Genomic DNA, 115,343 nt, shown 5'->3' on the forward strand with positions numbered 1-115,343 from the left:
CAATGACCTACTTGAACGCGGTTACGTGATCCGTGACGAAGGTTCGCAGGCCGCGGGGGTCGTGTCCGGTGAGGGTGGCGACGTCGTCGGACAGCCACGCGGCATCTCCTTCGGCGATCAGGCCGAAGACCTGGGCATTGGAGGCAGCGACCGGCTCGGGAAGCCCGGCTCGGACCATCTCCTCGCGGTGCTGGTCGGGCGTGAGCCGGCGGTACTCGATCTCCTGGCCCAGGGCGCGGGTCAGCTCGGCGGCGACGTCGGCGTAGGTGATGAGTTCGGGGCCGGTCAGCAAGTAGGTGCGCCCCTCATGGCCGGTGGGGTCCGCTGCGACGGCCGCCGCGGCTGCGGACACGTCACGTGAATCGATCATGCCGAACCGGCCGTCGCCGGCAGACATCGCAAACCCGTGCGTCTGCCTGATCATCGGGGTCACGAGGAACAGGTTCTGCATGAGCAGGTTCGGGGCCAGCAGCGTGTATGCCAGGCCGCTCGCTTTCAGGTGAGCCTCGATACGCGCATGGTCCCGGCGGCGGTCGACGGGCGAGTCGGCGGTCGCCTTGTGGTTCGTGATCTTGACGACGTGCTTCACAGCCCGGCGGGCGGCGCTGTCGATGGCCGCGATCTCCTGGGCGGGGACCGACGGGCTGATCAAGAGGAGAGTGTCGACGCCGGTCATCGCCGCGTCGAGCGTGTCCGGCTGGTCGAGATCGCCCACAGCGATCTCAATGCCGTTCCAGCTTCCGTCCTGCGGTGCACGCGCGGCGTCCCGCACCAGTGCCCTGACGGGAAGTCCCTGGCCGGCCAGGAGCCGCACCGCCTCGGTGCCGATCTTGCCCGTCGCTCCCGTTACCAAAATCATGGCGCCTCCGTCATCAGCGTCCCAAGGGGGCGGCCTGCCCCGCTTCACCGAACTGCGCCGGCACGTCGAAGGCGTGACCCAGAAATCCCTTACGCAGGCGCTCCGCAACCTCGAACGCGACGGCCTGGTCAGCCGCACCGTCTACCCGACCATCCCTCCACGCGTCGAGTACGCCCTCACCGACCTCGGCAACGAAGCGGAAGCACTCACCACGGCCATCGCGGACTGGTCCAAGGCGAACGCGGACCGCGTGCACGCGGCACGCGGCGCCTACGACGCCCGTACGGGACAGGCGTGAGAGGCCGACGACGCCCCGGCTGCGCTTCCCGCGCTCTGGCCGCGTCGTTCAGCGCGGCGCTCCCTCGGTGAGGTTGCAAACCGGAACCGTGCTCCGTATTGTGAGTGTTAACGGAGCGCGGTTCCGTTTTGCCGTCCTCGCAGAACAGGCGGCCGGGCCGTCCGTTGCTGTCCCCTCCCGTCGCTTGCCGTTCCACCACGGCCCCGCGGGGTCCGGCCCGGACGACTCGTACAGCGCACGCGCCACCGACGGCCGCACCTACCGACCGCCCCGCTCACCGAACCAAGTGCGCGAAGAACGCGCCCACCCACCAGGCGCGCGAAGAAACTGAACGAAAGGCACTTCCATGTCCGACTCACACACCATGCCCGTGGACAACAGCGCCGCGAAGCCGCCCGCCATGGTGGTGTCCGCCAGGCCGGTCGTGCTGGCGGCGCCGGGTCGTGGCGAGGAACTGCAGGTCAGCGTGTCGGCGCCGGCGACAGGCAGCGATCTGCCCGTCATCGTCTTCTCGCACGGCTTCGGTCACTCCATGAACGACTACGCGCCGCTGGCGAACTTCTGGGCCGCTCAGGGCTTCGTGGTTCTGCGGCCGACCCACCTCGACTCCAGGACGCTCGGCCTTCCTGCCGACGACCCCCGTACCCCGCGGATCTGGCGCTTCCGTATCGAGGACCTCACGCGCGTGCTGGACGGACTCGACGTACTGGAAGCCTCCGTACCGGGCCTCGGCGGGCGTCTCGACCGCAGCCGCATCGCTGTGGCCGGCCACTCGTGGGGAGCCCAGACGGCGAGCACGCTGCTGGGCGCGCGAGTCCTCGACTCCGTCGGCGTTCCGGGCGAGGACATGTCCGACCCCCGTATCAAGGCGGGTGTGCTGCTCGCACTGACAGGGCTGGGTGACGAACTGACCCCGTTCGCCGTCGAGAACTTCTCCTTCATGAGGCCGTCCTTCGACCACATGACAGCGCCGGCGCTCATCGTCGCCGGGGACCACGACCAGTCCGCGCTGTCCACCCGCGGACCGGACTGGTTCACCGACCCCTACACCTACAGCCCGGGCAGCAAGAGCCTGCTCACGCTGTTCGGGGCCGAGCACTCGCTCGGGGGCATCAACGGGTACGAGGCCGCAGCGACGACGGACGAGAGCCCCGCGCGCGTGGCCCTGATCCAGCGGCTCACCTCCGCCTACCTGCGCAGCGCGCTCAACCCCGGTGACCTCAGCTGGAAGGCCGCGGCCACCGCGCTGGAGGAAGACCCCGCACCGCTGGGGCAGTTGCAGAGCAAGTAGGCGAGCCCGGCGCCCCGCCCTCTTCCGTACGCACCTGCGTACCCGCGTGTGCCCGCATACCTGTGTGCCCGCGTACCTGTGTAGCCGCGGGTCAGGACGGTTCGCGCCGTGCCTGTCGCCGCCGCCGACGTGGAAAGGACTCACGGTTCCATGACGCAACCCCTCATCCCCAGGTTCGGGATCATGACCGCACCCTCGCAGGTGGACTACCGCGACATCCTGCGGGTCTGGCGTGAGGCCGACGCCATCCCGGAGATCGAGCACGCATGGCTGTTCGATCACCTCATGCCGATCGGCGGGGACCCGAACGGAGTGATCTACGAGGGCTGGACCCTGCTCTCGGCCCTCGCCGCGCACACCCAACGACTGCGCCTGGGCGTGCTCGTGACCAGCAACCGCATCCGGCCGCCCGCGATGCTGGCCAAGATCGCCGCGACCGTCGACGTCATCTCGGACGGACGCCTCGACTTCGGCATCGGCGTGGGCTCACGCCCCAGCCACCCCCTGGCCCGGCGCGAGTACGAAGCCCACGGCCTGCCCTTCCACGACACGGCGCACGCCGTGGGCAGCCTCGCCGAAGCGTGCACGGTGATCCGGCGGCTATGGACCGAGAACGAACCGTTCGAGTTCCACGGCACCCACATCCAACTGACCGGCGCCTTCGGCAACCCCAAACCCGTTCAACGCCCTCACCCGCCCCTACTCATCGGTGGACGTTCCTCCGCCACGCTGCGCGTGGTTGCCGAGCACGCCGACGTGTGGAACATCCCCGGCGGCGACATCGAGGACGCCGCCGAGCGCAGCGCACTGCTGGACCGCTACTGCGCCGAGATCGGACGCGACCCCGCCTCGATCACGCGCTCGATCGTCCTTCCGGTCTCCTACGACGATCCCGACACGACCCGGGACGCGATCAACGAGGCGACCGCCGCCGGTTTCTCACACCTCATCCTCGGCCTGTCCCCGCCCTACCCCGACAACGTCGCGCAATGGACAGCCGCAGAACTCATCCCCACCCGGCCCGCCCCACCTTTCTCCCCGCCGCGGAGGCACGAATCTTTCCCGCCGCGACGCCGCGAACCCCCGTCGCCGTGACCGGCGGTGCCGAGCTGGCGTCCGCTCTTCTTCCCGCCGCGACGGCGCGCAGCCCCGTCGGCGTGATCGGCGGTGCCGAACCAGCCCCAGGCACAAGGAGATTGAACGGCGCGGGGCCAACCACCCAAGGTGAGCCCGCGGAGCCGGGCGAGGGCCAGGGGCCAGGGGACAAGGGCCCGAGGCCCAGGACCGGCCCCGGCCGCCCCGGGACGGTGGGTGACCGGACGGGTTACGTGACGGGCACGTAGCGAAGGGACCTCCCGTCAGGGAACTCGCGGATGAGTGAGCCGTTCTCCGCCCGGAGGGTGGACGCCGTGCCGGCGCGGCAGACGCCGCGGGAGCGGGCCTTGTTGACCTCGGGCGGGGCGACGCGTACGGGGCTCGTACTGCCGCCCGCTGAGAAGACGTCCATGGTGGCCTCGCAGTGCTCGGCGCCCTCGGAGACCATGGACATGCCCTTGCCGTCGACGTCCTGGGGCTTGATGGTGAGCTTCTGCCGGCCGCCGCCGGAGAGCGGGCGCTGCCAATCGCCGACGAGTTCCTCGGGGATGCGTTCGGGGCTCTTGACCTTGTGGAGCGTCGCGGTGCGCCCTTGGGCCTCCCACTTCAGGGTGCCGCCGGACTGGGCGATGAGCGAGTGCTGCCCGAGGGCCGTACATCTGCCCTCGGGCACGCTCTTGACGACGCGGGTGTCCAGGCGCACGGCCTGGGTGCCGCCCTCGGGGCCGGAGGAGGGGGTGGCGGCGAGCTTGCCGTCGCTCTTGCAGGCGTAGTCGTCGCCGAGGCTGATGCTGCTGGCGACGGTCTCGCCCTGCATGCCCGTGGTGATCACGAACCGCCGGTACTGGCCGGTCGGTTCACCGTTGCGTTCGACGGCGCCCGTCCAGGTGCCGACGTAGGCGGAGGGCACATCGGAGGCGGGTGCCTTCTTCTTGTTGCCGTCGCCCAGGGGGCCGAGTCCGGTGGCGGCGGCGGTGACGCCTGCGCCGACGACGGCGAGTACGGCTGCCGCGACGAGCAGCGCGCGCGTACGGCGCCGACGCGGGCGCCCCGTACCGCCGGAACCGGCGGCGAAGCCGCCCGAGCCGGAGCCGGAGTCGGGGCCCATGCCGGTATCGGGGGCGGGGCCCGTGCCGGGGTCGGGGCCCGTGCGTGGCAGCAGCGAGGTCACCGGTTCCGGCGCGGCGCCCGAGCCGGAGTGCGGGACCGGTGAGGTGTGTACGCCGGAGCCGGAAGGCGGTGTGTCGGTGTCGAGCAACTGGACCGCGTGCCGTCCCAGTTCGGCGATGAGCCCGGCCGGCAGCCAGGGCGGTGCCGAGGCGCCGACGGCGATCGGCTGCACGCGTTCGATGACGTCTTCGGGTGCGGGCCTGTCGCCGGGTTCCTTGGCGAGGCAGTCGGCCATCAGCGACCGCATCGGTTCCTCGACGCCGTCCAGATCGGGGTCTTCGGAGGCGATACGGAACATCACGGTGTGCACGCCACCCGCGCCGCCGACCCCGAAGGGCGGGCGGCCCGTCGCGGCGTAGGCGAGCACGGCGCCGAGGCAGAACACGTCGCTGGCGGTGGTCAGTTGGCGGCCCGTGATCTGCTCGGGCGACATGTAGCTGGGCGAGCCGACGACCACGCCGGTGCTGGTGAGCGTGGACTCGGGCACGTCGTCGAGGGCGCGCGCGATGCCGAAGTCGATGACACGGGGCCCGTCGATGGTGAGCAGCACATTGGACGGTTTGAGGTCGCGGTGGATGAGCCCGGAGCCGTGGATGTCGAGCAGTGCCGAGGCCAGCCCGTAGGCGAGGGTGCGCAGGGATTCGCCGGGCAGCGGGCCGTGGCCGTGGCGCCCGCTGTTGAGGGTGCCGCCCTGTTCGCCCGCCGCGATGACCTGTTCGAGAGAGGGCCCCGCGATGTAACCGGTGGCCACCCAGGGGGTTTCCGCCTCGGTGTCCGCGTCGAGCACGGGTGCCGTCCAGCGGTCACCGACGCGCCGTGCCGCCTCCACCTCCAGCCGGAAGCGGGTACGGAAGGAGGGGTCGTCGGCCAGCTCGTTCTTGATGAGCTTGACCGCGACGGTCCGCCCGCCACCCGAGCGTGCGAGGTACACACGGCCCATGCCGCCGGCGCCCAGCCGGCTCAGCAGCCGGTAGCCCCCGATGCTGCCAGGATCGTCCGGCGTCAGATCCGCCATCAGCTGCCCGCCCCCGCCTCTCGTGCCTCGGTGGTCTTTCCTCGCCCGTCGGCTTCGCTCCCGACCTCGTTCGTGCCGCCGGTTCGCCCGGCCACACCTCACTGTCGGTCAAGAAGGTCACGGTCGGGCTGCCAACGGGCGTCGCTTTGATGGTGGCAGTGCCCCCCGCACGCGGGGACGGGGGGTCGGCAAGTCCTCTCTCAACGCGGAGAAGTCCCCAGGATCCGGGCGTTCTGCGCCTTGCCGAGCTTGCGTACGAAGACGAGGGCCAGGACGGAGGCGGCGACGCCGAGCACGGCGGTGAACTGGCCCATCGCCGCGAAGACGCTGCCCCTGCCGACGGTCGGCTGGTCGTACCACGGGAGCGAGAGGACGAAATTGGTCATCACGAAGAAGCTCACCCACAGAATCCACCAGACGTGCAGCACACCGCGTTTGACGGAGTACGGCGACTGGCCGGGGGAACTCGGGGTGGGGTTGAAGCGCGTGGCCGGCAGGGAGATCTGCCAGATGTCGTTGCTGATCTGCTTGGGGATGAAGAGGTTCGCGAACGGGATGAACCATGCCCCGATGGACATGCCGTCCCCGTAGCGGACCCCGCCCGGCTTGAACGCTTCCGCGTTCAGCCGCGCGCGACGGAACCAGAGCACCCACAGAAGGGCGACGCTCAGCCCCGTCAGTAGCTCCAGCACCTCGGTGACCATCGACGCCGCACGCATCTCCGAGTAGCTCCGCGCGTCGTGGAGGGCGCCGGCGATGCCCAGGGGGTCGAGGGACGTCACGACGGCGGTGTGCACGAACCATCTGGCCACCAACACGGCGATCATCACGTACAGCGAAGCGGTCAGCCAGGCGCCCAGAGCGCCCATGCGTTGCGGATTCCGCGCACCCGGCGGCAGGGGCGTGCCGTCCGCCGCGCGCGGCACCTCGTGTCTGCCCGGGGGCGGCGGGCTGTGCCAGTTCGGCTGCGCGGGTACGTACGCGTCGGGCGGACCGTAGGCGCCGCCGGGGGGCGGCGAGAAGGGGCCGGGATACGGCGAGTCCGGGACGGCGCCGCCGGCCGGCCCGGCGGCAACCCCCGCCCCCGCAGCTCCGGCCGCGACACCGCCCGCTCCAACAGCTCCGCCTGCTCCTACGGCTCCTGCAGCTCCGGTCTCTCGTCCCGGGTCGGCCGCGCCGTTCCCGACGGAGTGCGGCGCGTGCGCGTGCCCGGCCTGCGCCGGTTCTCGGGGGACCTCGCTGTCGAGCAACTGGGCCGCGTGGCGCCCCAGTTGGGCGAGCACGGGTCCTGGCAGCCACGCGCCGTCGGGCTCCGACTGCGGGGCCAGAGCCTCCAGCACGGCCTCCACGGTGGGCCGTTGGTCCGCGTCCTTGGTGAGGCAGGAGCCGATCAGCGTACGGAGTCCGTCCGGTACGCCCTCCAGGTCGGGCTCCTCCTCGGTGACCCGGAAGAGCAGGGCGTGCACGCTGCCCTCCGGCGTGCCGAACGGCATCCGCCCCGTCGCCGTGTACGCCAGCACGGCGCCCAGGCAGAACACGTCGCTGGCCGGGGTCACCCGCTGGCCGCGCACCTGCTCGGGCGACATGAAGCCGGGCGATCCGACGACGGCGCCCGTCCTGGTGAGCCCGTGCACGGACTGTGCCGCGGCGTCGAGCGCGCGGGCGATGCCGAAGTCGATGACGCGGGGCCCGTCGATGGTGACCAGCACATTGGACGGTTTGAGGTCGCGGTGCACGAGCCCGGCGCCGTGGATGGCCTGGAGTGCGCGGGCGAGCCCGGCAGCCAGCGCGCGTACGGACGCCTCGGGCAGCGGCCCGTACTGCTGGTCCACCACCTCGGCGAGCGAGGGTCCTGGAACGTAACCCGTCGCCACCCACGGGGTCTCAGCCTCGGTGTCGGAGTCGAGTACGGGAGCCGTCCACTCGTCGCCCACCCGCTGCGCCGAGGTGACCTCCTGCGCGAAGCGGCGGCGGAAGTCGGGACTGCGGGACAGTTCCGTCTGAACGACCTTGACCGCGACGGTGCGGCCACGTTCGGAACGCGCGAGGTAGACACGGCCCATGCCTCCTTCGCCGAGCTTGCCGAGCAGGCGGTAACTTCCGATGGTGCTCGGGTCGTCGGCGCCCAGGCCCTCCATATACGTGCGTCCCCTATTCCCGCGCCCCCGTTGCCGTGGACGCGCCAGTTCCCCCTGGTGGTTCGCACGAGGATAGAGCGTGCCCCGGCGCGGTGCGAGGGCGGTCCACAAGTGGCAGCACGGCGAAGGGCCGCGGGCTCTGTCCGCCAAGGGCGGCCCCGCCGCTTACGCGTGGCGCGAGGGCGCCGGCACCTGCTCCCACCAGGGACATCCGCCTCCACGCCGGCCCGGAGCCGATCCCGGGCGCATCCTTAACGTCATGAGGAAGCCGCTTTAACCCGCGGGTGCCTAGGTTTCCCGGCATGGATTCGCTCAGCCAGTTCCTCGCACACCTCGCGCTCGATCTCGCCGCGGTGACCGTGTTGACGTTCGTCGTCTACTTCCCCCGGCACCGGCGCCGGGACCTGCTGCCCGCGTATCTCGCGCTCAACGTCGCGCTGTTCGCCGTCGTCGCCGCGCTCGCACGGGTCGGCGGGTCCGGCGGTATGGCCCTGGGCTTCGGGCTCTTCGGGGTGCTGTCGATGATCCGGCTGCGCTCGGAGTCCATCCAGAACGAGGAGGTGGCCTACTACTTCACGACCCTCGTCATAGGGCTCGTCGCCGGCCTGCCCCACCTTCCGTTCGGCCTCGCAGCCGCCCTGTGCGCACTGCCCGTAGCGGTGCTGTACGGAGCCGACCACCCGCGCCTGTTCGCCCGTACGCGCCGTGCCGTCGTCACCCTTGATGTGGCCGTCACCGAGCCGGACGCCGTACGCGAACGCGTCCGTGCCCGCCTCGGGGAACCGCTCGCGTGGTCCATCACCGAGGTCGACTACGTCCGCGACCTCACGGTGCTCGATGTCCGCTACCGCGAGGCGGGTCCCGCGCACCCGGAGTCCAGAGGCCGGCGCGTCCGGCGGGGGCACCAGGACCAGCAAGTCAAGCCCCGCGATCAGGAGCGTTCGGCCTCGCCCGTCCGTTCAACGGACAGCGACAGCACACCCCCCACGCACACTGCCGCTCACATGAGGGAGACAGCCCGATGACCGCGCCCGTCACCGCAGCCACCCGCGTCGCCCCCGCCGTCCGCGCGCTCGCCCGCGCCACGCTGGCAGCGCACCCCATCAGCCTCGAAGCCGTCATGGAGCGCGCCTCGCTGCTCGACCGCTACGACCGGTGCTATCTCGTCCCCGCACAGACCTTCCAGGACATCGCCGCGCACCTGACCGACCCGCACCGCGAGGACCCGTTCCGCGCGCTGTCCATCGGTGGACGCCGCTGGTTCGGCTACCACTCCGTCTACTACGACACCCCCGGCCTGCGCGCCTACCACGACCACCGGCAGGGCCGCCGCCAGCGCTGCAAGATCCGTGAGCGGCTGTACGAGGACACGGGCGAGCGGCAGTTCGAGATCAAGGTGAAGGGGAACAGGGGCCAGACCCTCAAGTTCCGCCGCCGCCTGGGTGCTTCGGCGCACGCGCTGGAGGACGCCTCGCTCTCCTTCCTGCGCAAGACGCTCGACGACGCGTACGGCGCGGACTTCGCCACCCCCGGCGACCTGCGCCCCAGCCTCACCACGGACTACACCCGCGCCACCCTCGTCGCCGACGGCCAGCGCATCACCTGCGACGCGGCGCTCGTGTGCAGCGACGCGGAGGGCAACGAGGTGCATGCCGCCCGCGACATGGTCCTCGTCGAGACCAAGTCCTACGGCCACCTCACCGAGGCGGACCTCCTCCTCCACGAATACGGCCACCGCGCCACCGACTTCACCAAGTACGCCGCCCTGGGCGCCCTCGACCCCGCCCTCGCCTCCAACCGCTGGACCCGCTCCCTGAAGGAGACCTTCCCGCGGGCCGCCGTGGCCCAGGCCGCCTGAGCGGCGGCCCGGGGGCGGGCCGGGGCGCGGCTCCACGTGACGTACGTGCGCGGCCTCACGCCGGGAGGGGGCGTTCGTGCACGACGTGCTTCATCACCAGGGTGGAGCTGAGGCGCTGGACGCCGGGGAGGGTGGCGAGCTTCTCGTCGTAGAGGCGCTGGAAGGCGGCCAGGTCGGCGGTGACGACGCGGAGCAGGTAGTCGGGGTCGCCGAAGAGGCGCTGGGCCTGGATGACCTGGGGGAGCCCTGCGACCGCCTGCTCGAAGTCGGCGATGGTGGTGCGGTCCTCCTGGCGCATCGTGACGAAGACCAGCGCGTCGAAGGTGAGGCCGACCGCGTCCGTGTCCACGACGGCGCGGTAGCCGCGGATGGCGCCGCTGCGTTCCAGCTCGCGCAGCCGCCGGTGGCACGGCGAGAGGCTGAGGCCCACGCGTCCGGCCAGCTCGGTGACGGTGAGGCGTCCGTCCTGCTGAAGCTCCGCAAGAATCTGCCGGTCCATGTCGTCCATGGAGAAGATTCTCCCACTCCTGGCGGCTCAGACGACCATTTAAGGGAACACCTTTGGGCGGATAGTCCGTATTCTTCGTCTCAGTGCCGTACGAGAGGAAGAACCACCACCCATGGCTACCAGCTCCATAGCCGCGTTCCTTGCCGTATCCGTCCTCCTGGTCCTCGTGCCGGGTGCGGACTGGGCGTACGCGATCACCTCAGGACTGCGCGACCGCTCCGTGCTCCCCGCCATCGGGGGCCTGATGCTCGGCTACGTCGGTCTGACGCTCGTCGTCGTGGCCGGTGTGGCCGCCGTCGTCGCTGAGACCCCCGGCGTGCTCGCGGGGCTCACCCTGATCGGCGCGGCCTACCTGGTGTGGCTCGGTGTGACGACGCTGCTCAGCTCCAAGGCGGGGCCCGGGCTGGACGCCGGCACATCCGAGGCGGCGGAAGCGGGGGCCGCGGGCGGTGCCGGGGAGAGCGCCGGGGCCGCGGGGGGCGCCGCGCCCCGTTCCCGGGTGCTGAAGGGCGCCGGGGTCAGCGGCCTGAACCCGAAGGCGCTGCTGCTCTACATCGCCCTGCTCCCGCAGTTCGCCGACAGCCACGGCACCTGGCCCCTGGCCGCACAGATCGGGCTCCTGGGGCTGCTGCACATGGCGATCTGCGGCGTCATCTACTTCGGTGTGGGCTCACTCGCGCGCAACGTCCTCCGCTCCCGCCCGACGGCTGCCCGCCTCGTCACCCGCGTCTCGGGCGTCGCGATGATCGTCCTCGGCGGCCTGCTCCTGGGCGAGCAGCTGCTCGCCTGACCCGCCCCGCCCCACCTCGTCGGCCCCGGGCGGCCCGGACGGTTCTTCAGTCGCCGTGGGTGCCGAAGTGGCAGCGTACGGACGCGCCGCCGTGGGGTGAGTGGCCCAGCTGTACGGTGCCGCCCGAGTCCTCTGCCGTGGTGCGGGCGATGTCCAGGCCCAGGCCCGTCGACCCCGCGCCGCTCTCGCCGCGTACGGCCACCTCCGCCGCGTCGCCGAAGCCCGGCCCCTCGTCCTCGACGGTGAGGGTGCCGTCCGAGGAGACGGTGAGCCAGAGCGAGGTGCCCTCCGGGGTGTGGTCGAGAACGTTCCCGATGAGGGCGTCGAGGACGGCGGACAGCTCGTCGGGCGAGACGCGTACGGGGTGGGGCGAGGCGTGCGGCGGCGGCACGTCAACGGTCACGGTGCGCCCCTGGTCCTCGGCGAGCGGCATCCAGAACGCGGCGCGTTCGCGGACGACAGCCGCCAGGTCACAGCGCTGGGTGCCCGGATCGGCCCCCGCGCGGCGTGCGGCGCGGATCACCCCGTCGACGCTGCGTTCGAGCGCGGCGACGGAGGCGCCGATCCGGGCCGCCTCACCCTCGTCACGCAGCCCCTCCGCGTCGAGCCGCAGCGCGGCGACGGGCGTACGGAGCCGGTGTGCGAGGTCGGCGCCGCGCTCGCGTTCGGCGGTGACCAGGCCGTCGATGCGCTCACCGAGTTCGTTCAGGCGGCCGGCGAGCAGCCGCAGCTCCCGGGGGCCCAGCGGGTCGGCGCGTGCGGTCAGTTCGCCGCCGGCGAGCCGGTCGGAGACGTTCGCGAGCTGGCGCGTCGCCCGTACGATCCGCGCCGCGAGGCGGTCGGCGAACGCCAGCCCGAGCAGCATGAGCGCGCCCCCGAGCCCCAGAAGCGCGAACCAGGAGGGCAGCACCCCGGCACGCAGCTGCTCGTCGGTCACGGCGACCTGCACCACCGAGGCGGAGTGCGCAGGCCCCGATGCGCGCGCTGCCGAGGCCCCCGAACCGAGCACCGGCACCATCACCACGCGTCCGCCGCCCCGCTTCTCGCCCGGCGCGTAGGTGAAGGCCCGGCCCCTGCGGGCCAGCTTGAGCGCGTCCTCGCTCACACCCGGCGTGCGCCGCCCCAGCACCGTGCCGTCGGCGAGTACGACGGAACTGCGCGGCTGGTCCTTGGCGTTGAACCCGTTCAGCAGGTTGTCGACCACCTCGCGTCCCCCGTCGCGCTGCCCCGCCGCGCTGCCGACGACCCCGGCGATGGACTGCGCGCGTTCGGTCGCGTCCGTCATGGCGCGGTCCTCGGCGTGGCTGCGTACGAGCAGGCCGAGCGGTATGAGCAGCACGGTGAGCACGACGGCCGTCGTCGTACCGATGAGGACGAGAAGCTGCCTGCGCATCACGCATCGCCCTCGCGCGCGGCCCCGGAGGCGCCGCTGCCGTCCCCGCCGGTGCCCGTACCGTCCCCGGAGGTGTCCGCGCCGTCCCCCGACCCCTCGGGTGCGGCCAGCTTCACGCCTACCGTCCGCACCGTGTGCAGGTAGCGGGGGCGCTGTGCCGTCTCGCCCAGCTTGCGGCGCAGCCAGGACAGGTGGACGTCGACGGTCTTGTCGGCCCCGCCCAATGGCTGCTGCCACACCTCGGCCAGCAGTTCGCGGCGCGAGACCACCTGGCCCTGGCGGCGTGCGAGGTAGCACAGCAGGTCGAACTCGCGGGGTGTCAGCTCCAGCGCCTCGCCGTCGAGCGTGACCTCACGTGCCGAGGGCGAGACGAGGAGCCCGCCCACGCGTACGGCGGGCTCGGGCTCGTCCGGTTCGCCGTTGCCCAGCCGCCGCAGCACCGCCTTGATACGGGCCTCCAACTGGCCCGAACCGAACGGCTTGACGATGTAGTCGTCGGCCCCGTCCTCCAGCGCCGCCACGATCTCCGGCTCCTCGTCCCGCGCGGTGGCGACAATCACAGGTACGTCGCTGACCGAGCGCAGCATCCGGAGCACCTGCCCGCCGTCCACGTCGGGCAGCCCCAGGTCGAGCACCACCAGATCGGGCCGGTGCGTGACGGCCGCGTCGAGCCCCGCCATGCCTGTGGAGGCCGTGGCCACGGCGTGGCCACGGTCCCGGAGCGCCCTCACGAGCGCTCCGCGTAGCTGGGGGTCGTCCTCGACGACGAGTAGGTGCGACATACACGTACGTTAGCCATATCGATTGCGAGCTGGGCGGACAGGTCTTCGGAGCCTGTACGGCTTGTACTGGTCTCCCAGCCGGTTTGTCCAGCTTTTAACCCGGCGTTAGGAAACAGGAAGGCAGACTGCGAGCCATGGCGGGCAAGAACAGCGGCACCCCCGAGCACGACGGGGACGGCACGGACGGGACGGACGGCATCGACGGGACCGACGGGACCGATGGTGGGGGCGGCACGGACAACACCGGTGGGGTGCGCGCCGGGCACTCCTCGCCGCGCGCCGGCGACCCCGCGCCGCACGCCAGGGAGCTGCGGCGTCGGCGTCTCGCCGCTGCCGCCTGGGTGTGTGCGGTCGCCGCCGCCTTTCTGCTGGGTGCGTGGTCCTTCTCGCACGCTGACCCTGGCGGCCAGTACGCGCGGCACGCGCCGATCGACGAGGCCGGCGTCAAGCGCGAGCTGACCCAGGCCGAACAGCGTGCCCGCGCCCGCACGCCGAATCCGAGCCCGACCCCGTCCGGGTCCACGGCTCCGGGCTCGAAGGACTCACCGGGCGCCTCGGACCCCGGGTCGCCCGACTCCTCCGAGTCCGGCGACAGCCCCTCCCGTGCGCCCGCCCGTACCTCCACGGTCCGCTTCCCCGACGGGCTGGGCACAGCCGTCGCCGAGTGCCGGACCGACGCCACCACCGTCAAGCTGCTGAGCTGGTCACCCGCCGAGGGCTACAGCGCCGACGACGTCGACCCGGGGCCCGCTGCCCGCGCCAGCGTCGAGCTGGAACCGGTCGCCGACGACGCCGACGACCACACCGTGCTCGTACGCTGCGTGGACGGCAAGCCTCACACCGGGTACGAGCACGACTCGCACGACTCCGACGACGATGCGGACGACGACTGATCGCCGGAACATGTGCGAGGAGCCTCGGCGTTCGCGCCGGGGACGGCCGCATCCCGGGACCGCTGTGCCCGCATGCCGCGCGGCTGCGCCAGGAGGCGGGCGTGAGCGCGTTCGCCGCCGTACTTCTCCGGCTCCGTGAGGCCCGATCGTGTGTGTCTCGGGAACCCGATTGTGTGCGCCTCGGGAAGGGGTACACGGCCGTGGCCGGAACCCCTTGGTTCCGGTCCGGGAAGCACGTCAATAGTCTGACTGGCGTCCACCCGCCGTTTGGGGCGGCACGACGCGAGTGAACCGAGGTACCGAACGTATGCCACCGATGCCACCGACGACACAGCAACCCTCCACAGGACCCGTGCCGGCGCCCGATCCGGCAGTGGGGGCCGCCGTGCACAGCACCGACCGTCAGCACGTGTTCCACTCCTGGTCGGCGCAGGGGAAGATCGATCCGCTCGCGGTCGCGGGCGCCGAGGGCTCGTACTTCTGGGACTACGACGGGAAGCGGTACCTCGACTTCACCAGTGGTCTCGTCTTCACCAACATCGGGTACCAGCACCCGAAGGTCGTCGCCGCGATACAGGAACAGGCCGCGAAGTTGACCACCTTCGCGCCCGCCTTCGCCATCGAGGCGCGTTCCGAGGCGGCCCGGCTGATCGCCGAGCGCACCCCGGGTGACCTGGACAAGATCTTCTTCACCAACGCGGGCGCCGACGCCGTCGAGCACGCCGTGCGGATGGCCCGTCTGCACACCGGCCGCCCCAAGGTCCTCGCCGCCTACCGCTCGTACCACGGTGGCACCCACCAGGCCATCAACCTGACCGGGGACCCGCGCCGTTGGGCCTCGGACACCGGCACGGCCGGCGTCGTGCACTTCAACGCGCCGCATCTGTACCGCTCGCCGTTCTACGCGGAGACCGAGGAGCAGGAGTGCGAGCGCGCGCTCGCGCACCTGGAACAGACGATCGCCTATGAGGGCCCGCAGACGATCGCCGCCGTCATCCTGGAGACCATCCCCGGAACGGCCGGCATCATGATGCCGCCGCCCGGCTACCTCCAGGGCGTGCGCGAGATCTGCGACCGCCACGGCATCGTCTACATCCTGGACGAGGTGATGGCGGGCTTCGGGCGTACGGGTACGTGGTTCGCTGCGGATCTGTACGACGTCGTGCCCGACCTGCTGACCTTCGCCAAGGGCGTCAACTCCGGTTATGTGCCGCTCGGTGGTGTCGCGATCTCCGCGAAGATCGCCGAGACGTTCGACCAGCGCCCCTACCCCGGCGGCCTCACCTACTCGGGGCACCCGCTGGCCTGCGGCGCCGCCGTCGCCACGCTCCAGGTCATGGCCGAGGAGGGCATCGTCGAGCACGCGGCGCGGCTCGGTGAGAGCGTCATCGGTCCCGCGTTGCGCGAGATCGCCGAGCGGCACCCTTCGGTGGGCGAGGTACGCGGTACGGGCGTCTTCTGGGCGCTCGACCTGGTGCGCGACAGGACGACGCGCGAGCCGCTGGTCCCGTACAACGCGACGGGCCAGGACAACGCGCCCATGGCGGAGTTCGCCGCCGCGTGCAAGAGCGGCGGCCTGTGGCCGTTCGTGAACATGAACCGCACGCATGTGGTGCCCCCGTGCAACGTCACCGAGGCCGAGGTCAAAGAGGGCCTGGCCGTCCTCGACGACGCGCTCTCGGCCGCCGACGCGCACACCGTCCCGGGGGGCGCGACCGCGTGATCAGACGCAGCACCCTGCGCTCGCAGATCGCCACCGCGCTCCGCGACGAGATACTGGCAGGACGGCTCGGCACGGGCCGCCAGTTCACGGTCAAGGAGATAGCCGAGCAGTACGGCGTCAGCGCGACGCCCGTACGCGAGGCGCTGCTCGACCTCGCGGCGCAGGGGCTGCTCGACGTCGAGCAGCACCGCGGCTTCCGCGTGCACGAGTACACGCTGGAGGACTACTTGGCGATGTGCGAGGCACGGCGGCTGGTCGTGGACGGCGTGCTCCACGAGGGCGCCTACACGCACGGCGCGGGGGAGGGCATCAGTGGTGAGAGCGCCGAGAACCTCGCGTCCGTGCGCCGCAGGGCCGACGCCGCCGAACGCGCCGCACGCGCCGGGGACCTCGATGTGCTCATCGCCTACGACCTGCGCTTCTGGCGGGAGTTGGGCGGTCTGATCAGCAACCCGTACATCGGCGACTTCCTCGACCGCCTCCGCGTCCAGTGCTGGGTCTACGCGGTGCCGCGGCTGCGCGCACGCTCCTCGCTGCGCGGCCACCTGTGGGCCGGCCACAGCGCGCTCCTCGACGCACTCGAACGCTCCGACGCCGACGCGGCCCGCGAGGTCGTCGCCGACTACAACGCGCACGCGCTGACGCTGGTGGGCGCCGAGGGCGGCCAGGACGGCCGGTCGGCCGAGGACCGCGAGGGCGCTGAGGACCGCGAGGGCGCCGGTCAAGCGCGGGGCGACGACGGTGCCGGGTGTGACGCGTGAGGCGCCGCCCCTGTGAGGCACCGCCCCCCTCGCCGGGACGGCCACCCCGCGCGCGTTACGCGGCACGCCGGGCGCATTACGCTGGTGACGTGCAGGTCCCTGACCGTATAGGAGCGCCCCTTGGCCTGTGACCTCTGGCTGGTACCCCTCGTGGACGTGCTCTGCCACAGTCCTGACAACCCGTTCGCCGAAGAGATCGCCACCTACGACAGAGCGCTCACGGAAGCGGGCCTGCCCACGGTTCCCGTGTTCGGCTACATGCCGGGCCTCTCCGGTGATGTCGCCCCCGTCGCGGGCTTCGACTACGACGCGCTGCACTACTTGCGCCGCGCCTACCTCCTGCTGGCCAGCGGCCTGGAGGTCACGCCGGTCGACGAGCTGGGCGGCGATTACGAGCAACTGCTGGAGATGTTCGAGCAGACGGCGCAGGAGTCGCACCTGGTGTGGCACTACGACCACGCGGGCTCGTACATCCCCGTCGACTTCACCGTGCCGCTCTCCGACGACGAACTCCTGGAAGGCGGCGGCCCGTTGGGCTCCAGCCACGGTCTGCTGCGTGAACTGCAGGTCGTGGGGCCCCACCTGGGCATCGACCCGGACAACCCGCCCCCCGCACCGGCCCCACCGGTGCGCCCGACCGACCTGGACGAACCGGCGGCCTCGGCCGCCATCGGCTACAACGACGGCACACCGTTCGGCCGCGAACGCCACGTATGGCTCGGCCTGCACGCCGCCGCCACCCGTAGCCTCGCGCAGGGTTCAATGATCGTCTTCGGCTGACGGCCCACGGCCCACGGTCGGTGTTCAAGGCCGTCGGCCGACGGCCGGCCGTGGCGGCCAACGGGCGTGCGCCGGCGCGCTGTTGTGTCCTAGCCGCCCGGTGGCCGTTGCCGTGGCATGTTGGCCCGTCCGCCCCCCGGTGCGGGGGGTGGCGGGAGGCGGCGCGCGGGCGGGGGGGCGAGTGCGGTGCGGCCCCTGTGCGCCGCGTGCAGCTGGAGCGGCGAGGAGGTGGTCCTGAACTCCACCATCCAGTCGGAGGTTTCGGTCCGTACGATCTCGCCGACGTCCTCGGTGAAGCGGCGCAGCATCGCCAGCAACCGTTCGGCGGCCTCCCCGGCCGTGCCCTCGGCCGGCCCGAGGATCTCCCGTACGTTCTCGGCCGCCCACTCGTACCGCAGCGCCTCCAGCCGCCGGTGCACGGCGTGCGCAGCCGCCATGTCACGCATCCAGCCGGAGGTCAGCCCCAGCCAGCGGTCGGCGCCGAGACAGGCCGCCGCGCACAGCAGTGCGATGTACCCGGCATGGCTGCCCCACGGGGAGCGGGGCAGCACCTCGGCCAGCTCCAGCAGCGGCAGCAGCACGCCACCCGTTGCCGCGGTCACGGCGCCCAGGCGCAGCAGCCGCGCGCCGCGCCGCTTGCGCGTGCGGTCGGCGAGGTACCACTCGACGACGTGGACGGCTTCCTGCTCCACCCACTTGTACAGCTCCTCCAGGCGTTCGGCGGGTTCCTCCCAGCTCCCGGACGGAAACCCCCGTCCCAGCAGATCCGGCTGATGCACCCGCACTCCCAACGACCCAGGCGACGACACTTCGACGCCCTTTCCTACCGCCGGTGCGGGGGAGCACGCGCCGGTCCCGGGAGTTTTCCGCCCAGAAGTGGCGCCCGGTCATGGACAGGCCCCCCGCTCACTCGTACGGGCAGACGTTCACTTTTATGGGCCGGTGCTCCTTCCCGCGGTCCGACGCGCATTTCCTGGGCCCGATACGGATTTCCTCGGTCCGGCGCTCGGTCTCCTGGGTCCGGCGCTCGCCGCCACAGGCATCTCCACGAGCATCTCCACCGGCGTCTCCACGGTCAGGGAAGGGCGCGGTCGTGGGGCCGCTAGGGTGACGGTGTGAGGATCCTGGTCATTGGCGGCGGTGCCCGCGAACACGCAATCTGTCGCTCGCTCTCCCTCGACCCCGAGGTCACGGCGCTGCACTGCGCGCCCGGCAACGCCGGGATCGCGCGGGACGCGACGGTGCACCCGGTGGAAGCGCTGGACGGCGAGGCCGTCGCGCGGCTCGCGGCTTCCGCCGAGGTACGCGCCGACCTGGTGGTCGTCGGTCCTGAGGGCCCGCTGGTCGCGGGCGTGGCGGACACGCTGCGTGCGCGCGGCATCCCGGTCTTCGGCCCCTCGGCCGAGGCGGCCAGGCTGGAGGGCTCCAAGGCGTTCGCCAAGGAGATCATGGCGGGCGCCGCCGTCCCGACGGCCCGCAGCTATGTGTGCGGCACCCCCGAGGAGGCCGACGCCGCGCTCGACGCGTTCGGCCCGCCGTACGTGGTCAAGGACGACGGCCTCGCCGCAGGCAAGGGCGTCGTCGTGACCGGCGACGTCGAGGAGGCGCGCGCCCACGCGCTGGCGTGCGGCGGTGCCGTGGTGATCGAGGAGTTCCTCGAAGGGCCCGAGGTGTCCCTGTTCGCTGTGACCGACGGCGAGACCGTCGTACCGCTCCAGCCGGCGCAGGACTTCAAGCGCGCTTACGACGCCGACGAGGGGCCCAACACGGGGGGCATGGGCGCCTATTCGCCGCTTCCGTGGGCCGACCCCAAGCTGGTGGACGAGGTCATGACCACGGTTCTGGAACCGACGGTCCGCGAACTGCGCCGCAGGGGAACGCCCTTCTCCGGGCTGCTCTACGCGGGCCTGGCGATCACCTCGCGCGGTGTGCGGGTCATCGAGTTCAACGCGCGCTTCGGCGACCCGGAGACCCAGGCCGTACTGGCCCGTCTGCGTACGCCGCTGGGCGGGCTGCTGTACGCGGCGGCCACCGGCGCCCTCGCGGAGTTCCCCTCGCTGCGCTGGAGCGACGAGGCGGCGGTGACCGTGGTCGTCGCCGCACACGGCTATCCGGCCAAGCCCCGTACGGGTGACCGCATCGGAGGGCTGGACGCTGTCGAGGCGGAGGACGGGCCGCAGGCGTACGTGCTGCACGCGGGCACGAAGGCGGGCGAGGGCCCCGACGAGGGCGCCGTCCTCAGCGCGGGCGGCCGGGTCCTCTCGGTGACCGCACGGGGTACGGGCCTGCACGAGGCCCGTACACGCGCGTACGCGGCGGTCGGGCGACTGAGCCTGGACGGATCGCACCACCGCACCGACATCGCGGCCGAGGCGGCGGCCGACGAGGCCGGCGCCGCCGCTGACAAGGCCGCCGGCGCCTGACGCACGCGGACGGAACCGCGGCGGAACAGCGGCGGAACAGCGGACGGAAGCGTGGCGGAAGAGCGGGACGGAACCGTCCCGCTCTTCGGCCCCCCATATCCGCCCGGACGCCCGCGGGCAAGACCTCTCCCCAAAGCCATTCCATCGAGTGACCGGGCCCTCGTACGGCTGACGCCTGCCGAGGGCCCAACTAATGTGCCGGACAAGCCGCATGGGGCGTCGTACCGATGAGCCCGTCCAACTGGCGCAGCGCGCATTGCGGTGTCAGAGCGCGGTGTCAGAGTGGGTGAGAGCCGGAGAGACCGGCGAGGTCCCGAGCGGTTTCCGGGGGTGAGACGTGATCGGTGTGCGCCAGCGGGCTGGAGCGCGATCTGCGCGTGCGCACGCCCTCGCCGTCCTGCGCGTGCGCAGTACGGCCCTGGGTGTCGCACTCCTCCCGGCAGCCGCTGCCGTCATCCTGCTCGCCGGGCACACGACGGGGCACTTCGGGCCCGGCTGGGACCCGGCGCGCTGGGCCGTGACGGGCGCGGCATGCGCCGTGCTCGGGTGCGCGCTGGTCGCGGGGCTCGTCATCGCGCGTGCCAGTCCGGCCGTCTCGCCGACGGTCACCCTCGACGAGCGCGCGGCTCCCGATCTGTACGCGATGGTCAGAGACCTGGCCGACCGCCTCGATGTGCCCGTTCCCTCGGCCCTCGCGCTCACCCCCGACTGTGACAGCTGGCTGGAGGACCGTACGCACCGCACGCAGTCGGCCGGCCCGCGGCCCGGGGGCCCGCGCTCCGCCGGCTCGCACCCGGGCGGCGTGCGGTCGGCGCGTTCCGCGCGGGAAGCCGCTCCTGTGCTGGTCATCGGCTCGCCGTTCCTGTGGTGGATGCGGGTGGCCGAGCTGCGCGCGCTGCTCGCGCCCGTCGTCGCGGGCACGGGCCCCTCGGCGCACCCCGACATAGCTGCCTCCCGCCGCTTCGTGCGCGGCCTGGACGCCGCCGTCGCGGTGGCGGAGCGCGCGCGTACGGGCGGCACGGAAACCCCGCGTCCGCTGCGCCCCGTACACCGTGCCGTCGGCCTGCTCGCGCGGCTGATGCTCCGCGCGGCAGGCCCGCACGCGGCCGAGATGGAGCGCGGCGTCGCTGCTGCGGCGTCCGAGCGTGCGCACGGGGTCGACTACGGGCTGCGGGTCGTCGCACAGGAGCAGGTCGGGCTCGCGTACGCGGGCTGGGACCGGCTGCTGACCCGCGTCGCGCTGCCGGCCTGGCGCCTGGGCCTGTGGCCCACGCGGCTGGACGCCGGTGTGGTCTCCGCGCTGACCGAGCTGTCACGGCGCGACCGGCTGGCCGAGGGCTTCACCTCGCGGCTCGGCGAACGTCCGGCCTGTGACCTGCTGGAGGAGCCAGGCGCCGTGGACGCCTCCGTCTCCCTGCTGGCGGCCCGGCTCTTCCTGGGCGAGCGGCCTCCCCGCCCACCGAACGCGGGCCCCGCCCGTCCGGACGGTCCTGGCGGCCCAGGCGGCTCTGCCGACCCCGACTCCGGGTGGAGCACGGGCAGTTCGCGGAACGCGGACGAAGCGGGCCCGGACTGGACCCCCGTGGAGTGGTCGGCGTATCCGGACGAGGTCGTGGACCGTATCTGGCGCACGGAGGCCGCCCGCCTCTTCGACGTGCTCGACGAGGTCCGCAGCAACGGGCGCCGCAGCGCAGGGGTCCACAGCACCGAGGCGCGCGGCACCGAGGCGCACAGCGCAAGGGCACACAGCACATGTGGCACCCCGGTCGCCTGCGCCGACGGGGCACTGGGCGGCGCGCGGGGCGGGGCGGGTTCGGGTGCTCCGGCCGTGTCCGGGCACGTAGAGGCGCCGGTGGGCGGGCAGTTGGAGGACGACGGCGAGCTGTGCGGCCCCACGCTGGCCCGCATTCTCGACCGTTTCTCTTCGCCCGACGAGACCGATGCCCTGGCGGCGCGCATCACCGCCGAGGTGGCGCGCGCGGAAGCGGCAAGCGCCCCTGGTGCCATCGGTGCGACCCCGGGTGCTGCTCTCCTGCCGGGCACGGGGGAAACGCACCCGGCACCCCCGGCTCCCATGGGTCTTCCGCTCCAACCGCCGCGCAGCGGAAGGGAGTTGCTGGCCGATCACGTCACGGCCGCTGTGTGCTGCGCCGCCGTCGACACCGCCGGCGCCGCACCCGGCCTGGACTGGCTCGATGGCCCTGTGCTGCTGGTCGGGGGCGAGCGCAGAACGGATCTGTCCCGGCTCGTTCTCGCGCTCGTGGAGGAGGGGGATCAGCGCGGACTGCGCGACTGGCTCGCCTCGGTCGGGGTGCGGCCCGACAAGCCCGTACGACTGGTCTGACGATCCGCTTCCGCCATTTCGCGACGAAGGGTGACCACACACTTGCGTAATGTGATGTGCTGTCTGCCGTCAGCAACACGCGGCACACCACGGGGGGCGTGACGGGACCGTGGACGAAAGAGCGGAGCGGGGGGACCGGGAGGGGAGAAGAAGGTGGGGACCGAACGGACCGAGCACAAACGGCACATGCCGGCAGCACGGCAGCCCGAGCAGATCAGGCGCTGGGAGTCCGGCGCCCTCGCGCACGCCGTCACGGACCCCTTCGGCCAGGGGCCGCTTCCCTGGCTGCGGGTGAGCGAGAACTACTTCGAGAACGGCCGCCTCGTGCCGTGGTACGTCGGCTGTGTGGACCCGGCACCCGGCCAGACCTCCGCGACCCCCGAGCTGGTCAGGGCACTCGCGGGCGCGGCCCAGGCCATTCCGGCGCCGCGCTCCAGGGGCGGCCTCTCCCACAGCGCTCCGCCCACGGCCGACGACGTCCGCTGCCAGATCAAGGGCTTCGCCTCGGTCGCGGGGGGCACCCCGCCGGGCGAGTCCATCGACTTCCGCATCACGGTCAACCCGCCCCAGCCCTTCAGCGCCGACGTCTACCGCATCGGGCACTACGCGGGCGAGGGTGCCAAGAAGATCACGACCAGCCCCCGGCTCTCCGGCATCATGCAGCCCGTCCCGCTCGCCGCCGACCGCACCGTCTCCTGCCACCACTGGTGGCTCTCCTGGCGGCTCCAGATCCCGGAGTTCTGGAGTTCGGGCGCCTATGTCGCCGTCCTCACCACCGCCGACGGGCACCGCTCCCACATCCCCTTCACGGTGCGCGACCGCGACCCCGCCGATCTGCTGCTGATCCTGCCCGATGTGACCTGGCAGGCGTACAACCTCTTCCCCGAGGACGGGAACACCGGTGCCAGCCTCTACCACGCCTGGGACGACGGGGGCACGCTGCTCGGGGAGGGCGACGCGGCGATGACCGTCTCCTTCGACCGCCCGTACGCCGGCTCGGGACTGCCCCTGCACGTCGGCCACGCGTACGACTTCATCCGCTACGCCGAGCGTTACGGCTACGACCTGGCGTACGCCGACACCCGCGATCTGCACGCCGGGCGTATCGACCCCACGCGGTACCGGGGAATCATCTTCCCCGGCCACGACGAGTACTGGTCCGTGGCCATGCGCAGGGCGACGGAGAAGGCGCGCGACAGCGGCACGGCGCTGGTCTTTCTCTCGGCCAACACCTCTTACTGGCAGGTCGAGTTGGAGGCCCTGCCCTCCGGCGCCCCCGACCGCCTGCTCACCTGCCGCAAGCGGCGCGGTCCAGGCCGCGCTGCGCTCTGGCGCGAGCAGGGCGAGCCCGAGCAGTCGCTGCTCGGTATCCAGTACGCGGGCCAGGTGGCCGAGCCGTATCCGCTCATCGTCAGGAACGGCGACCACTGGCTGTGGGAGGCGACGGGCGCTGCCGAGGGCGACGAGCTGCCAGGACTCGTCGCGGGCGAGGCCGACCGCTACTACCCGCGTACGGCGCTGCCCGCGCACACCGAGCGCATCCTGCTCGCGCACTCCCCCTACCGCGACCGCGGCGGCGTCCGCCGCCACCAGGAGACCTCGCTGTACCGCGCACCCTCGGGCGCGCTCGTCTTCTCCTCCGGCACCTTCGCCTGGTCCCCGGCCCTGGACAGGCCCGGATACGTCGATTCCCGCGTCCAGCGGGCCACCTCCAACCTCCTTGACCGCATCTGCAAACGCGACTAGTCCGTGTCCGGCGCAGCCATGACGGATGCGCGAAGGCGCGCTGTCCTGGACCGTGCGGGAGAATCCGGGGTACCCGTCGTCAGTCGGTCGTCCCCCGGGAGGAAAGAAACGTGTCTGGATTCGTGGAGAAGCCCGAGCCCGTGCAGGTACCAGGTCTGGTGCATCTGCACACGGGCAAGGTGCGCGACCTGTACCAGAACGACGCCGGCGACCTCGTGATGGTCGCCAGCGACCGCATCTCCGCGTTCGACTGGGTGCTGCCGACGGAGATCCCGGAAAAGGGCCGCATCCTCACCCGGCTCTCCCTGTGGTGGTTCGAGCAGCTCGCCGATCTGCTGCCGCACCACGTGATCGGCACCGAGGTACCGGCAGGAGCGCCACTCGACTGGGAGGGCCGCACCACCGTGTGCAAGTCCCTGCGCATGATCCCCGTCGAGTGCGTCGCGCGCGGCTACCTCGCCGGCTCCGGCCTCGCGGAGTACGCGCGTTCGCGCACGGTCTGCGGGCTCGGGCTCCCCGAGGGTCTGGAGGACGGCTCCGAACTGCCGGGCCCGATCTTCACGCCCGCCACCAAGGCGGAGGTGGGCGAGCACGACGAGAACGTCCCGTACGAGGAGGTCGCGCGCATGCTCGGCCCCGAGACGGCCGCCGAGCTGCGCCAGGCGACGCTCGCCGCCTACGAGAGGGCACGCGAGATCGCCCGCGAGCGCGGCATCATCCTCGCGGACACGAAGTTCGAGTTCGGCTGGGACGGCGGCGGCGAGGACGCCGCGCTGACGCTGGGGGACGAGGTGCTGACCCCGGACTCGTCCCGCTTCTGGCCCGCCGACCTGTGGCAGCCGGGCCGCGCACAGTCCTCGTTCGACAAGCAGTACATCCGCGACTGGCTCGCCTCTCCCTCCTCCGGCTGGGACCGCGCCTCCGAGCAGCCCCCGCCCGCCCTGCCCGAGCCCGTCGTGGCCGCGACCCGTTCCCGCTACGTCGAGGCGTACGAGCGGCTCACGGGGGTGCCCTGGAGCTGACGACCGGTTGCCCGGTTGCCCGGCTGCGGACCCCGGGAAGCCTCGTGCCCTGGCCCTCTTCCCCGCACCCCCATGGTTATTCTAGTCTGAGTAGAACAATCATGGGGGTGTGAGTCATGCGTACACGACCAGGCAACACGGCAGCCGTGCCGTTCGCCGCGACGCCTTTCCTGCTGGCCGGAGCCGTCGTCCTGGCGGTCATGGCCAGGGTGTGGTCACGGCTGCCGGGCGAGATGGGCGTCCACTTCGGCGCCGACGGCACCGCTGACCGCTTTCTGTCCCGCCCGCTGCTGCTCGTCTTCGCAGCGGCGCTCTTCGCCGGGCTCGCCGTCTGGCTGGGCGCCCTCGCGTACTGGGGCGGCATGCACGGCAGGGCCCTTACGGGCGGCAGCGCGGGCGCTGCCATCGCGCTCGGCTACCTCTTCGCCGCGCTGCTCCTCGTCAATCTGGACGTCACCGACGCAGCCGCGCTGGAGTTCCCCTGGTGGCACGGCGCCATCGCCGTGGGAGCCGCACTCGTCGCGGGCTTCACCGCCGGGCGGGTGCTGCCGGCGCCGGGCCCCGCGAAGGCGCGCGGCAAGGTGGCTTCCGGGAGCGGGCAGGCCCGGCCCTCGGTCGGGCTGCGTGCGGGCGAACTGGCCGTGTGGCAGCGCACGTTGGGCCCCGTATGGCTGACGGCCTTGAGCGCCGGCCTCACGGTCGGCGTCCTGGGGGCCTGGCTGCTCGGCGCGGGGCCCGGCTCCGTGCTCTGGGCGCTTCCCCTCACGGTCCTGCTGCTCCTGCTGTCCGGCGCCCGCGTCACCGTAAGCCGCGAGGGCCTCGCCGTCAGGCCGCCGCTCGCCGGCCCCCGGTTCCTGCGGGTTCCGCTGACGAGCGTCGTGCGCGCCGAAGCCCGCCCGGTACGCCCGGTGCGCGACCTGGGAGGCTGGGGTTACCGCCTCCTGCCGGGGCGGCGCGGCCTGGCACTGCACGCGGGCACGGGCGTCTGGGTCGAACTGGAGAGCGGCGGCCAGTTCGTCGTCGTCGTCCGCGACGCCGAGACCGCGGCCGGCCTGCTCAACGATCTGGTGGCACGCGAAAGATGCTGATCCGTATCGACCCCGCCTCCGTACGCCCGCTCTCCGACCAGGTGGCGGCGTGCGTACGGCGCGCGCTCGCCGACGGCGAACTGCGCGCGGGCGAGCGGCTGCCCGCGGCGCGCGACGTCGCCAAGTCGCTGGGCATCAACATGCACACGGTCCTGCGCGGCTACCAGACCCTCAAGAGCGAGAGCCTGATCGAGCTGCGCCCGGGACGCGGCGCCGTCGTCACCACCGAACAGCCGCGCGGCCGGGCCAGAATGCTCGCCGCGGCCGGCGAACTGGTCGAGGCCGCCCGCGAGCTGGGCCTCCAGGACGAGGAGATCCTCGCCACGGTCACCGCCACCCTCACGGACACACCGGCGGACGCCGAAACCGGTAAGGGCGCCGCGGGCAAGACGCCGGGCAAGAGCGCGGCCAAGACTGCGGGCAAGAGCGGCAAGAACACGCGCTGAACGGGCAAGCGCTGAACCGGCACGAGCGCCGTACGGGCACGGCCCGTGCAGCGACGGACGCCGTACGGGCGCGAAGCCGTACGCGCACGACGCCGTACAGGCACGAAGAAGGCCCCGGTCCTCGGACCGGGGCCTTCTCCCTCGACGGAGCGGACGACGAGGTTCGAACTCGCGACCTCAACCTTGGCAAGGTTGCGCTCTACCAACTGAGCTACGTCCGCACATCGCGCAGGAATCCCGGGGGACGCCGTGGCGCGGGGTCCAGTATAACCGGAGACCCGGAGGAGTGACCCGCGGTCCACCGGGTCTCAGATCCAGCCCCGCTCCCGTGCCAGGTGGGCCGCGGCATGACGGTTCCCGGCGCCGATCTTGGCCGCGGCGGCGGACAGATAATTGCGGACGGTGCCCTGGGTGAGCGACGCCTTGTCCGCGATCTCCGAGATCGGCGCACCGTCGGCCGCAAGCTCCAGCAGCTCCGCCTCGCGGGCCGACAGCGGGGAGTCTCCCGCGCTGATCGCGTCGGCTGCCAGCTCCGGATCGACGTATCTGCTGCCCCGGAACACGGTGCGGATGATCTCCGCGAGCTGCTGCGCCGACGCCGTCTTCGGCACGAACCCCCGTACGCCCGCAGCCAGCGCCCGCTTCAGATGGCCGGGGCGGCCGTGGCTGGTCACGATCATCGTGCGGCACTCCGGCACCGACTCGCGCAGCCCCGTCGCGACCCGGACACCGTCGGCGCCCGGCATCTGAAGATCCAGCACCGCGACATCGGGCCGATGAGCCCGCCCCATGGCCAGTGCCTCGGGCCCCGAGGCCGCCTCGGCAACGATCACCAGGTCGTCCTCCAGCGCCAGCAACGCGGCGAGAGCACCCCGGATCAGATGTTCGTCATCAGCCAACAGGACCCGGACAGGCGCACCCGAGCCGGCGCCTGAGCCTTCGCCCGAGCCCTCGCTCTCGGTGCTCCGCACAGGCACGTCGCCGCTCGCCTTGCCGCCCGTACCGGCGTCCGCATGTGGTTCGTCGCTCACCGCACTCCTCAGCTCCTCAGCACCTCGCTACCTGCGTGCCCCGGCGCCCGTTCGCGCCCCCACGGCCGTGCACGCGGCGTCCGCGTCCACCCTCTCCGCGTCCGCCCTCTCCGCGTCCACCCGCGGTCCCTCGCCCGCACCCGCGTCCGCGCCCACAACAACCGCGTCCGTGCCCGTGCTGCCCGTATCCGCACCCGCGCCCGTGCCCGTATCCGCACCGGCACCCGCATTCGCACCCGCATGGGCATCCGTATCCGTATCCCCAACATCCCCTCCCGAGGGGCCGCCCGCGAGGGGGATCTCGGCGCGCAGGCGGAAGACCTGGGTGCTCTCCTCGCGTTCGGCCGACAGGGTGCCGTCTACGGCAGCGAGCCGTTCGCGGAGGCCCGTGAGGCCCGAGCCGCACTCGGCGCGTGGCACACGTACGCCGTCGTTCTCCATCTCCAGGACGGCGGTGGCACCGCCGTCCCCCGCGCCGACCCGGATACGGCAGCGCGTGGCCTCAGCGTGCCGCAGCACGTTGGTCGCGCCCTCGCGCACCACCCAGCCGAGCGCCGACTGCACACGGTCGGGCATCTCCTCGTGGTCCTCCTCGATCCGGCAGTCGACTCCTGCGGCCCTCAACACCCCGCGTGCGCCCGCGAGTTCGGTGTGCAGGCTCGCCTCGCGGTAGCCGCGCACCACCTCGCGCACCTCGGTCTGCGACTCGCGCGCGATCTGCTGCACCTCGGTCATCTGCGCGACGGCTGACTCCACACCGGACGCGCCGCGCTGCGCGAGCTGTGCGGCCAGCTCGCTCTTGAGCGCGATCACGGACAGGTTCCGGCCCACCACGTCGTGCAGGTCGCGGCTGAAGCGCAGCCGTTCCTCGGCGACCGCCAGCCGCGCCTGTGTCTCCTTCGCCCTGCTCACCTCGCGCATCACCGCGAGGTACCAGCCGGAGGAGCGGGGCGTGAAGACACCCATGAACGCGACGACGACGCCGACGACGAACGTGCCGAGCAGGCCGGGCCACTCCATGCCGACGGCCGCGAACAGCACGGTGATGCCGAGCATGACGTACGTCAGCACCTTCGCGCCGTGCCGCGGTCGCACCATCAGCCCGTAGACATTGGTCACCCCGGGAAACGTCGCGAACAGCACCATCGCGGGCGCCGTCACCTTCTGGACCTCGCCGAGCGCGATCAGCGCGGCCAGCGCCGCGATGCTGACACCGGCCAGTACGGCCATGATCCGCAGCCGGGACCTGGGCGCGGGCCCCTCGCCGAGATAGTGGTCCAGGCCCTGCCGCAGACCGCCCACGCTGAGTACGCACTGCGCCAGCCCGAGAACCCAGATGAGCCCGGTGAGCGCGAGGGGCAGTTGCTCGCCCTCCACTGCCGAGGACAGCTGGGGCATGCCGGAGAGGTAGAAGATCCACGGCGACCCGAAGATCATCCAGCGGGTCGAAGCCTCGACCTGGTCCTGCTTGCTGCGCCGGCTCCAGGCGTCCTGCTTGGCCCTGCCCCAGCGGATCATCGGGCGCCTCCCGTTCGTACGTTCCAGCTGTTCACGGTACGCGGAGCCGCCTCAGCGGCGCGGCTCCCAGCGGAACCGCCTGCGCACCCCGTAGGCACCCAGCAGCGTCCAGGCGACCGCGATGCCCAGCGCGCGCAGCGTCGCTGTTCCGTCCAGCCCGCCGGTGACGCCGGCCCGCAGCAGGTCCGTGATCGGCGTCATGGGCAGCCAGCGGCACACGTTCTCCAGCGTGTCGGGGAAGACCTCAAGCGGCACGAAGAGCCCGGAGGCGGCGAACGAGACCAGCATCATCGGCATCGGGATGAGCTGGGCCATCTCCGTCGTCCGCGCGAAGGAGGCGGAGGCGGCAGCCAGCACGGTCATCATCACCATGCCCAGCACGACCCCGGCGACGACGAGATCGAGCCGCTCGGGCGCCCCCATGTCCAGCAGCACGGCGCCGCCCACCAGCAGCAGTACCGACTGCGCGACACCGAGCGCGACGGAGGGCAGCGCGCCGGCCGACAGTATCTCCAGGTCGTTCGCCTCGCCGGTGCGCAGGCGCTTGAGCACCAGTTCCTCGCGGCGTGCGACGTAGACGCCGACGAGGTTGCTGTAGACCGCGAAGAGCAGCACCACCCCTACGGAGCCCGGCAGCACCATGCTGCCCACCGAGAGCCCGAGTTCGGAGATGTCGGCCTGTTCGGCTGCCGACTTGATCGAGAAGGTCATCGCGATCGGCAGCAGAAGTGCGACGAACAGCGCCGACCTGTTGCGCAGGAGCAGCGTCAGCTCCGCGCGCCCCAGCGCCGCCAGCCGCTTCGTGGAGATCCTGGCCACCCTGGGAGCAGCCGCCCGTTCCGTTGTCACCGCGCTCATGCCCGCGCCCCCGTCCTGTCGTCCGTACGCCCGTCCTGCCCCTGCACCGCACCGCTGCCCCGCGTCACGCCCCCGGCTTCGCCGCCTGTCCTGGGCCCGACCCCGACCCCGACCCCGTCTCCGGATCCGTCGCCGTCTGCCGCGGCCCGGATGTGGCCCTCCTGCGCGATCTCCAGGAACGCCTCCTCCAGCGAAGCGGACCGCGCGTGCAGCCCCTCCAGTTCGACGTCCCTGTCCCGTGCCCACACCAGGAGTTCGGTCAGCTCCTGCTGGAGCGCGTGTGTCTTGACCGACACCCGCCGCCCCGTGACGGCCGCCTTGACCGACAGCGGCAGCTGCTCCGGCTCCACCCCGTGCGGCAGCCGGAAGCCGATGCGCGAGGGCCGCGCCGCGACGACCTGCTCGGGTGTACCGGCCGCGACGACCCGGCCGGCCTGCATGATCGCGAGCCGGTCGGCGAGCTGTTCGGCCTCCTCCAGGTAGTGCGTGGTCAGCAGTACGGTCGTGCCCTGGGCCCGCAGCTCGCGCACCAACTCGGCGGTGTCGCGCCGCCCTTCGGGGTCCATGCCCGTGGTCGGCTCGTCCAGGAACAGCACCTCGGGCTGCCCGATGAGCGCGAGGGCCAGGTCCAGGCGCCGCTTCTCGCCGCCCGACAACTGCTTGACGCGTACGTCCACGCGCCGGCCGAGGCCCACCATGTCCAGGGCCTCCCGCTCGGGCCTGGCCTCGCTGGTGACCCCCGCCCACATCCGCGCCGTCTCGGCGACGGTCAGTTCGGAGGGGAAGCCGCCCTCCTGGAGCATCACGCCCGTGCGCGGCCGTACCTGGGCCCGCTCCGTGAACGGATCGAAGCCCAGCACCCGTACGCGCCCCTCCGTTGCGGGCGCGAGCCCCTCCAGCACCTCGACGGTGGAGGTCTTGCCCGCCCCGTTGGTGCCGAGGAGGGCGAAGATCTCGCCCTCCCGAACGGAGAACGTGACGTCGCTGACGGCCTCGAACCCCTCACCGCCCTTGTCCGCCGCATAGCGGCGCTTCAGTCCCTCGACCTCGATCGCATCCATGCCTCCAGGCTTTCCGCTTCCCGCGGCCGAGAGCAGTGCGCGCCGTCACGCGTGTGCATGACGAATGTCATCCGAGAGCGGACAGAAAGCGCCGGCGCGCACAGAGCCACCGGCCCGCACAAAGCCCTCGACGCACAAAAAGGGCCCCGGTCCGAAGACCGGGGCCCTTTTTCCTGAGCGGACGACGAGGCTCGAACTCGCGACCTCAACCTTGGCAAGGTTGCGCTCTACCAACTGAGCTACGTCCGCATGCCTTCACCCGGCTTTCACCGAGTGACGCGACCAATACTGTACCTGATCGTTTCCGATCGAAGTCCTGCATCAGAGAGCGGGTGACAGGGATCGCACACTGCGCCTCCCCCTTGGAAAGGGGGCGCTCTACTACTGAGCTACACCCGCGCGCTTCGTGAGGTGTTCCCTTGCGGGTTTCCCTCGCGGCGATGCCCAGACTCTAGCCGATCACCTGGGGTGGATGGCAAGTCGAGCACGGAGAGAGGGCGGAGGGGGTGCGGGGGGAGGGCGGGCAGAGCCCGCGCGGCCCCCCAACTCCCCTCAGTGTGCCGCGTTGAAGGCTTCGTAGACCCTCTTGGGGATGCGCCCGCGTGCGGGCACCTCGAAGCCGTTGGACTCCGCCCACGCGCGCACGGCGCGAGGGTCGGGGGCCACCGAGGTCCGGTGGTATGCCTTGCCCGACTTCGCCCGCTTACGCCCGGCTTCGACGAACGGTGCCAACTCGGTGCGGAGCTGTTTGGCGTTGTCGGTGGTCAGGTCGATCTCGTAGGACCTGCCGTCGAGGCCGAAGGAGACCGTCTCCGCCGCTTCTCCGCCGTCGATGTCATCGGAGAGTGTGACCACCACGCGCTGTGCCACGGATATCGGTCCTTCCTTCAGGATCACGAAAGGGATCACTCATCATTACCGCGCGATGTGCGGTCCCGCTGTCAAGCGGGTATGTGAGCAAACCCTGGATAGGGGGCGGGCAATATTCTGCTGTGCTGCGCCGTGCGGCGGGGCACATGGAATGCGGATCCCCGGAATTCTTCTCCGGGACTCCGACCGCAATCGGGACCATACTTTTTTCCTGGCCGTTTTCCCAGTGCTTCACGGAGTCCCCGCGTGATCCCCCGCTGTTCTCCGGCCGTTCAGCGACGATATCAACGCGCGTAGATTCTGAGGACGGGTACGCTGGCCAGCGCAGCGCCCCGCTAAGCACTAGGAGTTACCCGTGGCCCGCGTCGTGGTCGACGTCATGCTCAAGCCGGAGATCCTCGACCCCCAGGGACAGGCGGTGCAGCGCGCACTGCCCCGGCTGGGCTTCGAAGGAATCTCCGATGTCCGACAGGGCAAGCGCTTCGAGCTGGAAGTTGAGGGACCCGTGGACCGGGCGGCCCTCGCCCGTGTCCGTGAACTCGCCGAGACATTCCTCGCCAACACCGTGATCGAGGACTTCACGGTCCGCGTCGAGGAAGCGGCCGGAGCACCGGACCCGGCGGCGTCCGGCACAGCGGCCGAGGGGGCCGTGGCGTGACCACCCGTATCGGCGTCGTCACCTTTCCCGGGTCACTCGACGACCGTGACGCGCAGCGTGCCATCCGTATCGCCGGCGCCGAGCCGGTGCCGCTCTGGCACCGGGACAGGGATCTGCACCAGGTGGACGCGGTCGTTCTGCCCGGCGGATTCTCGTACGGCGACTATCTGCGGTGCGGTGCGATTGCCCGTTTCTCACCGGTCATGGAGCCGCTCGTCGAACAGGCGAAGGCCGGAATGCCGGTGCTCGGCATCTGCAATGGCTTCCAGGTGCTGTGCGAATCCCACCTGCTGCCGGGCGCGTTGACCCGTAACGACCATCTTCACTTCCTCTGCCGGGACCAGCGTCTCGCCGTCGAGAACGCGGATACGGCCTGGACCTCCGACTACACGGCGGGCCAGGAGATCACCGTTCCGCTCAAGAACGGCGAGGGCGGCTACGTCGCCGACGAGCGCACCCTCGACGCGCTGGAGGCCGAGGGCCGTGTCGTCTTCCGCTACCTCGGCGGCAACCCCAACGGCTCGCGCCGTGACATCGCGGGCATCACCAATGAGGCGGGGAACGTCGTCGGCCTCATGCCGCACCCCGAGCACGCCGTCGAGACCCTGACAGGGCCGACGACCGACGGTCTCGGCTTCTTCACCTCTGTCCTCAAGAACCTGGTCACCGCATGAGCCCCAAGAGCGCCAAGAACCTCGACACCGTCAAGCACGCGGAGCAGACCCCCGAGGCCGAGCAGCCCTGGGCCGAACTCGGCCTCAAGCGCGAGGAGTACGACCGCGTACGCGACATCCTCGGCCGCCGTCCCACCGGCGCCGAGCTGGCCATGTACTCGGTCATGTGGTCCGAGCACTGCTCGTACAAGAGCAGCAAGGTCCACCTCAAGCAGTTCGGTGAGAAGGCGCCCACCGAGGGCCCCGGCGCCGAGGCGATGCTCGTGGGGATCGGGGAGCAGGCGGGCGTGGTCGACGTCGGCCAGGGCTACGCCGTCACCTTCAAGGTCGAGTCCCACAACCACCCGTCGTACGTCGAGCCCTACCAGGGCGCGGCCACCGGTATCGGCGGCATCGTCCGCGACATCATCGCCATGGGCGCTCGCCCCGTCGCCGTGATGGACCCGCTGCGCTTCGGCGCGGCCGACCACCCCGACACCAAGCGCGTGCTGCCCGGCGTCGTCGCCGGCATCGGCGGCTACGGCAACTGCCTCGGCCTGCCCAACATCGGCGGCGAGGTCGTCTTCGACGCCTGCTACCAGGGCAACCCGCTGGTCAACGCCCTGTGCGTCGGCGTCATGAAGCACGAGGACATCCACCTCGCCAAGGCGGCGGGCACCGGCAACAAGGTCGTCCTCTACGGCGCCCGCACCGGCGGTGACGGCATCGGCGGCGCCTCCATCCTCGCGTCGGAGACCTTCGCGGACACCTCAGCGGCCGACGCCGCGGGGAAGAAGCCCTCCAAGCGCCCCGCCGTCCAGGTCGGGGACCCCTTCCAGGAGAAGCTGCTCATCGAGTGCACCCTGGAGGCGTTCCACGCCGATCTCGTCGTCGGCATCCAGGACCTCGGCGCTGCCGGGCTCTCCTGCGCCACCAGCGAGCTGGCCTCCAACGGTTCCGGTGGCATGCGCGTCGAGCTGGACGACGTACCCCTGCGCGACTCCTCGCTCTCGCCCGAGGAGATCCTCATGAGCGAGTCGCAGGAACGCATGTGCGCCGTGGTCGAGCCGGGCAAGGTCGGGCGCTTCCTGGAGATCTGCGAGAAGTGGGAGGTCACGGCCACGGTCATCGGTGAGGTCACCGAGGGCGAGCGGCTGGAGATCTTCTGGCACGACGAGAAGATCGTCGATGTCGACCCCCGTACGGTCGCGCACGAGGGCCCCGTCTACCAGCGCCCCTACGCGCGGCCTTCCTGGCAGGACGCGCTCCAGGCCGACGACCCGGCCCGGCTCGCGCGCCCCGCCGACGGCAAGGAACTGCGCGCGGCGGCGCTCGCGCTGGTCTCCTCGCCGAACCAGGCTGCCAAGTCCTGGATCACCGACCAGTACGACCGCTATGTGCTCGGGGACACCGTTCTCGCACAGCCCGAGGACAGCGGCATGATCCGTATCGACGCCGAGTCCGGGCTCGGCGTCGCCGTCTCCACGGACGGCAACGGCCGCTACGCCAAGCTCGACCCGTACGAGGGCGCGCGCCTGGCCCTAGCGGAGTCGTACAGGAACGTTGCGGCAACGGGCGCCCGCCCCCTCGCCGTCACCGACTGCCTCAACTTCGGCTCGCCCGAGGACCCGGACGCCATGTGGCAGTTCGCTGAGGCGTGCCGTGGACTCGCGGACGCCTGCCGGGAGTTGGGCACTCCGGTCACCGGCGGAAACGTCTCGCTCTACAACCAGACGGGCGAGGCGGCCATCCACCCGACGCCGGTCGTCGGCGTGCTCGGCGTCATCGACGACGTGGCCCGCCGCACCCCCATGGCGTTCAAGGACGAGGGCCACCTCGTCTACCTCCTCGGCGAGACCAGGAACGAACTCGGCGGCTCCGCGTGGTCCCAGGTCGCGCACGGCCACCTCGGCGGTACGCCCCCGAAGGTGGACCTGGAGCGCGAACGGCTCCTCGCGGAGATCCTGATCGCCGCCAGCCGCGACGGCATGGTGGACGCCGCGCACGACATCTCCGACGGCGGCGTCATCCAGGCACTCGCGGAGTCCTGCCTCAAGGGCGGCAAGGGCGCGCGCGTCATCGTCCCCGACAGCATGGACCCGTTCGTCTTCCTCTTCTCCGAGTCCCAGGGCCGCGCCCTGGTCGCGATCCCGCGCAGCGAGGAGGTCCGCTTCACCGACATGTGCGCCGCACGCGGCATGCCCGCAGCGCGCGTCGGCGTCGTGGACGGCGAAGACCTGGAGATCCAGGGCCAGTTCACCCTCCCGCTCGCCGAGCTGCGAGAGGCACACGAGGCCACTCTCCCGGACCTCTTCGGCTGAGCCGGCTCCCCGCCGGCCCGCCCCGCACCTCGGCGGGCACGAACGCCTACGCCCCGGCCACAGGGCCGGGGCGTACGTGTGTGCCTACATGTGTGCCGGTGCGCTGAGCGCGCTCCCCGTACTCACAACCCCCGCGGCGGCGGCCCGTGCTGGGCGCCGCCGCGCTGTTCCTCGTCGACGGCCCGGTAGATCTCCGTCTTGAACCACTCGGGGCGCGGAACATGGCGCAGCGTCATCGTGCCGTGCTCGGAGGCCGACTGGATCGTCAACGTCCCGTACCGCATGACGCGCTCCCACAGGGTGGCCTTGAACGCGACGTCGTTCACCCGCAGCAGGGGAATGCTGCGGCTGGTCTTGGTCAGGAAGCCGCTGCGCTTGTAGATCCGCTTCGTCGTCAGGATGTACATCTTGCTGCGCCACTTGAGCAGCGGGACCAGCCACCACCACACCGAGGCGAGGACGGCGGCGGCGAGCACCACATAGGCCCCCGTGCTGGCCCAGTCCTCGCCGGTCGGCAGCACCCAGATCAGCGCGACGGCCACGGCCCACACCAGGCACAGCACCACGAACTCGCTGACCATCTCGGTCCAGTGCTGCCGTGTGACGTGCACCAGCTGTTCGTCCTCGGCGAGGTGACGGTCCGCGATAGGCATGCCGCGCATCCTGGCACAGCGCCCCCGGCACGGCTCCCCCCGGTCGGCACGGCTGCCCCAGGCAGGGTCAGGGCACAGGCGCGTAACGGCTAATCTCACGCGTATGCCGCCCGCGAACCGCAACGCCACCGGAAGAGACAGGAACCCCCGCAGCTACGACCCCGCCCGGGTACGCAAGGCGCTCATCGCCCAGGTCGAGGCCGTCGCCGACGCCGCGCACCGGCTCACGCCCGAGCAGCGGGCACGCGCCTCGGGCCTGCCGGGCTGGGACGTCCACCACCTGCTGGTGCACATCGCGCTCCAGATCGACGCCGTACCCCGCTTCCTCGGCAAGCCGGAGGCCCCCGCCAAGTCCCCTGCCGTCTCCCTGTCGTCCTGGGCACTGTCCACCGCGACGGTCGCCGACAGGCTGGACGCGCAGACCCGCGAGGAGGCCGCACGCGCCCCGGACGGCGCGGCCCGTATCGACGAGGCCGTGGCTGACCTGGAGCCGGTCATCGAGTCGGCCGTACGCGAGGACCTGCTGATCCCGCACGGCTTCGGGGCCATGCGCATGCTCGACTTCACGGTGACCCGCCTCGTGGAACTGGTCGTGCACAGCGACGATCTGGGCCGCGCCACCGGCGCCGCCGTCCACCTGGACCGGCAGGCCCTGGCCGCCACGGTGCGCCTCCTGGCCGACGCGCTCGCGGCCAAGGCGCCCGGGGCATCCGTCGAGGTGCGGGTCCCGCCCTTCGCCGTCGTACAGGCTGTCGAAGGCCCCCGGCACACCCGCGGCACCCCGCCCAACGTCGTCGAGGCCCACCCGCTGACCTGGCTGCGCCTCGCCACAGGCCGTACGACCTGGGCGGACGCACTCGATACGGCACACCTGTCCGCGAGCGGCGAGCGCGCCGACCTGGCGGGCCTGCTCCCGGTTTTGGGCTGAACATCACAGGTCCCCGGTTCGGAGCAGCGGGGCACCTGTCCTAGACTCGGTGACGTGCTACGTGGTGATGGACGACTCAACCACGACCTCCTTCCCGGTGAGAAGGGCCCCCAGGACGCTTGCGGCGTCTTCGGTGTCTGGGCTCCGGGAGAAGAGGTCGCGAAGCTCACGTATTTCGGCCTGTACGCACTGCAGCACCGCGGTCAGGAGTCCGCGGGCATTGCGGTCAGCAACGGCTCCCAGATTCTCGTCTTCAAGGACATGGGCCTGGTTTCCCAGGTCTTCGACGAAACCTCACTCGGTTCCCTGCGCGGCCACATCGCCGTGGGTCACGCGCGCTACTCGACGACAGGCGCCTCGGTCTGGGAGAACGCCCAGCCGACCTTCCGCGCGACCGCGCACGGCTCCATCGCGCTGGGCCACAACGGCAACCTGGTCAACACCGCTGAGCTGGCCGAACTGGTCGCCAAGCTCGCGGTCACCGGCAACGGCCGGGCCACCCAGGTAGCAGCCACCAACGACACCGACCTGGTCACGGCCCTGCTCGCGGGCCAGACGGCCGAGGACGGCACCCCGCTCACCGTCGAGCAGGCGGCGCCCCTTGTGCTGCCCCAGGTCAAGGGCGCCTTCTCCATGGTCTTCATGGACGAGCAGACCCTGTACGCCGCCCGTGACGCGCAGGGCATCAGGCCCCTGGTGCTCGGCCGGCTGGAGCGCGGCTGGGTCGTGGCGAGCGAGACCTCGGCCCTGGACATCTGCGGCGCCAGCTTCATCCGCGAGATCGAACCCGGCGAACTGATCGCCATCGACGAGAACGGGCTCCGCTCCACCAGGTTCGCCGAAGCAAAGCCGAAGGGCTGTGTCTTCGAGTACGTCTACCTCGCGCGCCCCGACACCGACATCGCGGGCCGGAACGTCTACCTCTCCCGTGTCGAGATGGGCCGCAAGCTCGCGGCCGAGGCCCCTGCCGACGCCGACCTCGTCATAGCGACCCCCGAATCGGGCACCCCAGCGGCGGTCGGCTACGCCGAGGCGAGCGGCATCCCGTACGGCGTCGGTCTGGTCAAGAACAGCTACGTCGGCAGGACCTTCATCCAGCCTTCGCAGACCATCCGCCAGCTCGGAATCCGCCTGAAGCTGAATCCGCTCAAGGAAGTCATCCGGGGCAAGCGGCTCGTCGTCGTGGACGACTCCATCGTGCGCGGCAACACGCAGCGCGCCCTGGTCCGCATGCTGCGCGAGGCGGGCGCCGCCGAGATCCACGTACGGATCAGCTCGCCGCCGATCAAGTGGCCCTGCTTCTTCGGCATCGACTTCGCCACCCGGGCGGAGCTGATCGCCAACGGGCTGTCGGTCGAGGAGATCGGCACGTCGCTCGGCGCCGACTCGCTGTCCTACATCTCGATCGACGGCATGACCGAGGCGACGACGATCCCGAAGTCGCAGCTGTGCCGGGCGTGCTTCGACGGGGAGTACCCGATGGCGCTCCCCGACCCCGAGCTGCTGGGCAAGCACCTGCTGGAAGCCGAGACGGACGTCGACGGTGTGACCACCCTGACGGCCGGTGTCGGCGGTGCGGACGCACTGAAGCGCCCCTAGCCCCATGCCTCCCGCTGTCCCGCCTCTTCCCGCCCGTCCGGGGGCCACGGCCCCCTGCCCCGCCGCCTCCGGCCGCCCAGCGACCCGAGCGGAGCGGGTACGGGCGCTTCGGCACGCCATGTGAACGGCGGGCCACGCGGGGCGCACCCCCGCGTACAAGGGGAAAAGGGCGGGCCGGGGGCCCAGCTGAGCCACTCAACGAGAGACGACGTACTCATGACGAACAGCCAGGCCGCAGGCGCCAGCTACGCCGCAGCGGGGGTGGACATCGAGGCCGGTGACCGTGCCGTCGCCCTCATGAAGGAGTGGGTCAAGAAGACCCAGCGCCCCGAGTCCATCGGGTCGTTGGGCGGCTTCGCCGGCCTCTTCGACGCCTCCCGCCTCAAGGACTACACGCGCCCCCTCCTGGCCTCGGCCACCGACGGCGTCGGCACCAAGGTCGCGCTCGCACAGCGCATGGACATCCACGACACGATCGGTCACGACCTGGTCGCGATGGTCGTGGACGACCTCGTGGTGTGCGGGGCCGAGCCGCTGTTCATGACGGACTACATCTGTGTCGGCAAGGTCGTCCCCGAGCGTGTGGCCCAGATCGTGAAGGGCATCGCCGAGGGCTGCGTCCTGGCGGGCTGCTCCCTGGTGGGCGGCGAGACGGCCGAGCACCCGGGCCTGCTGGGCCCCGACGAGTACGACGTGGCGGGCGCCGGCACCGGCGTCGTGGAGGCGGACGCGGTGCTGGGCGCCGACCGTATCCGTACGGGGGACGCGGTGATCGCGATGGCCTCGTCCGGGCTTCACTCGAACGGGTACTCGCTGGTCAGGCACGTCGTCTTCGACCGCGCCGGCTGGTCGCCCGACCGCCAGGTGCCCGAGTTCGGCCGCACGCTCGGCGAGGAGCTGCTGGAGCCCACCAAGATCTACTCGCTGGACTGCCTGGAGCTGACCCGCACCACCGAGGTGCACGCCTTCTCGCACATCACGGGCGGCGGCCTCGCGGGCAACCTCGCACGCGTCGTCCCCGACGAGCTGCACGCCACGGTCGACCGCGCGACATGGACCCCGGGCCCCGTCTTCGACGTGGTCGCGGCGGCGGGCGACGTGCCGCGCGCCGAGATGGAGAAGACGCTGAACATGGGCGTCGGGATGATCGCCGTCGTGCCGCAGCAGTCGGTCTCCGTGACGCTGGCCACACTCGCCGACCGCGGCGTGGACGCCTGGGTGGCGGGAAGCATCAGCGACCGGGGCGACCGCACGGAGGCGGTCACCCTCACGGGCGACTATGCGCGCTGAGCCCCGTCACCGGAGCTGCTGGACGTACGGACAGCACAGAACCCGGTCCGGCGGGATGCCGGACCGGGTCGCTGTGATCGAACGTCAAGCGCGACGACGGTGTGCTTGGTCCGACGAGGCGGATGACTCCGCGTCGTCGTCCTCCTCGTCGTTGTACCGATCCGCGTACTGTGCGTACGGGTCGTCGTCCTGCTCATCGTCCTCGAACGGCTCACCATTCGGCGGCTGGTTCGATGGCGATGCGCCCAGCTCCTCGGCCAGGCGCGATAGGTCCGTCCCACCGCTGTTGTACTTCAGCTGGCGGGCGACCTTCGTCTGCTTGGCCTTGGCCCGGCCGCGCCCCATGGCTCGACCCCCTCAACGACGGGGCTCGACGGCCCCAGAGTCTTGACACGCGTTCATAATTCAGAGCGGTCTCTCAGGTGAAAGACCGGTACTCAGGGCTTCAACGGTACCTGCTTCCGCGGCCGTACGGTACGTCGCCCGCACGACACGGACGCCGTCCGACGCGCCCGATGACCTTTCTCATGCTGGTCAGTTGCGATTTTACCTTCCTGTGGCGGATCGGCCTGCCGCGGGGTGGTGAGACGCCTCTCACCTGGCCATCCGCTGTTCCGCGAGCCGGTCCGCCGCCGCGACGGGCGGCACTCCGTCCGCCTCGGCGCGCTCGAAGATGGCCACGGTGGTGTCGAAGATCTTCGCGGCCTTTGCTTTCGCACGCGCGAAGTCGAAACCGTGCAGCTCGTCCGCGACCTGGATGACACCGCCCGAGTTCACCACATAGTCGGGTGCGTAGAGAATCCCGCGCCCGGCGAGGTCCTTCTCCACCCCGGGGTGCGCGAGCTGGTTGTTGGCCGCGCCGCAGACCGCCCGCGCGGTCAGTGCGGGCACCGTCTCGTCGTTCAGGGCCCCGCCGAGCGCACACGGTGCGTAGATGTCCAGCCCCTCGGTGCGGATCAGCGCCTCGGTGCCGTCCACGGCCCGCACCTCGGGATGCGCGTCCAGGACGCGCCGCACCGACGCCTCCCGTACGTCCGTGACGACCACGTGTGCGCCGTCCTCCAGCAGGTGCTCGACGAGGTGGTGGCCGACCTTGCCCACGCCCGCGATGCCGACCGTACGGTCGCGGAGCGTGGGATCGCCCCACAGCTTCTGCGCGCTCGCGCGCATGCCCTGGAAGACGCCGTAGGCGGTGAGCACGGACGAGTCGCCCGCGCCGCCGTTCTCGGGCGAGCGGCCGGTGGTCCAGCGGCACTCCTGCGCGACGACGTCCATGTCCTGCACGTACGTACCGACGTCACACGCGGTGACGTAACGGCCGCCCAGCGAAGCGACGAAGCGGCCGTAGGCGCGCAGCAGCGCCTCGGTCTTGATCAGCTCGGGGTCGCCGATGATCACGGCTTTGCCGCCGCCGTGGTCGAGGCCGGCGAGCGCGTTCTTGTAGGACATGCCCCGTGCGAGGTTGAGCGCGTCGAGCACGGCGGCCTCTTCGGGGTTCCCTGAGCCGTCGTACGCGTGGAAGCGGGTGCCGCCCAGTGCGGGGCCGAGTGCGGTGGAGTGGAGGGCGATCACGGCCTTGAGGCCGCTCTCCCTGTCCTGGCACAGCACGACCTGCTCATGGCCTCCCCGCTCCGAGTGGAACAGGGTCCGCACGAGACCCGCTTCGCCGGCTCCGCCGTCGCCTGCGGAGGAGCTGGAGCCTTGGCCGGCGGGAGGAAGTACATCAGTCACGGTGGTGACTCCTGTATGCGCGTCGGACGCCCTCTGCCGAGCCGCGCCGCTTGTGGCAGGGGGTGCCCGGGAGGGCCGGTCCAGAGCAGCGTACGACCTGGGCCTCGCGGGCACGTTGCGGTCCCACGATCGGGGTAGTCAACTGTCTTTCAGGCTTGTCCGGACCCGGTTCTTGGAGGAAGCGCGTGGCTGAGAAAGCGTCGGTCGTCGTCCCGTACGCGGCATACCTACGGGTCTACGAACCACTGGCCGCCTTTCCGGAGCCCGAACGGTCCCACTGGATCGCCTACGCCAAGCAGGACCGCTTCCCCACGGCGCAGGACGAAGTCCGGCGCGCGCTGGCCGACTTGCTGCCCGTACCCCCCGTCGTGGTGCCCGTGCGGGAGAGCGCGGAGGCGTTCGTCGCCGAGGTGGACGGGGTGACGTGCGTGTGCCCCTGGCGCACCCGGCTGCGCAGCTGGCAGGCGCTCACCGCGCTCACCCAGGCAGCGGGGGACCGGGAGCTGGCGCTGCCCCAGCCCGTGCTGGACGCGGCGCTGCCCCCGGTCGTACGGCGTCAGGCCGCGGCCGACTACGAACGGTGGCGGGAACACAACCCGGACGCGCGCCCGTGGATCCGCACCGCGCTGTGGCATGTGCCCGTGCGGTGGTTCGTTCTCTTCGCCGACGAAGAGAGGGAGTTTGCGAAGCCGGAATCGGGTCAGGAGAGCGGACAGCAGTTCGTTTTCCGCTACCGCACACCGATGGTCCAGGCGCGGCGCCGCCTCGCACGGGGACTGAAGGTGCTCCGTGAGGAGCTGGAGGAGGGGCCGCTCGTCGATGGCCTGGTAGATGTGGGCCGCTGGCTGGAGGAATTCCATCCGCGTTCCCTCGTCGAGCTGGACTACGGCGGTCTGGCCCACGCGATCCCCGAGGAGAAGCTCGCGGGGGACCACTCTGCTGCGGATGTGGCGGAGGGGCTCGCCGCGCTCCGTGAGGGGGACGGCGACCGGGCGGGGGAGGCGTACGAGCGGCTCACGGATCGCTGGAGGGCGATCAGGGAGCTGCAGTTCGCTTCTTAGGACTAGGACCTACGTCCCGAACCGGGTTTTTGCCTCAAGCGTGATGGATTGCACTTAAGGGGGGTCTTGCCCTCAGGGCTACTCCTCGTGTCAAAATAGGACAAGGAGCTCGCACAGGGCTCCTTCCGTCCAACTATGGGCGGAAAGATCGGTATTGCGCTCCTTGGTAGGTCTGATGACCCCTGCTCCCGTTGTGACTGATCGTCACGGTGACGTGACTGTCCGCTATGGCACGGTCCATCGTCTTCCGCCGAGGTTGAACACCTGAGAGGGCAATTCCATCGGTTTGGCCGACGTGGCTGGACAGATGGTGTAGTTGTAGTGCCGAGGACAAGCCGTTCGTCCTATAACCGACTCGGCTCGCGTCCGCCATATCGGGCAACGCGGGTCAAGGTGCAGAATTTAGAGGAAAGAACCGTGATGGTTCGGTTCTCCCGAGGAGGCCGCTCATGACCGCTCGCACCCCTGATGCCGAGCCGCTGTTGACCCCGGCTGAGGTTGCCACGATGTTCCGCGTGGACCCGAAGACGGTCACGCGCTGGGCAAAGGCGGGCAAGCTCACGTCCATCCGCACGCTCGGAGGGCATCGCCGCTACCGCGAGGCGGAGGTGCGCGCACTGCTGGCGGGCATCCCGCAGCAGCGCAGCGAGGCTTGATCAGGCAAAACAACACCATATAGAGGCATTTTTCGGGGCCCCCACCCTGAAATCACGCCTCCTGAGCACCACACGACAGGCCACTGCCCCAACAGTGCTTGCTCGTTGATCGCGCTGGACTCCGCCGGGTCCAGCGCGATTTTTTTGTGCGCCGGGGTCGCAGGGGCTCGGCGGGGAGGGGTGCGCGCAGGCCCGTGGTCGTTGATCGCCGCTGGTCGACCTTGATCGGCTTCGGGGGAACCCGTCCGCATGACCTGGGCCCCGGTTGGGGACGCTGCACAGAGGGCGTCCCGAGGGGCGTTCCTGGCGTGTGGGGCGGGCAGTGCAATTGCACATATTAAATTGACGCGGTGTGAGGGTGCCTCAAGTTCCTCGCCAGTACGGGGAAATGGGGTGACACCCGTCACATGAGGCAAGCCTTGTTACGGCCAACTGCCTTACGGTAATGGGCTGATGAGGGAGAGTGACCTCCGCCGTCACCGCCGGATCCGCGTCGAGGGGCGGCGTACGGACTCCGCGTGGATCAGCCGGCGGGGGGTTCTTGGTCCCGGGCCGGCTCGGGTGCCGACTCCAGCGCGAGCCGCAGCAGCCGGTGGCAGACCGGGCAGTGCCGGGTGACGTGGTGGTAGCGCGTCGCGGCGGCCAGATGCGCACGCAGCAGCGCCCTCGTTTCATGCCGTCTTGGGGTCTTCGGAGTCGTCGCCATCCACCGCACCTCCTTTAGTAGGGGTACCCCGGGCCCCGGGGGGCGTCAACCGTGCGGGGGCGGCTGTCTCGCGGGGCGGCATGCCGCTGCGGGCGTACGCGCCTCTGTGGCGTACGGAGCAGGGGCCGCTGGCCTGCGGCGCGGACAGGGTGGCCGGGTCGCGGCATACGGGCGCATGGGGACGCGGGGCAGGAGGATGCGCGCGTGCCGGACGCACAGCTGTGAGGGGTTGTGAGGGTGCCGTGCGGTGGCGGGGCCGGTCGGCGGCCTCGCAGGGGAGGGGCGATCGGCGCCGGGCATGCGAAAGGCCCACGATCGGGGATCGTGGGCCTTTCTCTGTGCGGTCCTGACGGGATTTGAACCCGCGGCCTCCACCTTGACAGGGTGGCGAGCACTCCAAGCTGCTCCACAGGACCTCGTGGGGCTGCGCGCTGGGCGCGAGACCAGACTCTACAGCAGGTCAGGACTGGGGAGCGAACTCGCTGTGAGTGACTGGGGAGTTACCGGAACGGGTCCGGGCCGCGGGCTCAGGGGGCCGCGGCGTCGACGGCCTTCACGATGCGTTTGTCCGAGATCGGGTAGGCGGTGCCGAGGGCGTGGGCGAAGTAGCTGACCCGTAGCTCCTCGATCATCCAGCGGATGTCCCTGGCCGCCTTGGGCACGGGACGGCCGCGCGGGAACTGTTCCAGCAGCCACAGATACTCGTCCCGCATCTCCCGCACCTTGGCCATCCGGGACCTGTCCCGCTCGACGTGGTGCGGGAGTTGCTGGAGGCGGCGGTCGGCAGCGGTGAGGTAGCGCAACAGGTCCTGGAGGCGGCCGGCGCCGTGTTCGGTGACGAAGCCCGGCTTGATGAGCGCGTCGAGCTGGGCCCGTACGTCCGCCACGGAGTCGGCCAGCACCGGGCTCGTCGTCGCGCGCAGCCTGCCCTCGCAGGAGTGCCAGGCGGCCAGCACCTCCTGGACCTGGCGGACCGTGCGCAGGGTGCCGTCCACCAGGTCGGCGCGTACGGCGTCGAAGAGCTTGCGGAAGGACTCCTCGTCCCAGGCGGGACCGCCGTGCGCGGCGATGAGGCGGTCGGCCGTCGCCCGTACGCAGTCCTCGAACAGCGCCTGCACGCTGCCGTGCGGGGAGCGGGAAAGGGCCAGCTTCTGCTGGTTGTTGAGCTGGGCCTGCGCGAACTTGGCCGGGTCGGAGGGGATGTTGAGCAGGATGAGGCGGCGGGTGCCGCGCCACATGGCCTGTTGCTGCTCGTCCTCGGTGTCGTAGAGGCGCACGCTGACGGAACCGGCCGATTCTCCCTCGTCCACGAGCGCCGGATACGCCTTCACGGGCTGGCCGGCGCGGCGGGTCTCGAACGTGCGGGGGAGCGCGCCGAGGGTCCAGTCGGTGAGGCCCGTGCGCTGGACGCTGGGCTGCGGGGCTTCCGGGGCGCCGTTGCCGGCCGCCTCGGCGCCCTGCGCCGCCTTGCGGGCCTTCGCGCGCGTCGAGGAGTCGAACGCCTTGGTGATCGCCTCCCGTGTCTTCGACTTCAGCCGCAGCTGGAGTGCTTCGAGGTCCTTGTCCTCGGCGATCTTCTGTTTGCGCTCGTCCGTCACCCGGAATGTGATCTTCAGGTGGTCGGGGACCTTGGCGAGGTCGAAGTCCTGTGCGGAGACCGGGACTCCGACCATCCGCTGCAGCTCGCGCGCCAGCGTGTAGGTCAGCGGCTCGTCCCGCGGCTCGACCGTCTCGATGAAGCGCTTGGCGAAGTTGGGCGCGGGGACGTAGTGCCGGCGGATGGGCTTGGGCAGGGACCGGATCAGCTCGGTGACCAGGTCCTCGCGCAGGCCGGGGATCTGCCAGTCGAACGATCCACCGGGCCTGACCTGGTTGAGCACCTGGAGCGGTACGTGGACGGTCACGCCGTCCGCGTCCGTGCCCGGCTCGAACTGGTACGTCACCGGGAGGGCCAGGCCGTCCTGGTGCCACACGTCGGGGTAGTCGTCCTTGGAGACGTCCTCGGCCCGCTCGTTGATGAGCATGGACTTCTCGAAGTTGAGCAGGTCCGGTTCCTCGTGGCGTTTCTTCTTCCACCAGGAGTCGAAGTGCGCTCCGGAAACGACGTGTTCGGGTACGCGCTGGTCGTAGAAGTCATAGAGCGTCTCGTCGTCCACGAGGATGTCGCGGCGACGCGCCCTGTGCTCCAACTCCTCGACCTCTTCGAGGAGTTTGCGGTTGTCACGGAAGAACTCGTGGTGGGTGCGCCAGTCGCCCTCCACCAGCGCGTTCCTGATGAACAGGTCGCGCGCTGTCTCCGGGTCGATCCGGCCGTAGTTCACCTTGCGCTGCGCCACGACGGGCACGCCGTACAGCGTCACGCGCTCGAACGCCATGACGGCCGCCTGCTTCTGCTCCCAGTGCGGCTCGCTGTACGTGCGCTTGACCAGGTGCTGCGCGAGGGGCTCGATCCAGTCCGGATCGATCTTCGCGTTGACCCGCGCCCACAGGCGCGAGGTCTCGACCAGCTCGGCCGACATGATCCAGCGCGGGGGCTTCTTGAAGAGTGCCGAGCCGGGGAAGATCGCGAACTTGGCGCTGCGCGCGCCCAGATACTCGTTCTTCTCCGTGTCTTTGAGACCGATGTGCGACAGCAGGCCCGCCAGCAGCGACTGATGCACCGCGTCCTGCGGGATCTCGTCGGCGTCCTGGTCGCTGACGTGGATCTTCATGCCCTTGGCGACCTGGCGGAGCTGCGTGCAGATGTCCTGCCACTCGCGTATCCGCAGGTAGTTGAGGAACTCCGCCTTGCACATACGGCGGAAGGCGGAGGAGGAGAGCGCCTTTTGCTGCTCCCTGACGTAGCGCCACAGGTTGAGGAGGGCGAGGAAGTCGCTCGTCTCGTCCTTGAAGCGCGCGTGGTGCTGGTCGGCCTGCTGCTGCTTGTCGGACGGGCGTTCGCGCGGGTCCTGGATGGAGAGCGCGGCGGCGATGACCATCACCTCGCGGGCGCAGCCGTTCTTGTCGGCCTCCAGGACCATACGGGCCAGCCGCGGGTCGACGGGCAGCTGTGCGAGATTGCGGCCCAGCTTCGTCAGCCTGCGCGTCTGCGTCTCCAGCGCGCCCAGCTCCTCCAGCAGCTGCACACCCGCCTTGATGCTGCGGTGGTCCGGCGGGTCGATGAAGGGGAACTTCTCGATGTCGCCGAGCCCGGCTGCCGTCATCTGGAGGATCACGGAAGCCAGATTCGTACGGAGGATCTCCGGGTCGGTGAACTCCGGCCGGGAGACGAAGTCGTCCTCGGAGTACAGCCGGATGCAGATGCCGTCCGACGTACGCCCCGAGCGGCCCTTGCGCTGGTTGGCGCTGGCCTGGCTCACGGGCTCGATGGGCAGGCGCTGCACCTTCGTACGGTGGCTGTAGCGCGAGATGCGCGCCGTGCCCGGGTCGATCACGTACTTGATGCCGGGGACCGTCAGCGAGGTCTCGGCGACGTTCGTGGCGAGCACGACCCGGCGGTTGGAGTGCGCCTGGAAGACGCGGTGCTGCTCGGCGTTGGACAGGCGCGCGTAGAGGGGGAGCACCTCCGTTTCGCCGCCGGGTCTGTGGCCTCCGGTCCGCTGGAACTTCTTCTCCAGCGCGTCCGCCGTGTCCCGGATCTCCCGCTCGCCCGAGAGGAACACGAGGATGTCGCCCGGGCCTTCGGCCTGCAGCTCGTCCACCGCGTCGGAGATCGCGGTGACCTGGTCGCGGTCGGGCGCGGCCGAGTCCTCGGCGCCCTCGGGCACCTCCTCCAACAGCGGCCTGTAGCGCACCTCCACCGGATACGTCCGGCCCGAGACCTCCACGATCGGCGCTTCACCGAAGTGCCGCGAGAAGCGCTCCGGATCGATCGTCGCCGAGGTGATGATCACCTTCAGGTCGGGGCGCCTGGGCAGGAGCTGGGCGAGATAACCGAGCAGGAAGTCGATGTTGAGGCTGCGCTCGTGCGCCTCGTCGATGATGAGCGTGTCGTACTGACGCAGGTCACGGTCCTGCTGGATCTCGGCGAGCAGGATGCCGTCCGTCATCAGCTTGACCATCGTGTGGTCCCGCACCTGGTCCGTGAAGCGGACCTTCCAGCCGACGGTGTCCCCGAGCTGCGAGCCCAGCTCCTCCGCCACCCGCTCGGCGACCGTGCGCGCCGCGATACGGCGGGGCTGGGTGTGGCCGATGACGCCGGTGATGCCGCGCCCCAGCTCCATGCAGATCTTGGGGATCTGAGTGGTCTTGCCCGAGCCGGTCTCGCCCGCGACGATCACGACCTGGTGGTCGCGGACGGCCTCCAGGATGTCGCCCTTCTTCTGGCTGACCGGCAGTTGTGGCGGATACGTGATCTCCGGGACGGACTCGCGGCGCGCGGTCACGCGCAGCTCGGACTCGTCCATCGCCGTGGCGATCTCCGCGAGGACGGCCGCACGGGCCTCCGGCTTACGGATCTTGCGCGCACCAGCGACGCGGCGGGCCAACCGGTGCTGGTCGGCCAGCATCAGGTTCGGAACGCGCGCGGTGAGCTCGGCGGGGGAGGGTGGGGTGGAAGTCGACATACCTCACCCAGGATCGCACTCAGGACGATCCGGTGGCGAACCATTTGACTGCCGAACCCCTCTCACGACCGCCCTTCGCGGCTTCCGGTGCCGTCTTCCATGCCTTCCATGCCTTCTGTGCCGGGTTGGGTTGGGCTGTGTCGGGTTGGGTTGGGCTGGGTTGGGCTGTATTTGGGCTTGATCGGGCTGTGTCGGGACGAGGGGGTGCCTTTCTGGGTGTCCTCTGTACCTTGTGCCTTCTCCGTCCGTGCGGGGCGTCTTTCTGTGTGGGGGCGGCTCCTGTGCGGGCGGCTCCTGTGGGGGCGGTACGGGGCGGGTGGTCTTGTGCGTGCGGTTCTGTGCGGGCTCTTTCTGTGGGTGCGCTCTTTCGGCGTGTGGCCTTTTCGCGCGCGGTCTGCTGTGCGTGCGGTACGGGGGCGGGGCGGGCGGGAGCGTGGTCCGGTTCGTGGTGGTGGGGCGCCGTGGGGGTCTGCCGGGAGGGGGCCCCGGTCGGCGGGGGGCGTCACGGGAGGCGGTTAGGCTGAACGACATGAGTGGCGGAGTACAGGTGCGGGCGCGGTGGATGGCCGTCGCGCTCGTCGGGCTGCTGCTCGCGATGTGCGGGGCCGCCGTGTCCGGTTCGGGTGCGGTGGCGGTTCCTGCTGCGGCTACTGGCTCTGGCGCGGTTTCCGGTTCCGGTGCGGTTCCGGATGCGGGGGCGGGCGCGGATGTGGCCGGCGCTTCCGGATTCGGTTCCGGTACGGGTGCCGGTGCCACTGCTTCGCCTGTTTACGAGGCTCCGGTTCCGGCTGATGCTCCGATTCCGGCTGCGGATGCGGCCCCGACCGCGGGGCATGCGGCCACATCGGCCTCGGCGTCCACCACCGTGCCGTCGTCGGTGTCGGCGCCGGCCGCCGAGCCCGTATCGGCGGCGCACGTGGCGCGGGAACAGGCCGATGACGGGGCCGTCGATCCGGGGCCCTCGCGGTGTCACAAGTCCAAGGACGACGGGCAGGGCACCCTCCCCTCGGCGCCCTCCAGCAGCAACCAGCAGAGCCTCCCCTTCGTGCTCGCCGCATGCCTGACCCCGGAGTCGCACTCGGCGCTCGGGGCCGCGCACGCGAGGCCGCCCGTACGCGGGCCCGCGCCCGCGCCGCCTCCCACCCCGGTCGAACTCTCCGTCCTGCGCGTGTAGATGTGCCCCGACGGCACTCGTGTGCCGTCAGGCAGTCCGCACCCGTATCCAGGACAGGAGACGTATGTTTCCGCTCGCGTTGCGCGCGGCCCGTTCCTGGCGCCCCGCGCGCTGGGGCGTGGCCGCAGGGGCCGCCGTACTGACCGTGCTCGCGGTCGGCCTGCCCACGGCCGTGATCCCGAACCAGCTGTTCGCACGCTCGGTGGCGACCCCGTGGTGGGGCTACCCGGTGCTGGCGTTCACCGCCGTACTGGCCGGGATGCTGCTGGCGACGTACGTCCGTACGGGCATACGTACGGACGGCGGCGAGGAAGCGCACGCTCCCGGTGAGCGCCGCGCCTCGCGGCTCGGCACCGTCGGCGGGCTGCTCAGCTTCTTCGCTGTCGGCTGCCCGGTCTGCAACAAGCTGGTGCTGCTCGTGCTCGGTACGTCCGGCGCGCTGAGCGTGTGGCAGCCCTTGCAGCCGGTACTGGCCGTGGCCTCGCTGGCGCTGCTCGCCTTCGCCGTCGTACGCCGGCTCGCGGGCGAGGTCGCCTGCCCGGTCACCGCCTGACCACCACCACCCGGTCCAGGTCCCACCGGTCCCTTCCGGTCCCGGCCCCACCCGGTCGGTCCCGCCCGGTCCCACCCGCGCCCGCAGGGGCGCCCGAGTGCGGCCCGGGGGCGGCCCCGGGAGAGGTCCGGGCGCGATCCGGGGCGCCCCTTTCTTCCCGACTTCCCGACTTCCCGATCTCCGACTTCCGACTTCCGACTCTTCCCGACCTTCCCTTCTCCCCGTGATCCAGGAGAACCCCATGGCCTCAGCCAAGCCCGCGTCCTCACGCAAGGGCCTCATGATCGGAATCACCGTCGCCGTCGTCGCGCTGCTCGCCGGCTGGCTCTCGCAGTACATGGTGAGCAACGACGACAGCGGAGGTTCCGCCAACGACAACGCCACCATCGAGGGCAGCTCCGACACCTCGTCGGCCGGCGACCCCCAGCTGATGAAGCTCGCGCGGCGCGATGCGGACGACCCCTTCGCGCGGGGTGACAAGGACGCGCCCGTCGTCATGATCGAGTACGCCGACTTCGGGTGCTCCTTCTGCGGCAAGTTCGCCCGTGACACCGAGCCGAAGCTGGAGAAGAAGTACATCGACAAGGGCCTGTTGCGCGTCGAGTGGCGCAACTTCGCCGTCTTCGGCAAGGGCTCGGAACGGGCCGCGCTCGCGGGCTGGGCCGCCGGCCAGCAGGACAAGTTCTGGGACTTCTACCGGACCGTGTACGCGGACAAGGGCAACGAGAAGAACGCGTTCACCGACGGCCACCTCCGCGACCTAGCCAAGGACGCGGGCATCAAGGACATGGACCGCTTCGACAAGGACAGGAAGAGCGACGCCGCCAGGAGGCTGGTGGACAAGGACCAGCAGGAGGCGTACGGGCTCGGCGCCAGCGCTACCCCGGCCTTCCTGGTGAACGGGGAACCCATCGCGGGCGCACAGCCCGACGAGGTCTTCACCGACGCCATCGAGCGCGCCGCCGCCGTGGCCAAGAAGCAGGGCGGGAAGCAGGACGGGAAGGACGGGAAGCAGGACGGGAAGCAGGGGGGCAAGGACGACTGATGGACGTCGGATACGTGGCCGCCTTCCTCGGCGGCCTCCTCGCCCTGCTCAGCCCGTGCAGCGCGCTGCTGCTCCCGGCGTTCTTCGCCTACTCGATCGACTCGGCGAGCAGACTCGTCGCTCGGACCGGGATCTTCTATCTCGGGCTCGCCACCACGCTGGTGCCGCTCGGCGCGGCGGGCTCGTTCGCGGGGCGGCTCTTCTACGGCAACCGCGATCTGCTCGTCGCGATCGGCGGCTGGACGATCATCGCGCTCGGCGTGCTCCAGATCCTCGGCATGGGCTTTGCCTCGCGCCGCCTCCAGCAGGCGTCGGGCCGTATCCGGCCCACCACGGCGCTGTCCGTCTACGCGCTCGGCGCGGTCTACGGCCTCGCCGGTTTCTGCGCGGGACCCATCCTCGGCAGCGTGCTGACGGTCGCAGCCGTGAGCGGCAACCCGGTATACGGCGGGGTGCTGCTGGCGGTGTACGCGCTGGGCATGGCGGTGCCGCTGTTCGTACTGGCGCTGCTGTGGGAGCGCTTCGAACTGGGGCGGCGGCGCTGGCTGCGCGGACGTGAGGTGAGCGTGGGCAGGATGAAGCTGCACACCACGTCGCTGTTCTCGGGGCTCTTCTTCATTCTTTTGGGCGTACTGTTCCTGGTTTTCGACGGGGCGGCCTCGCTGCCGGGGCTGCTGGACGTGGACGGCGCGTTCACGGCCGAGAACTGGGCCAAGCGCGCCGGCGACTCCGTACCGGACGGCGCCCTCCTCGCCGCCCTCGCCCTGGCAGCCCTCACCGTGCTCCTCGTCCGCACCCTGCGGGCACGGCGCGATACGGGGCAGCGGGGCGAAGAAGCGGCAGAAAAGAGGGGAGAAGCGGACGGTGACGCCGGTAACGACGCCGAGGAGGTCGCCCGTGAGGCGGGCAGTCCGTAAGGCTGGCAACCCGTAAGGCTGGCAACCCGTAAGGCTGGCAACCCGTGAGGCGGGCCGGAGGGGAGTTCCCGTAAGGCGGGCTAACGGGAGAAATGGGGCGCATGCGGACTTAAGGTGGCCGCATGAGCGACGAGCAGCCGGATGGGCACGGCGCCCACGCACGCAACCGGACCGTGGGGGAGAGGTGGCGCTCCTTCAAGGACTCGCCCTTCCTCCCCGCGTCCGTGCTCGTCCTGATCCTCGCGGTGGCCGCCGGTCTCTTCGCCGGCTCGTACACCTACGCGATGGCCAACCCGACCCCGCACCACGTTCCCGTCGCCGTCGTCGGCAAGCCGGACAGCCCGCACGAAAGGAGCGCCTTCGTCCAGGGCATGGAGAAGGGGCTCGGTTCCTCGCTCGAACTGCGGCACTTCCGTACGCGGGCGGAGGCCGAGGAGGCCATCGAGAAGCAGAAGGTCTTCGCGATCATGCGGGTCGAACACCCCAAGGGTGTCGAACTCGACATCTCCTCGGCCTCCGGCGCCTCGGTGGCCGAGCTGCTGCAGGTGGCGGGCCCGAAGGTCGGCAAGAAGATCGACGTCCCGGTCAAGGTGCGGGACCTCAAGCCGCTCAACAAGGGTGATCCGCGCGGCCTCGCGATCTTCTACATCTCTCTCGCTTCCGTGATCATCGGCTTCGTCGGCGCCATCCAGCTCAGCGTGCACGCCCGTGCGCTCAACCCGCCCGAGCGCATCGCCTTCACCGTCGCGTACGCGCTGCTGGGCGGCTTCGTCATCGCGGCCGTCGTCGACTGGGGGCTGGGCGCGCTCCAGCTCCCGTTCGTGCACTCGTGGATGATCCTCGCGCTGACGATGTTCGCCAGCGGGATGGTCTTCACGATGTTCAACACCCTCTTCGGGCGCTGGGCCATGGTGCCGACCTGGGGCGTGATGATCCTCCTGGGCAACCCCTCCTCGGGCGGTGCCGTCTCCTGGCCACTGCTGCCGTCCCTGGTCGGCGAGATCGGCCGCTGGCTCCCGCCGGGCGCCGCCGTGAACGCCCAGCACACCGCCGTCTACTTCCGCGGCCACCAGCTCCTCCAGCCCTACGTCGCCCTCGTCGCCTGGGCGCTGGTGTCCTGCACCGTCTTCTGGATCTGGCGCCACCGCCACCCCGGCGGCCGTCCCCGCTCCCCGGCCGCCCACGCGGCGGACGCCCCGGCGACGCCGGCCTGAGCGGGCCGACGGACCGCGAGGCGGGCGACCCGGGGAGGTGCACATTTCCTTCACACATCCGGGTCTTTCCTCCGGCGTCGCGGGGTTACCCGAAACGAGTGGAAACGGGCTGGAAGGAGAGCCTCGTGGTCTTCGTCGCCGTTCTGCTGCCGCCGTTGCTGATGTGCATGATGCTGGCGCTGGCCCGCTACGAGGAGTGGATGCTCAAGCCACCGAGAACCTCCTCCCAGTCCGGGCGCTTCACCTGGCGAATACGCCGCGCGCCCGGTGTCGGACGCATACGGCACCTGACCCTGGTGCGCACGGAGCCCCCGCCCACGCCGGAAGCCGTGCCCGACTCCGAGCCCGGCTCCCCAGAAGCCCCGGAATCCCCGGCCACCGCAGGGGAAACCGACCCCCCGGACCCCACGGAACGCCCCGCCGACGCGGCGTGAACGGCCACGGCCCGCACTCGGTCGCCACTGTCGGCCAGGCCAGGAGGCAACGCAGCTCCTGGCGCCCCGTCCCTCCCGACCGCTCACCACGTCGTGGCCGTCCACCGCATGGTGGCCGGGTGGCCGCTCACAGCATCGTGACCGCGCATCCGCGTCGTGGCCGCTCACCGCATCCGACGCCGGTCCTCCTGGCTCCACGCCTGGGTGTCGCGCGGCTCCACGTACGGCTCGTCGTCAGCCGGGTGTCCCCGCTCGACGGCGCGCTGCCGCGCCATCTCCGCGTCGAACTCCAGGCCGAGCAGGATGGCGAGGTTGCTGCACCACAGCCACACCAGGAAGACGATCACGCCCGCGAGCGCGCCGTAGATCTTGTTGTACGAGCCGAAGTTCGCGACGTAGAACGCGAACCCGGCCGAGACCAGCAACCAGAGCGCCAGCGCCAGAGCGCTGCCGGGCGTGATCCAGCGGAAGCCCCGTAGCTTCGCGTTCGGCGTCGCCCAGTACAGCAGCGCGATCGTGAAGATCACGAGTACGGCCAGTACCGGCCACTTCGCGATTGCCCACACCCCCAGCGCTGAGTCCTCGATCCCGAGCGCCCTGCCCACCTGACGTGCGAGGCCGCCGGTGAACACGACGATCAGCGCGCTGGCCATGGCCAGGAGCATCAGCAGCACCGTCACCCCGAGCCGGACAGGCAGCACCTTCCACAGGGGACGGCCCTCGGCCATGCCGTAGACGGCGTTCGAGGTCCGGATGAACGCGCCCACGTAGCCGGACGCCGACCACAGCGCCACCAGCAGGCCCACCACAGCCACGATCGAGCCGAGCCCGGCGCTGTCCTGCAACTGCCGTACGGCGGTCCGCACGATGTCCCGCGTCGGCCCGGGCGTCAGCTGCTGGAGGTTCCCCATCACCTTCCGTGTCGCCGATTCCCCGGCGACACCCAGCAGCGAAACCAGCACCAGCAGCCCCGGAAAGAGCGAGAGCACCCCGTAGTACGTCAGCGTCGCAGCGCGATCGGGCAACTCGTCCCGGGGAAACTCCCTGACCGTCCCCCGCAGCACCGCCCACCATCCCCGTGCTTTCCCTGCACCCACCATGCGCCCCGGGTAACCCCCGACCAGCCTCCCCATGCCCATGGGCCGGCTCGTGAACGGGCCGTGTACGGGGGCGAGTTGGACGCGGGAGCTGGTCGCGGAGTGCCGAGGACCGACGGCGGTGGCCCGGCAACCGACGGGCAAGGGGCAACGGGTGCAACGGGGCAACGGGGCAACGGGCACATGAAAATGTCCCCTCCGGAGAACTCCGGAGGGGACATCTGCCCTGACGGGCTGCGGTGGCTGGGGCCGGGGTCGAACCGGCGACCTTCCGCTTTTCAGGCGGACGCTCGTACCAACTGAGCTACCCAGCCGCAGCGGTCCTGACGGGATTTGAACCCGCGGCCTCCACCTTGACAGGGTGGCGAGCACTCCAAACTGCTCCACAGGACCAAGCTTTTGCGCGAGCCCTCAGTCTCGCACAGTGCGGCGTGTGCTCCCAACTGCTTTCGAAGGGCTCCCCAGCAGGGGTGACGTCGCCGGAAAAGAGTAACAGACCCCGGGGTGTCCGCTGAAAACGGAATCGGGGCCTCATGCCGGGGCGACGGTCATGGGGGACGGGTAGCCCTCGGGGCGCATGGCGGCGTCGGTGCCGCCGTCGACGTAGAGGACGGAACCCGTGGTGAAGCGGGCCTCCGGCCGCAGGAACTGGTGCGCCCAGAAGGCGATGTCCTCGGGGTCGCCGAAGTGGCCGAGCGGCATGGGGGTGGGGAAGTTGTCGGGGTCGGGTTCGGCGTCCCGGCCGGTGGAGGCGCGCATCAGCGGGGTGAGGACCGCGCCGGGCGCGACGGCGTTGAGGAGGATGCCCGCGCGCGCCCAGTCCTCCGTGACCGTCGTTCTGCGTACCCAGAGGGAGAGCGCGAGCTTGGAGGACGCGTACGCGGTGATGCTGGGTGCGCTCTCCGTGATCTCGTCGGGGAGCTGGATGTGCCGGCCTCCGGCCCGTTCCAGCGCGGCCTTCTCGTCGCCGCTGAGAACGATCCGCACCAGTTCCTCGTCGATGAGGGGGACGGTGCTGGCGGAGTTCGAACTGATCACGACCACGCGTCCTGCGCCGGAGACGGCCAGCTCGCGGCGCAGGCCCTCCAGCAGGGCGACCGGCGCGAAGTAGTTGACCGCCAGGACCCTGGCCGGGTCGTCCAGGTGTGCGCCCAGTCCGGCGACGGCGGCGACACCGTCGAGCCGGCCACCGGTCGCCGCCTTGATCCCGGTGAGGGCGTCGGCGCGGCCCTGCGGGGTGCTGAGGTCGGCCTGGATGCCGGCCTCGTGCAGGTCGACGTCGATGACGGTGTGCCCCTCGTCCTGCAGCCGCCCGGCCGTGGCGGCTCCCATGCCGGAGGCCGATCCGGTGACCACGAAAGTGCCCATGGCTGCTGTCTCCCTCCGCGCCCCGCGCGCGGACGCGCCCGTGAGCGACCCCGGTACGGGGATTTGTCCCTGATTCATGTCATTCGGCAAGCACTCGCAGTGAACCATGCCCACGAGAGCCCAACCACTGGGGCGCCTCCCTGTACGGATGCAAGCGCGTGCGGGCGGAGGGGCTCGCCGCAGCGGTGTCGTACGCCCGGGCCGGTCGGCGCCGACCGGCCCGGGCAGCGAGGTCACCGCGTGCCGCGCGGACGAACGTTCACCGGGCTGCTCGCGCTGCGCGAGCGGGGTTCGCCGGTGGGTACGGGCGCGGGGTGAGGGTTTTCAGTTGCCCGTTCCCGCCTTACGCCCACTCGTCCCCGAACGTCCTGCCGGGAGCCGGCTTGGCGATCAGGGCCAGCGGGACGAAGAAGCCGACCTGGCCGATCGCGATCATCAGTGTGGCCAGCGCCTTGGTGTCGTAGAGCTCGGACACCTGCGCGAACAGTTCGTCGGGGACCCTCTCCCCGTGCCCCGACGGCTGGAACACGGCCTCCGTCAGCGCCAACGCGGCACGCTCGGGCTCGGTGAAGTACGGGGCGTCCTGCCAGGAAGCCACTGCGGTGATCCTCTCTTCGGACTCCCCGGTCTTCCGCAGGAGGTCCGTGTGCAGAACGGTCAGATAGGTGTTGCCGACGATCTGGCCGGCGCGGAGCTGGAGCAGCCCTATCGTGGTCCGCGGTATCGAACGGTTGCCTGTGGCCTTGAACAGCGCCGCCGAGATGTCCCCCAACTCCGGTACGGACTCCCGGGGATCGGCCACCCTCGCACCCGCCGCGACCTCCGCTGTGATCGAACGTGATTCCATTTTCCTCTTCCCTTCGGCCGTCATGCTGCTGTCGTCGCTATGACTGACCGCGCCGGGAAAATGTGACAGCGGGACGCCGACGGGCTCCCGTTCCTGAGGGTCCTCCCCGCTGGGCCGTACCGTGCAAAAAGGCCCCCGACATGCGTTTCCGCAGATGAGGCCCCCACTTGAGTCGCGCCGGCCGCCCGCTCGTGGCGGGCATTTCGACCGGTGAGCGGGGCGTCCTCGAAGGTGTGCGCCCCCTGCACGAACATGTTCGCTACGATGAGCGTCGTGAGTGTCAGAAGAGAGCCGGTCAGCCGCCGGGAGCGTCCGGCCAAGCCTGCCCTGTCCCGGCGCGGAATCGTGGACACGGCCCTGCGGATCATGCGGGCCGAGGGGCTGGAGAAGGTCACGATGCGCCGCTTGGCGCAGGAGCTGGACACCGGTCCGGCCTCGCTCTATGTGTACGTTGCCAACACTGCCGAGCTGCACGCGGCCGTCCTGGACGCTCTGCTCGGCGACGTCGACCTGACCGGCCGGGAGGGCGGCAAGGACGGCAAGGACTGGCGCGGCCGGCTCCGCGCCGTCATGACCTCCTACACCTTGGTGCTCTTCGAGCACCCGCAGCTCGCCCGGTCCGCTCTTGTCGCCCGGCCGAGCGGCGAGAACTACCTGCGGCTGGTGGAGCGCATCCTCGACCTCCTCTCCCGTAGCGGCGCCGGCCGCGAGCAGGTCGCCTGGGGGGTGGACAAGCTCCTGCAGGACGCGACGGCCACCGCCGCCGAGCAGGCGACGCGTGAGCACGATCCCCGTGCCGAAGAAGACTGGAGCGCGGCCATAGGCGCGCTGCGCGCTGTGGACGGGACGACGCATCCGGCGATCAGCGCGCACATACCGCATCTGGTCAGCGGCACGGCCGAGGACCGGATGCGCTGGAGCTTCGACGTGCTCGTCAACGGCATCACGGGCACCCCTGTGCCCGGCCAGGCCGACTGAGCCCCGCGGGCCCGGCCGCCGCCACGCCGGTGGGCGTCCCTCACCTGGCCCGCACCCCCTGTGCCGGGTCCCGTCCCGGCTTCTGTGCCGGGTCCCGGCCCGTCGCGCACTCACTCGTGCCGCACGCGTCCGCCTCGCTGAAAGTGGCCGACGTGGCCGCTTCCCGGTCAGCCGCATGGTGCTGACCCGTCCCTGAGCGGGCGTCGGCATCTCTGAGCGGGCGTCGCGGCATAGGCAGCCGTCTCTCCGGTGCGCACGCGCATCCTCGCTCCCCGAAGAGGTCGCCGGAGCTTCGGTGGCCCCGGGGCGCCAGCACCGAAGTGATCATGGCGACCCATGCGGCAGCCGACCCCGCTCGCCCGCACCCGCTCGCCCCGAACCCGCAGCAGTCGCGAACATGTTCGCTCCGACCTTGCTCGTGACGAACATGTTCGTTACCCTGGACGGACCGGTAGCCGACAGGAGTCTTCGGAAACACATGGCCGAGTGGGCGCCGACCCGCTCCGGCGTCGTGCCGTCCGCGGTGGCGGTCATCGTTCAGGGTCCGGGGCCGGTCCCGTGCCGGAGGCGCGCTCCCGGTGCTGGTCGGCGGAGTTTTCGCCGCGCCACGGCCGCAGGCCGAACCGACAGGAAGAGCCGCACCATTCACCAACGCGCGAAGGAGCAAGTCATGAACGAGAACACCCATGTTGCCGACGGCACGACTACCGAAGCGGCACCCGTATTGATCGTCGGCGGCAGCCTGGTAGGGCTGTCCACCGCGGTCTTCCTGACCTGGCACGGCGTTCCGGTCGTCTTGGTCGACAAGCACCACGGCAGCTCCCCGCATCCGCGTGCGATCGGCTTCACCACCCGCACGGTGGAACACTTCCGGCAAGTGGGGGTCGACGTACCGCCGTCGCAGCAGGGCATGAAGCCGCCGCGGCGGGCGCGGGTGGAGAGCCTGACCGGTACGTTGCTGGAGGAGTACCCGTGGACACCGGGCGGCGCGGGTGCCTACGGCGCCGAAAACTCCCCGGTACACGCGATCGCGATCACCCAGGACAAGCTCGAACCCCTCCTGCGTGACCGGTCGGCCGAGCTGGGCGCGGACCTGCGGCTGGGTACCGAACTGATCGGCTTCGTCCAGGACGGCGACGGCGTGACCGCGACACTGCGTCGCCGCGACGACGGCCACGAGTACCGCCTGCGCGCCCAGTACGTGGTGGCCGCGGACGGCGCGACCAGCGCCATGCGTGAGGAACTGGGCATCGCCCGGCACGGGGTGGGTCCGCTGTCGGTGCAGCGCAGCATCCTGTTCCGTGCGCCCTTGGACGAGTACCTGCAGCACGGTGTGGTCCAGTTCGAGATCGAGCAGCCGGACTTGAAGGCGTTCCTGACCACCTACTCCGACGGGCGGTGGGTGCTGATGCTCAGTGACGACATCGAGCGTGACGCCGACGAACAACGGCTGGTGGTGCAGCAGGCGGTCGGCCGTACCGACATCCCCATCGAATTGGTGACCACCGGCCGCTGGGACCTGGCCGGGCTGATCGCTGACCGTTTCTCCGACGGCCGGGTGTTCCTCGTCGGCGACGCCGCCCACCAATTGCCGCCCAACCGTGGCGGTTTCGGCGCCAACACCGGAATCGACGACGCGCACAACCTGGCCTGGAAACTGGCCGCCGTGCTGGCCGGAAGGTCTGAGCCCCGGCTTCTGGACACCTACGATGCCGAACGCCGGCCTGTGGCGGACCTGCGCCATGACCAACTGTTCGCACGCGCCGACTACAAGGCTTACCTGACGGCCCCCAGAACAGACGTGCCGGTGCTCGACGACGCGTCCGTCGAACTCGGCCAGCTCTACCGCTCGGCCGCGGTGCTGGGCGCGGACGCCGACCTGCCGCCCGCGCGGCGACCGGAGGAGTGGGCCGGCCAGCCCGGCACCCGGGCCCCGCACCTGTGGATCACCGTCGACGGTGAGGAGGGCTCGACGCTGGACCTGTTCCGGCGCGACTGGGTGCTGCTGTCCGAGGACGAGCGCTGGGCCGCCGCGGCGACCCGTGCCGCCGAGCGGTCGGGCATCCCCGTCACGTTCGTAGGCATCGGCACCGACGCGAATCCGGTGGAGCCCAACGCCTTCCGTACCGCCTACGGCCTCGAATCCACCGGGGCCGCCCTGGTCCGGCCCGACGGATACATCGCCTGGCGCACCAGCAGCGCCCCGGCCGATCCCACCCAAGCGCTCAACGCCGCGTTGAACGCCACCGCAGTGCCCACCCACACCATCGAGACAACAGCAAGGGAGTCCTGATCATGACCGCCACCACGCTTGAGGAACGTATCCTCCGCCTCGAAGACATCGAAGCGATCCGTGACCTGACCGCCCGCTACGCCGACGCGATCAACAAAGGATGGAACGGCAAGACCGTCGACGCCGACGCGATCCCGGACATCTTCGCGGCCGACGCTCGCTGGGAAGGCTTCGACGGCGAGGTGACCCATGGCGCGGACGCGATCGCGGCCGTACTGCCCAAGGCCACCTCTGTCGTCCAGCTCTCCATGCACACCTTCCTCAACCCGGTCATCACCGTCGACGGCGACACCGCCACCGGGGACTGGCTGATGTGGGTCGGCTCTGTCATGGCTGACAACCCCCGCTCGGTCTATATGAGTGCCGACATGACCTACACACGCACCGATAAGGGCTGGCGCATCCAGAGCGTGCTCATCGGCTTCGGAACCATGGTCCGCGGCAGTGACGGCGGCACCGCTTGACGGTCCCGGAAGAGAGCGGACGCAGGAAAGAAAGGAATCCGATGCCGGATCAGAAGGTCGCGGTCGTCACCGGAACATCCAGCGGGATCGGCCTGCACACGGCCGTGGGCCTGGCGGCCAGAGGCATTCGTGTCGTGGCGACGATGCGCGACACGGCCAAGGCCGAACGGTTGCGGGCCGAGGCCGCCGATCAGGGGGTCGAGCTGACCGTGCGGCGCCTGGACGTCACCGACCATGAGGGCGCCCATCGCTGCCTCGACGAGGTGGCGGCCGATTTCGGGCCCATCGACATCCTCGTCAACAACGCCGGTCAGTCCACGGCCGGAACGCTGGAACAGCTCGACGCCGCCGCCCTGCAGCAGCAGCTCGACGTCAACGTCCTGGGCCCCGCGGCCCTCACCCGGCACGTACTGCCGTCCATGCGCAGCGCCGGCGCCGGCCGGATCGTCAGCGTTTCCAGCAACGGCGGGGTCCACGGTGAGCCGTTCCTTGATGCCTACTGCGCCTCGAAGTTCGCCCTGGAGGGTCTGATGCAGTCCCTCGCGCCGGTGGCGGCCCGTTTCGGGGTCACGGTCAGCGTGGTGGAACCCGCCGCCGTCGCGACGCACATGGCCGACAACCTCGACACCCGGGCGCTCTTCAGCCCTGACGACCCGTACCGCGAGCTGGCGGAGAAGTTCCTGCAGACCGCACAGTCGGAAATGGCGAACGCGCAATCGGCCCAGGCCGCGGCGGCGGTAGTGGTCGAGGCAGCGACGACCGACAGCCCCCGCTTCCGCTGGCAGACCTCACAGGCCGCCGTCTCCCTGGCCGGCCTCTCGCTCGCGGACATGGACGGCAGCAATGTCCTCACCGCCACGTCCCAATGGATATAGACCGACGCCTGTAGCTCGCCTGCGACCGGGACCGCCGCGTACGCGATCTCCGTCAGCGGACCGGCCCCACTTCCGCATCCCGGGGAGCCCGTGCCGTGCGGTTGTGTTCCGGGCGGTTCATGGTCGCTCGTCGAGGACTCTCTGCACGTGGGCGGCTTCCTGGAGGAAGTTCCCACCTGGCGGCCCAACTCCCGCTTGGACCAGTGCGTCCCGCCCTCCGGCACCGTCTCAAGCGTCCGCACCACCACCTCCTCGACCTGCGCGTCGGCGAGGGTGCGCGGCACCCCGGGACACGGCTCGTCGGACAAGCCGTCGAGCCGCTCGGCCAGGAATCGGGCCCGCCACCGGCGCACGGTCCTGCGGTCGGTCTCCAGCCTGGCCGCCACCGCGGTATCGCTCAGTCCGTCCGCGCAGGCGAGCACGATCACGGCCCGCTCGGCCAGGCCCTGCGCCGTCGACCGGCGCCGGGCCCAGCTCCGCAACGTCAACGGCCTCGTCCCCGGACAACCCGACGCCTACAGGGAGTTCGGCGGCGCTCATGCTCGCAGCGAGCTGGTCGCTCTCCGGGGACGGTGGCCTGTTCCCGGCAGCCTTGTCCGGCAGCGCGGACGGTAGGCAGGTGCTCCTGTGGGCCAGCAACATGATCATCCAGCACGGGACCGGATGAGGGATCGCCAGCCGAGTGTGCGCAGGTCACGGCGGTTCTGGACTGTTTATGTCAGCACTCCCGTGCTGACACGTCAGCACGGGAAATTGGCACAAAAGGACCCTCGGAACTGCATTTACGCAGGCCAGAGGGCTATTTGGTGGTGCCCCCAACGGGATTCGAACCCGAAATCGTTACCTCGCTGACCTGCGATTCTGCTGCAGAACCGGGATGAACACCCTCGTTTCCATCCCTCTGATTCCGGCTCGGTCCGGCTCGACCCCGGGCCCGTGCTGACATGTCAGCACGGGCATCAGCGCGATTGCACGCGCAATACAAGCAGGTCAGGCGGGCTGTGCTCCGGCTCAGGGCAGGGCAGCTTGTCCAGGTCCAGGGTGTAGGCCCGCCCGTCGGCCACCCTCGACGACGCTGCCCGGTTGAGACAGTAAAGGCTGCCCCGCGCGGACTGCCCCAAGACTCATTCGGCCAGGCATGAGGTGACGACCAAGGGTCGTCCGCTCCAGCGGGCTGCCCACAGTCGTTTGAACCCATGCCTTGAGTACTCCCGGCTCCGCGGAGCCCCTGGACAGCAACTTGGTGGATCACTCGTACTCCCGGGATTACGAGTGATCCCGCATCACAGTTCGCCACCGCTGCGGCAGCTGCTCATGCCTCGGAGACGTCCGTCTTCAGCTCGCTCATGAAGGGGCCCCCACCGCTCGGCAGTACTGTCGAGCACAAGCGTGCTCGATGCGGGCGGTCGAATCGTCCCTACGGAGAAAGAGAACGAACTCGCAGCCCCCGACCATTCCGTTCTCCTTCGCCAGCACCCGCAGGCTGGAGAGCTGGGCCGCACTCGTCCCCCTCTTTAGGGTGATCGACGTCGGGTGACCAGCGATGGAAAACGTCCTGGCCATGGGAGCCTGCCGCATCCCGAGTTGCCACGTAAGCCAGCTGCTGACGACGACGCCACTGCCGCGCAGGATGTCCTTGTCCACCGTCAGCCGGACCCCGAATACATTGCCGGCAGGGTCGGCAGCCATCGTGGCCGGCTGTGCCGGCTCACTCTCCTCGATCGGATCGGCCCCGCGTGCCACAAGGTCGATCGAACCGTCTTCCGTCATGCCCACCCTGTCGTCCAGCAGACACTGCTGGAGGCGCCACAGCGTTACGGGGTACCGCTCGCCAACCTTTACGAAAAGGGCTTCCTTGGGCAGAGGGCCCAGCTCGGCCAGCACGGCGACGAATGCCTCCACGGCGTTCGGGTACGGAGTCATGTTCAGGTGGGGCCATTCGGCCAGCGCCCACTTCCCCTCCAGCCGGAGCTGGACGAACCTCTCGTCCCGCCTGAGCGCTTCGGCGACGGCGGGCTTCCGCTTGATCCCGGTCGGTTCGAGCAGGTCCTCAGCCGGGCAGGGCTCGCCATTCGCCAGCAGATAGAGGTAGGCCGCGTCCCTGCCGCGGGCGCGACGACGCAGCCAAGAGCCCTCGACGCCGGGCACAAGAGGGCTCTTCGAGTGTTCAAGCAACTTCAGCAACGGAACATCGTCCGGTACACCGGCCGACGCGAAGGTCACCGCCACGTCCTCCCCACGCAGCGGCGCCTCCTCCACTCCAGATCGCAGCAGAACCTCCAAGGCGGTCGGATCGCGCGTCCACCAGCCGTGCAGGCGGCCAGCCCACGTCAACGGAGGCTCAGCCCTCACAGCCTGGGCGAGAAGCACCACACCAATGTGTTCGCGTACGCCCAGCGCCGCGGCCAGCTCGGACTCGGGTACCGCCGAACTCACGGTGAGGGCCATGAGCCGATCACGCCAGTCATCGACGAAGGCGTCGGCGTAGTAGCAGAGTCGCTTCTGCGCCATCACAAGCAACTGACGAACTCTTTCACCGCTCATCTCATGCTGCTGCCCGATGCTCCCGAGCGTTTCCCCACGGGCACGGTCCTCGACCACGCGACGCGACCGGAGGGGTAGAACACGCCAAGCGGCGCTGAGCCAGTCGTCGTCAGCCCCGGACATCATCGCACCGTCCCCATCAGCCATCGGTGACATGCGCGCTGGTCAGGCCGAGCCGGTGCGCGATCCGCTGGTTGGTCGCCTTCTGCTCCGGGGTGATCTTCCGAACGAAGGAGTCCACCGTGCAGATGACCCAGGGCAGCGCGTCGCCACCAGCCTGTGCCGCGATGGCCGCCCACGCGAGGTGCTTGAAGTCGCGCATCGGGGCCCAGGCGAAGCGCTGCTCCGTCTCCTCGTCGTCCTCGTGGCGAATCTTCACGCAGAGCGGCTTGATGGCGAGGGTCTCGAGGTCGACTTCCCAGCCTGGGCCGAGAGCCCGCACAACAAGCTCGCTGACCGGGGTAGAGGGCTCGGTCACGAGCGGGGCCCACTTGCCCACCCCGTAAGTGGCCCGGACGTATTCCTTCATGGGCCTGTCCTTGAGCCACGGCCGGATGTTCTCGGTCTTCCCGATGAACGGCAGAAGCCGTCCTCCGACCGCCGGGTCGGACGTCCACTCCACGTAATGACGGGTGCGGTCGGCATCCGGCAGGTAGATCCAGTTGAGGTCGGCCATCCTCTTGTAGAGGAGGCGCACGACTTCTTCTTCCAGGTCCGTGGGGATCGCGTACTTGCTCATTCGATTCCTCTCGTCAAAGGGAACTGCAGGCGGACCTCGTCCGCCTTGGTCTCAAGATCTGCCGCGTCCTGGATCCAGTGGTCCATTAGGGACCCGACGGTCTCGTCACTGAACTGGATTCGGGAGGCGTGCGGCATACGTACGCGTAGGTGCTCGCTCTCTTGGGTCTCCTGCGCCTCCAGCGATCGCCGAAGTTCCAGGGTCGCTGCCACCCTGCGGATATCGGTCACGAAGTCGAGGACCCGCAGGGCGACCTTGCCGGGGCTGAGTCGAAGCCCACGCCCGAGTTGCTGGACGAAGATCCGCCGGCTGTGCGTGACCCGCAGGAACGCGATGAGGTTGACGTCCGGGACGTCGACTCCCTCGTTGAAGACGTCGACGCACGTGATCACTGGTACCCGGCCGAGCCGGAACTCGTTGAGCAGGACTTGGCGCCGTTGCCGCGGGAGCGCGCTGTGGAGGAAGGAGGCGTTGGACCACGCCGAATCGGACGCGGCGAACAACTGGGCCATGTGCTCGGCGTGTTCGATGGTCTGACAGAAAACGATGGCCCTCGGCTCGATCGTGGTGCGCCACGCCTCGCGGAAGTGCTCGATGATCTCCTTATCGCGCTGCGGCAGGAACAAGGATTTGTTGAGGTCCTTGATGGACTGGCCGTGCACGCTGGCGTCCCTGACGACGCCCCAGTCGACGTTGTCGACGTACAGCCGGTAGTCGACGGCGGACAGGTAGCCGGCGGCCATACCTTCCGCGATACCCATTTTGAAACTCGGGTACCCGAAGCGGGAGGTGATGTCAAACTTGTCGCCCCGCCAGGGCGTCGCCGTCACGCCGAACTGCCCAGCATCCCCACACAGATCGAGCAATTCCGCAAACCTGCCGGTCTCGGCCACGTGATGGGTCTCGTCAATCATGATCAAGTCGGGCCGGTAGCCCACGCGTACGGCACCGAGGACGGACTCGACAGTTCCGACGACGACTCCGTCGAGGCTTTCAGGTCGGCTTACCCCAGTGAGCAGGCGCGTGGGAACGGACTTGGGGATGTGCCGCCACATCGCCTTCTCAAGCTGTGCGACGAGCTCCTTCATGTGCGCCACGACGAGGATCTTCGCGTTCGGATTGGCCCTGAGGTGACGGCTGATGATCTCCCCACCTACCACCGTCTTACCGAGCCCCGTCGCGAGTACGAGTAGGGCGGTGCCGTTCGAGTCGAGGTCGTTGATCACCGACTCCGCCGCCTCCGCCTGATAGGGGCGCAGTGCGTACTTCGCGGGGACCGTTTCAGGCATCTGGTCCCCGATGGAGCCCAGAGTCGCGCCATGCCAGAGGGCGATCGGCACACCGACGCCGTTGAGCGCCGCGCTGCGAGCAGCCGCCACCCCGTTGATGTCCGTGTTGGTCACCAGGACGGCCTTGTCGGCGCGGTAGCGCGCATGGGCGCGCTCCAGGTCGTCCACGCCGCTGCGGTCGACCTTCCCGCCTGCCTTCCACTTGCACTGGAAGACCCACTGCTCCCGCCCGCGTACGGCCAGGAGGTCCGCGCCGTGGTCACCTGCTCCATCGATGACGCGCACGTCGTTGAAGCCGAGGTACCAGAGGGCCCGCTCCGTGGCGTGCGTGAGACCTGCGGGCCCTCCCCTCAACAGCTCCTCCGCCGTGAGGAAGGCGGCGTTCACTTCTCCTCCGCGAGGTCGTCGGCCAGCAGGCGGATACTCAGCCTCGTGCGCAGCAGCTGATTCGGGAGACTGGCCCCCGCGAAGGTCGCCTGGGTGGCCACGTCGGAGAGGTAGCCGACCGTGCGAGCCAGGCTGAGCCGACGCGCGGAAGCGGAGGCGACTCCTTCGTAGACCCCCTGGAAGACACGGTTGTCCATGAACGCCGACGGCAGCGACTCGACGAGACGGACCAGGAACAGCGCCGGTACATGAAGCAGGAACTCACCGCTCGTACCGAGGTCGACGGTACGGGTCACCTTGCCGTTGGCGATCATGGCGTGCTCGGTCGCCGTGAGTTCGTCCGGCGAGAGGAAGTGATACGCCTTCTCCGCCTCGCCAGTACGGTCCAGCTCCGACATCATGCGGTGACGGATCTCGGCCAGGAGTTCCTGCGCCTCCGCGCTGATCAACTGGGCATCCAGGGCGGTGGCGGGCAGCGACTCGGTACGGATCGCCGCGATGAGTTCGGAGTGGCTCCACTCCGTCTCCGCCCGCACCCTAAGCAGCACTGCAACCTCGGCGAGCAGGAGGTCCGCCGGGTCAGCGCCGAACTTCTGGAAGATCGCGTGGTCGAGGTCGAGGAAGGCCACGAGGCTGTTGCCAGCGCGCTGGTCGAGCAGGACGGGCGTGCGATGCAGGTTCTCGTCGGCCAGGCCGCCCGCCGTCAGCTGACGCGTCTCGACCTCGACGAAGCCGACGCGCGGGTGACCGAAGGGGCGGCTGAGCGCCGGGTAGGTGGTCGAGTTCTCCATGTAGCGCGTGACGCGCTCGTGCCTGGTCTCCGGACGCTGCTCCGAGGCCGGTGCGGAGGAATTGGACGCGCCGCCATCCTTCGGCGATTCCGCCTCCGTGTCGAGCTTCGCCTCGCCCGTCTCGTTCGCGGGAGTGGTCGGCTCGGCGGTGTCCCCTCCGTTCAAGCCGAGCGCTTCCATCACCGCCGCCTCGTCGGGCTTCCCCGGGGTGGCGGCGGCCGTCTTGGCGTTCTTGCCCCTGCTCTTGGCCGCCTCGTGGTCCTCGACCGCCTGCCACCAGCGCTCATCGGTCTGGTAGTTGGGGTTGCCTCGGTGGAACTCCTGTCCCCACCGGCGGGTGTCGTCATGGATCGGCTTACGTCCGTCACCTGGGACCAGGTATCGGAGACCGGCGTCGTTGCGGCGGAACGCCTTGAAGAGGAGCGCGAGCGGGCTGGTGTTCTCCTCGTACCCCATGTCCGCCGCACGCCTCGGCAGCAGCGGAGCGACTCCCCTCACAATCTCGACCGCCGAGCGCCAGCTCCGGTCGCCGTACTCGAAGGCGTCCTTCTGGTAGGTGACCGGAACGTGATCGAGGTGAATCTCTCCGATGATGCGGCCACCCTGGTGGGCGAGGTCCACCGGATACTCTGGCTCCTCATTGCCCGCTGCCCCGTCAGGGTTACGCCAGGTGAACAGCTGCTTGTCCCAGCGCAGGATCTTGCGGCCGTTCCGCAGGAAGTCGATGCCGTAGTCGTTCTTGTGCATGTACCGCTGAATGCCGAGCCACCCGTGCACACGGCGCTCGCGAGCGGTGAGCCGGTTACTACCGCAGTCCTCGCAGGTGTCGCGATCGGTGAGCTGCCACTGTCCGCAATCACCGCAGGCGAGACCGTTCTCCAGCCTCTGGTCGATCTCGACGTAGGCGGGGATGCGCTCCTTGTTGTTGTAGAGAACTGAGCGCTCGTCTCCCCAGCGGCAGTGGCGCACAGGCTTCACCTGGAAGCCGCCGACCCACAGTTCGAACGGACGCTCCAGGAGCAGCCAGGAGTAGACCTGTCCCAGGATGTTGCGCAGAGCCGAGCCATTCTTCCGCAGCCACCCAGCGCGCGTGGGGTGCAGGCGGCTGATGACGATGCGGGTGCCGTGTTCGTTGGGATCGGCCTTCGGCTCGGTGATGTCCTCCGCCTCGAAGTCGTCTCCGATGCGGTCCAGGTCGATCTCCACACCGATCCACTCGGTGTCGCCCTGCCGCGTTGTCAGGACCCGCGTGCGCTTCCCGAGCCGGGCCGTGGAGACGTTGAACCCCATGCCGAAGAGGCCGAGCTTGTCGTGCATGTCGTTGCCCGACCAGCCGGCCCGTACCGCCCGCTCCAGCCGGTCGTACGTCATGCCGCGCCCCGTGTCAGTGATGACGAGCTGCCCCCGGGCCGAGTTGGGGAGCTCGACGCTGACCCGGTACCCGCCCGCCCAGGGGGTCCCGGAGCGATGGATCTCGGTGAAGTCGTCGAAGGCGTTGTCGATCAGCTCCGCGATGCACTGCCACTCATCGAACTCGATCTCACCCAGCATGCGCAGCACGCGCGCGGATGGAGTGATCTTCATAGGCGGATGGTCCCCCTGTCTTCGTCTCGCGTGGGCACGCCGAAGAGATCCCTGCCGCGGACCGCGTTTCGACGCGCGGCTCGGGGCGAGCCGTACGCGTGATGAAGAGAGTAGAGGACATCACTGACAACGCAGCGCCAAGTTCCGCTTCACTGAACCTACTTGAGGGCACGAGGATGCTCTTCGCGATGCGATAGAAGGATCATCGCAAGTGCAACCTGCACCGCGGGGCAGCAGGGCCGGTAGCGGACGCCGACGGCTCTAGGGAGACTCATCCGTCCCGTGATCCGTGAACCCGCCGAGGTATCCGTAGAGTCCGATGGGCGCGTCGGACCGCCCTTGGGGCTGCTGGCCGAGGCTGGCATCAACATCGGGGAGCGCCTGCTCGCGTTCAGCGACGGAGACGGACGCATCGTCCTCCGCCGTGCGTCAGACGCGATCAACGACCTCCTGAGTCATGGGACGCTGTGATGTCCTGTCCCGCAAAGCCGCGAACGGCCGCGGCGACCCGACGCGCCGCTCGCACAGGATCTTCATGCTCCCAAATTCTGATGGCCCGCCATCCCGCGTCCGCCAGAAACCGATCGGTCTGAGCGTCCCTGGCTCGATTCCCGTCGATTTTTGTGCGCCAGAAATCGCTGTTGGTCCGGGCGGGTCGACAGTGGTCCGGGCAGCCGTGCCAGAAGCACCCGTCGACGAAGACGGCGACCCGCGCTCGACTGAAGACCAGGTCGGCGGTCCGCCGCACGCCGGGCAGCGGTCGAGTGGACACGCGATAGCGCAGGCCCTGCTGGTGCAGCAACGAGCGGATCCGAAGTTCAGGCGCCGTGTCGCGGCCCCGGTTCCCGCGCATCACCGATCGTGTGGCGGACGACGACGCCCATGAGTCTTCGGGGACGGGACGCTTCCCGACCATGCCCCGGTCCTTCGCGATCTTCCACGCCTGGTCTAGGTTCGCCGCTCGCGTCGGGTGCCCGACCTCACCGACATAGAGAGCAGGCGAACGGCCACCCTCCGACCAGCGGAGATAGGCCCGGATGCGGCGAGTGCTCGGCAACACCTTCAACGTGATCGAGCCCAGCGCGTACTCCCCGTCCTTGCGCTTGACGTAACGCTCTTCGCGGCTCCCCGCAGCACGATCTTGCTCAGCGATGATCGCCTTCCTGGTCCGCCCCTGACGGCCTCGCCATGCCTTCTCGGGCGGCGGCTTGTCCTTCCAGCCCTCTTGCCGGGACGCGGTGGCGTCGTTCACGAACGCCGCTCAGCATCGTCGAGGGCCTTCGCGACGGCGCTGGTGAAGATCTCGCCCAGCTTCACGGGAACCGCGTTGCCCAGCTGCCGCATACGCTCACCGCGCGGACCCGCCATTCTCCAACCGTCACCGAATGTCATGACCCTGGCGGCCTCGCGCACTGTCATGTACCGGTGCTCGGGGCGCCTCCGCCCAGTCTCCTCATCGACGACCAGGTTGTCGAGCTGCATGACCGACTCCCCGCCAGGCACCCCGTGCACCCCAGCCTTGACCGTTTTGGCTGGCCGGTCGAGTTCGTTGGGCGTGTGCCCGTGATAGATCCGGGCTCCGGGCCATCCGACGTGATCGGGCACGCCTTCCTGCTCCGTCGTCTTGTCCAGCATGCGGGCGTTGATCTTGGGCAGGCCCAGTACCGCGTCCCGGAGGGTGAGCCACGGCTCTAGCTCGTCATCACCACCCTCGAACGTCAGCTGCTCGTTCTCATAACGCGATGTCACCAGGTCGATGACGCGTTTCGGGATCTTGGCGCCCTTCTCCTCGTGCCGGCGCCAATAGGAGCCATTGAGGATCGTCCGCGCGAGGGCCGCGTGGGAGTGGGTGCGCGCCACAGCGCGCTCGACCAGATCCGGGTCCACGCCCAGGTCAGCGCGAAAGGCGAGGAGGATTACACGGTTGCGGATCTGGGGCACCCCGTAGTTGGCGGCGTTCACCTCATGTTGGGTGACCCTGTACGTCTGCGTCGGGTCTGTGTCCTTCGCCTCGATCCGCTCACGCAACGCACGGTCGTGCTCCTGCCACGTGGCGCCGTCCCGGCGCTGCACGAACGGCAGAGTGAGCTCGCGCTTGATGTAGTCGAAGTATGGCTTGAAGGACGGACGGAGAAGTCCTCGGACGTTCTCACAGATAACAGCCTTGGGTCGGATCTCGCGAACCGCCCGGAACATCTCCGGGAACATGTTCCGCTTGTCCTCGTCGCCCTTCGCGACCCCACCAAGGCTGAACGGCTGACACGGGGGTCCGCCGGCCAAGAGGTCGACCTTTCGCTCCCGGAGAAAGTTCATGTCCAACCGTCGGACGTCTCCAGTGACCAGCGGAGGGTAGAGAGGGCGCTCTCCCGCGTCAGCGGCCCCGGAGCCCCACTCGCGTTGCTGATCGATCCCGTCCAGCCACTTGGCCAGCACGTCAGACGCAGTGCCCTCGGGGAACGCGTCGAAGTGGTTCCCTTCGAGCGTCTCGCACGCCCTCTTGGCGAACTCGTTGAGCAGCAGGTGCCGGAACCCGGTCTTCGTGCTGGCCTGGACCAGCCCGCCTCCGCCCGCGAAGAGTTCTACCGACGTACGTTCCATGGTCTACCCAATCCTTGCAGTACAGCGCAGGGAAAACCATACCGCGGAGGAGTGGCAGTGATTACCGATAGGTCAGAAGGAACTTCTGTGATGTCGTAGCCTCCACACTGTTATCACCGACAACGATCATGGGTAGGGCGGCGGGGGCATGGCGGTGACAGCAGGGCGCTCGGGAAAGTCGACCTTCCACCGGAGCTTCACCCTCAGCATCACGAAGGCGCTTGGTGACCAGCTCGCGGCGGATCTCGCCACGCTGAGCAGGGCCCCGCTGAGCGACGAAAGCATCGGCCAGCTGCTGGAGCGCCCTGGCGTCTACCAGCTCTACCTGCACGACGACTTCGTCTATGTAGGCAAAGCCGACAAGTCCCTTCCCAGGAGACTTCGACAGCACCTCAAGAAGATCTCGGGCCGCCGCGGAATCGCACCGAGCGACATGACCTTCTCGTGCCTGTACGTAGCGGAGGACTTCTCCGCCCTGGCGCCGGAACAGCTGCTCATCAACCACCACAAGGACCTGGGTGAGATCCCGTGGAACAACAACGGCTTCGGCAACAGGGACCCCGGCCGCCAGCGAGACCACACCGCTCTCAAGCCCAACCACTTCGATGCCCTATACCCGATCGATCTCGCGCGGCCGGTCGAGGGCCTCACAGCTGGCGAGACAAACGTCCTGGACCTGTTGGAAGCGCTCAAGGTGTCGCTTCCCTACAACATCCGGTACGCGAAGTCGGGTGATCTGGAGAGTGCCAACCTCGTCATCACGGACGCGGAGCTCTCGGTCGACGATCTCCTCAAGAGGATCTCGGAAGCGACCTCAAGCGGTTGGCAGATCACGGCGCTTGGGGGCTACATCGTCATGTACGAGGAAGGCCCCGCCGAATACGCTAGCGCCTCGCGGTATTATCGCGATGGACAGACAATCGACAGCGTTCCGCTCTCCGCCCCGGAGGGCGAGGCGGCGGTGGACAGCGGTTCGCCCGCCCAGGGTGCTTCCTGACAGAGCCCGACAATGCACAGCATGGCGGCTACAGCGACGGCTCGGAAGGTGGCTCTTCGGACGCCGTGACCGTGTCGTGCGCTGCACGGGATCGTGCCACGTCGGCGTAAGGATTCGCACTTCCCCGGGGCCGGTACCGCCCCAGGCCGCTCAAATCTTCCCCGCGTGGAACCCCGGCCTTACGGTCTCGAACCCTCGCGAAAAGGTGCCCGTGGCGGCCTCGGTCGCGGATCGCGTCTCGTCGGGGGCTCCCCGCGAGTGCGTCGTCGCGCTCCTGAGCCTCGCGGACAAGAGCGGGTACCTCGCGGCCAGATGATCCCGAGCCGATGGTCCCCCGCAGCCGCCACGCAGATCCCGGTACGCCACACACTCGGCCCGCTGGCCGTCGCGGGTCGCCGCTCCGCCTCGGCGGCTTTGGCCGCCGCACGTCGATCCGGGGACGACGGCGATGGTTCGGCGCTCTGCGTCGACGCCTCCGCGGGTCGGCGTGCGGCGGGGCACGCGGCGTAGGCAGGGCCGCGATAGCGTCGCGAAGTCGCGCTACCTCCCGCACTTGCGAACACTGAGTCAGCGTGAGGATGATCCGACGTTCATGGATCAGCGTGCTGACGTCCTCCTACGCCTGGCCTACGCACGACTTTCATGGCTGGCTCGGCCTGGAGCTGCCTGACTCCAGCAGTGATCTGGTGGTCAAGGTCGAGGATATAGAGATCGAGGAACGATGAGCTCGACGAGAGTGAGGATGCCGGGGAAGCGGTGGGAGCGGCGTAACGCCACGAGCTAGCTGGGCAGCATTACGTCCCGGATTCTGTGGCGACTGGCGGGCGCCTGGAGGGAAGTTCGCTGAACATCGCGCCGTCCGTGCACCTTGTCGACCGCGCGCTGGGTGGCCGTCCGACGGAATTCGGTCCGCCAGCGCGGGTGTCCGGCCGCGATCCCCGCGCTTACCCATCTCGTTCACCGCTCGCGGGACGCACCCCCAGCCCAACGAAGCACTACTAGGGAAGCTGATGTTGCCTTGGGGCTGCGGATCGCGTGGTGTTCTGCCGAGGGACGGCAACTGGGACTTTGGTTGTGTGTGCGGGGCGAGCGTTTGCTTCGGCGAGGGTGCGATTTAGGTTGATGTCGATTCACTGCAGGAGGACCTGCCCGTGGGCCGCAGGGAACCCCCGTGCTGACATGTCAGCACGGGGGTGGGCGGTTGTCAGGCTGAGTGATCTGCCCGATGGCCACCTGCTGCTTGTCGCTGAGTGCGCGACTTCGGCGCTAAGCGTGGCCGATAATCGGAAACAACTCGACTGACGCGGAGTCAGATTCCGGGCACATTCAGTCAGAATGTGCCCGGAAATGTCCGGAAACCGGTGCCCCCAACGGGATTCGAACCCGTGCTACCGCCTTGAAAGGGCGGCGTCCTGGGCCACTAGACGATGAGGGCCGGCGGTCCGCCCGCGCGCGTTGTCGGTGCGCAGGAGGGACTCGGGCAGCATATGGGATGCGTGGACGGTTCGCCAAAACGGTTTTGGCGGTTCGACGAGGTGAGCGCGGGGCCTGCGGGTCTCATCCGCTGTCCGGGGTGCTGGGGGAGGGGGTGGCTCCCGGTTTGATCTCTTCCGGGAGGTGGCGGGCTACCTCCGCCTTGGACAGGCCGAGTCCGCCGAGTGTGATCTCGTCCCATGCCTGGAGCCTGTGGGTCTCGCTGTCCAGGTAGAGCACGGAAGCCTGCACCTTCGCCGGTTTGTCGCCCTCGACGGCACGCAGTCCTCCGCCGCCCGTCGAGCCCTGGATCATCAGCCGGGTGTCCTCCTTGAGCACCTCCGTACTGCGGTTGTGGGTGTGGCCCGCGAGGACGAGCGGTACGAGCCCGTCGGCCTGCTTGGTGAGCACCGGGTTGTGCCCGACCGCGATGTCGACGGGGGTGTCCGCCTCCTTCTGCGCGCGCAGGGTCCCGGCGAGCTTCCTGCCCTCTTTCTCCTCGACCGGGTCGCCCTTGGCGACGACGGAGCGGTCGGGCGTGAACTGGGGGTCGCCCCAGCCGGAGATGCGCAGCCCCGCGACGTTGACGGGGACTCCGGAGTCGAGAACGTAGGCGTCGGGCTTGCCGCGGGGGCCCTTCTCGCGGGCCGAGGCGTCGCCCAGCTTCTTGACGGCTTCCTGCGTGGTGACCGAGTCATGGTTGCCGCGCACCCATACGTAGGGGGCGCCGAGGTCGGTGATCGGTTCGAGGAAGCCGTTCTCGGCCGAGGTGCCGTGGTCCATGGTGTCGCCCGTGTCGATGACCACGTCGATGTCGTACTGCTCCACCAGGGACCGGATGATGTGCCATGCCGCCGGGTTGAGGTGGATGTCCGACACGTGCAGGACGCGCGTCGTGCTCGGGTCGGGCTCGTACGCGGGGAGGGTGGAGGCCGTCTCGTACAGCTTGGCCACATTGGTGACCAGGCGTGCCAGTTCCTGCTGGTACACGTCGAACTCGGTGGCGATGCTGCGTGCGTTGCCGACGACGGAAGGGGCGCTCGCCAGCAGCCCGGAGAACTTGGGCTCCAGCACCGACTTGGGGTTCCAGGTCGCAGCCGCCGTCGCGCCGCACGCCACGAGCAGGGCGAGCGCGAGCCCGCCGGCGGCGAGCGCCCTGCGCGGCCTGCGGTAGACCGCGAGCCCGAGAGCGCAGGAGCCGGCGACGACCGCGACCGCCGAGCGCAGCCCGAGTCCGAGAGTGCCGGAGGCGACGTCGGAGGTGACCTCGTCCTTGAGCCCCTGGATGCGCTCGGGGTGGTCGACCAGGGCGGCGGCGCGGGCCTGGTCCAGTTGGTCGACGTCCACGTCGAGGCGCAGCGGCGCGTAGTGGCTGCGCAGTTCCAGCGCGCCCAGCGGAGAGACGTTCACCTTGGTGCCGCCGGTGAGGGAGGGGCGCAGCGTCATGCTGGTGTCGACGGGGCCGACGGACGTATGGACGTTCCCCACGATCAGCAGCCCGAGCCAGGCGCCCAGCAGCGTCACGGCGGCGAAGCCGACCGCCCGCCAGTACGGGTGGGGAGTGTGGACGAGGGAGGCGGTGGGTGCGGTGTGGTGCGCGTGGTACCTGCGCTGGGCGCCCGTGGCTAGTTTCCGAGCCCAGCCAGCCACGGCACGAAGTGGCTTTGTGGCTACGGTGGCCATGCTGGCCGGTATGCCCCTCTCGCCGTACCCCTATGCCCCGTGGCCGGGAGCCGGTGGCTCCGCCGTGGCCTCGGCCCGGCGCCTGTGCGGGAGTGCCGGCAGATCCTGAGGCCGGCCGTGAACACCGTCCTTGGGCCCGGCGCCTGTGCGGGAGCAAGCGCCTGTGCGGGAGTGCCCGTGGGGGGAGTGCCTGTGGGAGCGCCCGTGCGGGAGTGTCCGTGCTTCAGCGCCTCGCCTGGAGAGGGCTGAGGGGTCAGCCCTTCGCCTGGAGAGGGGGTGAGGGGTCAGCCCCAGCCCAGTGCGTGCAGGCGCTGGTCGTCGATGCCGAAGTGGTGTGCGACCTCATGGACGACGGTGGTGGCCACCTCGTCGACGACCTCGTCGGAGCTCTCACACATGCGGAGCGTCGGGCCCATGTAGACCGTGATGCGGTCGGGCAGCACTCCCGCGTACCACTCGCCCCGCTCGGTGAGCGGCGTTCCCTCGTAGAGACCCAGCAGTTCGGGGTCGTCCGCCGGTGGTTCGTCCTCGACGAACACCGCCACGTTGTCCATGATCCGCGTCAGCTCAGGCGGGATGGTGTCCAGCGCCCGGGACACCAGCTCTTCGAACGTCTCTCGCGTCATCTCCAACACCCGGCCATTGTCGCCTGTCGACCGGCTTTATGGATCTCGCGGGTGTGTACGGCTTCGCTGCCTGCTCGGAGCAGGGCGCGTGGGCCGTAGGGGCTGGGCGCCGTGCGGGGTTGATCGCACGCCGCCGGGGGCGCCGTGGGCGCCCTGGCGCGTGACCTGTTGGGGTGACGGGGAGTTGGGCACGGCACTTGCCGATGCCCTGCGCTGGAGGTCCGCCGTGCGCCGAACCCGTACCTCGCCCGCCGCCACAGTCGTCGCCCGTACGACCGTTGGCGCGCTGATACTCGCGGTGGCTTCCTCCCTCACCGGATGCATGACGGTGCAGGGCGAGGATCCTGGCGGTGGCGCCGCGCCCGTGGGGAACAGCTCGGACGACCGGGGTGGCGCTGCCGAGCCCGAGGGCGGCGTCGACGAGCCGGGCCACGGCGGGGGCGGCGGGCGCTCGGGCGGCGGTGGCAAGCGCGACGGCAACCGCGAGCACGCGGACGGCGACCGGGAGTCCCGCGGCAAGCACGGCAAGCACGGGAAGCACGGCAAAGGCGGCAAGGGCGGGGACGGCGCACGGGGCAAGCGCGGTACGGGCGACCGGGCGGGGGGACGGGGGAGCGCCGGCGGTACGGGCGGGCCCTCGGTGTCCTCGTCGGGTTCGCCCTCGGGCGGCGCCGACGAGGCCCCGTGGCCGACGAGGGACCCGGACCCGCCGGCGAGCTCTGGCGGTACGGGAGGTTCCGGCGGCCCGGGCGGCTCTCCCTCGGACTCCCCCACCCCGGCGCCGACCGACAGCGACCCGGACCCCTCGCCCACCAGGACGGAGGCGTCCCCCAGCAGGTCGGTGCCCTCGGGCGAGACCTCATCCGGGCGTTCGGCACCCGTGCGCACGGCGTGAGGGGCCCAGGTCCTCACGGCTGTTCGCCGTGGGCCCCTCGCGAGGACTCGGCGTGAGGGGCCCACACGGGGAGCGGCGTGAGGGCCCCACGGCACTCGGCGTGAGACACCCCCTCGGAGATCTGCGTGAGAGACCCCCATGGAGATCTGCGTGAGAGACCCCCACGGAAATCGGCGTGAGCGCGTGGCCGGGTGCGGTCGGGGACCTGGGGTTTCTGGTCGCCCTCCGTACCCCTGTGACCAGCGGGGATGCGGGGTTCAGCGAGGACGAGGGGGCTCATTTGCACAGCGGCGCACGTGCCGCGTATGCTGGTAGATCGTTTGATCCCATTTGCCCGGCGCCGTTTTACAGAGCGCGCCGCGTGGCGCGTTCCTCTCTGGCCGTGGCTGACCGCATCGAGGCGGTCGTTTGCGAATTCACGGAGTTCTGGGCGCGTGCCGAATGACTCCGGAAGGTTCGCATTTCGCATGTCTGTCACCACCCCTGAGAACGTCCTGCCCGAGGACGAGGCGACCAACGTCTCCGAGGCACCCGAAGCACTCGAAGCCCCCGAGACTGAGGCAGCCGAGACCGAAGCAGTCGAGACCGAAGCAGTCGAGGTCGAGGCAGTCGAGGCCGGAGCCCCCAAGGGCGAGGCCGTCGAGACCGAAGCACCCAAGGTCGAAGCCCCCAAGGTCGAGGCAGTTGAGGCCGAGGTGGAAGAGACCGAGGCAGTCGAGGTCGAGGCGGAAGAGGCCGAGGTCACCTTCTCCGACCTGGGGCTCGCCGAAGCCGTCGTGCGCAAGCTGTCGCAGAACGGCGTCTCCAAGCCCTTCCCCATCCAGGCCGCGACCATCCCGGACGCGCTGGCAGGCAAGGACGTACTGGGCCGGGGCCGCACCGGTTCCGGCAAGACCCTCTCCTTCGGGCTGCCGCTCCTGACCCGCCTCAGCGGCGGTCGTACCGAGCGCAAGCACCCCCGTGGCGTCATCCTCACGCCGACCCGTGAGCTGGCGATGCAGGTCTCCGACGCGCTCCAGCCCTACGGCGACACCCTGGGCCTGCGGCTCAAGGTCGTCTGCGGCGGCACTTCGATGGCCAACCAGATCTCGGCGCTGGAGCGCGGCGTGGACATCCTCGTCGCCACCCCGGGCCGACTGCGTGACCTGATCAACCGTGGCTCGTGCTCGCTCGACGGCGTCGAGACCGCGATCCTCGACGAGGCCGACCAGATGGCCGACCTCGGCTTCCTGCCCGAGGTCACCGAGATCCTCGACCTGATCCCCAAGGGCGGTCAGCGGATGCTCTTCTCCGCCACCATGGAGAAGGAGATCGACTCGCTGGTCAGGCGCTACCTGACCGAGCCCGTCATCCACGAGGTCGACGCCGCACAGGGCGCCGTCACGACCATGACGCACCACGTGCTCGTCGTGAAGCCGCGCGACAAGTCCCCCGTCACCTCCGCGATCGCGGCGCGCAAGGGCCGGACCCTGATCTTCGTCCGTACCCAGCTGGGCGCCGACCGTGTCGCCGAGCAGCTGTGCGAGTCCGGCGTACGCGCCGACGCGCTGCACGGCGGCATGACGCAGGGCGCGCGTACCCGCACCCTGGAGGACTTCAAGGGCGGCAAGGTCAATGTGCTCGTCGCCACGGACGTCGCGGCGCGCGGCATCCACGTCGACGGCATCGACCTCGTCCTGAACGTCGACCCGGCGGGTGACCACAAGGACTACCTGCACCGCTCCGGCCGTACGGCCCGCGCGGGCAAGTCCGGCACCGTCGTCTCGCTGGCGCTTCCGCACCAGCGGCGGCAGATCTTCCGGCTGATGGAGGACGCGGGCGTCGACGCCTCGCGCCACATCATCGGCCGTGGCGATGTCTTCGACGAGGACGTGGCGGCGATCACCGGCGCCCGCTCCCTCACCGAGGTGCAGGCCGAGTCGGCCGCCAACTCGGCGCGTCAGGCCGAGCGTGAGGCCAAGCAGCTGAGCCGGCAGCTGGAGCGGCTCCAGCACCGCGCCACCGAGCTGCGCGAGGAGGCCACGATGCTGGTCGCCCGCGCGGCGCGTGAGCGCGGCGACGACCCGGACGCGGCCATCGCCGCCGCAGCCGAGGCGGAGGCCGTCGAGATGGCGGCCGAGGCGAAGGCAGAGGCGGAGCGCCAGGAGCGCGCCGAACGTGCGGAGCGTGCCGAGCGCGAGAAGCGTGACCGCCGTGACCGGGAGCCGCGTGACCGCGGTGACCGTGGCGGCCAGCGCGGCTCGTACGACCGGCGCGACCGCGACCGGCGTCCGTACAACGACCGCAACGACCGCGGCGGCGACCGCAACGACCGCGGTGGCGACCGCAACGACCGCGGTGGCGAGCGCCGTGACGACCGTGGGAACTTCCGCGGCCGTGACGACCGTTCGTACAACCGCGACCGGCGCGAAGGTGGCGGCGGCGACCGTGACCGTGACCGCCGTGACGGTGGCCGTGGCGACAGCCGGGACAGCCGTGGCGAGGGTGGCCGTGGTGAGGGCCGTGGTGACGGCGTACGCCGGGACGACCGGCGCAGCGAGGGCGACCGTGGCGGCTTCCGCCGTGAGAGCGGCTTCCGTAGCGGCGACCGCCCGTACCACCAGGGCCGCCGCGACGACCGTCGCCCCGTCAACCGTGGTGGCGACCACCGCTCCACCTCCTACGGCCCCAGCCGCAACGGCGCCGCCTCGCGCACCCCGGACCGCACCACCCCGGACCGCCGCGCGGACAAGCCCCGCTGGAAGCGCAACAGCTGACGCCTCGGGCGTAGCGGCCTTGCCGGCCGGTCGGCGTTTGGTCGGGTCGGCGCGCTTGGTCGGGTCGGCTCGCTGACCCGGCCGGTCCGGTCTGCCCGGTCGGTCTGGTGGGCCGGTCGGTCCGGTGGGCCTGGTAGGGCCGCTGGCTCGGACGGCCCGGCTGGGCCGACTGTCCCAGCCGGACCGGTATCGAAGGCTTGGCCGACAACAGCCTCGAAGGCGTTCAACCTGGAATGCCTTCGAGGCCCGCCCGAAGCCCGGGCTATGCTGCTCGGTGCGGGCCGTTAGCTCAATTGGCAGAGCAGTGGACTTTTAATCCATTGGTTGTGGGTTCGAGTCCCACACGGCCTACCGGCCAGAAGCTCTCTGTAGGGCTCTGACCTGTGTATTCGGGCCCCGGCCAGATTCTCTGGCCGGGGCCCGCTCGTGTTCGTGCCCCTCTGTGTGAGCGATGCGTGAGCGGACGCGCCCGCCCCGCCGCATGCAGCAGACGGTTGCGGTCGATGCCGAGTGCGTCAGAAACCCATGGGACGGCTGTGCCGATCTGGGCCTCTGTGCGGTCGTCGACTACCTCGGAGGCGCCTGCTTTCCTATCCTGTCCATGCCAGCATGCGATCGGGGTCACGATGACGGGTGAGGCACAGCCGGGAGCGGTGATCGGCGGGCGGTACACGCTGAGCCGTTCGCTCGGGACAGGAGGCTTCGGGCAGGTCTGGGAGGCACATGACCCGGTGCTGGACGTGGACGTCGCGGTCAAGCGGGTACTGCTGACGGGCCGGGTGCCGGAGGAGGAGCGTGCGCTGCTCCTTGCCCGTGCGGGGCGGGAGGCTCGCAACGCCGCGCGCTTACGGGACCACCCGCACATCGTCACCGTGTACGACGTGATCGAGGTGGACGAGGTCCCGTGGATCGTCATGCAGTTGGTGGATGGCCACTCGCTCGCGGACGAGGTGAAGGCGCGAGGGCCGCTGGCCGTCGAGCGGGCGGGTGAGGTCGGCGAGGCATTGCTGCGTGCCCTGGGCGCGGCACACCGCGCGGGCGTCATGCATCGGGACGTCAAGCCAGCCAACGTACTGCTTGCCACGGGCGGTGAGGTCCTGCTTGCGGACTTCGGGATCGCCACGGGACACACCGACACGAGACTGACGGCCAGTTCGCTGCTCATCGGATCCCCCGCCTACATGGCTCCTGAGCGTTGGCAAGGAGTGGAGGCCGACGGCCGTGCCGACCTGTTCTCGCTCGGGGTGACCCTCTACGAGGCAGTCGAAGGGGTGCTTCCGTTCCCCGCGGGGAACCCCACCGCGGCCCTGACCGAACCGCCCCGCCCGCCGCGGCGCGCCAGAGAATTGGCTCCCCTGCTTGCCGGGTTGCTGGAGAAGGACCCCGCTCGACGCCCCACGGTCGAGAAGGCGCTGGGTATGCTCCGCCCGGCCGCCGGTACCACCCCGCTTCCCACCCAGCAGGCCCGGCCCTCGGGCGGCACCGGGCCGGTCACCGAACCCGTGACACGGCCCATGGGAACGCCAATGGCTGCCCGCGCTCCCGTCACACTCACCAAGAGAAGGGTCGCCCTGATACGGCGGAGCGGCATCAACTCCGCCATCGAAGGGACCCTCTTCGGGGGCTTCTTCGGAGGCTTGATAGGGCTGGCCATCGACAGCCACGAGACGCTGGTCGGCGGCATCGGGGGAGACTCACGCTTGGGAAACGCCCTGTACGGAGGCGTCCTGTTGGGCGCCGTGCTGCTGGTGCTGGGCGCGTTGGTCGGCCTGGCGCGGGGGATGACCACGCCCTCGGACCGGCTCACTGTGGATGAGGAGGGGGTCGGCGTCACAACCCGGTATCCCCAGCGGCGGCGCGGTGCGGTGAACTTCACGATCCGATGGGATTCCGTCGAGCGCGTCGCCATCAGGAGGCCCAAGAGAAGTCGGACGACCGCCACCGTGTGGTTCCGTGAGGCGGACCGGCCCACGAAACGCTGGCTGGCCGAGAACCTGCTCACGTTGAACCCCGATGGTAGCTGCGACATCTACACGTACGCTCCGGACTTCCGGGCTGCCTCGGTCAATCCCGGGCGGCTCCGGGACGCCCTGCGCCAATTCGCCGGGCATCGGTACGGCGACCTTGAGCTGGCCCCCGAGCGTTGATGAGTGTCTCCCCACGTGCGAGGTGCTGGAACTGCGGTGACGGCAAACTGTGCGTACAGCCAGTGCTCACGCGTCCTCAGCGTCTTCGTGACCCTCGGTCCGCCGAGCCCTGGGAATGAGATGTGCAGCCTTCTCGGCGATCTCGCGGTCGAGTTCGGGGAGCAGGCTCGTGTAGGTGTCGGGCGTGAGCACGATGGTCGAGTGCCGGAGCGTCTCCTTCACCGCGTGGAGGTCACCCCCCGCCTCCGTGGGTGAGGGTTGCTGCGACGTGACGTAGATCTCGCAGGGTGATGGGCGGCAGGTCGGTCGTCGCGAGGATGCGACGGAAGGCTTCGGAGGCCATCTCGGGGTGCAGCCAGGAGCCGTCTTCTCGTGTGAAGACCTTGCCGGTGTTCTGCCACGCCTGGCCCCAGCGGCGGCGCTCCTCGTCCTGACGTGCCCGGTGGGCCGGCAGGACGGCCAGGTTGAGGCTGTCGAGGGCGATCGTGTTCGAGCTGCACTCGGCCTTGGGCTCGCACTCGTACGGGTCCCAGCCGTCGACCACGATCTCCTTGGAGGGCGTGATGAGGCGGGCTTCGAGATCGATGTCCAGCCACTCCTGGCCCACCGCCTCGCCGCGCCGCAGTCCTCGCCGTACCCATCAGGTGAAAGAGGGCGTACGGCGATCGCCCTCGGCCGCGTCGAGGAAGGCGCCGAACTGGGCTGGCGTCCAGACCATGACCGATCCGGGGATCTCGCCCGTCTCGCGCCACCGCCGTACGCGCTCGTCCGTCCTGAGGAGGGGCTTGGGGCGCTTGCCGGACTCCAGCTCGACCGTGGGTCGCAGCCCAGTGCGGCAACGTTCTCTGCCGCTGGGAGGAGACACAGCCCGACTGCCTGATCCCGCGCGTTTCCGTCCAGCCGATTGAGCAAGTCATCTGGGAAGCCCATCGCACCCCGCCGTGCCAGAGCCAGACGGCACAACGAGGGACAGTTCAAGGCGCATGCCGCATTGGTCGTTGGCGCGTTGCGGAGAGCTGAAGCACAGCAGGACTCCGCGCCGGGCCGTGCTCTTGAAGATCTCATCGTGATGCTGCTGACGATCCGCCTCTCGTGATGCTGCTGACGATCCCCCTCGCTACCTCGCTTGGGAGGTCTGCGCTGGGCGGCGGCCGTTATCCGCAGGCAGCGGGATTCGCCGCACCGCATCGCACCGTATGCGCGGAGCGGGAGGGTCTGGGCGGTCTGACCGTCTGCGGCGGCCCGTGGCGTCGGGTCGATGCCGCAGGTCGTGCGGCGGTTCATCGCCGGCAGGGCGATGCCCCGTCAATAGCTGGGGAGCGCACCAATCTCCGCCCGGCGAGGAGAGGTGCGCCCCTCCGCCGACCCCAACTGGTGAAGCGGCAGCGACTCGTTGGATGCCCCGAACCGGGTGCATGTCGCGCTCTCCAGCTGACTAGAGCGATCGCTCTAGTGGCGTGCTAGGTTCTGTTCTGCGTCCTAGATAGAGCGATCGTTCTAATGCTTGGGCGGTTGCCAACCATGGAGGAATTGCGGTGACTTCACCCCACACGACACCCCGCCGGGCCTGGCTCGGTTTCACACTGGTGCTGAGCCTGGTCGCGCTCGTGGCGATGGACAATTCGGTGCTCTACCTGGCGATGCCGAGCATCACCGAGGCGTTGGACCCGACGGCGGGTCAGGCGCTGTGGACCGTTGACATCTACGGCTTCGTCGTCGCCTCGCTGCTGATCGCGTTCGGCAACCTCGGCGACCGGTACGGCCGGTTGAAGTTCCTGCTCGCCGGGGCTGTCACCTTCGGGATCGGCTCGGCCGGCGCCTCGCTGACGGATTCTCCCGAATTGCTCATCGCCTTCCGGGCGTTGATGGGCCTCGGTGGTGCGACGCTGCTCCCCGCCGGTCTGGCGATCGTCAGCAACCTCTTCCCCGATCCGAAGCAGCGCGCCCGTGCCATCGGGATCTTCGCGGCCACCTTCGCGGCCGGTTTCGCCGTCGGTCCGGTCGTCGGGGGGCTGCTCCTCAACCACTTCTGGTGGGGGTCGGTCTTCCTGATCAACCTCCCCGTCGTGGCGGTCTTCCTGTCCTTCGCCAAGGTGCTCCTCAAGGACGTACGCGAGACCCACCCCGGCAAGGTGGACGCGCTCAGCGTGTTCCTGTCCGCTGTCGGCATCCTGCTCGCCGTCTACTCGGTCAAGGTGGCAGCGGCCGAGGGCTTCTCGGCGCAGCAGATGGTCGTCGGGGTGGTGGGCGTGGCCGTCGTCGTGTGGTTCGTGCGCCGGCAGCTCACCCTCGAAAGTCCGCTGCTGGACCTGAAGCTCTTCCGTGACCGCGTCTTCACCGTCGCCATCCTCACCGGCCTTCTCTCCCTGGTGGCCTGGGCCGCCGCCGGCTACCTCAGCGGCGTCTATCTCCAGACGGTGCTCGGGTTCAGCGTCCTCAGCGCGGCGTTCCTCGCGCTGCCCGGGGCGGCCGTACTCACCACCGCCTGCATCGGTACGGCGGGGGTCATCGACCGGATCGGCAAGCGGGCCGCGCTGATCGCCTCGCACTTCTTCATGGCTTTCGGCCTCGTGCTGCTGCTCTTCGCCGGAGTAACCGGCGGCGCATGGGCGTTCATCGCCTCCACCGTCATCGCGGGCGTCGGTTACGGGTTCTCCTTCAGCCTGGTTGCCGAGACCGCCGTCGCGGCGGTGCCCACGGAGCGGGCCGGCTCTGCCGGTGCCATCGCCGAGATGAGCAACGAACTCGGCAACGCGCTCGGCATCTCCCTGCTCGGCTCGCTCGCCGCGCTCGTCTTCCGGCTTCTCGGCCCCGACGTCGCGGGCACCCTCGACACCACCCTGGCCACCCCCGGCCTGTCGGCAGCGGACGGACTACAGGCCAAGGACGCCTTCGTCACCGGGCTGCACGTGGCCGTCGGCGCCGCCGCTCTGCTCGTCTTCGCCCTCGGCATCCTCGCTGTGCGCTGGCTGCCCCGCGAGGAGATGGCCGGGGAGGGGAAGAGCGAGGAGGGGGAGCGTGGCGAGGGGGAGAGTGAGACGTCCGGCGCCGGGCGCCAGGGCGAACTGGAGGCCGTATGAGCGGCGCAGCGGCAGGCCGCGGCCCGCACCCGGCTTGGTAGCCTCGCGGCGTGAACAGGAAGTCAGCACGTGAGGCGCAGCCGGCTTCCGGGGGCCCGGGGCAGACCTTCGGGACCCGCGAGCGCATCGTTCGTGCGGCCTCACGGCTGATGCAGCGGCAGGGGTACGACGGTACGGGTATCAAGCAGATCGCCCAGGAAGCCGAGGCCACGCTCGGATCGGTCTACCACTTCTTCCCGCGCGGCAAGCAGGAGCTGGCCGTTGCCGCGATCGCCCACGCCAACGAGGAGTTCGTCTCCCAGCTGAAGGCGGTACTCGACGGAGAGGCCGACCCGGCCCGCGCCGTCACCGCCTTCAGCAAGCACCTCGCGGCTGAGCTGCGGGCCTCGGACTGGACGGCCGGCTGCCCCATCACCACTACGGCACTGGGGGCTGCCGGTCGCTTCCCGGACATCCAGGCCGCCGCCTCCGCTGCCTTCGACCGCCAGCGCGAACTGGTCACGGCCAAGCTGAGCGCTTCCGGCTTCGAAGAGGAGGAGGCGCGCGAGCTGGGCCACATGGTGATCAACACTCTGGAGGGGGCGGAGATCGCCGCCCAGGTCGCCCGGAGCGACGACCCGCTGGAGATCGCCGGCCGCCACCTTGCCCGGCTGATCTCGGCCCAGGGCGCGTGACCCCGCACGCCTCCTTCGATGGGCCTCGCGGCGGTGAAGTCCCCGCTGCGATCGCTCCGGTGCGGGGCGGCTCCGCGTGCGGGGCGGCTCCGCGTGCGGGGTCGGCTCCGCGTGCCGGGTCGGTCGCGGGAACAGCGGGTTCCGGCTCGCGAACGTCCAACTCCTTTGCCGACGCCGGCAATTGTGCCGATTGCCTCAGGGGGAACCAGCCGGCAGGTTGGCGGTGAGCCTCGCGGTCCCACAACTCCCTTCGCGGTGCGGGCCCTTGCGGCGCGGTGCAGTCGTTCCTTTGAGAGAAGTGAGACTGACGCATGTCCGACACGCAAGTGATCAGTGACCTGTTGGCCGCAACCAGGGCCGGAAAGCTCAAGTGGACCTTCGACGGCGAAGTAGTCGCCTCGCGTGTGGCGGATATCGCCTTCTCGGCCAGGATCGACGACGTCGGCGATGCGACTGTCAAGGTCGAGAGGAGGGGAGGGGCGCAGGGAGAAGGTCCGCGAATCGGCACCATCCATGGGAGCTTCGTGTCGGACGTCAGGGACTTGTTCGACGTGGCGCTGGAATCGGCTACGTCCCGGAAGGAGTTCCTGGCAGATGTTCATCGCCTGTTGGCCGATGAATTCGGCGGTGAGCGCGACTAGGGTCTGTCCGGTCGATCTGTGTCGTCCTCGCAGGGTGTGTGGCATGCACGTTGTGGCACGCACCTCCCAGTCTTCGCTGGCAGAGGGTGTCCCCTGCCGTGCGTCGCCGGTTACCAACGCTCCGCGTTGTCTTCCCTCTTCCGCCGTATTTCCGCACAGCCATCAGGCTCGACAGACGGCCAGGGCGGACCCGGTGCGGAGCCCGACGCCATCGCGAACGCCTGCTGGGAGTTGCACACTGAGCGCAACGAACCCGAATCGGTCTACAACGCGATGCCCGGTGACTGGCAGACGGGCAGGGTCGCCGACAAGTTCGTCGTTGACCAGGACCAGTCCGGACGGTCACATGCGTAGCCAGATGGCGAGGGCCGCCGCTGTCGCGGTGCCGCCCTGGACCTGGCCACGGCACTCATCGGGGACCTTGGGGCGCGGACGGCCGTGATCGGAGGGCTCGACAGCGCCCGGCAGTTGGAGGAGGCCGCAGGGTTTGTCATGAGGGTTGTCGCATCCGGCCACAACCCGAGATTCGCCGTGCCGGATGTCGGCCCCGACGCTGGTCAGCGAAGCGCGTACGGCGAACCACTGAGCCGGCAGACCACCGGAGAGGGCCGTGATCCCCGCCCCGGCCCTGTCCGCGCATGCCCGGAAAGACCACCGTGTGTCTCACCGCGACGCAACGCTCCACTCTCCGCCGCAGGCCGCCGACGCCTGGTCGAGCGATGCCGGACCCGGCCCATTGCCCTGGCCCACGCAGCCGCGGGGAGGGAGGTCTCCCGGACGTACGGGACGAATTGGGGCAACCGCTACCGCCGCTAGCCGCTATGGCGAGCCCGGTCTCGACCGCGCCTCGGCCCCGCACCGTCGGCCGACAGCCGGACCGCCGGAGGTGACCGCGGCTCGAAGACCTGCGCCGCACCCGTCGATGCCCGGCAGCCGGGGCCATTGAGGTCACCCGGCGAGGGGGCGATCAGCCCGCGCGCCGTGCAGCGGCGCCCGCCCGGACGGGCCTGAATCGCCGTCCCGGTCCGTGGAACTTGCCTCACCCAGGGTCCGACGATGCTCTTGCACGGGGCGGCAGGACGGACGTACCGGCGGCCGACGGCCGTTGTCCACAGGCGGCGGGATGCGTCACACCGCTACGGCGGCAGCGGGCCGCGAGCCGGTTCCCGGCCACGAAGGGGCCCCGCACGCGCGGGTCCCTGCACGGCGAGGAGCCCCCGCCGTTCCGAAGAGAGCGGCGGGGGCTCGGTCGATGTCGGTGGGGCTCGGGCCGTTGCGGTGGTCGTCTCACCGTCTGTCAGGCGCCGGCGCCATGCCCGTCTCGTTCACCAGTGCCTGAAGCGGCCCATGGAATCCAGGGGGAGGCCCCTCATGGGGCCCAGGGTCACCTCCGCGAAGTCACCTGCCTCCACCATCGCCGGCGGCTCATAGACCCCGGTCTCTACCTCGGGCTCGATCTGGTGCTGCTCCATCAGACGGTTCCTTTCTCGCTGGGCAACGCGGCTCGCTCGCACGGCCGTTGGTCGATTCGAGCCCCTGCACAGTCCCATACAGAAGGATGCATAGAGCGTCTTAGGACTTCAAACCGCCTGAAGTGGCCTATCCGAGGCATGAGGGGCAGCATGTCTGCGCCATGCTGCCCCGGTTCACGCCGCAATCCGACGGCACGGCTTCTGTGGGGGCATCGCCGGAGAGGAATGGACCGCCACGCGTGGGCTCGCGAGGTCGCCCGTGTACGGGTACCCGGCGCGTCCTTCAGCTTCGCCGCCTTCGCCGACATGGCGTGCCCACGCTCATGTCGGCGATCGCGAGCCCCCGCCGGGCAGGTGCCGCCGGACGCCTTGCCCGACTTCGACCACCTCAGGCGGCCGACGGCACCCGGACCGCGGGAACGGGTGCTGCGCGAGGCGGGGTTGGAACAGCGGCACACGGAGGACTTCCGCCGGTCCGGCCCGGTTTCCTTCGCGCGGGCCTTCGAGGCGCTTGACGGCGCGGGGGCCGGCCGGTCAGGTCGGCTCTGGGGGCGTGGCGGCGCAGTACCCGACCGAGGACGGCGCTCCGTCTTCCCCATGGCATACCGCCTGTTCCGGGAACACCGGTGACACGAACACGACCGTCGGTCACCAGGGCCGCCACGGACGCGGCCTCAACGGCCTCCGTGGCACCGGTCGGCTCCGTCGTACGCGCCGCCGCCGTGGCACGCGTCGCCTGCGTGACGTCGGCGGTCGCGCAGGTTGTGGCAACGGAGGGCCAGAGTTCGGCGGTTGGGCGCGTATGTCCTGGAAGTGCCCGATGGAGGCGAGGACCAGCACCGTGGGCGACGTCATGAAGAGGACCAGCACCGTAGGCGCCGTCATGAAGCAGGCCGGACCAGGCGTACGCGGCGTGCGTCTTCACCCTCTCGGGACGACAGGGTGGCCAGCAGCTCTGCCGGCATCACCATGCGCAGGGTCTGCGGTTCTCGTCCGGTGCGCGCGGGGCTGCGGGTTCGGGGCGTCTCGTCGTCGGTGCATGCGGCGCAAGGATCCGTGTGGACTGTGCCGGGTTCGCCCGCTGCGTGTCGGCCGACCCACGTGCCCCTCCTCCGCCCGGGGGAGAGGCGTCGTCGTGCGGGTCGGGTGCCGGGCTGTCGGCACACGGGCTGACGCGGCGCCATGCCGCTTGCGTGGTACGGGAGTTCGGCGCGCGTGCTGTTGTTGCCCTGGGGCGGGGGCGAATTATTCCGGGGAGTGCGGGAATTAATCCGCATGCGGTTGGCTGGTGATCGCTTCGGGGTGTGTGCACAATTTGATACCAAGCTCGTTCCGAGGGGGCATGTCCCAGTTTTGTTGTGCCTTAAGCAGTCTTCGGTCGATGCCCGTGACTTCGCTTATCGCGCGAAGCCTGAATTCCCGCATGCCCGGGTATGGATCCTGGGGTGTCTCCGCTGTGACAGCGGATGGAGTACGGCGGCACTTCGCCGTTTCGGTACAGCAAAGCGAGAGGGTTGTTTCTTCGTGCCTGGAGAAAGGTTTCGGGGCGGGAGTCGTGGGACGCCGGAGCGTGGCCGCTTCGCCTTGCGCCCCGCTCCGGGGGACGACCGCGAAGCGGGTCCACTTCTTCGCAGGTCGGGGGCGTGACGGACGCGAAGTCGGCGGGGTAGGGCGCGCTTGAGCCGTCCTGCGCTGAGGCCGGTGGCCCGCATCGTGTGGGGCGTGACGTGCCTCTGCGGGTTCCGTTCCTGGTGGCCGTGATACACCCGTGATAGGTGGCAGAGTTCATGTGTGCTGACCTTCCACCAGAATTCTTGAAGTTTTCCCGTGGTTTTGTGAGTACCCTTCCTCGCCTCCTGTCATGATGCCCTCACGCAAAGGGATTTGGGACACTATTTGCCTGATGGATACTTGGTGTTAGTTCAAGCAGGTCGCCGGATCACTCATTATTGTTCAGACCCCGGAAATTAATGAGCAAGGCGAGGGGAAATGGAACGCTCCTTCATGTCTGAATCAGATTCAGACAACGTTGTCGTGGCCGTTCATTCCGACGATCCGATCGCTTTCGCAGGAGTCGTGAGCTGGTTACGCAGTCGCGAGGGGATAACCATCGTGGGCGGTGAGGAACGCGACACCGCCTCGGTCGTCGTCCTCCTCACCGAGGTTGTGGACAAGAGCGCGATTCAGTACCTACAGGAATTCGTCACGGTCGGTGACCAGAAAGCGATTCTCGTCCCGAACCACCTCAGACCCGGCAACCTGCTGGACGCCGTCCGCAGCGGGACCAGACTCATCATTCCCCGGGACGCGGTGACCGACGACCGGCTCGCCGAGGCCGTGTTGGCCGTCTCGCGCGGTCACGCCGAGATGCCCCTCGAATCGCTCAGCGACCTTCTCAACCAGCTGTGCGCCGAGTCCGAACAGGCCAAGATCTCCCCACGGGATGTCGATGTACTGAGACTCATGGCGGAGGGCAAGGACACGGAGGAGATAGCCGGGCACCTCAACTACTCGGTGCGCACCATCAAGCACATCATCCAGAGCTTCACCGCACGTTTCGACCTGCGCAATCGGACCCATGCCGTCGCCTACGCGATGCGGCACGGATACATCCAGTGAGGCGCGCACATCCCCGTGCGGTACCGCGCCGACTTCCCGGTGCCGGAACGCGTTCGGTGCCCGGGCGGGCTCGGTCCGAGCCCGCCCGGGCACCAAGGGGCGGTGGGGGAATCAGTGTGCTGCCGCGTGCTCCCTGAAGAGTGCGTCGAGCGCCAGTTTGTCGTGGGCCTCGCCGGGGGCCAGTCGCTTGATCACCAGCAGGCACGGTACGCCGAAGTCACCGCCGGGGAAGGTGCGCAGGCGCGTCGAGGAGACGCAGACCGACCAGGCGGGAGCCTCGCCAGGTGGCAGCTCCTCGCCGCTCCCCGCGTCGAAGACCCGGGTGCTGCCTGTCAGTAGCGCACCGGCGCCGATCTTGGCGCCGGTGCGTACCCGCGCGCCCTCCACGACGATCGAGCGTGAGCCGACGAACGCGTCGTCCTCCACCACCACGGGCACGGCGCCCGGCGGTTCCAGGACCCCGCCGATGCCGACGCCACCCGAGAGGTGGACGTCGCGTCCGATCTGGGCGCAGGAGCCGACCGTTGCCCAGGTGTCCACCATCGTTCCGGAGCCGACGTGGGCGCCGATGTTGGTGTACGAGGGCATCAGCACGGTGCCGGGCGCGAAGTGGCTGCCCCAGCGGGCTATGGCGCCCGGCACCACCCGTACGCCGTCGAACCGCCGCTTCAGCGGCATGCGGTCGTGGTGCAGGAACGGGCCGACCTCGGAGGCCCGCATCCCGAGCACCCGGAAGGACAGCAGGATCGCGCGCCGCGCGCGCTCGTCGACGACCACCTCGTCGCTGTCGGGGTCCACCTCGGCGACCCGCGCCGCGCCCCTGTCCAGCAGGTTGACGGCGGCGATGACGGTCCGGCGTGCGTGTACGTCGGCCGGGGAGAGTTCCTCCCTGCGTTCCCAGAGTTCGTCGACTGCCGCGGGGATACGGCTCCCGCGGTGCGGGGTCCGGCTGCCGGGCGTTGCGGTCGGCGCGAGGGTGCCGGTCATCGGAGTGTCCTTTCGCTGGGGCGGCCCTGGGTTTCGGCGGCTGTGCCCACCAGGGCCAGCCGGGGTTCCACGAGCGCGCGGTCGAGCGTCGCCGCGATGCGTACGTAGCCGCTCGCGCCCGGTCCGTAGGAGCTGCCCGGCATCACTACGAGCCCCGCGACCTGGGCGGCTCTGCGCGCGAACCGTACGTCCGAGCCTCCGGGCGCGCGCACCCACACGAAGGGGCCGCCCTGTGGGGGCTCGCACGCCAGGCCGTGCGCGTGCAGCGCGGCGACCAGGTCGTTCACCCGGCGCCTGGTGCGCCGGGTGTGTTCCTCCGCGTGCCGGTCATCGAGCAGCAGCTTCGTCGCGGCTGCCTGCGAGGCGGCGCTCGCCATGAACCCGGCTGCCCTGCGCAGCGGGACCAGCCGGGAGACCACGGCGGGGTCGCCGGCATAGAACCCGACTCGCAGGCCGGGGGAGTTGGATCTCTTGGAGACGCTGTGGAGCGCCAGTACGCCCTTCGGGCCGCCGCTGAGCGCCGTACGGGGCTCATGGGCCCAGGTCGCCGCGGCGTACGCCTCGTCGGAGAGCACCAGCACGCCGTGTGCGCGGCCCCAGTCGGCGATGCGGTCCAGTGGCTCGACCACGCCGGTGGGGTTGGCCGGGCTGTTCACCCACAGGCACAGCGCGCGGCCGACCTCCTCCTGCGGGAGCAGGTCCAGGCGCATACGGAAGTCGGGGCCGGCCGGGACCCGGAACACCCGCAGCCCGGCCAGCCGTGCCCCGAGCGCGTACGGGGGATAGCCCAGGGCGGGCACCAGCACGGTGTCGCGTACGGGAGCCGCCGGGTCTCGCGGTCCGGTGCCAAGTGGCGGCTCCGCGTGGCGTGTTGCGGTGAGGAACAGGGGGAGCGTGGAGATGAGTTCCTTGGACCCCGCGCAGGCCGCCACCGCTCCGGGCGGCAGTTCTACTCCGTAGATCCTTCGCAGGTGGGCCTCCGCAGCGGCGCGGAACTCCTCGCTTCCTGCGCTCGGCGGGTAAGCCGCCGTACGCGGGAACACCTCGGGGCCGACCGGGGGCGGCGGATCGGCCGAGAGGCCCTGGGTGAGGTCCAGGACGGGCAGGCCGGACGCCGCCGCGAGGTCCAGCCCGATCTCTCGTGTCCAGTTCGGGCCGTCCGTCACGACACCGGCTCCAGCGGCCGGGGCAGCACGACGGGGTGGAAGCGCAGGGTCGCGAAGTGGTCCTGCTCGTTCTCGGCCCGGCGGATGAGTTCGACGCCGCCGTCGGTGCGCAGGAGGAGTTCCTGCGGGCGCAGCCGCCCGTTGTAGGTGAACCCCATGGAATGGCCGTGGGCGCCCGTGTCGTGGATGAGCAGCAGATCTCCCTCGGCGAGCGGGGGCAGCTCGCGGTCCACGCCGAACTTGTCGTTGTTCTCGCACAGCGACCCCGTCACGTCCACCGTCTCCGGCGGTCCCGGGCGGGGCCAGGGCACGGTGATGTGGTGGTAGGCGTCGGGGTAGAGCGCGGGCCGCATCAGCGCGCTCATGCTGGCGTCGACTCCCGCGCACTCGCGCCACTTGCTCATCCGGTTGACCACGCGGGTGGCGAGTACGCCGTGCGGTCCTGTGAGGTACCTCCCGCTCTCGAAGCAGATGAGGGGGATGTCCCCGCCGTGTTCGCGCCGCCAGTCGCGCAGGCGCGCGGCGATCGCGGCGCCGAGGGCCTCGATGTCGAAGGTCTGCTGCTGTGGGCGGTAGGGGATGCCGATCCCGCCGCCCAGGTTGAGGAGTTCCACCTCAAGGCCGAGCGACTCGCGCAGCCGTAGGACCTGTTCCAGCAGCAGGTCCAAGGTGCTCAACAGGGGCTGTGCGGTGAGCGAGTTGGAGGCGAGCATCATGTGCAGCCCGAACCGCTCGATGCCCATGCGCCGCGCCTTGGCGCAGACGGCCGGGAGCCGGTCGGTCCTGATGCCGAACTTCGCCGTCTCGGGCGTGCCGAGGAACGGGTGGCCCCGGCCCTCCGGAGTCGTGGACGAGGCCAGCCGGCCGGGATTGACCCGCAGGCACAGCGAGTCGGGCAGCCGGGGCAGGTCGGCGAGTTTGTCGAGGACCGCCTCGTCGTCGATGTTCACCGTCGCGCCCAGCTCGACGGCCGCTGCCAGCTCGGCCCTGCTCGTGTTGTTGGAGGTGAACATGATGTCCCCGGCCTCCGCTCCCGCCCGCGCCGCCAGGGACAGCTCGGGCGGCGAGCTGCAGTCGAAGCCGAATCTGTGGTCGTACAGCAGCCGCAGGACCGCCGGGTTGGGCAGGGCCTTGACGGCGAAGAACTCCCGGTAGCGCAGGGCGCTGAACGCCCGGTCGAACGCCTCGGCCGTCTCGTGCAGGCCCTGCTCGTCGTAGAGGTGGAACGGGGTGCCGAAGTGCCGGACGACCTCGGGCAGTACATCGGTGAGGCGGCGGTTGAACGCGGCGCTCATCGGCATGACGGGGTGCTCCTTCGGTCTCTCGTGCCCAGGTCAGGCGACCAGGCGCGCGGTGATGACCGAACGGACCCGGCGCCCGCTCAGCGGACGGTCGTAGGTGAACGTCTCGGCCTCCACCTCGCCGAACCCGGCGGCCAGCGCCTGTTCGCGCATGTATGCGCCGGTCAGCCAGTGGAAGCCGGTGACTCCCGGCGCGGGCTGGGCCGGTGAGCCGTCCGTGGTGCAGTCGTTGGAGGCGATCAGGGTGCCGCCTCCGGTGCCCTGCCCGTTCCCTGAGTCGTCGGCGAACCAGGAGCGGATACGGCGCAGTACGGGCTGGATCGAACGCGTACGCGGGTCGTAGAGATGGCCGAGCACACCGTCCATGTAGACCACCGGCCAGGAGCCCTCCGGTGTCCAGTCGGCGATGTCGGCCTGTAGGGCCTCCAGGCCCTTCGACTCGGCCAGTTCGACGGCCTCGGCCAGGGCGTCCACCGCCAGCACCCGGTAACCGTCCCGCGCGAGCCCGCTCTCGATGGCGGCGTTGCCGCTGCCCAGGCTCAGCAGGTTCTTGGCGCCGTGCGCTTCGAGGGCCGCGACGAGCTTGTCCCGCATCCACCCGCGGTACGCGGCGGAGTAGGTGGACGGTGTGATGGAGTCGCCGCGGGCGCCGCCGTCCTCCCATATCTGGAAGAGATTCGGTTCGTTGTCCCGTTTGGGCAGGTAGAAGTCGGTGAGCGTGTCGAGCTGGCTGTTCATGGCGCTTCCTTCTGCGGTAGTGCGGGCAGGTCCGCCGCGCGGCCACGCGTGGGATACGGGCGCAGCGCGCTGTGGCGGTGGCGGCCGGCCTGTTACGGGGCTCTACTTGCGCTGGAGCGACCCCGCCGCCTGGGCAAGGGAGAGGATTTCGGCGCGCTCGGGACCTTGTTCGTCGAAGACCCCGTGGAACACCGCCGAGGTCATCACCGCGCTGGTACGCACGCCCCGCATCGTCATGCACAGGTGCTCTCCGCTGCCGATGACGGCGACATCGGACGAGCCGGTGACGGTCTCGATCTCGTGCGCGATGTCGGCGACGAGCCGCTCCTGCACCTGGAGCTTGTGCGCGTGGCGGTGCGCGATGCGGGCGAACTTGGAGAGGCCGAGCAGGCTCTTCTGACTGCGGTACGCGATGGTCAGGGAGCAGTTGAAGGGCAGCAGGTGGTGTTCGCACAGCGACCACACCCGGATGTCGGAGACCAGTACGAGCTGGCCGCCGCTGATGGTCTCGAAGACCGTGTCGGTGTTTCCGGCGTCGTGTCCGACGAACTCGCGCCACCAGTTGGCGTAGCGGCGCGGGGTGTCGACCAGTCCTTCGCGGTCGGGGTCCTCGCCTATCTCGATGAGGAGTTGACGCGCCAGTGTCTCCAGCGGGTCGGCCTCGACCTTCTCTCCGTCGATCTTCTCTCCGTCGACGGGGACGAAGGGGTCCCGTTGGTCAAGTCGCAGGCTCATGATCTTTCAGACTCCTCGCCGGTCGCCCCAGGCGAGGACGTGAAGACGGGTGGTGAGATTCCAGCCCCGTCGCACGACCTCGTCTGCGATGTCGCCCAAGTGCTTGCTGATGTCGTCGAAGTTCTTGCCCTCGGGCATGACCCACACGGGGCCGAGCCCGAGCTGTTCCGTCAGGTCGGCGACCTCGTCCAGATCGCTGGGCGACCTGCACACGAACTTGAAGGCCACACCTGGTGTGCCGCTCAGTGCCCGCAGGGCTTCCGGCTTGATCCGCTGGCTGAGCGGATCGCCGGCGTGAGCGAGTTTCGGTGAGACGTTGAAGCGCGGCCCCAGGGCGATCAGCGCCTCGTCCGGCACGACCGTGCCGTTCGTCTCGATCTCCACGGACGTGCCGTGTTCGGCGAGTGCCTGGATCAGGGGCAGCAGCCGCCGCTGCTGGCTCAGGGGTTCCCCGCCGCTGATGACCACGAGGTTGGTGGCCATGGCCAGCAGCTCGTCCAGCACGCTCGCCGTGGTGCGGCCGGTCAGCTCGCTGCGCGGGTCGTACTTCGTGCCCTGGTCGCTGAGCCCCTTCCAGTCCCAGGTGTAGGGGGTGTCGCACCAGCGGCACGACAGGTTGCAGCCGCCCAGCCGGAGGAAGGCGCAGCGCCGGCCGCTGGAGGGTCCCTCGCCCTGGACCGTGGGGCCGAAGATCTCGTTCACCACAAGGGTGGTGGCCCTCGCCCCGGGGGCCGCGCGTTCCGTGCCGCTCGCCTGGCTCATGGCCGGTACTCCGCCCAGGTCTTGGCGGTCTCCGACAGCTTGACCGCGCTCAGTTCAGGCAGCCGCTCGGACCAGATCTCGTAGATCCACATGGCCAGGTTCTCCGCCGACGGGTTGCGGCCGGGCACCACGTCGTTGAGGTGGCGGTGGTCGAGTTCCGAGTCGAGCCACTTCTTGAAGTCCGACAGTTCGCCGTAGTCCCGTACGAAGCCGGCCGGGGTCAGCTCGTCGGGTGGCGCGGCGAGTTCCAGCCGCACGGTGTAGTTGTGACCGTGCAGCCGTGCGCACTGGTGGTCGCTGGGCAGATGGTCCAGGCGGTGGCTCGCCGAGAACGCGAAGTCCTTACTGATGCGGAACACGAATGTCAGCCCTTCGTGTAGACGGTGGGGTCGTGGACGTCGGCCAGTACGAACGCCTGCCTGCGGTCGTGGCAGGCGGCGCAGACGCCGCACTGCTCCTCGCGGCCCTTGAAGCAGCTCCAGGTCTCCTGCCAGGGCACCCCGAGTTCCTCGCCGCGCTTGATCACCTCGTGCTTCGGCCAGGTGATGAACGGTGCGACGACGGAGAGCTGCTCCGGCGCGTAACCCGCGCAGGCGATGCGCTCCATGGCGTTGAAGGACTCGATGAACGCGGGCGAGCAGTCGGAGCCGGTCACCGCGTCCTCGGCGACCGAGCCCATGGCCACCTGGTCGGCGTCGACCGCCGCCGCGGCTGCGTAGGCGACGGACAGCAGGATCACGTTGCGGTTGGGCACCACGTTGACGCTGCCGGGCGCCGTGTAGTGCTGGTCGGGGACGCCGACCTCGTCATCGGTCAGCGAATAGCCGGGCAGCAGCCCCGCTATCCCGCGGAGGTCCACGGTCTCGTGCGGTACGGAGAGCCTCTTGGCGGCCAACTCGGCGTATGCGTGCTCCTTGCGGTGCCGCTGTCCGTAGTCGACCGAGAGCATGCGCAGGTCATGTCCCTGGGAATGCAGGTGATAGGCGAGTGCGACCGAGTCGAGCCCGCCGGAAACGATCGCGATCACTCGTGCCAACGTCTTGGGTTCCCTTCGGTGGTCCCGGCCCCGCCTCCGCCGCTGTACGCGCGGAGGGGGAGCCGGGTGCTTGTGTGCGCGGGATCAGACGCCGACGGCCTGCCGGCGTACGAAGTCCGCCAGCCTGGCCACGCCTTCGTCGATGCGGTCGGGGTCGAGATAGCTGAAGGACAGGCGCATCTGGTGGGTGCCTCCCTCCGCGCCCGCGAAGAAGTGGTTCATCGGTGTCCACAGGACGCCGTACTTGCGGGCCGAGACCTCCAGGAGGGTGTCGTCCACGGGGAACGGCACTGTGAGGACGACGAAGAACCCACCGGCAGGTGCGAGCCATCGCACCCCGTGCTCCGCCCGCGCCGAGGCGGGGAAGTGCTGTTCGAGGGCTTCCAGCAGCCGGCGCCTGTTGCCGGAGTAGAAGGCGGACAGCGCGGCGGAGCGCTCGGCGAGCGAACCGCCCGACTCCACCAGCAGACCGCCGATGACGGCCTGGCTGATCGCCGGGGTGTTGACCGTGACCATGCTCTTGATCGCCGTCAGCTCCGCGGCCAGCAGGCTGCTTCCGCCGCCGGGCGCACCGTGCACCAGCTGGTCGGCGACGACGTATCCGACGCGGACGCCGGGCAGGCAGACCTTGGTGAAGGTGCCCATGTGGATGACGCGTCCGCTTCTGTCCATGGCCTTGAGCGGTGCCGGCGCCTTCTCGGGCGATGCGGTGAACCCGTAGACGCTGTCCTCCAGGATCAGCAGGTCCTCCTCGTCGGCCGCTTCGAGCAGCGCGGCTCGGGCCGTCAGATCCATCGCGGCGCCGGAGGGGTTCGCGAAGTCGGGGACGCAGTACGCGGCGCGCGGAGTCTTCCCCGCCGCGCGCAACGCCCGGCAGGCGGCCCGCAGTTCGGCCACGTCCCAGCCGTCGGGGGACTCCGGTACGGGGCAGATCTCCATGTCCGCCAGCCGCGCGGCGCCGACGATCCCCGCGTATCCGGGCTCCGTCACCAGCAGTACGTCCTCGGCGGTGGCCCGCAGCGCCCTGAGCGTGATGAACATGGCCTCCTGGCAGCCGACGGTGATCACCACGGCTTCCGGCGTGGTCGCGATGCCCATGTCGGTCCTGAGCATGTCGGCCACCAGGTCGTTGATGAGCCCGGCCGTGGGGCCGTACTGGTACAGCTCCAGCTGGGCCTCGTCCCTGGACAGGCCGCGCGTGCGGACCAGGTGGTCCAGGAAGCTGTCGAGGTGGCGGGGCACGTCCAGGTCGGCGAAGAACCGGGGGTGCGGGGCGCCGGGGGCGAAGGAGACGGCGTCGGGGAACCGGCCCATGATCTCGTTGAGGAAGTTCATGGACCGCAGTGCGGGGTCGGAAACCGCCGGGTGCAGCTGCGAGCGGTCAAGGGTGGCCGGGTGCTTTCCCGACGGGGTGGCCGGGCGTTTTCCCGGCGGTGTGGAGCGGTCAGCCATGGGTGCTATTCCTCGTGTGCCTGGGGTCTCGCCCGCCCGGGTCAGTTCCGCCGGGACCGGCTCATCCACGTCTTCTCCAGCGTGTCGAGCACGTCCCTGCTGTAGATGCGGCTGGACTGCTCAAGGCTGAACTCGGCCATGTAGGCGCGGAACGACTCCGCCGGTTCGTCGGCGAGGTTCAGCATCCGGCGGTTGGCGACCACGGAGGGGTCGCCCATGCGTTCCGCCGCCGCGCGTACCGCCTCGTCCATCCGGTCGGCGTCCACGACCTCGTCGCAGAACAGCGCGCCCTCCGGTTCCGAGACCTCGATGCGCCTGCCGCCGAGCACGATTCGGCGTGCCAGCCGGTGGCCCGCCATGCGGCTCAGGCGGTGGTTCGCGGCGCCGGGGACGATGCCCTCGCGTGCCGCGGGCAGGCTGAGCCAGGCCCCGGACTCCGCGACGACGTGGTCGAAGACCATCAGCAGCTGCATACCGCCGCCGATGGCGAACGTGTCCACCGCCGCGACCCAGGGCTTGTCGGTCCGCGTCCACGGCTCGTGTGCGGGGCCGCCGTCGCCGGGGGCGCGCCGGAGGCCCCGCACGATCTTGCTGATGTACCCCAGCTCCCTGCGGAGCAGGAAGTCGATGAGGGAGATCCTGCCGTTGTACAGGTGCGTGAGGTTGATACCGGAGCTGAAGACCCGGCGTCCCACGTAGCGCGGGTGGTCCATCACCCCGCCGCGCAGCACGCCCACGTGACTGTCGTCGTCGAGCAGCACCAGGTCGACGGCGGTTTCGAGGTCGTCGGCCAGGACGTTGTCCTCGGAGTTGAGGTGTGCGGTGTTCTCGACGGTGATCTCGGCGTAGCCGTCGCGCCGGTCGATCCGTACGGTGCCCAGTCCGGCGGAGCCCGACCGCTGGTACGCGTCGAGCAGGTGGAGCGCCCTGGCGGTCGGCCGCAGCATGGCGTCGACCAGCCGGGAGCCGGAGACCGCTCCGCGCAGCAGCCCCCAGAACAGGATTCCCTGGTCGGCCTCGTGGCCTTCCTTGGCGGCCTGCGGCAGCGCGTTCTCGCGGTCCATGGTCTGCCGGGTGGGGACCAGACCCGGCACGGATTCTGCGGCGCCGTACGCCAGTTCCGGCAGGCGCAGACCGCGTGCCCCGTCGTCCGTGAGCCGCCGGTGCAGTTCCTCGCCGTGCGCGGCGAGGAACCGCAGCCGTGCGGTGCGTGCGGACGAGGACGCCTGTGCGGCCTCTCCCCGCTGCGCCTCGGTACGGTCCGTGCGCGCCGGGAGCCGGGTGAGCGTCTCTCCTGCCGCGAGGAGGTGACCGCTTGTCGCCGCCGCGTCCTGCGCGTAGTCCCCCTTCAGCCGCGGGGGCGCGGGATCGGTTCTGGTGGGCATGGGTGCCACCTCCGTCAGGTGGGTGTCACGGTCGTCGGACGACCGATGGGCGGGTTCTGCCGGTGCCGTACGGGTCAGTGCCGCGCCGCGCGCAGCACCCGGTCGCAGGCCGCCAGATGCGACCCGAGCGCGTCCTCGAACGAGGTGGTGACCGCCTCGGCCAGCAGCTGACGCCGGACGGCGACGCCGTTGGACCGCGCGCCGGCGAACAGAGCGCTTCCGCGGGCCGCAGCGGCCTCGGGGCTGACGTCGATCTCGTCGATCAGGCCGATGTCCAGGGCCTGTTCTGCCGAGAGTTCCCCGCCGAACAGGGCGAGCCGCCGTGCCCTGCGGCCGAGCTGGCCGGCCATACGGAACAGCGACATCCCCGGCCATCCGGCGTTCCCCGCCGGCAGCGCGAAGCGCGCTGAGGGGTGTGCGATGCGGTGGTCCGTGGTGAGCAGCACCTCGGCGCCCGCGCCCTGGCAGACACCGTCGACCAGCGCGACGGTCGCCACCGGGAGGCGTTCGAGGCGCCGCAGGGCGCGTTCCCACTTGTTGACCACCTGGATGTCGACGTCCGGGTGCGATCCCGCGTCGGATCCTGATCCGCCGGGTCCTGACCCGGCGTCGGGGTGGGGCCCCGCGGGAGCGTCAGCGCCGGTGAGGTGTATCAGCAGGACGTCGTTTTCCGTGCTGTCCTCGACGCGGTCACAGACGTCGGAGAGCCGCTGTACGAGTTCTTTTCCGATGCGGTCAGCGCCTGCTATGTCAACCGCGAATTCGGTGGTTTCGGTAGTGGTCACTGTGCTGCCTACTCCAGCTTGTGTTCGGCGAAAAGGCACTACTGCCATTGCACGAGGGCGGTCTCTATGGTCGACCCGGGGCCCATGGTCATCAGGACCCCGTGGTCTCCGGGTTCCACCGCCTTTTCTTCCTGCAACTGCTGGTAGGAGAAAAGGAAGGAGCCGCTGGACAGGTTGCCGTAGTCACGCAGGACCGATGAGGTGTGCCTGAGGTCGTGCGCCGTGAGGCCCAGATTCACCTTGACGGCGTCGATGACCTTCTTGCCGCCGGAATGCACGAGCCAGTGTGCGATGTCGCTGCGCCGCAATCCCGTGTCCTGTAGCAGTGCGTCAACCGATTCTTCGGCGTGCGCACCGACCACGTACGGCACGTCGCGGTCGAGATGGAAACTGAATTTTCCGTGTTCGTCGTCCCAGTCGAATCGCATCGCGTCGATGGCCTCGGGGATGATACGGCTGGAGAACTTCAGGAGCGCCGCCTGCGGGCCGCTGCCCTGGTCCATACCCGCGGTTACGGATGCCGTGTCCAGGGGCGCCGCACTTCCGGGTGCCGCGCGCACGGCGACGGCTGCCGCGCCGTCCCCGAACAGGCTGTTGACCACCGCGGTGCGCATCGTGTCGTCGTAGACATAGGCGGCGGAGCAGACCTCGACGCACACCATCACGGCCAGCCTGCCCGGGTTGCTCGCCGCCCAGGAGGCCGTGGGGTTGAGGCCGTTGAGGCCCGCGTTGCAGCCCATGCCGACCACGTCGAGCCGGCTGCAGGTCACGGGGAGGCCGAGGGCTTCGATCAAGTGGGCGCTCAGCCCGGGCGTCAGGAAGCCGGTCGAGGTCACGCAGGACAGGTAGCCGACGTCCTCCAGCTCGGCTCCGATGTCCTTGAGGCAGGCGTGCAGCGCCTGCGCCGCGAGTTCGACCCCGTCGGCCCTGTGCTTGCTGAGCAGCTGCCCCTGGGTCTCCGTTTGCGGTCTCTGTCCGGCCTCGGTCGGCGGGATGTGGAGATACCGGCGGTCGATATGGCTGTTGGCGAAGAGCGACCGAATTCCGGCGTCCTCGATCTGGAAGATACGCAGAATGTCTTGCTGGGAATAGCTGGTCGCCGGGTTCGCCGTTCCCGTTCCCAGAATGAGCGGAACAGGCACACCTGACTCACTGATCACAATCTCTCAACCTCGGCATTGCACCTCGGGGATGATGTCAAAAGCAGACAGCCGGATCCACTCCTGCGTTGCCTGAGCGGCGCAACAATGCTTCCGAAAGGCCATCACCATCTGAACCTTTGGGCCGACGCGATGTCAACGTTGCCGGGCGACCTTGGCTGTTGGTGTCATTCCGCTGCACGTTAGGGCAAAGAAACGTGCCGTTCCCTGTGGTGAGAGCGGTATCCGGCCTTCGGGGCAGCTTGACTCCGGGTGTGCCGCCGCTTAGCGTCATCCGCGAATTGCCCGGTGGATGCTACCCGTTGCCGCCCGTACAGCGGCGCGCCGGGTTCAGGTATTCAGGGGCCGGTTCCGGTATTCACGGGCCATCGGCACAGCGATGGCAGCGCCGGCGGAAGGAAAGGGCGCGGGCGCCGGTGCGTCCGGTCGAGACAGCGGAATCCCGCATACCGCATCTCTTCCGTTCCCCTCCCTTTCTCGTCGGTCCCCTTTCTCACCGCCCCCCGTTCTTCCGACCCATGGAGTGAACCGTGTCCGATGTATTTCCCGTACTGGATATGACGGAGGCGGACGCCGGCCCGCGGGCCCGCGCCGCGTTTCTGGAGCGGCTGCGCGCCGCCGTGCACGACATCGGCTTCTTCCAGCTGACCGGCCACCAAGTGACCGGCGCCGGCAAGCTGTTGGAGCTGACCCGCCAGTTCTTCGAGCTGCCCGTCGAGGAGCGGGACGAGCTGAGCATCCTCAAGTCCCCCTACTTCCGCGGGTACTCCGAGGTCGGCAGGGAACGCACCAAGGGCGCACCCGACCAGCGCGGACAGCTCGACATCGGCCCGGAGTGCGAGCCCTACGTCCCCAGCCCCGGCGACCCCGAGTACCTGTGGCTCAGGGGGCCCAACCAGTGGCCCAAGGGGCTGCCGCAGCTGCGCGACGCCATCCTCGACTGGACGGCGCAGCTCACGCAGGTCTCGCACCGGCTGCTGCGGCTGATCCTCGCGGCGCTCGAAGCGCCGGAGGACTTCCTCGACCCGGTGGTCAGCCCCGACCCCCATGTGCACTTCAAGCTGCTGCACTACCCGGGACGCGACGAGAAGTCCGAGCCCAGCCAGGGCGTTGGGGTGCACAAGGACTACGGGATGCTCACCCTGCTGCTCCAGGACGACAAGGGCGGCCTTCAGGTCGCGGTCGAGGACGGCGTGTTCGTCGACGTTCCGGTCGTTCCCGGGGCCTTCGTCGTCAACCTGGGCGAGCTGCTGGAGGTCGCCACCCGCGGCTACCTGCGGGCCACGACCCACCGGGTCGTCAGCCCCGCGCCCGGCGTCGACCGCTACTCAGCGCCCTTCTTCTACAACCCGCGCCTGGAAGCGTCGATGCCCGACCTCCCGACCCGCTTCGTCACGGAGGCGGACGGGGTCGTCCACGACCCGGAGAACCCGCTGACCGCGAGCTACGGCGACAACGTCATGCGCGGCATGCGGCGGGCCTTCCCCGAGGTGATGTCGCTGCACCACCCCGACCTCGTCAAGGCATCCCGTTGACGCCCGCCCCGGATCGGCGCTCCGGGCGCGATCCCCGTCCCCTGAGGACAGCACCATGAGCGAGAGCAAGCCCGCCGTCGTACTGCTCGACCCCGTGCGCACAGGAGAGGGCTTCAAGAGCGCCGCCAGGGACAAGGGGTACGCCGCCGTGTCGGTGTACAGCCTCGACGCGCGGATACTGAAGAACGACTGGCCCGACCACGCGCTCACCGACGACCTGACCCTCTACGGCGCCGACGCGGACACCGTGGTGAGTCAACTCGCCGCCGCCGACTACGACCTCAAGGCCGTCGTCCCCGCCAACGAGGCCGCCGTCCATCTGGCCGACGTGGTCGCCGAACGGCTCGGGCTCCCCGGCAACGAGGCGGCGCTCGCCTGGTCGCGGCGGAACAAGTCCGCCATGCGTGCGCGAGCGCACGAGGTGGGCCTGCGGATACCGAGGTTCCGCCTCGTCCACGACCTGTCCGAGGTGCCGAAGGCGGGCGAGGAGACCGGCTACCCGGCGATCGTCAAGCCCACCATGAGCGCGGGTGCCCACGGCGCGACCCTCGTCCCCGACAGGGCGGCGGCCGAGAACCTGGCCATCGCGGAGACCCGGGACGTCTACGGTCACCTGATCGAGGAGTGGCTGGTCGAGGAGTACATCCGAGGCCGTGAGTTCGCCGTCAACTGCTTCAGCAGCGACGGTGAGCACCGCGTCATGGACATGTGGGAGTACCGGCAGCCCGACGATCGCGACTACGACTTCCCGGTGTACGACAACGTCCAGGTCGAACCCGACGACCCGGACTGGCAGCGCGCCGAGAGCTACGTCAAGGAGGTGCTGACCACCTACGGTCTGCGCCGGGGCCCCAGCCACACCGAGGTCAAGTGCAACGCGGACGGCGTGTATCTCATGGAGATCAACGCCCGGCTGCCCGGCGGTCCCGCGACGGGCCAGTGGCTCAAGCACACCTCGATCCGCCCCTTCCACGACACCATCGACTGCTTCCTCGGCGTCCAACCGGCGATCATGGAAGGTCCGCTCGACTTCCGCGCCAGGTTCGGGGCCATCGCCATCCGCAACGACGAGGCGCCGGGCACCCTCGTCGCCGTGCACGGGCTGGACGAGTTGCGGGAGTATCCGGGCGTGGACACGGTCCTGGTGTCCTACGAGCCGGGCGACACCGTTCCGGTCACCAGCGGCATGACCAACATCCCGGTCGGCGCCTACATCTCCGGGGCCACCCAGCGGGAAGTCGTCGACCGGCTGGCAGGGATACGTGCCCTGGTCTCGCTGGAGATCGACCACGGCGAGCCGGCGGGCTCGGCGCCCGTGCCCGCACTCTCGCCGGTCAGGGACGATGCCTGACTCCCGCGCTCCCGTGCGCGGCCCCGAGGATCCTGGGACCAGGGAGCCGCCGCGCCGCCGCCGCTATCTGGCGGGCTACGCCGACCTGTTGGCGATACCCAGGGCCCACCACATGGCCCTGGCGAGCCTCCTGTCGAAGCTCCCCATCAGCATGGTCGCGATCAGCGTGCTGCTCCTGGTCAGCCCGCACTACTCGTACGGCATGGCCGGTGTGGCCGTCAGCAGCATGCTCGTCGCGGGGGCGCTCACCGCGCCCTACCGGGGCAGGCTCGTCGACCGGTACTCCGCGCGCGGGATGCTCCTCTTCTTCCTCGGGGCGTATCTCGCCGCGCTGACCGGACTGGCCTGGTCGGCCTCCGAACGGGTGCCCGTCGGCGTGGTCCTGGCGTGCGCCGCGCTGATCGGCGCCTCGCTGCCGCCGGTGAACATGCTGATGCGGACGCTGTGGAAAGCGGTCACCACCGAGCACACCCTGACCTCGGCCATCTCGCTGGAGTCGGTGACGATGGACCTCGCCCTGATCGCGGGGCCCGCGCTCGCCACCTGGCTCAGCCTGTCGGTCTCGCCCGTGCTCCCGTTCGTGGTGTGCGGGGTGTTCGTCACGGGAGCCGTCGGCCTGATCCTCGGGCTCGTCGGCGACCGTGGCGCCCCGGCGGCCGACGACCGTCCCCGCGACTGGCTGGGCCCGCTCAGGTCGGCGCCCCTGCGGCGGATCTTCCTCGCGCAGTTCCTGTTCTGCCTCGCGCTGACCGCCATCGAGGTCACGCTCCCGCTCTATGCGCGCCAGCACCACGCGGTCGGCTACACCGGCGTGTACCTCGGAGCGATCGCCGTCGGCAGCATCGTGGGCGGCCTCGCCGTCGGAGCGGCGCCGCGCATGCTGCCCCGCGCCCGCAGGCTGCCCCTGCTGCTGGTCTCGTACGCCGTCGGCACCGCGCTTCTCGCGCTCGCGGCGAGCGTGTCGCCCCTGATGGTGCTGCTCGCCTGCCCGGTGGCCGGCCTCGCGATCGGCTCCACCTTCGCCGCGATCATGATGACCGGCGGCGACCTCGCGCCCAAGGGCTTCGACAACGAGACACAGGGCTGGACCAGCAGCCTCACCCAGGTCGGTTCGGCGGCGGGCGCCGCCGCCGGATCCGGCGCTGCCGTCGCCACCAGCAGCCTGACGGTCCTCTCAGCCGTCCCTGCCGTGGTGCTCCTGGCCGTGCTGATGGCCTGGAACACCTCACCCGTTCCGGAACCCTCCGCTCCATGAAGGAACTTCCCTGCGGTGACGTGAACCGCGCATGACGTGAAGCCACGCCGTGACGTGAACCCCGAGCTCCCGTGAAGCGAACGCCCACGCTTCACGGCGTACTGGCGACCGGCCCTGCCACCACCCGGCGGCACCCGCACTCCGAAGGACGGAACACCATGACCAATCCCGAGTTCTACTCCCAAGTGGCGCTCAAATTCGGCGGGTACACGAGCAACGCCCAGCGCACGAAGATCTTCCGCACCGTCGACCCCGAGGCACTGTTCGGTGAGACCGTGACGGCGCTCGGCGGCGGTACGGCACACCTCCTGGACGTGGGTTGTGCCGACGGTCTGAACGTTCTGGCGGTCGCCCCCGCCTACCGCCAGGTCACCGCCATCGACATGGCGGCCGAGATGCTGGACGCGGCGCGGGCCAACCAGCTCCGTGCGGGGCCCGGGCCGACGGAGGTCAGCTTCCAGCAGCGCGACGCGGAGCACACCGGGCTGCCCGACGCGGCGTTCGACGTGATCAGTTCGCGCCGGGGTCCGCTGTTCGCCGACGAGTTCTGGCGGCTGCTCAAGCCCGGCGGTTCGCTGGTGTACCTCGGCATCGGGGAGCGGGACGTCCAGGACATCAAGGAGGTCTTCGGCCGTGGGCAGCAGTACGGCCAGTGGGGCACATCGATCCTGGAGACCGAGCAACTGCGCCTGGAGAAGCAGGGCTTCCTGACCGTTAGGGCGGAGGACATCTGGTTCGACGAGTACTTCCACTCCCGCGCCGACCTGTGCCGCTTCCTCGAAGTCGTCCCCATCTTCGAGGAGTTCGACGCCGAACGGGACGCCGGCAGCCTCGACCGGTTCATCTCGCGGGCACAGACCGAGCGCGGCATCCACTTCGCCCGCCACTGGGTCCTGCTGACCGTCCGGAAGCCTGACCGCGCAGCACATGCCATGCCCTGACGGCAGGGCACCAGCCCCCGCGCAGGGCACCGGCCCTGGTAGCGGAGCAGAAGTACGGACCACAGAGCAGTAGCACAGAAGGGTCTCATCCGATGCGTCTGAACAGTTTCGACGACTGGTCCCCGCTCAAGGAGATCATCGTCGGCTCAGCCACCAACTACGCCGAGCGCGTGGGCGATCTCTCGTTCGACATGTTCATCAGCGACAACCTGTCCGGCGCACGCGGGTACTACCCGACGATCGCGCCCTCTCGCGGCGGAGGGCAGGGGCGCGGTGCCGAGGCCGATCCGCGGCGCGAGGCCATGAAGCAGCGGTTCGCGGACGAACTCGTCGAGGACGTCGAGGGCATGGCCGCCCTCATGGAGTCCATGTCGATCAAGGTGCACCGGCCCCTGCCGATCGAGCGGGAGCCGGGCGACGTGCGGACGCCCGCGTGGTCGGCGCCCGTCACACCGCCGCTGAACCTGCGCGACAACACGCTCATCCTGGGCGACGAGATCATCGAGACACCGCCGATGCTCCGCGCACGGTACTTCGAGACGAAGTTCCTCACCCCGGTCTTCCAGTCCTACTTCCAGCAGGGCGCGCGCTGGACGACCATGCCGCGGCCGATGATGACCGACCACTCCTTCGACCCCGGCAACATCGTGAACGCCGCACCGAACATCGAGGTGCCGCGCGATCCGCAGGACTCTCCGTACGACGTCGGGCTGGAGATGCTGATCGACGGCGCCAACTGCCTGCGCCTCGGCCGTGACCTGATCGTCAACATCTCCAACGCCAACCACGCGCTCGCCTGCGACTGGCTGGAGCGCCACCTTGAGGGCCGCTTCCGAGTCCACCGGATGCACAAGCTCACCCAGAGCCATATCGACAGCGTGGTCGTACCGCTCCGTGCCGGCACGCTTCTCGTCCGCTCCGCGGACGTGGTGGACTTCCTTCCGGAGCCGCTGCGCAAGTGGGACACCATCGTCTCGCCCGTTCCCGAACTGAGCGACTACCCCCAGTACGAGAACGACGACCCGATCCCGGCCAGCCCGTACATCGACCTGAACGTGCTGTCGATCGACGAGAACACCGTGCTGGTCAACGACGCCTGCAACAAACTCGTACGCACCCTTGAAGAGCACAAGTTCACCGTCGTGCCCGTCCGCCACCGGCACCGGCGGCTGTTCGGCGGGGGCTTCCACTGCTTCACGCTGGACACCGTGAGGGAGGGCGGCGACGAGCACTATCTGAGCTGACCGCCGCCTCCCGGCACCGCCTTCCGCCCGCGGCGGAACCCGGTACGCGCGGCGGGGTGGCCGCTCCATCGCGGCGGCCACCCCGCACGGGGCACGCGGCGGCCACCCGCACAGTGCCTGCGGTGGCCACCCCGGACAGGGCCCGCTCAGCCGAGGCCGAGGTAGTCCTCGGCGCCGCCCTCCCTGACCGTGTCGAGGGTGAAGCAGTGGAACCCGCCCCCGAACAGGCGCCGGTGGCGGTGCCGGACCGGTACGACGGTGAACCCGTGCTGCTCCAGCTTCCGCATGAGTTCGGGACACGCCTCGTTGACCAGGACCGTGTCGGGGCTGACAGAGAGCACGTTCAGGTCGATGAACCGGCTGCTCAGGATCAGGTCGTCATCGTCGTACTCGGGGAAGTTGTTGGCCTCGGGAGCCGGAGGCACGATCAGGTCCCACTTGCGCAGCGCCTCGGGGAGCTTGTCGGCCACCTCCTCGGAGCGGACCAGCAGCGTGCCGGGGCGCAGCGCCAGGACCATGCTGTCGATGTGGCTGTCGCTGAGCCGGTGCACCCGGTGGACGCGGAAGCGGCCCTCAAGGTGGCGCTCCAGCCAGTCGCAGGCCATCGCGTGGTTGGCCGTCGAGATGTTGACCACGATGTCGCGGCCGAGGCGCAGGCACTGGGCGCCGTCGAGCATCATCTCGAAGCCGACGTCGTAAGGGGAAGGCTGCGGGTCCTCGATCGGCTCGGTGGGGCCGCCTGCCGTACCGGTCCTGACGTAGGACAGGTCGAACGACGCGTCGGTCATCAGCGGCCTCGGCATGACCGTCCACCGCGCGCCCTGCTGGAAGTAGGACTGGAAGACCTGGGTGAGGAACTGGGTCTCGAAGTACCGGGACCTGATCATCGGCGGTGTCTCGATGATCTCGTCGCCCAGGATGAGCGTGTTGTCGCGCAGGTTCAGCGGCGGGATGACGGACGCCGACCAGGCCGGCGTGGTGACGCTCGATGTCGCCTCGTCGAGCGTCATCGGCCGGTGCACGGTCACCGCGAGGGACTCCAGGGTTTTGGCGATCTCCTCCAGGTCCTCGTTCAGCTCGGCGACGTAACGCTGCTTGATCGGCGTCCTGCGTGCGTCGGCTCCGTCCCCGCCCCCGGCTCCGTGGCCGCCACCAGGGCGCGGGCGAGGGTAATACCACTCGGTGCGGAAGGAGTTGTCGTTCGCGATGTTGTCATGGAAAAACAGATCGAACGACAGCTCTCGCTCATGGGTGATGTAATTCTCTGCCGAACCTACGACCACCTCCTTCAGCGGAGACCATTCGTCGAAAGTGTTCAGCTGCATAGCCCGTCCCTTCGCTGGTTTCTTCTTTTCCAGAGGTGCCCGAAGCTCGGAGCGCGCGATCCTCCCTTGTCCCGGGCCGCATGGCACGGGGTGCCAAGCCATCCATGTTCTCCCGTCACCACGCAACCACGACAGGTCAGCACTGCCCGAATGGGCAGCACGCCAGCACGAGCAGACGTTTTCTTCCGACGACGTTGACACCAGCGCACGCCGAAGCGTCAGATGTGAATTGCCGTGTACTCACACGGCGTAGTTCTGACTCGGCAGCGCCGACGGCTTTTCTCAGAACAAGGAGAAGGTGTGATGACCCCTCAGGACGTCCCTTCATACCCGACGGAGCGGACGTGTCCGTTTTCCCCGCCGGAGGAACTCGCCACCTACCGCGAGCACGAGCCGATACGTCGCATGCGCTACCCCGACGGCCACATCGGCTGGCTTGTCACCAGCCACTCACTGGTCCGTCAGCTGCTGTCGGACCCGCGTTTCAGCGCGCGTTCGGAATTCAAGCGCGCACCGGTGGCGCGGCCAGGCGTCGAGCCTTTCTTCGGCGTTCCCGCGCTGCCCGGCTGGGTCCTGGACCTGGACCCGCCCGAACACACGCGCATACGCCAGCAGTTGACGGGCAAGTTCACGGCCCGCCGGATGCGGGAGCTGCGCCCCCGGCTCGACCGGATCGTGGCAGACCTGCTGGACGGGATGGAGCGGCACGGGGGGCCCGTCGACCTCGTCGAGAACTTCACCATGCCGCTGTCGTCCCTGACCATCTGCGAACTTCTCGGTGTCCCGTACAGCGAACGCGAGGAGTTCCAGCGGGACAGCAAGGTCCTGTTCGGGCTGAACTCCACGGCCGACGACGCCTCGGCCGCCATGGACAGGCTGTACGAGCTGCTGCGTGGCGTCGCCAAGTCGGGCGGGCAGCAGGACGGTCTGCTGCGTACCCTCGCCGAGGACGGCACGCTCGACGCCGAGGAGATCACCGGAATCGGCGCGATGATGCTGAGCGGCGGGCACGGATCGACGTCGAGCGCCATGGCGCTGGGAACCTTCGCCCTTCTCGCGCACCCGGACCAGCTCGCCAAGTTCACGGCAGATCCGGACCTCGTCGACAACGCGCTGGAAGAACTTCTCCGTTACGTGACGATCTTCCATTTCGGCGTTCCCCGTTCCCCCCTTGAGGACCTGGAATTCGGCGGCCAGTTCCTCAAGGCCGGCGAGTCCATCACGGTCGCCCTGCCGTCGGCCAACCGGGACCCCGAGTGGTTCAAGGAAGCACCCGACCAGCTGGACATCGAGCGGAACACCTCCGGGCATCTCGCCTTCGGCCACGGAATCCACCAGTGCACGGGGCAGAACCTCGTCCGCATGGAGATGCGCGCCGCACTTCCCGCGCTGTTCCAGCGTTTCCCCCGGCTTTCGCTTGCCATACCCGCAGCAGAAGTCCGCATTTACACCGACACCAGTCCCGTGTTCGGTGTGTACGAACTCCCCGTCACCTGGTGACCATTCCGCAGGAGAACAACGGAGGAAATCAGTGCGCGTGATCACCAATACCGATGCCTGTGTCGGCTGCGGTCTGTGCGCATTCACAGTGCCCGAGGTCTTCGACCAGGAACAGGAGCACGGAACCGTCGTACTCCTTGACCCCGAGCCTCCCCATGAGCTGCACCAAGACGTGTGGGAAGCCGCACGCTCCTGCCCGGGCGAGGCGATTTCGGTCAAGGACTTCTGACAACTCCGAACGGATGGGCGTGAGTTTTCCTATGAGTGTCCCGAGGCTGCTGCGTGTCTGCCTCGTCGGAGCCGGGCCGCGCGGATTGTCGGTCCTGGAGAGGATCTGCGCGCACGAGCGGAGGTCACCCTCGCACTCCGCCGTGACCGTCCATGTCGTGGACCCCTACCCGCCAGGAGCGGGCAAGGTCTGGCGCACGGCGCAATCACCCCTGCTGCTGATGAACACCGTCGCTTCGCAGGTCACCGTCTTCACTGACGGCAGCGTCGACATGGAAGGGCCGGTCGAGCCGGGCCCCAGCCTGTACGAGTGGGTGCGGGCCCGAGTACGCGCCGAGCGGGCGGACGCCTCCCCCGACGACACGTACGGCGGCTCCTCCGGTGGCTCCTCGGAGGGCCCCTCAGCTGACGCCGGTACGGACGCCGCCGAAGCGACGGACGCCGCCGACGCGGTCCGGGCCGAGGCCAGGAAGCTGGGGCCTGACTCCTATCCGAGCCGCGCCCTCTACGGCCGTTACCTCGAAGACGTCTACCGGAACGTGGTCGCGGAGGCGCCGGCCCACCTCACGGTCGTCGAACACCGCACCAGCGCGACCGCGTTGGACGACACGCGCGAAGGCCCGCACCGCACACAGGCGTTGACGCTGGCGGACGGAACCCGGCTCGACGGCCTGGACGCTGTCGTGCTCGCCCAGGGGCACGTGCCCGCGCGGCCCACGGAGCGGGAGGAACAGCTCACCCGGGAGGCCACGGACCACGGGCTCACCTACGTTCTGCCGGCCAACCCGGCCGACCTCGACCTGTCCGCCGTGGCCCCGGGCTCGCCCGTACTGCTACGCGGCCTCGGCCTGAACTTCTTCGACCACCTGGCGCTCCTCACCGTCGGCAGGGGCGGCACGTTCGAGAGGTCGGGCGGCAAGCTGGTCTACCGCGCGTCCGGGAGGGAACCGCGCATCTGTGCCGGGTCCCGGCGCGGCATTCCGTACCACGCGCGCGGTGAGAACGAGAAGGGCGCCCACGGCCGGTATCTGCCCCGACTGCTCAGGGGCGGGACGGTCGAACGCCTGCGGGCCAGGGCAGCCGGCGGCGAGCGGGTCCACTTCGGCGCCGACCTGTGGCCACTGATCGCCAAGGAAGTCGAGAGCGTCTACTACGAGACGCTTCTCGCCTCCCGCCAGGAAGCCGGAGCCGACACGGCGTACGGGGACACCCACCGGTTCGTGCGGCGCTACATGGCAGCCTCCGGCAGCGAGGCGGAACGGCGCGTGCTGGACGAATGGGGCATCGCGGCGGCGGACCGCTGGGACTGGGACAGCATCGCGCGGCCCTACGGCGACCGCCCGTTCACGGACCGCGCGAGCTTCAACACGTGGCTGCTGGACCACCTGGCCGGCGATGTCACGGACGCCAGGGCGGGGAATGTGAGCGGTCCCCTGAAGGCCGCACTGGACGTGCTGCGCGATCTGCGCAACGAGATCCGGCTCGCGGTGGACCACGGCGGACTGGAGGGCAACTCCTACCGGGACGACCTTCAGGGCTGGTACACACCGCTCAACGCCTTCCTCTCCATCGGGCCGCCGGTCTCACGCATCGAGCAACTGCTCGCACTGATCGACGCGGGGACCGTGGAACTGATGGGCCCCGACCTGAAGATCGACACAGACACCAGCACCGGAACGGACAGCGGCACCGGCACCGGCACCGGCACAGGCATCGGCACAGGCATCGGCACGGACACCGGCACCGACACGGCGGGACCGGCCTTCGTTGCCACCTCGCGCAGGGTCGGCGGAGAGCCGGTCAGGGCCACGGTGCTGATCGAGGCACGGCTTCCCGAGCCGGACATACGGCGCACAGCCGACCCGCTGCTGAGGCACCTCGTCGCGACGGGGCAGGCGGTGCCCTACCGGATCGACGGTGCCTGCGGCACGAGTTACGAGACGGGCGGTCTCGCCGTCACGCCACGGCCGTACCGGACGGTGGACGCGCACGGGCACGCCCACCCCAGGCGCTTCGCCTACGGCGTCCCCACCGAGTCGGTGCACTGGGTGACAGCCGCCGGTATCCGCCCCGGCGTGAACTCCGTGACGCTCGGCGATTCCGACGCCATAGCCCGTGCCGTACTCGCCCCTCCGGCCGGCCAGGAGAGCCAGAGCCGGGAGGCCGAGGCCCGCGAGGACGCCGGGCGGGACCGGCTCAGCACGGTGCTCCCGGCGTGACGGCCGCCCCACAACCGAGTGCCGGGTTGCCGGGGCCCGGGTTGCCGGGCTGCCCCGGCCGGTGAACGGTTCGCTCCCTCCGAGGAAGAAGGCAGAACGCCATGCCCCACCCCTACGACCCGTCCGACCCTGCCCAGCCGGGCGGCCCTTCAGGCTCCTCCGCCTCCTCCGCCTCCTTCGACGGCGGGGCCGACACCGGCCTGCTGTCACCCGTCAGGGCCGGGACTCCCACCGAGGCCGCACTCTGCGACCGCGCGTGGCTCCAGGCACTGTTGGACGCCGAGTCGGCGCTCGGCAGGGCGCAGGCGGGGCTCGGGAGCGTTCCCTTGGAAGCCGTGCGCGCGATCACCCGCGCCGCCAGGGCCGACCACATGGACATCAGGGCACTCGCCGTCGAAGCTCGTGAGACCGCGAACCCGGTGGTCGGAGTGGTACGGGCGCTCAGCAGCCTGGTCGCAGCAGATGATCCGGCCGCTGCCGAATACGTGCATCGCGGCTCCACCAGCCAGGACATCTTCGACACCGGCGCGATGCTCGTCTGCGTACGCGCGCTGCGGCTGACCGTGGCCGACCTGGACCGCTCGGCCGAGGCACTGGCCGAACTCGCCGAGCGGCACCAGGACACGGTGATGGCAGGCCGGACCCTCGCACTGCACGCCGTCCCGACCACCTTCGGGCTCAAGGCGGCCGGCTGGCGGCAGTCGCTTCTCGACGCACGGCAGCGCGTGGACCGCGTACTCGCTTCCCTGCCGGTTTCGCTCGGGGGCGCCTCCGGCACGCTGGCCGGATACCTGGAGTACGCCGCTCTCCACGACGGCCGCAGGCCCGACCCCGGCGAGTACCTCGACCGGCTCACGGACGCTTACGCAGCCGAGACCGGGCTCGCGCGCCCTGTCCTCCCCTGGCACGCGCTGCGCACCCCGATCGCCGACCTCGCGGCCGTTCTGGCCCTGACAGCCGGGGTACTCGGGAAGATCGCGGTCGATGTCCTCACGCTCTCCAGGACCGAGATCGGAGAGGTGGCCGAACCACATGTCGCGGGCCGGGGCGGCTCCTCCGCCATGCCGCACAAACGGAACCCGGTGCTCAGCACCATGATCCGCAGTGCGGCGCTCCAAGTGCCCTCGCTGGCGGCAGGCTTGACCCAGTGCCTGGCCTCGGAGGACGAACGGTCGGCCGGTGCCTGGCACGCGGAGTGGCTGCTCCTTCGCGAATGCCTACGGCTGACGGGAGGCGCCGCCCACACGGCAGCGGAACTCACCGAGGGTCTGGTGGTCAGGCCGGACCGGATGCACGAGAACCTCGGCCTCACCGGAAGCCTCATGATGTCCGAGCGCATCGCCGCCGTACTGGCGCAGCGGATCGGCAAGGCGCGCGCGAAGCAGCTGCTCACCGAGGCGGC

94 protein-coding genes, 8 tRNA genes and 3 pseudogenes (1 of these 105 running past the window's edge) are annotated in these 115,343 nt (G+C 70.0%); 54 read left to right on the forward strand and 51 right to left on the reverse strand.

Annotated elements, in window-relative coordinates; all coding sequences use genetic code 11:
• Positions 1-7: 7 nt before the first annotated feature.
• The gene (locus tag NMN56_RS22590; RefSeq protein ID WP_274045675.1) at positions 8-859 is read right to left on the reverse strand and encodes an SDR family oxidoreductase; all 852 of its coding nucleotides are present in this window, start codon (positions 857-859) and stop codon (positions 8-10) included.
• On the opposite strand from NMN56_RS22590, the gene NMN56_RS22595 reads away from it, so the two are divergent.
• From NMN56_RS22595 to NMN56_RS22605, 3 genes are all read left to right on the forward strand, one after another.
• Positions 858-1,157 (forward strand): winged helix-turn-helix transcriptional regulator, encoded by a 300-nt coding sequence (locus NMN56_RS22595; RefSeq protein WP_274045674.1) that lies wholly within the window; start codon positions 858-860, stop codon positions 1,155-1,157. The two genes, NMN56_RS22590 and NMN56_RS22595, sit on opposite strands and share 2 nt — an antisense overlap.
• A 346-nt stretch (positions 1,158-1,503) precedes the next feature.
• On the forward strand, positions 1,504-2,448 hold the full coding sequence (locus NMN56_RS22600; protein ID WP_274045673.1) for an alpha/beta hydrolase family protein: 945 nt from the start codon (positions 1,504-1,506) through the stop codon (positions 2,446-2,448).
• Positions 2,449-2,598: 150 nt separating this feature from the next.
• Positions 2,599-3,543 (forward strand): LLM class flavin-dependent oxidoreductase, encoded by a 945-nt coding sequence (locus NMN56_RS22605; protein WP_274045672.1) that lies wholly within the window; start codon positions 2,599-2,601, stop codon positions 3,541-3,543.
• A 229-nt stretch (positions 3,544-3,772) separates the two neighbouring features.
• Here the strand turns inward: NMN56_RS22605 and NMN56_RS22610 are convergent, their stop codons facing one another.
• Positions 3,773-5,728, reverse strand: coding sequence for a serine/threonine-protein kinase (locus NMN56_RS22610; protein WP_274045670.1), 1,956 nt, complete (start codon positions 5,726-5,728; stop codon positions 3,773-3,775).
• Between the two features lie 200 nt (positions 5,729-5,928).
• On the reverse strand, positions 5,929-7,866 hold the full coding sequence (locus NMN56_RS22615; protein ID WP_274045669.1) for a protein kinase domain-containing protein: 1,938 nt from the start codon (positions 7,864-7,866) through the stop codon (positions 5,929-5,931).
• A 302-nt stretch (positions 7,867-8,168) separates the two neighbouring features.
• Between NMN56_RS22615 and NMN56_RS22620 the strand changes: the two genes are divergently transcribed.
• Positions 8,169-8,891: a DUF4956 domain-containing protein gene (locus NMN56_RS22620; protein ID WP_274045668.1), complete on the forward strand. Its 723-nt coding sequence runs from the start codon at positions 8,169-8,171 to the stop codon at positions 8,889-8,891.
• Positions 8,888-9,724 carry a polyphosphate polymerase domain-containing protein gene (locus NMN56_RS22625; RefSeq protein ID WP_274045667.1) on the forward strand — a complete coding sequence of 279 codons (837 nt, stop codon included), beginning with the start codon at positions 8,888-8,890 and terminating at the stop codon, positions 9,722-9,724. The genes NMN56_RS22620 and NMN56_RS22625 overlap by 4 nt, the downstream gene beginning before the upstream one ends.
• A 55-nt stretch (positions 9,725-9,779) precedes the next feature.
• Here NMN56_RS22625 and NMN56_RS22630 read toward each other — a convergent pair whose 3' ends face one another.
• A complete protein-coding gene (locus tag NMN56_RS22630) occupies positions 9,780-10,232 on the reverse strand; it encodes an Lrp/AsnC family transcriptional regulator (protein WP_274045666.1) in 453 nt (150 codons plus the stop codon).
• Between the two features lie 112 nt (positions 10,233-10,344).
• On the opposite strand from NMN56_RS22630, the gene NMN56_RS22635 reads away from it, so the two are divergent.
• Positions 10,345-11,022, forward strand: a complete 678-nt coding sequence (locus NMN56_RS22635) for a LysE family translocator (RefSeq protein ID WP_274045665.1) — start codon at positions 10,345-10,347, stop codon at positions 11,020-11,022.
• A 46-nt stretch (positions 11,023-11,068) separates the two neighbouring features.
• On the opposite strand, the gene NMN56_RS22640 is transcribed toward NMN56_RS22635, so the two are convergent.
• Both NMN56_RS22640 and NMN56_RS22645 read right to left on the reverse strand, forming a co-directional pair.
• Complete coding sequence (locus tag NMN56_RS22640; RefSeq protein WP_274045664.1) at positions 11,069-12,415, reverse strand: sensor histidine kinase; 1,347 nt, start codon at positions 12,413-12,415, stop codon at positions 11,069-11,071.
• On the reverse strand, positions 12,415-13,197 hold the full coding sequence (locus tag NMN56_RS22645; RefSeq protein ID WP_274045662.1) for a response regulator transcription factor: 783 nt from the start codon (positions 13,195-13,197) through the stop codon (positions 12,415-12,417). The genes NMN56_RS22640 and NMN56_RS22645 overlap by 1 nt, the downstream gene beginning before the upstream one ends.
• A gap of 134 nt (positions 13,198-13,331) precedes the next feature.
• On the opposite strand from NMN56_RS22645, the gene NMN56_RS22650 reads away from it, so the two are divergent.
• From NMN56_RS22650 to NMN56_RS22665, 4 genes are all read left to right on the forward strand, one after another.
• Complete coding sequence (locus NMN56_RS22650) at positions 13,332-14,090, forward strand: hypothetical protein (protein ID WP_274045660.1); 759 nt, start codon at positions 13,332-13,334, stop codon at positions 14,088-14,090.
• 316 nt (positions 14,091-14,406) lie between these two features.
• Positions 14,407-15,813, forward strand: coding sequence for an aspartate aminotransferase family protein (locus NMN56_RS22655; protein ID WP_274045659.1), 1,407 nt, complete (start codon positions 14,407-14,409; stop codon positions 15,811-15,813).
• Positions 15,810-16,574, forward strand: coding sequence for a GntR family transcriptional regulator (locus NMN56_RS22660; protein WP_274045658.1), 765 nt, complete (start codon positions 15,810-15,812; stop codon positions 16,572-16,574). The genes NMN56_RS22655 and NMN56_RS22660 overlap by 4 nt, the downstream gene beginning before the upstream one ends.
• A gap of 120 nt (positions 16,575-16,694) precedes the next feature.
• Positions 16,695-17,354, forward strand: coding sequence for a hypothetical protein (locus tag NMN56_RS22665; RefSeq protein ID WP_274045657.1), 660 nt, complete (start codon positions 16,695-16,697; stop codon positions 17,352-17,354).
• A gap of 89 nt (positions 17,355-17,443) precedes the next feature.
• On the opposite strand, the gene NMN56_RS22670 is transcribed toward NMN56_RS22665, so the two are convergent.
• Positions 17,444-18,133, reverse strand: a complete 690-nt coding sequence (locus NMN56_RS22670) for an SLATT domain-containing protein (RefSeq protein WP_274045656.1) — start codon at positions 18,131-18,133, stop codon at positions 17,444-17,446.
• A 336-nt stretch (positions 18,134-18,469) separates the two neighbouring features.
• Here NMN56_RS22670 and purD point away from each other — a divergent pair, with 336 nt between their 5' ends.
• The 6 genes and pseudogenes from purD to NMN56_RS22700 all read left to right on the forward strand — a co-directional run.
• Positions 18,470-19,777 (forward strand): phosphoribosylamine--glycine ligase, encoded by a 1,308-nt coding sequence (purD, locus tag NMN56_RS22675; protein ID WP_274045655.1) that lies wholly within the window; start codon positions 18,470-18,472, stop codon positions 19,775-19,777.
• 337 nt (positions 19,778-20,114) lie between these two features.
• Positions 20,115-22,121 carry a hypothetical protein gene (locus NMN56_RS22680; RefSeq protein ID WP_347178637.1) on the forward strand — a complete coding sequence of 669 codons (2,007 nt, stop codon included), beginning with the start codon at positions 20,115-20,117 and terminating at the stop codon, positions 22,119-22,121.
• A gap of 186 nt (positions 22,122-22,307) precedes the next feature.
• Positions 22,308-23,867: a N,N-dimethylformamidase beta subunit family domain-containing protein gene (locus tag NMN56_RS22685; protein ID WP_274045654.1), complete on the forward strand. Its 1,560-nt coding sequence runs from the start codon at positions 22,308-22,310 to the stop codon at positions 23,865-23,867.
• Positions 23,868-23,977: 110 nt separating this feature from the next.
• On the forward strand, positions 23,978-24,889 hold the full coding sequence (locus tag NMN56_RS22690) for a phosphoribosylaminoimidazolesuccinocarboxamide synthase (RefSeq protein WP_274045652.1): 912 nt from the start codon (positions 23,978-23,980) through the stop codon (positions 24,887-24,889).
• A gap of 116 nt (positions 24,890-25,005) precedes the next feature.
• Positions 25,006-25,977 (forward strand): DUF1648 domain-containing protein, encoded by a 972-nt coding sequence (locus NMN56_RS22695; protein ID WP_274045650.1) that lies wholly within the window; start codon positions 25,006-25,008, stop codon positions 25,975-25,977.
• Positions 25,971-26,318, forward strand: a pseudogene (locus tag NMN56_RS22700) (GntR family transcriptional regulator); the annotation flags it as partial. The gene NMN56_RS22695 and the pseudogene NMN56_RS22700, both read left to right, overlap by 7 nt.
• A 253-nt stretch (positions 26,319-26,571) precedes the next feature.
• On the opposite strand, the gene NMN56_RS22705 reads toward NMN56_RS22700, so the two are convergent.
• The 8 genes from NMN56_RS22705 to NMN56_RS22740 form a co-directional block, all read right to left on the reverse strand.
• Positions 26,572-26,644, reverse strand: a tRNA-Gly gene (locus tag NMN56_RS22705).
• 87 nt (positions 26,645-26,731) lie between these two features.
• Complete coding sequence (locus NMN56_RS22710) at positions 26,732-27,394, reverse strand: response regulator (protein ID WP_274045689.1); 663 nt, start codon at positions 27,392-27,394, stop codon at positions 26,732-26,734.
• Between the two features lie 87 nt (positions 27,395-27,481).
• Positions 27,482-28,972 (reverse strand): sensor histidine kinase, encoded by a 1,491-nt coding sequence (locus NMN56_RS22715; RefSeq protein WP_274045649.1) that lies wholly within the window; start codon positions 28,970-28,972, stop codon positions 27,482-27,484.
• A gap of 51 nt (positions 28,973-29,023) precedes the next feature.
• Positions 29,024-29,830, reverse strand: coding sequence for an ABC transporter permease (locus NMN56_RS22720; protein ID WP_274045648.1), 807 nt, complete (start codon positions 29,828-29,830; stop codon positions 29,024-29,026).
• Positions 29,827-30,891 (reverse strand): ABC transporter ATP-binding protein, encoded by a 1,065-nt coding sequence (locus tag NMN56_RS22725; RefSeq protein ID WP_274045647.1) that lies wholly within the window; start codon positions 30,889-30,891, stop codon positions 29,827-29,829. The genes NMN56_RS22720 and NMN56_RS22725 overlap by 4 nt, the downstream gene beginning before the upstream one ends.
• 176 nt (positions 30,892-31,067) lie before the next feature.
• Positions 31,068-31,140 (reverse strand) — tRNA-Gly (locus NMN56_RS22730).
• Between the two features lie 78 nt (positions 31,141-31,218).
• Positions 31,219-31,290: transfer RNA gene (locus tag NMN56_RS22735), tRNA-Gly, on the reverse strand.
• Positions 31,291-31,443: 153 nt separating this feature from the next.
• Complete coding sequence (locus tag NMN56_RS22740) at positions 31,444-31,761, reverse strand: histone-like nucleoid-structuring protein Lsr2 (RefSeq protein ID WP_274045646.1); 318 nt, start codon at positions 31,759-31,761, stop codon at positions 31,444-31,446.
• A 355-nt stretch (positions 31,762-32,116) separates the two neighbouring features.
• On the opposite strand from NMN56_RS22740, the gene purS reads away from it, so the two are divergent.
• The 3 genes from purS to purL are packed head-to-tail and all read left to right on the forward strand — an operon-like array spanning position 32,117 to position 35,393.
• Positions 32,117-32,419, forward strand: coding sequence for a phosphoribosylformylglycinamidine synthase subunit PurS (gene purS / locus NMN56_RS22745; protein WP_274045645.1), 303 nt, complete (start codon positions 32,117-32,119; stop codon positions 32,417-32,419).
• On the forward strand, positions 32,416-33,093 hold the full coding sequence (gene purQ, locus NMN56_RS22750) for a phosphoribosylformylglycinamidine synthase subunit PurQ (protein WP_274045644.1): 678 nt from the start codon (positions 32,416-32,418) through the stop codon (positions 33,091-33,093). Before purS ends, purQ begins: the two co-directional genes overlap by 4 nt.
• Complete coding sequence (gene purL, locus NMN56_RS22755; protein WP_274045643.1) at positions 33,090-35,393, forward strand: phosphoribosylformylglycinamidine synthase subunit PurL; 2,304 nt, start codon at positions 33,090-33,092, stop codon at positions 35,391-35,393. Before purQ ends, purL begins: the two co-directional genes overlap by 4 nt.
• Positions 35,394-35,515: 122 nt before the next feature.
• Here purL and NMN56_RS22760 read toward each other — a convergent pair whose 3' ends face one another.
• On the reverse strand, positions 35,516-36,046 hold the full coding sequence (locus NMN56_RS22760; RefSeq protein WP_274045642.1) for a PH domain-containing protein: 531 nt from the start codon (positions 36,044-36,046) through the stop codon (positions 35,516-35,518).
• 103 nt (positions 36,047-36,149) lie between these two features.
• Here NMN56_RS22760 and NMN56_RS22765 point away from each other — a divergent pair, with 103 nt between their 5' ends.
• The 3 genes from NMN56_RS22765 (at position 36,150) to purM (ending at position 39,863) form a co-directional block, all read left to right on the forward strand.
• On the forward strand, positions 36,150-36,974 hold the full coding sequence (locus NMN56_RS22765) for a maleylpyruvate isomerase family mycothiol-dependent enzyme (RefSeq protein ID WP_274045641.1): 825 nt from the start codon (positions 36,150-36,152) through the stop codon (positions 36,972-36,974).
• Between the two features lie 54 nt (positions 36,975-37,028).
• Positions 37,029-38,573 (forward strand): amidophosphoribosyltransferase, encoded by a 1,545-nt coding sequence (gene purF / locus NMN56_RS22770; protein ID WP_274045640.1) that lies wholly within the window; start codon positions 37,029-37,031, stop codon positions 38,571-38,573.
• Between the two features lie 216 nt (positions 38,574-38,789).
• On the forward strand, positions 38,790-39,863 hold the full coding sequence (gene purM / locus NMN56_RS22775; RefSeq protein WP_274045639.1) for a phosphoribosylformylglycinamidine cyclo-ligase: 1,074 nt from the start codon (positions 38,790-38,792) through the stop codon (positions 39,861-39,863).
• An 84-nt stretch (positions 39,864-39,947) separates the two neighbouring features.
• On the opposite strand, the gene NMN56_RS22780 is transcribed toward purM, so the two are convergent.
• Both NMN56_RS22780 and NMN56_RS22785 read right to left on the reverse strand, forming a co-directional pair.
• Positions 39,948-40,208, reverse strand: a complete 261-nt coding sequence (locus tag NMN56_RS22780) for a DUF3073 domain-containing protein (RefSeq protein WP_274045638.1) — start codon at positions 40,206-40,208, stop codon at positions 39,948-39,950.
• A gap of 249 nt (positions 40,209-40,457) precedes the next feature.
• Positions 40,458-41,594, reverse strand: a complete 1,137-nt coding sequence (locus tag NMN56_RS22785; RefSeq protein WP_430542680.1) for a Leu/Phe/Val dehydrogenase — start codon at positions 41,592-41,594, stop codon at positions 40,458-40,460.
• A gap of 185 nt (positions 41,595-41,779) precedes the next feature.
• Here NMN56_RS22785 and NMN56_RS22790 point away from each other — a divergent pair, with 185 nt between their 5' ends.
• The gene (locus tag NMN56_RS22790) at positions 41,780-42,655 is read left to right on the forward strand and encodes a DUF8083 family protein (protein WP_274045637.1); all 876 of its coding nucleotides are present in this window, start codon (positions 41,780-41,782) and stop codon (positions 42,653-42,655) included.
• A gap of 449 nt (positions 42,656-43,104) precedes the next feature.
• A complete protein-coding gene (gene bldC / locus NMN56_RS22795; protein WP_003949541.1) occupies positions 43,105-43,311 on the forward strand; it encodes a developmental transcriptional regulator BldC in 207 nt (68 codons plus the stop codon).
• A 523-nt stretch (positions 43,312-43,834) separates the two neighbouring features.
• Here the strand turns inward: bldC and NMN56_RS22800 are convergent.
• The 3 genes from NMN56_RS22800 to hrpA all read right to left on the reverse strand — a co-directional run bounded on the left by NMN56_RS22800 (position 43,835) and on the right by hrpA (position 48,582).
• Complete coding sequence (locus tag NMN56_RS22800) at positions 43,835-44,017, reverse strand: DUF6274 family protein (RefSeq protein WP_274045636.1); 183 nt, start codon at positions 44,015-44,017, stop codon at positions 43,835-43,837.
• Positions 44,018-44,358: 341 nt separating this feature from the next.
• A tRNA-Asp gene (locus tag NMN56_RS22805) sits at positions 44,359-44,433 on the reverse strand.
• Between the two features lie 111 nt (positions 44,434-44,544).
• Positions 44,545-48,582, reverse strand: a complete 4,038-nt coding sequence (gene hrpA / locus NMN56_RS22810) for an ATP-dependent RNA helicase HrpA (protein WP_274045635.1) — start codon at positions 48,580-48,582, stop codon at positions 44,545-44,547.
• A gap of 529 nt (positions 48,583-49,111) precedes the next feature.
• Between hrpA and NMN56_RS22815 the strand changes: the two genes are divergently transcribed.
• The 6 genes from NMN56_RS22815 to NMN56_RS22840 all read left to right on the forward strand — a co-directional run bounded on the left by NMN56_RS22815 (position 49,112) and on the right by NMN56_RS22840 (position 53,919).
• A complete protein-coding gene (locus NMN56_RS22815) occupies positions 49,112-49,756 on the forward strand; it encodes a hypothetical protein (protein WP_274045634.1) in 645 nt (214 codons plus the stop codon).
• A 64-nt stretch (positions 49,757-49,820) separates the two neighbouring features.
• On the forward strand, positions 49,821-50,309 hold the full coding sequence (locus tag NMN56_RS22820) for a hypothetical protein (RefSeq protein WP_274045633.1): 489 nt from the start codon (positions 49,821-49,823) through the stop codon (positions 50,307-50,309).
• A 241-nt stretch (positions 50,310-50,550) separates the two neighbouring features.
• Positions 50,551-51,354: a DsbA family protein gene (locus NMN56_RS22825; RefSeq protein WP_274045632.1), complete on the forward strand. Its 804-nt coding sequence runs from the start codon at positions 50,551-50,553 to the stop codon at positions 51,352-51,354.
• Positions 51,354-52,271: a cytochrome c biogenesis CcdA family protein gene (locus tag NMN56_RS22830; protein WP_274045631.1), complete on the forward strand. Its 918-nt coding sequence runs from the start codon at positions 51,354-51,356 to the stop codon at positions 52,269-52,271. The genes NMN56_RS22825 and NMN56_RS22830 overlap by 1 nt, the downstream gene beginning before the upstream one ends.
• 122 nt (positions 52,272-52,393) lie before the next feature.
• Positions 52,394-53,485, forward strand: a complete 1,092-nt coding sequence (locus NMN56_RS22835; protein ID WP_274045630.1) for an ABC transporter permease — start codon at positions 52,394-52,396, stop codon at positions 53,483-53,485.
• A gap of 98 nt (positions 53,486-53,583) precedes the next feature.
• Entirely contained in the window at positions 53,584-53,919 is a 336-nt protein-coding gene (locus NMN56_RS22840) for a hypothetical protein (RefSeq protein WP_274045629.1), read from the forward strand.
• A 164-nt stretch (positions 53,920-54,083) separates the two neighbouring features.
• Here the strand turns inward: NMN56_RS22840 and NMN56_RS22845 are convergent, their stop codons facing one another.
• The 5 genes from NMN56_RS22845 to NMN56_RS22865 all read right to left on the reverse strand — a co-directional run bounded on the left by NMN56_RS22845 (position 54,084) and on the right by NMN56_RS22865 (position 57,231).
• Entirely contained in the window at positions 54,084-55,019 is a 936-nt protein-coding gene (locus NMN56_RS22845) for a YihY/virulence factor BrkB family protein (protein WP_274045628.1), read from the reverse strand.
• A 237-nt stretch (positions 55,020-55,256) separates the two neighbouring features.
• Positions 55,257-55,330, reverse strand: a tRNA-Phe gene (locus tag NMN56_RS22850).
• 4 nt (positions 55,331-55,334) lie between these two features.
• Positions 55,335-55,409, reverse strand: a tRNA-Asp gene (locus tag NMN56_RS22855).
• A 138-nt stretch (positions 55,410-55,547) separates the two neighbouring features.
• Positions 55,548-56,384: an SDR family oxidoreductase gene (locus tag NMN56_RS22860; protein WP_274045627.1), complete on the reverse strand. Its 837-nt coding sequence runs from the start codon at positions 56,382-56,384 to the stop codon at positions 55,548-55,550.
• 343 nt (positions 56,385-56,727) lie between these two features.
• Entirely contained in the window at positions 56,728-57,231 is a 504-nt protein-coding gene (locus NMN56_RS22865) for a carboxymuconolactone decarboxylase family protein (RefSeq protein ID WP_274045626.1), read from the reverse strand.
• A gap of 252 nt (positions 57,232-57,483) precedes the next feature.
• Here NMN56_RS22865 and NMN56_RS22870 point away from each other — a divergent pair, with 252 nt between their 5' ends.
• From NMN56_RS22870 to NMN56_RS22885, 4 genes are all read left to right on the forward strand, one after another.
• Positions 57,484-58,209, forward strand: coding sequence for a TetR/AcrR family transcriptional regulator (locus tag NMN56_RS22870; protein ID WP_274045625.1), 726 nt, complete (start codon positions 57,484-57,486; stop codon positions 58,207-58,209).
• Between the two features lie 397 nt (positions 58,210-58,606).
• On the forward strand, positions 58,607-60,502 hold the full coding sequence (locus tag NMN56_RS22875; RefSeq protein ID WP_280842867.1) for an FAD-dependent monooxygenase: 1,896 nt from the start codon (positions 58,607-58,609) through the stop codon (positions 60,500-60,502).
• Positions 60,503-60,504: 2 nt separating this feature from the next.
• Positions 60,505-60,966, forward strand: a complete 462-nt coding sequence (locus NMN56_RS22880; protein ID WP_274045623.1) for a nuclear transport factor 2 family protein — start codon at positions 60,505-60,507, stop codon at positions 60,964-60,966.
• A 41-nt stretch (positions 60,967-61,007) separates the two neighbouring features.
• A complete protein-coding gene (locus NMN56_RS22885; RefSeq protein ID WP_274045622.1) occupies positions 61,008-61,841 on the forward strand; it encodes an SDR family oxidoreductase in 834 nt (277 codons plus the stop codon).
• A 233-nt stretch (positions 61,842-62,074) separates the two neighbouring features.
• Here NMN56_RS22885 and NMN56_RS22890 read toward each other — a convergent pair.
• From NMN56_RS22890 to NMN56_RS22920, 7 genes and pseudogenes are all read right to left on the reverse strand, one after another.
• Positions 62,075-62,269, reverse strand: a pseudogene (locus tag NMN56_RS22890) (helix-turn-helix domain-containing protein); the annotation flags it as partial.
• A 916-nt stretch (positions 62,270-63,185) separates the two neighbouring features.
• Positions 63,186-64,532 carry an RNA polymerase subunit sigma-70 gene (locus NMN56_RS22895; RefSeq protein ID WP_274045621.1) on the reverse strand — a complete coding sequence of 449 codons (1,347 nt, stop codon included), beginning with the start codon at positions 64,530-64,532 and terminating at the stop codon, positions 63,186-63,188.
• Positions 64,525-65,124: a hypothetical protein gene (locus NMN56_RS22900; RefSeq protein WP_274045620.1), complete on the reverse strand. Its 600-nt coding sequence runs from the start codon at positions 65,122-65,124 to the stop codon at positions 64,525-64,527. The genes NMN56_RS22895 and NMN56_RS22900 overlap by 8 nt, the downstream gene beginning before the upstream one ends.
• The gene (locus NMN56_RS22905) at positions 65,121-66,800 is read right to left on the reverse strand and encodes a DEAD/DEAH box helicase family protein (RefSeq protein WP_274045619.1); all 1,680 of its coding nucleotides are present in this window, start codon (positions 66,798-66,800) and stop codon (positions 65,121-65,123) included. The genes NMN56_RS22900 and NMN56_RS22905 overlap by 4 nt, the downstream gene beginning before the upstream one ends.
• Positions 66,797-69,175, reverse strand: a complete 2,379-nt coding sequence (locus NMN56_RS22910) for an ATP-binding protein (protein WP_274045618.1) — start codon at positions 69,173-69,175, stop codon at positions 66,797-66,799. The genes NMN56_RS22905 and NMN56_RS22910 overlap by 4 nt, the downstream gene beginning before the upstream one ends.
• Before the next feature lie 439 nt (positions 69,176-69,614).
• The gene (locus NMN56_RS22915; protein ID WP_274045616.1) at positions 69,615-70,427 is read right to left on the reverse strand and encodes a very short patch repair endonuclease; all 813 of its coding nucleotides are present in this window, start codon (positions 70,425-70,427) and stop codon (positions 69,615-69,617) included.
• A complete protein-coding gene (locus tag NMN56_RS22920; protein WP_274045615.1) occupies positions 70,424-71,773 on the reverse strand; it encodes a DNA cytosine methyltransferase in 1,350 nt (449 codons plus the stop codon). The genes NMN56_RS22915 and NMN56_RS22920 overlap by 4 nt, the downstream gene beginning before the upstream one ends.
• Before the next feature lie 148 nt (positions 71,774-71,921).
• Between NMN56_RS22920 and NMN56_RS22925 the strand changes: the two genes are divergently transcribed.
• Both NMN56_RS22925 and NMN56_RS22930 read left to right on the forward strand, forming a co-directional pair.
• Complete coding sequence (locus tag NMN56_RS22925) at positions 71,922-72,770, forward strand: GIY-YIG nuclease family protein (protein WP_274045614.1); 849 nt, start codon at positions 71,922-71,924, stop codon at positions 72,768-72,770.
• A 572-nt stretch (positions 72,771-73,342) separates the two neighbouring features.
• A complete protein-coding gene (locus tag NMN56_RS22930; RefSeq protein ID WP_280842863.1) occupies positions 73,343-73,495 on the forward strand; it encodes a hypothetical protein in 153 nt (50 codons plus the stop codon).
• 637 nt (positions 73,496-74,132) lie between these two features.
• On the opposite strand, the gene NMN56_RS22935 is transcribed toward NMN56_RS22930, so the two are convergent.
• The 3 genes from NMN56_RS22935 to NMN56_RS22945 form a co-directional block, all read right to left on the reverse strand.
• Positions 74,133-74,205 (reverse strand) — tRNA-Glu (locus NMN56_RS22935).
• A 122-nt stretch (positions 74,206-74,327) separates the two neighbouring features.
• Positions 74,328-75,926 (reverse strand): metallophosphoesterase family protein, encoded by a 1,599-nt coding sequence (locus NMN56_RS22940; protein WP_274045611.1) that lies wholly within the window; start codon positions 75,924-75,926, stop codon positions 74,328-74,330.
• 284 nt (positions 75,927-76,210) lie between these two features.
• Positions 76,211-76,561 (reverse strand): metallopeptidase family protein, encoded by a 351-nt coding sequence (locus NMN56_RS22945; protein ID WP_274045610.1) that lies wholly within the window; start codon positions 76,559-76,561, stop codon positions 76,211-76,213.
• A gap of 217 nt (positions 76,562-76,778) precedes the next feature.
• On the opposite strand from NMN56_RS22945, the gene NMN56_RS22950 reads away from it, so the two are divergent.
• From NMN56_RS22950 to NMN56_RS22965, 4 genes are all read left to right on the forward strand, one after another.
• Positions 76,779-77,447, forward strand: coding sequence for a hypothetical protein (locus NMN56_RS22950; RefSeq protein ID WP_274045609.1), 669 nt, complete (start codon positions 76,779-76,781; stop codon positions 77,445-77,447).
• Between the two features lie 467 nt (positions 77,448-77,914).
• Complete coding sequence (locus NMN56_RS22955) at positions 77,915-80,203, forward strand: DEAD/DEAH box helicase (protein ID WP_274045608.1); 2,289 nt, start codon at positions 77,915-77,917, stop codon at positions 80,201-80,203.
• 278 nt (positions 80,204-80,481) lie between these two features.
• Positions 80,482-80,554 (forward strand) — tRNA-Lys (locus NMN56_RS22960).
• 275 nt (positions 80,555-80,829) lie between these two features.
• On the forward strand, positions 80,830-82,350 hold the full coding sequence (locus tag NMN56_RS22965) for a serine/threonine-protein kinase (RefSeq protein WP_274045607.1): 1,521 nt from the start codon (positions 80,830-80,832) through the stop codon (positions 82,348-82,350).
• A 66-nt stretch (positions 82,351-82,416) separates the two neighbouring features.
• Here NMN56_RS22965 and NMN56_RS22970 read toward each other — a convergent pair.
• A pseudogene (locus NMN56_RS22970) lies at positions 82,417-83,164 on the reverse strand (site-specific integrase); the annotation flags it as partial.
• Positions 83,165-83,963: 799 nt separating this feature from the next.
• Here NMN56_RS22970 and NMN56_RS22975 point away from each other — a divergent pair.
• From NMN56_RS22975 to NMN56_RS22990, 4 genes are all read left to right on the forward strand, one after another.
• Positions 83,964-85,430 (forward strand): MFS transporter, encoded by a 1,467-nt coding sequence (locus tag NMN56_RS22975; RefSeq protein ID WP_430542681.1) that lies wholly within the window; start codon positions 83,964-83,966, stop codon positions 85,428-85,430.
• A 149-nt stretch (positions 85,431-85,579) separates the two neighbouring features.
• Positions 85,580-86,104 (forward strand): TetR/AcrR family transcriptional regulator, encoded by a 525-nt coding sequence (locus NMN56_RS22980; protein ID WP_430542682.1) that lies wholly within the window; start codon positions 85,580-85,582, stop codon positions 86,102-86,104.
• Between the two features lie 311 nt (positions 86,105-86,415).
• Positions 86,416-86,745, forward strand: a complete 330-nt coding sequence (locus tag NMN56_RS22985; RefSeq protein ID WP_274045604.1) for a hypothetical protein — start codon at positions 86,416-86,418, stop codon at positions 86,743-86,745.
• 126 nt (positions 86,746-86,871) lie between these two features.
• Positions 86,872-87,099 (forward strand): hypothetical protein, encoded by a 228-nt coding sequence (locus tag NMN56_RS22990; protein ID WP_274045603.1) that lies wholly within the window; start codon positions 86,872-86,874, stop codon positions 87,097-87,099.
• Between the two features lie 971 nt (positions 87,100-88,070).
• Here NMN56_RS22990 and NMN56_RS23000 read toward each other — a convergent pair.
• Positions 88,071-88,217: a keywimysin-related RiPP gene (locus NMN56_RS23000; RefSeq protein WP_274045602.1), complete on the reverse strand. Its 147-nt coding sequence runs from the start codon at positions 88,215-88,217 to the stop codon at positions 88,071-88,073.
• A 2,076-nt stretch (positions 88,218-90,293) separates the two neighbouring features.
• On the opposite strand from NMN56_RS23000, the gene NMN56_RS23005 reads away from it, so the two are divergent.
• On the forward strand, positions 90,294-90,836 hold the full coding sequence (locus NMN56_RS23005; RefSeq protein WP_274045601.1) for a helix-turn-helix transcriptional regulator: 543 nt from the start codon (positions 90,294-90,296) through the stop codon (positions 90,834-90,836).
• A gap of 111 nt (positions 90,837-90,947) precedes the next feature.
• Here the strand turns inward: NMN56_RS23005 and NMN56_RS23010 are convergent, their stop codons facing one another.
• The 12 genes from NMN56_RS23010 to dpgA all read right to left on the reverse strand — a co-directional run bounded on the left by NMN56_RS23010 (position 90,948) and on the right by dpgA (position 102,325).
• Positions 90,948-91,823, reverse strand: a complete 876-nt coding sequence (locus tag NMN56_RS23010; RefSeq protein ID WP_274045600.1) for a 2,3,4,5-tetrahydropyridine-2,6-dicarboxylate N-succinyltransferase — start codon at positions 91,821-91,823, stop codon at positions 90,948-90,950.
• The gene (locus NMN56_RS23015; protein WP_274045599.1) at positions 91,820-92,989 is read right to left on the reverse strand and encodes a pyridoxal phosphate-dependent aminotransferase; all 1,170 of its coding nucleotides are present in this window, start codon (positions 92,987-92,989) and stop codon (positions 91,820-91,822) included. Before NMN56_RS23015 ends, NMN56_RS23010 begins: the two co-directional genes overlap by 4 nt.
• Positions 92,986-94,290, reverse strand: coding sequence for a diaminopimelate decarboxylase (locus tag NMN56_RS23020; protein ID WP_274045598.1), 1,305 nt, complete (start codon positions 94,288-94,290; stop codon positions 92,986-92,988). The genes NMN56_RS23015 and NMN56_RS23020 overlap by 4 nt, the downstream gene beginning before the upstream one ends.
• Positions 94,291-94,323: 33 nt before the next feature.
• Positions 94,324-95,028 (reverse strand): class I SAM-dependent methyltransferase, encoded by a 705-nt coding sequence (locus tag NMN56_RS23025; RefSeq protein ID WP_274045597.1) that lies wholly within the window; start codon positions 95,026-95,028, stop codon positions 94,324-94,326.
• A gap of 102 nt (positions 95,029-95,130) precedes the next feature.
• A complete protein-coding gene (folE, locus tag NMN56_RS23030; protein ID WP_274045596.1) occupies positions 95,131-95,763 on the reverse strand; it encodes a GTP cyclohydrolase I in 633 nt (210 codons plus the stop codon).
• 6 nt (positions 95,764-95,769) lie between these two features.
• Positions 95,770-96,525 (reverse strand): 7-carboxy-7-deazaguanine synthase QueE, encoded by a 756-nt coding sequence (locus tag NMN56_RS23035; protein ID WP_274045595.1) that lies wholly within the window; start codon positions 96,523-96,525, stop codon positions 95,770-95,772.
• The gene (locus tag NMN56_RS23040; RefSeq protein ID WP_274045594.1) at positions 96,522-96,884 is read right to left on the reverse strand and encodes a 6-pyruvoyl trahydropterin synthase family protein; all 363 of its coding nucleotides are present in this window, start codon (positions 96,882-96,884) and stop codon (positions 96,522-96,524) included. The genes NMN56_RS23035 and NMN56_RS23040 overlap by 4 nt, the downstream gene beginning before the upstream one ends.
• Before the next feature lie 5 nt (positions 96,885-96,889).
• The gene (locus tag NMN56_RS23045) at positions 96,890-97,552 is read right to left on the reverse strand and encodes a 7-cyano-7-deazaguanine synthase (protein WP_274045593.1); all 663 of its coding nucleotides are present in this window, start codon (positions 97,550-97,552) and stop codon (positions 96,890-96,892) included.
• Between the two features lie 93 nt (positions 97,553-97,645).
• Positions 97,646-99,013: an aminotransferase-like domain-containing protein gene (locus NMN56_RS23050; protein WP_274045592.1), complete on the reverse strand. Its 1,368-nt coding sequence runs from the start codon at positions 99,011-99,013 to the stop codon at positions 97,646-97,648.
• A gap of 41 nt (positions 99,014-99,054) precedes the next feature.
• Positions 99,055-100,398: a (3,5-dihydroxyphenyl)acetyl-CoA 1,2-dioxygenase DpgC gene (gene dpgC, locus NMN56_RS23055; protein WP_274045591.1), complete on the reverse strand. Its 1,344-nt coding sequence runs from the start codon at positions 100,396-100,398 to the stop codon at positions 99,055-99,057.
• A gap of 74 nt (positions 100,399-100,472) precedes the next feature.
• Positions 100,473-101,183, reverse strand: coding sequence for an enoyl-CoA-hydratase DpgB (gene dpgB, locus NMN56_RS23060; protein ID WP_274045590.1), 711 nt, complete (start codon positions 101,181-101,183; stop codon positions 100,473-100,475).
• Between the two features lie 38 nt (positions 101,184-101,221).
• Positions 101,222-102,325, reverse strand: a complete 1,104-nt coding sequence (gene dpgA / locus NMN56_RS23065; RefSeq protein WP_280842861.1) for a 3,5-dihydroxyphenylacetyl-CoA synthase DpgA — start codon at positions 102,323-102,325, stop codon at positions 101,222-101,224.
• Between the two features lie 548 nt (positions 102,326-102,873).
• On the opposite strand from dpgA, the gene NMN56_RS23070 reads away from it, so the two are divergent.
• From NMN56_RS23070 to NMN56_RS23090, 5 genes are all read left to right on the forward strand, one after another.
• A complete protein-coding gene (locus tag NMN56_RS23070) occupies positions 102,874-103,878 on the forward strand; it encodes an isopenicillin N synthase family dioxygenase (RefSeq protein WP_274045587.1) in 1,005 nt (334 codons plus the stop codon).
• A 55-nt stretch (positions 103,879-103,933) separates the two neighbouring features.
• Complete coding sequence (locus tag NMN56_RS23075) at positions 103,934-105,229, forward strand: ATP-grasp domain-containing protein (protein WP_274045586.1); 1,296 nt, start codon at positions 103,934-103,936, stop codon at positions 105,227-105,229.
• Positions 105,222-106,484 (forward strand): MFS transporter, encoded by a 1,263-nt coding sequence (locus NMN56_RS23080; RefSeq protein WP_274045585.1) that lies wholly within the window; start codon positions 105,222-105,224, stop codon positions 106,482-106,484. Before NMN56_RS23075 ends, NMN56_RS23080 begins: the two co-directional genes overlap by 8 nt.
• A gap of 158 nt (positions 106,485-106,642) precedes the next feature.
• Positions 106,643-107,425, forward strand: a complete 783-nt coding sequence (locus tag NMN56_RS23085) for a class I SAM-dependent methyltransferase (protein ID WP_274045583.1) — start codon at positions 106,643-106,645, stop codon at positions 107,423-107,425.
• A gap of 92 nt (positions 107,426-107,517) precedes the next feature.
• Positions 107,518-108,669 carry a glycine amidinotransferase gene (locus tag NMN56_RS23090; protein WP_274045582.1) on the forward strand — a complete coding sequence of 384 codons (1,152 nt, stop codon included), beginning with the start codon at positions 107,518-107,520 and terminating at the stop codon, positions 108,667-108,669.
• 146 nt (positions 108,670-108,815) lie between these two features.
• Here the strand turns inward: NMN56_RS23090 and NMN56_RS23095 are convergent, their stop codons facing one another.
• Positions 108,816-109,994, reverse strand: coding sequence for a glycine amidinotransferase (locus NMN56_RS23095; RefSeq protein ID WP_274045581.1), 1,179 nt, complete (start codon positions 109,992-109,994; stop codon positions 108,816-108,818).
• Positions 109,995-110,297: 303 nt separating this feature from the next.
• Between NMN56_RS23095 and NMN56_RS23100 the strand changes: the two genes are divergently transcribed.
• From NMN56_RS23100 to NMN56_RS23115, 4 genes are all read left to right on the forward strand, one after another.
• The gene (locus NMN56_RS23100) at positions 110,298-111,494 is read left to right on the forward strand and encodes a cytochrome P450 (protein ID WP_274045580.1); all 1,197 of its coding nucleotides are present in this window, start codon (positions 110,298-110,300) and stop codon (positions 111,492-111,494) included.
• 37 nt (positions 111,495-111,531) lie between these two features.
• Positions 111,532-111,723 (forward strand): ferredoxin, encoded by a 192-nt coding sequence (locus NMN56_RS23105; protein ID WP_274045579.1) that lies wholly within the window; start codon positions 111,532-111,534, stop codon positions 111,721-111,723.
• Between the two features lie 31 nt (positions 111,724-111,754).
• Positions 111,755-113,941 (forward strand): FAD/NAD(P)-binding protein, encoded by a 2,187-nt coding sequence (locus NMN56_RS23110; protein ID WP_274045577.1) that lies wholly within the window; start codon positions 111,755-111,757, stop codon positions 113,939-113,941.
• Positions 113,942-114,042: 101 nt separating this feature from the next.
• A protein-coding gene (locus NMN56_RS23115) for a nitrosuccinate lyase (protein WP_274045576.1) crosses the window boundary here: on the forward strand, positions 114,043-115,343 show its 5' portion. It continues 160 nt past the right edge of the window; 1,301 of the gene's 1,461 nt are visible here — the first part of the coding sequence; it begins with the start codon at positions 114,043-114,045; the stop codon falls past the right edge of the window.

This window comes from Streptomyces iconiensis (genome assembly GCF_028657195.3).
GTDB lineage: Bacteria > Actinomycetota > Actinomycetes > Streptomycetales > Streptomycetaceae > Streptomyces > Streptomyces iconiensis.

Coding starts and splice junctions, on each gene's coding strand:
- NMN56_RS22595 (WP_274045674.1), top strand. CDS start 858: ATGGCGCCTCCGTCATCAGCGTCCCAAGGGGGCGGCCTGCCCCGCTTC.
- NMN56_RS22590 (WP_274045675.1), bottom strand. CDS start 859: ATGATTTTGGTAACGGGAGCGACGGGCAAGATCGGCACCGAGGCGGTG.
- NMN56_RS22600 (WP_274045673.1), top strand. CDS start 1,504: ATGTCCGACTCACACACCATGCCCGTGGACAACAGCGCCGCGAAGCCG.
- NMN56_RS22605 (WP_274045672.1), top strand. CDS start 2,599: ATGACGCAACCCCTCATCCCCAGGTTCGGGATCATGACCGCACCCTCG.
- NMN56_RS22610 (WP_274045670.1), bottom strand. CDS start 5,728: ATGGCGGATCTGACGCCGGACGATCCTGGCAGCATCGGGGGCTACCGG.
- NMN56_RS22615 (WP_274045669.1), bottom strand. CDS start 7,866: ATGGAGGGCCTGGGCGCCGACGACCCGAGCACCATCGGAAGTTACCGC.
- NMN56_RS22620 (WP_274045668.1), top strand. CDS start 8,169: ATGGATTCGCTCAGCCAGTTCCTCGCACACCTCGCGCTCGATCTCGCC.
- NMN56_RS22625 (WP_274045667.1), top strand. CDS start 8,888: ATGACCGCGCCCGTCACCGCAGCCACCCGCGTCGCCCCCGCCGTCCGC.
- NMN56_RS22630 (WP_274045666.1), bottom strand. CDS start 10,232: ATGGACGACATGGACCGGCAGATTCTTGCGGAGCTTCAGCAGGACGGA.
- NMN56_RS22635 (WP_274045665.1), top strand. CDS start 10,345: ATGGCTACCAGCTCCATAGCCGCGTTCCTTGCCGTATCCGTCCTCCTG.
- NMN56_RS22640 (WP_274045664.1), bottom strand. CDS start 12,415: ATGCGCAGGCAGCTTCTCGTCCTCATCGGTACGACGACGGCCGTCGTG.
- NMN56_RS22645 (WP_274045662.1), bottom strand. CDS start 13,197: ATGTCGCACCTACTCGTCGTCGAGGACGACCCCCAGCTACGCGGAGCG.
- NMN56_RS22650 (WP_274045660.1), top strand. CDS start 13,332: ATGGCGGGCAAGAACAGCGGCACCCCCGAGCACGACGGGGACGGCACG.
- NMN56_RS22655 (WP_274045659.1), top strand. CDS start 14,407: ATGCCACCGACGACACAGCAACCCTCCACAGGACCCGTGCCGGCGCCC.
- NMN56_RS22685 (WP_274045654.1), top strand. CDS start 22,308: ATGCCGGCAGCACGGCAGCCCGAGCAGATCAGGCGCTGGGAGTCCGGC.
- NMN56_RS22695 (WP_274045650.1), top strand. CDS start 25,006: ATGCGTACACGACCAGGCAACACGGCAGCCGTGCCGTTCGCCGCGACG.
- NMN56_RS22715 (WP_274045649.1), bottom strand. CDS start 28,972: ATGATCCGCTGGGGCAGGGCCAAGCAGGACGCCTGGAGCCGGCGCAGC.
- NMN56_RS22720 (WP_274045648.1), bottom strand. CDS start 29,830: ATGAGCGCGGTGACAACGGAACGGGCGGCTGCTCCCAGGGTGGCCAGG.
- NMN56_RS22725 (WP_274045647.1), bottom strand. CDS start 30,891: ATGGATGCGATCGAGGTCGAGGGACTGAAGCGCCGCTATGCGGCGGAC.
- purL (WP_274045643.1), top strand. CDS start 33,090: ATGAGCCCCAAGAGCGCCAAGAACCTCGACACCGTCAAGCACGCGGAG.
- NMN56_RS22760 (WP_274045642.1), bottom strand. CDS start 36,046: ATGCCTATCGCGGACCGTCACCTCGCCGAGGACGAACAGCTGGTGCAC.
- NMN56_RS22765 (WP_274045641.1), top strand. CDS start 36,150: ATGCCGCCCGCGAACCGCAACGCCACCGGAAGAGACAGGAACCCCCGC.
- purM (WP_274045639.1), top strand. CDS start 38,790: ATGACGAACAGCCAGGCCGCAGGCGCCAGCTACGCCGCAGCGGGGGTG.
- NMN56_RS22780 (WP_274045638.1), bottom strand. CDS start 40,208: ATGGGGCGCGGCCGGGCCAAGGCCAAGCAGACGAAGGTCGCCCGCCAG.
- bldC (WP_003949541.1), top strand. CDS start 43,105: ATGACCGCTCGCACCCCTGATGCCGAGCCGCTGTTGACCCCGGCTGAG.
- NMN56_RS22800 (WP_274045636.1), bottom strand. CDS start 44,017: ATGGCGACGACTCCGAAGACCCCAAGACGGCATGAAACGAGGGCGCTG.
- hrpA (WP_274045635.1), bottom strand. CDS start 48,582: ATGTCGACTTCCACCCCACCCTCCCCCGCCGAGCTCACCGCGCGCGTT.
- NMN56_RS22815 (WP_274045634.1), top strand. CDS start 49,112: ATGAGTGGCGGAGTACAGGTGCGGGCGCGGTGGATGGCCGTCGCGCTC.
- NMN56_RS22820 (WP_274045633.1), top strand. CDS start 49,821: ATGTTTCCGCTCGCGTTGCGCGCGGCCCGTTCCTGGCGCCCCGCGCGC.
- NMN56_RS22825 (WP_274045632.1), top strand. CDS start 50,551: ATGGCCTCAGCCAAGCCCGCGTCCTCACGCAAGGGCCTCATGATCGGA.
- NMN56_RS22830 (WP_274045631.1), top strand. CDS start 51,354: ATGGACGTCGGATACGTGGCCGCCTTCCTCGGCGGCCTCCTCGCCCTG.
- NMN56_RS22835 (WP_274045630.1), top strand. CDS start 52,394: ATGAGCGACGAGCAGCCGGATGGGCACGGCGCCCACGCACGCAACCGG.
- NMN56_RS22845 (WP_274045628.1), bottom strand. CDS start 55,019: ATGGTGGGTGCAGGGAAAGCACGGGGATGGTGGGCGGTGCTGCGGGGG.
- NMN56_RS22860 (WP_274045627.1), bottom strand. CDS start 56,384: ATGGGCACTTTCGTGGTCACCGGATCGGCCTCCGGCATGGGAGCCGCC.
- NMN56_RS22865 (WP_274045626.1), bottom strand. CDS start 57,231: ATGGAATCACGTTCGATCACAGCGGAGGTCGCGGCGGGTGCGAGGGTG.
- NMN56_RS22870 (WP_274045625.1), top strand. CDS start 57,484: ATGTTCGCTACGATGAGCGTCGTGAGTGTCAGAAGAGAGCCGGTCAGC.
- NMN56_RS22875 (WP_280842867.1), top strand. CDS start 58,607: ATGTTCGCTCCGACCTTGCTCGTGACGAACATGTTCGTTACCCTGGAC.
- NMN56_RS22880 (WP_274045623.1), top strand. CDS start 60,505: ATGACCGCCACCACGCTTGAGGAACGTATCCTCCGCCTCGAAGACATC.
- NMN56_RS22885 (WP_274045622.1), top strand. CDS start 61,008: ATGCCGGATCAGAAGGTCGCGGTCGTCACCGGAACATCCAGCGGGATC.
- NMN56_RS22895 (WP_274045621.1), bottom strand. CDS start 64,532: ATGGCTGATGGGGACGGTGCGATGATGTCCGGGGCTGACGACGACTGG.
- NMN56_RS22900 (WP_274045620.1), bottom strand. CDS start 65,124: ATGAGCAAGTACGCGATCCCCACGGACCTGGAAGAAGAAGTCGTGCGC.
- NMN56_RS22910 (WP_274045618.1), bottom strand. CDS start 69,175: ATGAAGATCACTCCATCCGCGCGCGTGCTGCGCATGCTGGGTGAGATC.
- NMN56_RS22920 (WP_274045615.1), bottom strand. CDS start 71,773: ATGGAACGTACGTCGGTAGAACTCTTCGCGGGCGGAGGCGGGCTGGTC.
- NMN56_RS22925 (WP_274045614.1), top strand. CDS start 71,922: ATGGCGGTGACAGCAGGGCGCTCGGGAAAGTCGACCTTCCACCGGAGC.
- NMN56_RS22940 (WP_274045611.1), bottom strand. CDS start 75,926: ATGGCCACCGTAGCCACAAAGCCACTTCGTGCCGTGGCTGGCTGGGCT.
- NMN56_RS22955 (WP_274045608.1), top strand. CDS start 77,915: ATGTCTGTCACCACCCCTGAGAACGTCCTGCCCGAGGACGAGGCGACC.
- NMN56_RS22965 (WP_274045607.1), top strand. CDS start 80,830: ATGACGGGTGAGGCACAGCCGGGAGCGGTGATCGGCGGGCGGTACACG.
- NMN56_RS22975 (WP_430542681.1), top strand. CDS start 83,964: ATGGACAATTCGGTGCTCTACCTGGCGATGCCGAGCATCACCGAGGCG.
- NMN56_RS22980 (WP_430542682.1), top strand. CDS start 85,580: ATGCAGCGGCAGGGGTACGACGGTACGGGTATCAAGCAGATCGCCCAG.
- NMN56_RS22985 (WP_274045604.1), top strand. CDS start 86,416: ATGTCCGACACGCAAGTGATCAGTGACCTGTTGGCCGCAACCAGGGCC.
- NMN56_RS23000 (WP_274045602.1), bottom strand. CDS start 88,217: ATGGAGCAGCACCAGATCGAGCCCGAGGTAGAGACCGGGGTCTATGAG.
- NMN56_RS23010 (WP_274045600.1), bottom strand. CDS start 91,823: ATGACCGGCACCCTCGCGCCGACCGCAACGCCCGGCAGCCGGACCCCG.
- NMN56_RS23020 (WP_274045598.1), bottom strand. CDS start 94,290: ATGCCGATGAGCGCCGCGTTCAACCGCCGCCTCACCGATGTACTGCCC.
- NMN56_RS23025 (WP_274045597.1), bottom strand. CDS start 95,028: ATGAACAGCCAGCTCGACACGCTCACCGACTTCTACCTGCCCAAACGG.
- folE (WP_274045596.1), bottom strand. CDS start 95,763: ATGAGCCTGCGACTTGACCAACGGGACCCCTTCGTCCCCGTCGACGGA.
- NMN56_RS23035 (WP_274045595.1), bottom strand. CDS start 96,525: ATGAGCCAGGCGAGCGGCACGGAACGCGCGGCCCCCGGGGCGAGGGCC.
- NMN56_RS23050 (WP_274045592.1), bottom strand. CDS start 99,013: ATGGCTGACCGCTCCACACCGCCGGGAAAACGCCCGGCCACCCCGTCG.
- dpgC (WP_274045591.1), bottom strand. CDS start 100,398: ATGCCCACCAGAACCGATCCCGCGCCCCCGCGGCTGAAGGGGGACTAC.
- NMN56_RS23075 (WP_274045586.1), top strand. CDS start 103,934: ATGAGCGAGAGCAAGCCCGCCGTCGTACTGCTCGACCCCGTGCGCACA.
- NMN56_RS23080 (WP_274045585.1), top strand. CDS start 105,222: ATGCCTGACTCCCGCGCTCCCGTGCGCGGCCCCGAGGATCCTGGGACC.
- NMN56_RS23085 (WP_274045583.1), top strand. CDS start 106,643: ATGACCAATCCCGAGTTCTACTCCCAAGTGGCGCTCAAATTCGGCGGG.
- NMN56_RS23090 (WP_274045582.1), top strand. CDS start 107,518: ATGCGTCTGAACAGTTTCGACGACTGGTCCCCGCTCAAGGAGATCATC.
- NMN56_RS23095 (WP_274045581.1), bottom strand. CDS start 109,994: ATGCAGCTGAACACTTTCGACGAATGGTCTCCGCTGAAGGAGGTGGTC.
- NMN56_RS23100 (WP_274045580.1), top strand. CDS start 110,298: ATGACCCCTCAGGACGTCCCTTCATACCCGACGGAGCGGACGTGTCCG.
- NMN56_RS23110 (WP_274045577.1), top strand. CDS start 111,755: ATGAGTGTCCCGAGGCTGCTGCGTGTCTGCCTCGTCGGAGCCGGGCCG.